Origin of the sequence: Amycolatopsis sp. EV170708-02-1 (genome assembly GCF_022479115.1) — a bacterium.
In the GTDB taxonomy this organism is placed as follows: domain Bacteria; phylum Actinomycetota; class Actinomycetes; order Mycobacteriales; family Pseudonocardiaceae; genus Amycolatopsis.
Map to the genome: position 1 here is coordinate 9225557 of NZ_CP092497.1, position 111385 is coordinate 9336941.

The following is a 111385-nucleotide window of genomic DNA, read 5'->3' on the forward strand; positions in this document are numbered from 1 at the left end:
CGAACTGCAGATGCGAGGTCCGCGTGAAATTCCTTCCGTTGCTGGCCGGCCACTCACCAAGCCGGGCGTCAGTGACCTGTACCTACCGCTGTGGCGACGCGTGCTTCCACGACGCGCCGAACACCTCGGACAACCCCACCTTCGCCGACGTGCTCGGCGCGGTGAGCCGCCGTGGCGCGTTGAAGGCGACCGCCGTCGTCGCGCTGGCCGCAGGCACCCCGCTCGCGCTCGCCGCGCCCGCGTCCGCCGCGCCCGAGGGACGGCCGAAACCGCCACCCGGCACGGACTACGAGCGGGTTCAGCCGAACACGCTCGACGCCGTCGTGGTGCCCGAGGGCTACGAGCAGGGCATCGTCATCCGCTGGGGTGACGCGGTGCTGCCCGGCGCGCCGGAATTCGACTTCGACCACCAGACCGCCGAGGCGCAGGCGAAGCAGTTCGGCTACAACTGCGACTTCGCCGCGCTGTTGCCGCTCGACCACTGGGGACTCTCTTCGCTCCTGGTCACCAACCACGAGTACACCTCGGAAGAGTTCATGTTCCGCGGTTACGACAAGGACAACCCGACCGAGGAACAGGTCAAGATCGCGTGGGCGGCCCACGGGCTGACCGTCGTCCAGGTGTCGCGCGGACGCGACACCGGGCACCTGCGGCCGAAGATGTCCCGCTACAACCGGCGGATCACGCTGCACACGCCGTTCAAGGTGACGGGTCCGGCGGCGGGCAGCGACCTGCTCAAGACCGCCGCCGACCCGACCGGCACGGTGGTGCTGGGCACGATGAACAACTGCGCGGGCGGCGTCACGCCGTGGGGCACGATCCTGTCCGGCGAGGAGAACATCAACCAGTACTTCGGGAACGCCGAAACGGTGGCCGACCCCGTGAAGCGCAAGCGCTACGCGCGCTACGGCATCAAGGGCACCGCGACCACCCGTAAGTGGGAGAGGTTCGACGCGCGCTGGGACATCGCCAGGGAACCGAACGAGGCCCACCGCTTCGGCTGGGTGATCGAGCTGGACCCGCACGATCCCGACAGCACCCCGGTCAAGCACACGCATCTGGGCCGGTTCAAGCACGAGACGGCGAACATCCGCGTCGCCAAGGACGGCCGCGTGGTCGCCTACTCCGGCGACGACGAGCGTTTCGAGTACATCTACAAGTTCATCTCGAAGGGCCGGATGAAACCGGGGAACAGCACGCACGCCCGGCGGCACAACATGACCCTGCTCGACGACGGCACGCTCTACGTCGGCCGGTTCACCGGCGACAGCCCGCCCGCGGAGATCGACGGCACTGGGAAACTGCCCAGCGACGGCGAATTCGACGGCGGCGGCGAATGGATCCCGCTGGCGTCCGGGAACAAGTCCTTTGTGGACGGAATGACCGCCGAAGAGGTCTACGTCTTCACCCGCGAGGCGGCCGATCGGGTGGGCGCCACCAAGATGGACCGTCCCGAGGACATCCAGGCCCATCCGTACACCGGCCGGATCTACTGCGCGCTGAGCAACAACGTCGAGCGCGGAAACCCCGGCAAGGAAGGCGCCACCGAGCCCAACCCGCGGCTGAACAACAAGCACGGCCAGGTCCTGGAGCTCGAAGAACGGCGCGGGGACGCGCTCGCGCTGACGTTCAGCTGGCGGCTCTTCCTGGTGTGCGGCGATCCGGCCTCGCCGGACACCTATTTCGCCGGTTTCCCCAAGGACCAGGTCTCGCCGATCTCCAGCCCGGACAACGTGGCCTTCGACCGGCACGGCAACCTCTGGATCTCCACCGACTCGGCGGGTGCCCTCGGCATCAACGACGGCCTCTACTCGGTGCCGCTGGAGGGTCGCAACCGCGGCGAGCTGAAGCTGTTCCTCACCGTGCCCCGCGGCGCGGAGACCTGCGGGCCGATCGTCGAGCGGAAGATCGTCACGGTCTGTGTCCAGCATCCGGGTGAAGTGGACGGCGCGAACGCCGACAAACCGGCCTCCCATTGGCCGGACGGCGGGGAAACCCAGCCCCGTCCCTCGGTGGTGGCGGTGTGGAAACCCGGCAGGCATGGCCTGGCGGATATCGGTTCCTAGTCGAAAAGCAACGATCTAGCAGTACTTTTGGTCGATGGCGCGCTGCCTGGCTCGGCAGCGCGCCATCGCTCGTTCGCGCGCTGTTCATCTTCTGGCCAGAGCTGGATCGTTTTGGTCGCTTACCGTCACGACGTTCCCCCGACTGGACTACGTGTACCCACCGCGACCATGGAGGCCCTGTGTCCTTCGAGCCTCAGCGGCTCCTGCCGTTGATCACCTCCCACCCCGGTGGCCGCTCCGCGGTCACCTGCGAGTACCGCTGCGGCAACGCGTGCGCCCACCCCGAGCCGAACACGTCGGACAACGAGTACTTCGGCGACGTCGTCAAGAACATGCTGTCCCGCCGTGGCGCGCTGAAGGCCGGCGCCGTGATGGCCGCCGCCGCGGGCGGTTTCGCCGCGCTGTCCGGCACGGCCGCCGCCGAAACCCCGGCTGACGTCTCCGCCGCGGGCCACGGCAAGCCGGGCCGCCCCGGGCGTCCGGTGCCCGGCACCGACTTCGAAGCGGTGCCGCCGAACACCCTCGACGCGATCACCATCCCCGAGGGTTACGAGCAGCGCGTCGTCATCCGCTGGGGCGACGCCGTCGAGTGGGGCGCGCCGAAGTTCGACTTCCACAAGCAGACCGCGGCCGCGCAGGCGAAGCAGTTCGGCTACAACTGCGACTTCGTCGGCCTGATCCCGCAGGATCCGCTGGGCATCCGCAACCTGCTGGTGGTGAACCACGAGTACACCACCGAGGTCCACATGTTCCCGGCCGACCAGTACGACCCGAAGAACCCGACCGAGGAGCAGGTCAAGATCGCGTGGGCGGCGCACGGCCTTTCGGTCGTCCAGGCCTTCCGCGACCCGATCGGCGGTGCCCTGCGTGTGACGCCGAGCCCGTTCAACCGCCGCATCACGCTGAACACCGCCTTCGAGGTGCGTGGCCCGGCCGCCGGTTCGAAGTACCTCCAGACCTCCGCGGACCCGACCGGCCGCAAGGTCTTCGGCACGCAGAACAACTGCGCCGGCGGCGTGACCCCTTGGGGCACCGTGCTTTCCGGCGAGGAGAACGTCAACCAGTACTTCGCCAACGCGGCCAAGGTCACCGACCCCGTCGCGGCGGCACGCCTGAAGCGGTACGGCTTCTCCGGCACCGAAAGCACCCGTAAGTGGGAGCGGTTCGACAAGCGCTGGGACCTCGCGCAGGAGCCCAACGAGGCCAACCGGTTCGGCTGGGTCGTCGAAATCGACCCGAACGACCCGAACTCGACGCCGATCAAGCACACCGCGCTCGGCCGGTTCAAGCACGAGGCCGCGAACATCAAGATCACCAAGGACGGCCGCGTCGCCGTCTACTCCGGTGACGACGAGCGCTTCGAATACATCTACAAGTTCGTCTCCAAGGGCAAGTACAAGCCGGGCAAGAGCGCGCACGCGCGCCGCCACAACTCGGCGCTGCTCGACGACGGCACCCTGTACGTCGCCCGGTTCACCGGCGACAGCCCGGCTTCCGAGATCGACGGCACCGGGAAGCTCCCGGCGGACGGCGAATTCGACGGCGTCGGCGAGTGGATCCCGCTGGCCGCCGGCAACAAGTCCTTTGTGGACGGTTTCACCGCCGAAGAGGTCTACGTCTTCACCCGCGAGGCGGCCGACAAGGTCCAGCCGACCAAGATGGACCGGCCCGAGGACATCGAGCCGAACCCGGTCAACGGCCGGATCTACGCCGCGCTGACCAACAACAGCCAGCGTGGCCCCGCCGGCAAGGCGAACGTCGACGAGGCGAACCCGCGGCCGAACAACCGCAACGGTCACGTCCTCGAATGGGAAGAGGACCGAGGCGACGCCGCGTCGACGAAGTTCTCGTGGCGGCTCCTGCTGGTCTGTGGTGACCCGAAGACGGCGGACACCTACTTCGGCGGTTTCCCGAAGGAGCAGGTCAGCCCGATCTCCTGCCCGGACAACGTCGCGTTCGACCGGCACGGCAACCTGTGGATCTCCACCGACGGCAACGCGCTGGGCGCGCACGACGGCCTGTTCTCGGTGCCGGTCGACGGTCCGGAACGCGGGCACGTCAAGCAGTTCCTGTCGGTCCCGGTCGGCGCGGAATGCTGTGGCCCGGTGGTGACCGATCACCTGGTGCTCGTCGCCGTGCAGCACCCGGGTGAGGACGCGGACAGCTCCGCGAACCCGACGTCGCACTGGCCGGACGGCGGCACTTCGCAGCCGCGGCCGTCGATCGTTTCGGTGTGGAAGAAGGGCCGCTGGGGCCAGGTCGGCCGCATCGGCGTCAAGTAGTGGCCTCCGGCGCCCCGATCACTCTCGGCGAGACTTGTTCCGCCTGATCGGGGCGCCGGACGACACCGTTCGGTGATGACGGAAGCCGGTCGCGCTCATTAGCTTCAGCCCTGTGAAAAGGGCACTGGTGTTCATGACGGCAGGCGCGCTCGTCTTCGGCTTCGTCCCTTCCTACGCGCAGGCGACGACGGTCCCGTCCGGCTGCGCCGGCGGCGCCGCGCCGAATCCGAGCGTCGAGCAGGGCAGCCCGCCCGCCGGGTACACGTTCAGCCCGGCCGCCCCGGTGCCGCCCGGCACGCCGAGGAGTAAACAGCCCCGGCTGTCGACGGCGAGTGGCTACCAGCCCGACGGCGGCCGGTACGCCCTCATCGCGACCCCGGACAAGATGGTCAGCACCGCCTACGCGGCACTGAAGTTCGTGCCCGGTGCCGTCTACACCCTGACCGACTGGACCGGCACGAACCTCCAGCGCACGGACGCCGTCCAGGAGACTGGGCTCCGGTTCTACGACGGGTCCGGCAAGGTCGTCCTGGAGAACAAGCTCAAGGTCACGCACGCCGTCGAAAGCGACGGCGCGCTGGCGCGGCAGGACTTCCCGCCGTCCATCGCGCCGCCGTCGGCGGGCTCCGTGAAGTTCTTCGCCGCCACCGACCGCAACTGGGTCATGTGGGACTGCGTCCACCTGCAGGTCGCCTCGTTCTCGGCCAAGGCCGAGGTGCGGGATCCGGCGAGCGGCGCCTGGGGCGCCACGGCCACCCTCGAGGCGGGCACCACCGCGAACTACCGGTTCACCGTCACCAACGACGGCACCACGACGCTGACCGACATCAAGGTCGAAGACCCGTATTGCGACGGGAAACCAGCGCCGATCGCGACCCTCGACAGCGGCAAGTCCGCGACCGTCACCTGTGACCACAAGAACGTCACCGAAGCCGACAACGGCCACGTCAGCACCGTGACCGTCTCCAGCGGCACCCTGCCGAAGAAGACCGCGACGACGACCATCAAGGTCACCCCGCCGCCCGCGATCGACGAGATCGGCGAGCTCGTCTGGGACGACGTCGACCGGAACGGCCTCCAGGACGCCGGGGAGCCGGGCGTTCAGGGCGTGAAGGTGACATTGAAGGACGCCTCGGGCAAGGCGCTCGGGACGATCACCACGGACGCCGGTGGGAAGTATCGCTTCACCAAGCTGAAGGACGGCATCTACCAGGTCTGCTTCGACATCGCCGGGCTTCCGTACACCTACACGGCGAAGGACGCGGGCGACGACGCGAAGGATTCGGACGCCGACCCGGCGACCGGCTGCACCGCGACCACCACCGTCGGCCCTCGCAAACGCGTGGACCTGACGCTCGCGGCAGGGCTGAACGCGCCGACGAGCAGGCTGGGCGACTTCGTGTGGCTGGACAAGGACAAGGACGGTCTCCAAAGCCGCGACGAGCTCGGCGTCCCGGACGTGAAAGTGACCTTGAAGGACGCTTCCGGCAAAGAGGTCGGCTCCACCGTGACCGCCCCAGACGGGCGCTACGCCTTCGAGCGCCTGGCCCCGGGCTCGTACCAGGTGTGCTTCGACGTCGGCTCGCGCCGGCTGACCCGCTCCGGCGCCGCGTCCCACAACGGCACCGACTCCGCGGCGGACCCCGCGACCGGCTGCACCCCGGTCGCCTCCCCTGGCTCCCCGGAAGACCTGACCAGGGACGCCGGCCTGCTCGACCCGTGATCGCCGAGTTACGCCTTCAAGCACGCGAGTTACGCCTCCAATCACGCGAGTCGCGTCTTGCCCGCGAACTGTCGGTGGGTGCCGCTAACGTCGCCGACCGTGACCTCACATCTCGACGCCACCCGCGAGTCCTACGACACCGTCGCCGAGGACTACGCGACCCGTGTCGGACGGCTCTTCGACCAGGAGCCGATCAGCCGCGCGATGCTGGCCGCCTTCGCCGAACAGGTGCGCGGCCCGGTCGCCGATGTCGGCTGCGGTCCCGGCCACGTCACCGCCCACCTGGCGTCGCTCGGCCTCGACGTCACGGGTGTCGACTTGTCGCCGAAAATGATCGAGGTGGCCCGTCGCCGGTATCCTGACCAGCGGTTTTCCGTCGGTTCGATGACCGCCCTCGACCTCCCGGACGGCGAGCTGGGCGGCCTCGTCGCCTGGTGGTCGATCTTCCACCTGCCACCGGACGTGCTCCCCGAGGTGTTCGCGGAGTTCCGCCGCACGCTCGCGCCCGGCGGGCGTCTGCTCGTCGGATTCCACGTCGGTGACGAGCGCCTGAGCCCGGAAACGGCGTACGGCCACCCGGTCAGCTACGACGCCTACCTGCTGGATCCCGGCGTGGTCGCCGTCCTGCTGGGCGACGCCGGCTTCGAGGTGACCGCGCGGCTGACCATGGAAGGGAGGAAATGGCCACAGGCCTGTCTGTCCGCCCGCGCGGTTTGACGCGCGGGCCGCGGACCTGATCTCCTGCGCACGCAACCGAGCCGGGCGGGGTCATGACGCAGACGAACACGACCACGGGTGAGAACACGCCCGACTGGCCTTCGCGTACCTGGTTCCGCCGGCCGTCGACCTGGACGTGGTTCGGGTTCGGCCTGGTGCTGATGGTCTACGCCGACCTGGCGTGGCGGCGTCGTTGGATGAGCGACGACGGGTTGATCGTGCTTCGGACGGTCCGTCAGATCCTCGCCGGCAACGGGCCGGTGTTCAACATCGGCGAACGCGTCGAGACGAACACGAGTCCTTTGTGGACGGCGGCGCTGACCGTGCTCGGGCTGCTCCCCGGAGTGCCGCTGGAGTGGATCTCCGTGGTCACCGGGCTGGTCTTCTCGGTCGCCGGGCTGTTCTTCGGCCTGGACGGTGCCCGGCGGCTCTATCAGCCGCTCGCGTTCCACGGGCTCGCGCCAGCCGGGGCACTGGTGGTCTGCGCGCTGCCGCCGTTCCGCGACTTCGCGACGTCCGGGCTGGAGACCGGCCTGATCACGCTGTGGCTGGGCGGCACCTGGTGGCTGCTCGTCCGCCGGGCGTCCACAATGGACGATCTGCGCACCTGGCCGGTCGCCGTGGTCGCCGGGCTCGGGCCGTTGGTGCGGCCAGACCTCGCGCTGTTCAGCGCGGTCGCACTGGTGGCACTGCTCGTGCTGGTGCGGCCGGGAGGTCGTCGTGGGCTGGGCCTGCTGGCCGTGGCGGGCGCGCTCCCGTTGGCGTATCAGGTCTTCCGCATGGGCTACTACGGTCTGCTCACGCCGAACACCGCCCTGGTCAAGGAAGCGTCGGAGGCGAACTGGGCCCGCGGCTGGGCCTATCTGACCGACCTCGTCCAGCCGTACTGGCTGTGGCTCCCGCTGCTGGTGCTCGCCGTCGCGGCCGTCACGGTTTCGTCCACTGTGGACAAGACGTTCGTGGTGCTCACCGCGGTCCCGCTCGCCGGGGCGGTGCTGCTCGCGGGGTACGTGATCCGCGTCGGCGGGGATTTCATGCACGGCCGCATGCTGCTCCCGGCGCTGTTCTGCCTGCTGTTGCCCGTGCTGGCGCTGCCGGTGACGAGGCTGACCGTGGCGTTCCTGGTCGTCGTCGGGATCTGGGCGTTCGTGGCCGCCGCATCGCTTCGTCCGGCGTCGTCGGCTTCTCCGCGCGCGGTCGGCGTCACGGACGAGCGGTCGTTCTGGTCGCGGTCGACCGGGCACGAACACCCGGTCCTGGCCGACGACTACGCCGACCATCCGTTGATGCCGTCGGCGCTGGACGCCGTCCACGGCGTGGCCGGCCCGGCGGTGCTGGTCCAGGACTACGCGACCAGACGCTGGTACGCGTACCCGACGGACCGGCCGTACGTGACCGTCGCGGCGGACAGCATGGGCGCACTCGGCCTGCTGATCCCGCTCGACATGCGGCTGCGCGACGGTTACGGCCTCGCGAACCCGTTCGCCGCGCATTCGGCGTCGCTCCCCAACGGCCGTCCCGGGCACCAGAAATGGCTGCCGCCGGTGTGGGAGCTGGCGAATTCGGCGCGGCTCCCGATCGCCGAGGGCGGCCCGGCCCGCGCCGAGGACGTCGCCGCCGCCCGAGCCGCGCTCGACTGCCCGGACCTCGTGGCGATCGACGCTTCGGTGCGAGACCCGCTGACCGCCGGCCGCTTCGCGGAGAACTTCGCCGGGTCGTTCACGCGCGGCTCCGTGCGGTTCCCGCGGGTGGCGACCCCTCCCGTCGTGTGCGCCCCCTGATCACGCGTGTGCGCCCTCCAATCACGCGAGTTACGCCTTCAAGCACGCGAGATCGCCTTCCAAGCACGCGAGACACGCTTTCGATCACGCGAGACCGCCGTACTAGCGTGGCGGGCATGGCTGATCTCCCCCAGGCTCTCGTCACCGGCGCCACCCGCGGCATCGGTGCCGCGGTCGCCCGCGCGCTCGCTCCGACCCACCGGCTGCTGCTCGGCGGTCGCGACGCCGACGCGCTCGGCGAACTGGCGGGCACGCTGCCCGACGCGCGGCCGTGGCCGATCGACCTGACCGACGACGAGGCACTGGAAACGGCGACGGCCGAATTCGGCGAACTGGACGTGCTGGTGCACTCGGCGGGCGTGGCGCGGCTCGGCACGGTCGAGACCGCGACCGACGCCGACTGGCGGGCAAACTTCGAGGTCAACGTGCTCGCGGTCGTCACGCTGACCCGGCGGCTCCTGCCCGCGCTGCGTGTTTCGAAGGGGCACGTCGTCGTGATCAACTCGGGTGCCGGGCAGAACGCCCGCCCGGGCTGGGGCCCGTACGCCGCGAGCAAATTCGCCGTCCGCGCCTTCGCCGACTCCCTGCGGGAGGAGGAGTCCGCGCTTCGGGTGACGTCGATCTACCCCGGCCGCACGGACACCGAAATGCAGCAGGCGATCGTCGCCGACGAGGGCCGCGCGTACGAGCCGGAACGCTTCCTGCGCCCCGAATCCGTCGCGGCCGCCGTCCTCTCCGCAGTTTCGGCGACCGGTGACGCGCACCCGACCGAGGTGATCCTGAGGCCGCGAGGGCTGGTCTGACGCGTTTCGCGCCAGGGCAGGCGAGTCAAGCGCGAAGGCGTGCCGAGGTGTCGGCGACTTCGGCCTGCACCTGGGCGCGGTCCACCCGCAGGGATTCGCCGTCGCCGACGACCTGCTCGCCCGCCACCCACACGTCGCGTACGCGGCGTGAGCCCGCGGCCCACACCAGGTTCGAGAGCAGCTGCACGTCCGGCACGTCGAGGCCGGCCGCGAAGGCCGGGTCGTCGAGGTCGACGTGCACCATGTCCGCCCACCGGCCGGTTTCCAGCGCGCCGATGTCGGTCCGGCCCAGCGCGTCCGCGCCGCCGCGGGTGCCGAGCAGGAACGCGTCGGCCGCGGTCAGCACGGTCGAGTCGCCGGTCGCGAGCCGCGCGAACATCGCCGAGAGCTGCAGTTCCTCCCACAGGTCGATGTCGTCGTTCGACGCCGGACCGTCCGTGCCGAGCCCGATGGCGACGCCCGCCTTGCGAAGTTCCGTCACGCGCGCGATGCCCGAAGCGAGCTTCGCGTTCGAGCCCGGGCAGTGCGCCATCCCGACCCCGCGCGCGGCGAACAGCGCGATGTCCTCGTCGGACAGGTGGATGGCGTGCGCGGCCAGCGTCCGGCCCCGCAGCATCCCGACCTTCTCCAGCAGCGTGGGCACCGAGCCGTGCGCTTCACGCTGCTTGACGTCTTCGAGCGCCGCCTCGGCCACGTGGATCTGCACCAGCGCGCCCCGCTCGGCCGCGGATTCCGCGGTCGCCCGCAGCGCCTCCTCGTTCAGCATGTACGCCGAGTGCGGCCCGTAGCCGACCTCGATCCGCTCGCCCGGCCCGAACCGGAGGCCGTCCGTGTCGATCCAGCGTTCGATGCTCTTCAGCATCGCGCGCCAATCCATCCCGGGCAGTTCCATGATCGGCGGGCCCAGCACCACGCGGCCACCGGTGGTGAGCACCGCGTCTGCGAGCTGCTCGCCTTCGAAGTACATCTCCGCGCTGGTCGTGACACCGTGCCGCAGCATCTCGACCGAGCCCAGCAGCATGCCGGTGCGGATGTCGGCGGGCTTCAGCTTCGCTTCGGTGGGCCAGATGATCTCGGTCAGCCACGGCAGCAGCGGCAGGTCGCCGCCCATCCCGCGCAGCAGCGTCATCGGGCTGTGCGCGTGCGCGTTGACCAGACCGGGCAGGAGGATGCCGCTCAACCGGGTGACGGGAGCGGACGTTTCGGGTGCCTCGGACGCAGGACCGACATGGGTGATCCGCCCCGCCTCGTCCACGTCGACCACGGCGTCACGCAGCAACGAGCAGGCGGGGTCGGCGGGGAGAACGACGGGAGCGTGGAAACGGCGTTGCATGAACCGAGCTTACGGTTAGTCCACCACTCCGCTCCGCCACGCCCACGCCGCGATCTCCACCCGGTTCCGCGCGCCGACCTTTCCCTGCACCGACGCCAGATGCGTCTTCACCGTCGACAGCGACAGGAACAGCTCGGCCCCGATCTCCGTGTTCGTCAGCCCCTTCGCGGCCGCCTTCACGACGTCCAGCTCCCGCGCGGTCAACGGCTCCGAAGGCGGGCTGACGTCGCGTTTCACCGCGCCGCCGTCGAAATGCTTCAGCAGCCGGACGGTGATCTGCGGCGAGACCAGCGCGTCCCCGCGCGCGGCCGCGCGTACGGCTTCGATCAGCAGCGCGGGCCCGGCGTCCTTCAGCAGGAACCCGCTCGCGCCGTTCCGCAGCGCGGTGTGCACGTACTCGTCGAGGTCGAACGTCGTGACCACCACCACCTTCAGCGGATCGGTGACGTCCGGGCCCGCCAGCTGCTTGGTGACTTCGAGCCCGTCGATCCCGGGCATGCGGATGTCCAGCAGGCAGACGTCCGGCCGCAGTTCGCGCGCCTTCGCGACCGCCGAGACCCCGTCCGCCACGTCGGCGACCACCTCGATGTCGTCCTGCGCGTCCAGGATCATCCGGAAGCCGATCCGCACCATGTCCTGGTCGTCGGCGATCAATACCCGGATCACTCTTCTCCTTCAAGTGGTAGCCACGCTTCGACGCGCCATCCGCCGCCCGGCGCCCGCCCGGCGGAAAGCCGGCCGTGCAGCAGGGCGACCCGTTCGCGCATGCCGATCAGACCGTAGCCGCCCGACCCACCGGCCGGACGCCGCTGGGGCTCGCGTCCGTCATCGGTCACCTGGAGGTGCAGTTCGTTCCCGGTCACCTCGGCGATGACCAGCGCCTCCTTCGCGCCCGACGCGTGCTTGCCGACGTTCGTCAACGACTCCTGCACCAGCCGCAACGCCGACCGCCCGACCTCGTGCGGCACGTTCGACGGCAGTTCGAGCTTCATCGACGTCTTCACGCCGTGGTTCGACCGTTCGATCAGCGTGCGCAGGTCGGCGGCGAGATCGGTGGTGGCCTGTTCGCTGAACTCGCTGCTCCCGGCCGGTGCGTCGCCGCGCATGCTCCGCACGAGCCGCCGCATCGCCGCCAGCGCCTCCACCCCGGCGTCCTCGATCCGGCCCATCGCCTCGACCGCGACCTGCGGGTTCTTCTCGCCCATCATCTTCGCCGCCTGCGCCTGCACGACGATCCCGGTGACGTGGTGGGCGACGACGTCGTGCAGCTCCCGCGCCAGCGCCATCCGCTCCGACGTCTGGGCGTCACTGATCGCCGACTGGATGACCTGCGTGCGTTCCGAATCCCGCGAACGCAACGCCAGGCCGACCGCCACCGAGATGCCGAGCAGCAGCACCGCGGCCACGGCGAGGCCCGCGATGTCGTCCGGGTCGGTCATCAGCGTGGGTGTCGGCCGTTTGGTGTTGAGGACGCAGGCCACGGCGACCACCGTGGACAGCCCGGCGATCCGGGGCAGGGCCTTGCTCAGCCCGACCGCCCGGACCAGGGTGACGACCAGCCCCATCCCCGCGACGATCTGCGTCCCCGGCACCCCGCCGGGCGTCGGGTAGTCGTAGCGAAGCCGGAGGAACGGCGTCACCAGCGCTGAAAGCAGCATGACCGCGGTGAGCGCGACCATCGCGTCGGCAGGCCGTCGCGGCGCGGCGACCGCGATGATCGCCGCGACGATCGAGCAGACCAGGATCGGGAAGCCGTGTGCCCCGCTGGAGTAGGTGAAACCGAATTCCAGGATCAGCGCGATGCCCAGCATGCCGATGAGCGGCCATTGGCCCATCACCAGCTTGTTGAGCTTCTGCAGCTGCTGAAGCTTCTTGTCGCGTTTCGGATCCGGCGTGCGGTCGCGCCCGGGGATCGCGAAGACCAGCGTGCCGCCCAGCAGGATGCCGCCGAACAGCATCGCCTGCGCCATGGTGCCGTTCGACTCGCTGCCGGAGTAGTACCGGCCGGACACCGCGGTCAAGGTGGCCAGCACCAGACCGGAGATCACGGCGAAGGCGACCCCCGGCCGCGCCCGGCGCGCGGCGTAGAACAGGACCTCGACCCCCGCCACCACCTCGGTGATGGACAGATGCGCGAGCACGCTCGAGTAGGTCGGGATGTCGAAGTACCGGACGACCAGCGTGTACGCCACCAGCACGACCGAGGCCGCGACGGCGGCGACGGCGGCCCGCTTCCGCGCCCAGAGCGCGCAGAACACCATCGCGAAGATGCCGGGGAACAGCAGGAGATCGATGCCGCGCGGGCCCGTGTCGTCGAAAGCCGCGTCGGTCACGAAGACCAGGTCGAACGCGAGCGCGGCCAGCAGGACGACGGCGGGCATGCCGATACGTCGCGCGAGCGCACTCACCCGCGCGGTGAACTTGTTCTGGGCCGGACCTGCTGTCACACCGTGACGGTAGAGGATCGGCCGCCGTCCGCACCTTGGCCGACCGGCCCGAGCCGGGTCGGCCGATCGGCCGATGCGCGGGTGATCAGCACTGGCCGTCTGCCCGAAGTGGACACAGGTGGTTCACCGCGAAGCTCTTCCCCGAAGCGGAACACAAGTGACTGACTAGGGAGAATCACGGTGGTAGATCCACAGTGGACAGGGCAGCCGGTGCTTTCGGGCCGCGGGCTGGTGAAGCGGTACGGCACACAGCACGCGCTGGCCGGGATCGACATCGACATCCAGGCGGGTGACGCGGTCGCCATCGTCGGGCCCTCCGGCTCGGGCAAGACCTCCCTGCTGCACGTGCTCGCCGGGATCCTCCGCGCCGACTCCGGGCAGATCTTCCTGGCGGGCCAGCGCGTCGACCAGCTCAACGAGCGCAAGCGCAGCGAACTGCGGCGCACCGAGTTCGGTTTCGTGTTCCAGTCCGGGATGCTCGTCGCCGAACTGAGCGCCGAGGAGAACGTCGCGCTGCCGTCGCTGCTGGGTGGCAAGGGCCGCAAGGAATCCATCGAAGCCGGCCGCGAATGGCTGGCGAAGCTCGGCCTCGCGGGCAAGGAGAAGCGCCGCCCCGGCGAGCTGTCCGGCGGTGAGGCGCAACGCGTCGCGATCGCCCGCGCGCTGACGCACCGGCCGAAGGTGATCTTCGCCGACGAGCCGACCGGCGCGCTCGACACCCGCACCGGCCGCGCCACCATGGACGCGCTGCTCGCCGCGGCCGCCGACAGCGGTGCCGCGGTGATCGTGGTGACCCACGACCGCGAGCTCGCCGAAGCCATGCCGCGCACCGTCTCCATCCGGGACGGCCTGATCGCGACGAGGCTGGCCGCCTGATGAACAGCTTCCAGCTGGCCATGCGGGTGCTCCGGGTCGACCGCCGGACCCGCACTTCGGCCATCCTCACCGCGGTCGGGGTCGCCGTCGCGACCAGTCTGGTGCTCCTGCTCGCCTCACTTCCCGGTGCCACGCAGGCCCGTTCGCAACGGGCGATCTGGCAGGACATCGGCAGCTACTACTCCCAATCCGGGGAGAGCCAGCGTCCGGCGCCGCTGCTGATGGCGGCGAACAAGGACTTCTCGGGCGACCGCGAGATCATCCGCGTCGACATCGCCCTGACCGGCACCTCACCGATGCTCAGCCTTCCGCCCGGCATCCCGAGGTTGCCCGGCCCGGGCGAGTCGATCGTCTCCCCCGAACTCGGGAAACTGATCCAGTCCGCGCCGCAGGCACAGCTCGGTGACCGGTTCGGCAAACTCGTCGACGCGCTCGGCCCCGAATCCCTGATGTACCCGGAGCAGCTGGTCGCCGTCGTCGGCCACACCCCGGAGTCGATGCCGCAGACGGCGCTCGCTGCGGACGGCTTCCCCAACAAGCAGGCGAAGCCCGACCCGCTGCTCGAACTGCTCGCCTGGGTCGGCGTGATCGTCCTGCTCGTGCCGAGCCTCGTGCTCGTCGCGTCTTCGGCCAGGCTCACCGCTGCCCGGCGTGAGCTGCGGATGGCCGCGCTCCGGCTGGCCGGGGCCACTCCGGGCCAGGTGACGAAGATCGTCGCCGCCGAGACGGCCTTGTCCGCCACCGTCGGCGCGCTGCTCGGCATCCTCGTGGCGCCCGCGCTGCAAGGGCTCTCGACGTTCGTCCCGTGGGGCGGCGGAACCTGGCTCGCGTCGGACTTCAGCCTGTCGATCGGCTCGACCATCGCGGTCGCCGTGGCGATCCCGCTGCTGGTCGTCCTCGCCGGGGTCCTCGGCATCCGCCGCGTGCTGAAGACGCCGCTGTTCGCGGCCTCGGCACACGCTCGCAAACCGCTGCACTGGTGGCGGCTTCTCGCGGTCCCCGTGGCCGGTGCCTTCTTCCTCTTCGCGGTCACCCAGGACAACGCCAGCCTGCCGATGGTGATGCTCGGCCTGTTCCTGCTGGTCGGCTCGGCCGCGATCGTCGGACCGTGGGTCACCTCGGCGGTCGGCGGCACGTTCGTCCGGATCTGGCGCAAACCGGCGTCGCTGCTGGCCGGACGCAGGCTCCGCGACGACCCGAAGAGCGCCTACCGCGCCACCGCGGGTGTCGTGCTCGCCGTCTTCACCGGCTCGATGGCGCTCACCCTGCTGCCCTCGTTCGAGTCGATGGCGGGCGGGGGCCGGACCTTCAAGGACAACGTCCTCTACGCCCAGGCCGACGCGAGCCAGGCGAAGCAGGTCGCCGACCAGACCAACGCGTCCCTGGCCCGCTACGGCGTCACCGAGAAGGCCGTCTCGGTCGGGCAGGTCTACCTGTCCACCGGCGAACCGGGCACCCGCTCGCAGAATTTGAACCGGGCCTTCGTGATGACCTGCGAGGACGCCTCGAAACTCCTGCGGGTGAACCTCGGCGGCTCCTGCCAGCCTGGGCCCGCGATCTACAGCAGGTACGCCATCAACCCGGCGGAGTACCGCGTGCTGGCGGAGTACGACAAGGCCGGTCCGCAGCTGGATCCGAAGGCTCCGGTGCACCTCTTCCCGCAGGGTGACGAGGACACGTCCAGCACGATCGTCATCGACCCGGCACTGGTGCCCGCGGGTGTCACGCCGGAGCGCTTCGACGTGATCGTGCCGACGACCCCGGAGAACGCCGAGGTCGTGCGGACCGCGCTGGTCGGCGCGGCCCCCGGCCAGGAGGTCGGCAGCCGCGGCCTGCACCTGATCGGCCAGCAGCAGGAGCTCGGCGACCTGCGCCGGGTCACCGTGATCGGCCTGATCGCCGCCGGCGTGCTCGCCGGCTGCAGCGCGGCCGTGGCGACCGCGGGTTCGGTGATGGACCGCCGCCGCACCTTCGGGGCGCTCATCGCGGCCGGGACACCGGTCCGGGTGCTGGCGAGGGCGCTGCGGATGGAAGCGGCCCTGCCCGCGATGGTGGCCACCATCGGCGCGGGGGTGGTCGGGATCGGGGTCGGCATGGGGCTCTACAGCCTGGTCGAGAAGGAAGGTGTCGTGCTGAGCCCCTGGCTGCTGGCGCCCGTGGTGCTGGGAATCGGGGTGGCGTTGCTCGGGGCGTCGGTCTCGACCCCGGCGCTCAAGCGGGTGCAGTCGGAGCCCCTGGCCGACGAGTAGGAAAAAGATTCGCCCGAATGGCGTCATGGCGCCTGGGCGGGCAGGTCTCGTGGGTGGAGTCGGTGGTGATCCACCCACGGGCCGGGTGCCCGGTCGTCTCTCTGTCGGGGGAGGGACGAACGGGCACCGGGGACGCGCAGGGGGCGTTCCAAGGCGCGGGGGTGTGAAGAAAGGGCCGGTCAGGGACGTGGGGACGTCCTGACCGGCCCTTTCCGTGCGCGCTAGACCCGCTCGAAGATCAGGTCGTGCGAGATCCGGCCCTCGACGTCGGCGCGGTTCTCGAATTTCGTGATCGGCCGCCACTCCGGACGCGGCGCCCAGCCGCCGGGCTCGTCCGCGTGACGGTTGCGCAGGAGCGGCTCGGCCGAGCAGACCTCCATCATCTGCTCGGCGTAGTTCTCCCAGTCGGTCGCCATGTGGAAGGTCCCGCCCGGCGCGAGCCGCGAAGCGACCAGAGCGACGAACTCGGGCTGCACGATCCGCCGCTTGTGGTGCCGCTTCTTCGGCCACGGGTCCGGGAAGAACAGCCGGACGCCGGACAGCGAGCCCGGCTCCACGTGCGAGGTCAGCAGCACGACGGCGTCACCGTGCATCAGCCGCAGGTTCTTCACCCCGAGCTTCTCGGCGCGCAGCATCAGCTGGCCGAGCCCCGGGTCGTACACCTCGACCGCGACATAGTTGAGTTCCGGCGCGGCGGCGGCGAGCTGGGACGTGGTCTCGCCCATACCCGAACCGATCTCCACCATCACCGGCGCCCGCCTGCCGAACCAGTCGTCGAAGTCCACCGGTCCTTCGGGCAGTTCGCCGACGGTGCGGCCGAGCGACGGCCAGAGTTCGGTCCAGGCTCGCTGCTGCCCGACGGTCATCCGGCCGCCGCGTTTGACATAGCTGACCACGCTGCGCATCCGTGGCTGGTCCTCGTTTTCCACCAGCCCATTAAACGCGGCGGTTACCGGACGGCTTCGAACTCCCCCAGCCGCGAGCGCAGCCCCGCGAATCCGCCGACCGCGATCGGCGACGGTGTCGTACCGGAATGCGCGGGCAGGACGTCGATCCAGCCGTCGTGGCGGCTGGTGTTCAGCACCGTGGTCGGGATCGAATGCCCGGACGCGCCGCGTTCGGAAGGCATGAACTCCCAGTAACCGGATTCTCCGTCCGCGGCCCACGGAACGAATTCCCAGCCGGGTCGCCTGCCGAGCAGGCCGGCGATGCGATCTTCGATGCGGAAACCGAGCTCCCGCGATTCGAGCCGTCCTTCCACGATGGCGCGAAGCCACCAAGGCGCGGGAATTTCGCCGTGCATTCCGCTCGACGCGCGGTACAACGCGACGACGAGATCTTCGGGGGCGCGATGCACCCAGGCGCGGCGGATATCCGACGGCCGGGTCGCGGACGCCACCGTGCGGGGCAGTTCGATCGCCTGTGACCATTCGAGGTCGAGCATGGGCTCGAGGCGGGGCTGCATACTTTCCGTGCGGGCTTGCGGGATCATGCGTTCTACTCCCTGACCGGAATCCACCGTCAAGGATCACCTCCGGGGCCGAGAGCCGAAAAATAGGCTCATCCCGAGCATCGCCCGGTCAGGAACAGTATGTCCGCTCCCTGTGAGAGAAGCCACAGGCTCTTAACGTGGACTTAACTCCTTTGGCCGCGGTAAAAGCTCACGCATCCCTTCGATGGGTGATCATCAGCCCGGCCGCATAAACAATCACGCAGATGCCGCCGAAATAAGCCAAATAGCCCCACGGTCCCAACGGTGGTTCGAGTTTCAGCATCGAAACCGTCAGATCCGGTCCCGAAAACTGATTCGCCGCGAAGAACGGCATCCACTGGTAGATGTCGTCGCCGACTTTCGGGATCAGCACGACGAGTCCCTCGAGCACCTGCGTCCAGGCCAGCGCGAACCCGAGCGCGAACGCGGGGCTGCGGAACAGCAGCCCGAGGCCCACCCCGAGCAGACCGGTCAGGAAGAAGGTCAGGCCCTGGCCCGCCACCGCGCGCCAGTCGGCGCCCGAAGCCAGGCCCAGGTCGGCGGCCGGTTTGATCAGATACGCGACGGCCCACGAGCCGAAACCCACCAGCAGCCCGATCAGCCCCGAGAACACCCCGACGACGGCGCCCTTCGCCAGCAAGGCGGGCACGCGCGAGGGCACCGCCTGGAAGGTGAGCTTCATCGTGCCCCAGTTGAACTCCGTCGCCGCCGCGAGGATCGCGAGCACCAGCACCACGGTGCGGCCGAGTGCGCTGGCGACCTGTGTCGAGTTCACGCCTGTCTGGCCCTCCAGCGGCACGAAGCCGAAGAAGAGCGCGGTGTAGGCGAGCGCGACCACGACCGCGATGGCCGCGCACCACCAGGGTGCGCGGGTGCTCAGCAGTTTGATCCGCTCCGCGCGGAGCATGTTCGCCGCGGTCATCCGACGACCTCCGGTACCTGGCCGGCGCCGTACTCGACGGCTTCGGCGGTGAGTTGCATGTATGCCTGTTCGAGCGAGCCGGCGAGCGGCTTCAGCTCGTGGAGGGTCGCCCCCGCGGCGAACGCGAGCTCGCCGATGGTGTCGCTGTCCATTTCGGACACGACGAGCGCGCCGTCCTCCTCGCGGAATTCGGCGCCCTTCTCGGTCAGTGCCGTCCGCAGCTCGGGCAGATGCGGGCTGCGGACCCGCACGCCGAGGCCCTTCGCGCGGCCGACGAAGTCTTCCATCGTGCCCTGGTAGATCAGCTTCCCCCGCCCGATCACGACGAGGTCCTGCGCGGTCTGCGCCATCTCCGGCAGCAGGTGGCTGGACACGAACACGGTGCGCCCCTCGGCGGCGAGCGCGTGCATCAGCTTCCTGATCCAGACGATGCCCTCGGGGTCGAGCCCGTTCACCGGCTCGTCGAACAGCAGCACCCGGGGGTCGCCCAGCAGCGCGGTGGCGATCCCGAGCCGCTGCGACATCCCGAGCGAGAACTGCCCGGCCCGTTTGCGGGCGACCGGCTCCAGCCCGACGAGCCGGAGCACCTCGTCGACGCGCTTGTCCGGGAGGCCGTTGGTCGCGGCGACCCACCGGAGGTGTTCGCGCGCGGTGCGGCCGGGATGCCGCCAGGTGGCGTCGATCATGCCGCCGACCGTCCGAAGTGGATCATGCAGCTCGCGATAGGCGTGGCCGTCGATCGTCACCGTGCCAGACGTCGGGTTGTCGAGCCCGAGCATCATCCGCATGGTGGTGGATTTCCCCGCCCCGTTGGGGCCGAGGAAGCCGGTCACCCGGCCCGCTTCGGCGGTGAAGGAAAGATCGTCGACGGCGAGCTTGTCGCCGTAGCGTTTCGTGAGTCCGGTGGCTTCGATCATCAGCCCTCCCTCCAGGTGGATTCCGACATTACGCGGGAAAGGACCGGGCTGCCCCCCGATAAGGCGGCCCGGTCCTTGTTCCCCTTTTTCTCCCCGGCCGGACGTCTCGCTCCCCCGAGTGAGGCGTCCGGCTTTCTCCCCTGTGGAAGTTCCTTACGCGTCGCGCTTGTCCGCGACGACCAGCGAGATGACCAGCAGCACCAGCGCGAAACCGGCGAAGTAGGCCAGCGAGCCGGCTTGGCTCAGCGGCGCGTTCGCCGCGGCGGGACCCGAACCGGTGAGGAACCGGTCGGCGACGTGGAACGGCATCCAGTCGTAGATGTCCTTGCCGATCTTCGGGATGAGCTGGATCAGGTTCTCGACCGCGAGGGTGTAGATCAGCAGCAGCGAGATGGCGCCGGCGCTCTGCCGGATCAGGATGCCGACGGCGACCGCGATCACCGAGGCGAGGGCGAACACGAGGCCGACCCCGGCGACGCTGATCCACTCCGCGGTGGTGTTCAGCGTGAGGTCCTCCGGCCGCATGATCGTGGCGAGGGCCCAGGCACCGAACGCGGCGATCTCGCCGATCACGAGCGAGAGCGTCGCGACGACGCCGGTCTTCGCGAGCAGCGCGGCGCGGCGGTTCGGCACGGCCTGGAAGGTGGTGCGGATGGTGCCGAAGCGGTATTCGGTGGTCACCGAAAGCGCGGCGAGCACCATGACCACGGTCATCCCGAAGACGTAGCCGAACTGGGACATGCCGACGTCGGTGAACTCACCCGACGGCGCGGCCCCGGCGAAGATGGCGGCGAAGCCGATCACGACCGCGAGGGTGATCAGCGCGCACCACCAGGGTGAGCGGGTGGTGAACAGCTTGATGCGTTCCACGGCGAGCAGAGTCATGGCTTTTCTTTCCTCGAAGAAGAGTGGCGGCTACTGGGCGGCGGAGACCACTTCGGCGGCTTCTGCTTCGAGACCCGTGTGGTACTCGACCGAATCGCCGGTGATCTGCATGAAGGCCTGCTCCAGGGAGCCGGTCTGCGGGCTGAGCTCGTGCAACACGATCTGGTTGGCCGCGGCGATCTCGCCGATCTTTTCACTGTCCAAACCGGACACCACGAGCGCTCGGTCGGCGTCGGTGACCTGAGCGCTCGCCTGCGTCAGCGCGGCGCGCAGCGCGGGCAGCTGCGGCGACCGGACCTTGACCGTGTTCTCGGCGGCCCGCGCCACGAAGTCCTCTGTGGAGGACTGGGAGATCAGCTTCCCCTTGCCGATCACGACCAGGTGGCTCGCGGTCAGCGCCATCTCCGAAAGCAGGTGCGAGGAAACGAATACCGTGCGGCCTTCGTCGGCCAGCCGGTGCATGAACTTCCGGATCCAGAGGATGCCTTCGGGGTCGAGGCCGTTGACGGGCTCGTCGAAGAGCAGGACCTCCGGGTCGCCCAGCAGGGCCGCCGCGATCCCCAGCCGCTGCGACATACCGAGGGAGAATCCGCCGGCGCGCTTCCCGGCGACGCTGGTGAGCCCGACGATCTCGAGCACCTCGTCGACCCGGCTCTCCGCGATCTTGTTGGACTTCGCCATCCACCGCAGATGCGCCCGCGCCGACCGGTTGGGGTGCACCCACTTGGCGTCCAGCAGCGCGCCGACGGTCCGCAGCGGGTCCTTCAGCTCGCGGTAGAGCTTGCCGCCGATGCGCACCTGGCCCGAGGTCGGGTTGTCCAGGCCGAGGATCATCCGCATGGTCGTCGACTTGCCCGCCCCGTTGGGGCCGAGGAACCCGGTGACCTCACCCGCCGCGACGGAGAAGGACAGGTCGTTCACCGCCAGTGTCTTGCCGTACCGCTTGGTGAGGCCCGCTGCCTCGATCATGTCTGCTCCCCTCGGCGACTGCGAGAACAATCGTCGTCCATGTGGGTGGCCGAGCGCGTCATCCTGAGGTGCCAACCTGATACCCGACCTGAGACGTAGCTTGCCGTCTTCCGGCGGCGTACGCGATCGGTGATACCCCTGAGAGTGACCCTGATTCGCCAGGGTTAATGAACCGTGGTTCAATAATGACATGGCGAGGCCCCGAAGCATCACCGACGAACGGCTGCTGGCCGCGGCGGGAACCGTGATCGGCATGGTCGGCCCGGGTTTCACGCTGGCCCAGGTGGCGGCCGAGGCGGGTGTCGCGGTCGGCACCGTGGCCCAGCGGTTCGGCTCGAAGAACGGTCTCCTGCTGGCGGTGAGCCGGTCGAACACGCGGTCCGTCGTGGGACGGATGCGGGAATGCGGCGAGCTGGCCGATCCGGTGGAAGCGCTGCGGGCGGCGGTCGTCGTGGTCTACGAGGGCCTCGGCGACGCGGAGACCGCGGCGAACCATCTCGGGCAGCTGGGGGTGGACATCGGCGATCCGGAGCTGCGCGCCCTGCTCGGCGAGCATTTCACCGCCGTGGAAGCGGAACTGCGAAGGCTGATGCGCGTCGCGACGCGTGACCTGCCGGGCGCGCCGGGTGTCGTCCGCGCCGCGCGAGTGTTGCTGGGGGTGGCGAACGGGGCCGCGCTGGACTGGTCGATCCGGCCGAAGGGCCGGATCACCGAACGGATGGGGCAAGACGTGGACGCGGTGCTCACCGCGTGGAAGGGAGTGTCCTGAATGGATCGGAAAGTGGCCGTGGTCGCGGGGGCGACGCGAGGATGTGGCCGGGCGATCGCGGTGGAACTGGGCAGGCTCGGCTGGACGGTGTTCGTCACCGGCCGTACGACCCGGGACCACCAGTCGCCGATGAAGCGGTCGGAGACGATCGAAGACACCGCGGAACTCGTCGACGCGGCGGGCGGCTGGGGGATCCCGGTCCGGACCGATTTCACCAAGGTGTCCGATGTGGACGCCCTGCGGGCGCGGATCGAGTCCGAAGTGGACGGACGGCTCGACCTGCTGGTCGACGACGTCTGGGGCGGCGACCAGTACGCGGACTTCGAGGGGGCGTACTGGAACTCCAGCCTCGACGACGCGCTCACGCTGGTGCACAACGCGATCGACACGCATCTGATCGCGCTGCACCGTCTGCTCCCGCTCGTCGTGCGGCAGGAAGGCGGCCTCGTTCTCGAGGTCACCGACGGCGACCACGACGAATACGTCGGCGCGGGGATCCCGTACTTCCTCGCGAAATGCGGGATCCGCGCGATCGGCCGGGCGCTCGGCGCCGAACTGAAGAAGTACGGCTGCGTCGGCATGACCGTCACGCCGGGCTTCTTGCGCTCGGAAGCGATGCTCGACCACTTCGGGGTCACCGAAGAGACGTGGCGGGACGCGGTCGGCAAGTCCGCGCCGGTCGATTTCGCCATCTCGGAGACCCCGTCGCTGCTCGGGCGTGGTGTCGCGAAGCTGGCGACCGACCCGGAGGTCTCGCGGTTCGCGGGCAAGACGCTCGCGTCGTGGACGCTCATGAACGAATACGGCCTGACCGACGTCGACGGCTCACGTCCCGACTTCGGCAAGTGGATGGCCGAAGTCCGGGACGCGGGCAAGGACGCGGAGACGGCGGATCACTCGCTGTACCGCTGAGACACCGGCCCAGAGCCTCGTGAGTGGCGAGGACGGTTAGAACCGTCCTCGCCACTCACGAGGCGTGCTGCGACCTCCGCCGGCCGGGGAGCTACTTCTTCCCGGCCAGCACGTCCAGGTAGTGCTGGTTGAACATGACGCCGAGGACGTTGCCGAACGGGTCGACGACGGCCGCGGTCACGAAACCCGGCCCGCGTTCGATGATCGGCTCGTACTCCTTCGCGCCCTTCTCCAGCAGCTGCGCGAAGGCGTCCTCGACGTTGTCGACGGCCCAGTTCGCGATGGCCCCGCCGGGTCCGGGCTGGGCCAGCGGCGGCCGGAAATCCCGCGGACCAGGCCGAACTCGTGCTGGTAGTCGCCGATCCGGAACTCGGCGTACGCCGGCGTCCCGTCGGGACCGTTGCGGACGAAGTACGGCTCGATCCCGAAGAGGCCGGAGTACCACTCGATCGCGGCGGCCATGTCGTCGGCGTAGAACGTGGTGGTGGTGAGACCTCGCAGCATTTCCTTCTCCTCAGGTAGTGGCTCTGAAGACAAGGATCCGCCGCAAAGTGCTCACCGAATGACCACTTTTCCGAAGAGGGTCTCGTGAGTGGCAAAGACGGTTAGAACCGTCCTTGCCACTCACGAGGCTCAGGTGACCCCGGGACGCGCCAGCCCGGTCTCGTAGGCGAGCACCACGGCCTGCACCCGGTCACGCAGATCCAGCTTCGACAGGATCCGCCCGACGTGCGTCTTCACCGTCGCCTCGGACAGGAACAGCGTCTCGGCGATCTCCAGGTTCGAGAGGCCCTTCGCGATCAGCACGAGCACCTCCCGCTCCCGTTCGGTGAGCACGTCCAGCTCGGCCGCGTCGCGCATCGGCTTCCCGCCGCCGCCGACGAACCGGTCGAGCAGCCGCCGGGTCACCGACGGCGAGACCACGGCGTCGCCCGAAGCGACCGCCCGCAGCGCCGAGACCAGGTGATCCGGCTGCGTGTCCTTCAGCAGGAAGCCGCTGGCCCCGCCCTGCAACGCCGAGTAGACGTACTCGTCCAGGTCGAACGTCGTCATCACGAGCACCCGGGCGGTCCCGGCCTCGACGATCCGCTTCGTCGCCTCGACACCGTCCAGCACCGGCATCCGGACGTCCATCAGCACGACGTCCGGCCGCAGTTCCTCCGCGAGGCGGATGGCCTGCGCGCCGTCGCCGGCCTCGCCGACGACATCGATGTCGGCCTGCGCGCCCAGGACCATCCGGAACCCGACGCGCATCAATTCCTGGTCGTCGACGACCACCACCCGTATCACGTCGCCAACCTAACCGGGAGCCTCGCGTGCACCTGCCACCCTCCACCGGGAGCGGGGCCGACCTCCAGCGTGCCGCCGAAGACGTTCGCCCGTTCCCTCATTCCGATCAATCCGTTCCCACCGGGGACGGTGAGCTTGCGGGGCGGCGCGGGGTGCGCCGCCGTCTTCGCCGCCGCGGGCACCAGCTGTTTCGCACGGCCGGCGCCGTCGTCGGTGACCTTGACGTCGATCACGTCGGCCTCGCGGCGCACCACCACCTCGGCCTGTGCGCCCTGACCGGCGTGTTTCAGCGTGTTCGTGAGCGATTCCTGCACGATCCGGTACACGCCGAGGGAGACACCGGCGGGCAGCCCGGCCAGCGCGTCCGGCCCGATCGCCAGCGTCACCGGCACTCCCGCCTGGCGGATCCGGTCCGCGAGGTCGGTCAGCGCGCTGGCGTCCGGCTGCGGCACGCGCGGCTCGTCGTCACCGTCGCTGCGGAGCACGTCCAGCAGTCGCCGCAGCTCGGCGAGCGCGCCGCGGCCGGTCTCCGAAATCGTCTGCAAGGCCCGTTTCGCCATTTCGGGGTTCCCGTCGACCGCGTAGGACGCGCCGTCGGCCTGCACGACCATCACGCTCACCGCGTGCGCGACGACGTCGTGCAGCTCACGCGCGATACGTCCGCGTTCCTCGCCGACGGCGATCCTGGTCGCCTGGTCCCGTTCCGTCTCAAGTAGATGCAACCTGGCTTCCACCTCCTCGTGATAGGCGCGCCTCGCGCCGGCGAACTCGCCGAGCGTCCAGCACAGTGCGCTGGAGAAGACGCCGATGATCGCCAGGACCCACACGTCCTCCGGCGGGTCGGCCCACAGCTGGATCCCCGAAGTGACCAGCGTCGCCACCAGATACAGCAGCCCCTGTTTGCGCCCGACGTAGACCAGCACCGAGTAGATGCTGATCATCACCGCGAACGCGCTGGCGGCGCCCAGCTCCAGCGCGCCGTGCGGGATGCCGATCAGCAGCACCAGATACGCCGACCACAGCGTCGCCTTCCGCCGGAAGACCAGCGGGGCGACCATCGCCATGTCCAGCGGCACCGTCACGTACCAGGGCGGCATCGGGACTTCCGGGGTTTCGGTCGCCGCCACGTAGATCAGCAGGTCGGTCAGCAGCAGGAAGACGGCGATGAGACTGTCCCCCGCCATGGGGTGGGCACGCATCCAGAGGCTCAACCGTCGCACCTGGTAACACTATGTCGGCCGGTGCCGCTCGCGCGTCGGTCGCCGGTACCACCTTCGGTGCGACCCGAGGATGAGCGGCATGGCACGATTCCCCTCGGCGTGCTCGACGAACTGGGAGGGGTGGGCGCCGTGACCTCAGCGACGGAGCAGGGCCGTCTGGCCGGCCCGCTGTCGATGTCGGTGGCGAATCTCTGTCATCGCCTCCAGCCCCAGGTGTCCGCGCGGACCGCGGCGGGTTTCGCCGAAGTGCTGCGCAGGCTGGGCGGACCGCTGCAGGTCGCCGTCGCGGGCCGGATCAAATCGGGGAAGTCCACCCTGGTCAACGCCCTGATCGGCCGCCGGGTCGCGCCGACCGACGTCGGCGAGTGCACCCGGCTGGTCACCCGGTTCCAGTACGGCACGGTCGACCGTGTCGAGATCGTCTTCAACGACGGCCGCAAGCAGGTGCTGCCGTTTTCCGCCGACGGGATGATCCCGGCCGAGCTGGGCATCGACATCGACCAGGTCTCGCATATCGAGGCGTACCTCACCAACGCGGTCCTGCAGGGCATGACCGTCATCGACACCCCGGGCCTCGGCTCGCTCGACGCCGCTTCGGTGTCGCGGACCGAGGAGCTGCTGGGCGCGGCCAAGCACCGCAAGCCCGACGATGACGAAGAGGAGGAAGAAGGCTCCGACGAGCTGGACGACACCTCCCGCAACGCCGTCGCGGGCGCCGAGGCCGTGCTCTACGTGGTCACGCAGGGCGTGCGCGCCGACGATCAGCAGGCGCTCGCCGCGTTCACCGCCGCGACCGCGAGCCGTGAGGCGGGGCCGGTCAACGCGATCGCGGTGCTCAACAAGGCGGACACCATCGCGCCGGAGTCGGTCGAAGGCTCGGGCGGCGACGTGTGGAAGGCCGCGACTCTGCTGTCGGAGAAGCAGGCCGCGACGCTGAAGCCTCGTGTCGCGGACGTGCTGCCGGTGATCGGGCTGATCGCGGAGTCGGCCGAGTCCGGCGGGTTCACCTCCCCCGACGCCGAGGCGCTGCGCCAGCTGGCCGAGATGGACGACGACATCCTCGAGACCATGCTGATCTCGGCGGACATCTTCACCAGCTGGGAATGCGACGTCGCGGCGGGCACCCGGCTGCGGCTGCTGGAGAAACTGGACCTCTTCGGCGTCCGGTACGCCGTCGAGGCGATCCGCAAGGAGCCCGAGATCACCGCGGGCTCGCTGCGGCGGAAGCTGCTCGACGCCTCCGGGCTCGAAGCCGTCCGTCAGCGGCTGAGCATCGTCTTCGCCGCCCGCGCCGACGGCATCAAGGCCGCCGCCGCCCTGGCATCGGTCACCGCGCTGGCCCACGCGTCCGGCGACCCGGCAGAGCGGCAGCGCGTCCACGACGCGATCGAGGTCCTGCTCGCCAAGCCCGAGGCGCATCAGCTGCGGCTGCTCGAAGCGCTCACACTGGTCGCGTCGGGCGCGGTCGACATGCCCGAGGACCTGTCCGAGGAGGTCCTGCGGGTCGGCAGCAATGCCGACATCGGCGCCCAGCTCGGAAAGCCAGGCGCTCCCCGTGCCGATCTCGCCGCCCACGCCCTGGAGCGCGCCGGCTGGTGGCGCTCCTTCGCGTCCTTCGGCGCCACCCCCGCCCAGAGCCGCGTCGCGCACGTCGTGCACCGGGCGTACTTCCTCATCTGGCAGCAGATCCGCGAGTGACCTCCCGCGGGAGCTGAAGGACGCTTTCCCCGCATGCGACGCGGTGAAAGCGTCCTTCGCCGCGTCGCATGCGGTGAAGGGCCCCTTCAGCCCCTCGGATTGATAAACCGAGCGCTCGGTCTAATAATGGGCGCATGGAAACGATCGTCGACGAGCCCCAGTGGCTGCGCACGGCCTCTTGGATCGGCTGCCCGCTGGCGGGCGCCGCGCTCGGCTGGTTCCTCCAGTCGATCTCGGGCTGGGTGGCGTCCCTGAGCTGGGTTCCGTTCAAGGGCCCGTTCCAGCTCGTCTCGGACATCCCCCAGCCGTGGGGCACGGTCGTCGGGATCGGCGTCGGCCTGGTCCTCGGGCTGCTCTTCGCCGCGGTCTGGGCGCACGAGCGGCTGATCGTCAAGGTGACGCCGGCCCGCATCACGCTCACCACCAAGGGCCACAGCCGCGCGTACGAAGCCGAGCTGGAGGCCGTCTTCTTCGACGGCAAGGAGCTCGTCCTGCTCGCCGCCGACGGCCGGGAGCTGGCGCGGCAGAAGGGCGACGTCGACCGCAAGGCCGTCGCCAAGGCCTTCCTCGAGTACGGCTATCCGTGGCAAGACGAGCCGCCGGCGGTGAAATGAGGACGGTCGACCCGGCGAAACACGAGGCCAAACGCCGCGCCATCCTCGACGCCGCCGCCGGTTGCTTCGCGATGAAGGGCTTCGAGAAGACCACGACGGCGGAGATCTGCCGCGCGGCGGGGATCAGCACCGGCAGCCTGTTCCACTACTTCCCGAACAAACGCGCGGTGTTCGTCGGCATCTTCGAGCAGGACGCCGACGAGACCACGGCCCTGCTCGCGGCCGCCGAAGAGATCGAGGATCCGGGGGAAGCGATCCTCCAGGTCGTCACCCACATGTCGGAACAGCTTCTGCACCCTGTCATCGCGAAGCTCGTCCTGGAGGTCGCCGCGCAGTGCTCCCGCGACCCCGATCTGGCCAGGCTCATCCAGGGCAACGACCGCGCGCTGCGCGACGGTCTCGTCGGCCTGGTGACGCGGGCGGTGGACGCGGGCCGGATCGATCCCGGTTTCGAGCCGAAGACGGTGGCCAGCTGGCTCGTCGCGATGGTCGACGCGCCGCTTTCCCGCGTGATTCTGGAGCCGGACCTCGATCCGGCGGCGGAACTCGCGGTGATGAAGGAGCTGATCACCAGATTCCTTCGTCCCGTTCCGGCGATTCCGCCCCCGGCGGCCGGGCGGGTGGCCGACACTGGTGAAATCTCCCCGGGCTGATCGGTAGGCCCGGGACATCAGTTACGGGGGTCGAATCGGTGGGTGCCTGGCTGCGCAAGAAGGCGGTCGACGAGGAAAATCCGGACGATGTGCCGACCGGCCAGATCTCGGCGGCGATCATCGCCGAAGCGGACGGCGAGACTTCGCGATCCGAGGGAACCGCGGAGGTCGAAGCCGCGTCGAAGACCGATGTGGAGTCCACGACCACGGGTCCGGCCGACCTCGAACAGGCTCTCGCCGACAGGCAGGCGCTGATCCAGATGTGCCTGTACGCCCTCGATCGCGCTCGCAGCGGCGGCGTCGTCGAGCGGCTCGAACACGGTCTCGCCGCGATCGGTGTCCGTGCCCTTCGGCCGGACGGCGAGCGGTTCGACCCCGCCGTGCACGAGGCGGGCGGCGCGGTCGCGACCGAGGATCCGGCGCTCGAAGGGCTCGTCGCGGAGACCGAGGTCGTCGGGTTCGCCGATCACGACCGGGTGCTGCGCGCGCCGATCGTCATCGTCTACGCGAAGAAGGCACAGTGACCGCTCCGAGCGCGGCGGCCAATCTGCCCGCGGTCGTGAAGAGCACCCGCGAACAGCTGCTCACGGTCGTCCGCGAAGCCGATCCCCAGGCCGCGAAATGGGTCGAGGACATCCGGAAGGCGCGGCCGAAGAAGCCGTCGGTCGTGGTGGTCGGCGAGACCAACCGCGGCAAGAGCTCGCTGGTGAACGCGCTGCTGTCCATGCCGGGACTGTCCCCTGTGGACGCCGACGTCGCCACGGCGACGTATCTCGTCTTCGAACACGCCGAGCAGTGGTCCGCGCAGGCCTGCTATCCGGGCCAGCTGGCGCCGGTGCCGATCAACCTGAACGAACTGATCCACTGGGTCTCGGCCGCGCACGAACTGCCGGAAGGGCAGATCCCGCCGCGGTACGTCGAGGTCTCCGGCCCGGTCCCGCTCCTCGAACGAGTGTCCATTGTGGATACCCCGGGCGTCGGTGGGCTCGATTCGATGCACGGCGAGCTGGCGAAGGAGGCCGCCGCGGGCGCCACCGCGCTGCTGTTCGTCGTCGACTCCTCCTCGCCGTTCACCGCGCAGGAACTGCAATTCCTGCACGACATGGGCGAACGCGTCGAGACCGTGCTGTTCGCGCTGACCAAGACCGACCAGTTCCGCGGCTGGCGCGAGGTGCTCGAAGCCGACCGGCGGCTGCTCGCCGAGCACGCGCCCCGGTTCGCCGACGCGGTGTTCCACCCGGTGTCCGCGCGGATGTTCGAGACGGCGGCCAAGGCCCCGAACGAGCAGATGGCCATGATGCTGCGCGAGAAGGCGGGTATCGCCGCGCTGCAGGGCGCGTTGCAGGAGATGCTGGTCGGCCGTTCGGCGATGCTGGGCGAGGCCAACACCCTGCGCGCGTTGTCGAGCGCGCTCGGCGAACTCAAGGCGAAGCTGCAGGCGGAAAGCCGCGCGCTGTCCGCCGGTGAGGCCGAGGCCGAGCAGCTGCGCCAGCGCCGCGACGATCTGACCACCGAGCGCCGCTCGTCGACCCGCGGCTGGCAGCTGAAACTGCGCGCGGAGATCCAGCGCACTCGCGTCGAGGTCGGGCACGAGACCAGCAGGCAGATGCGCGACGCGTCGACCCATTTCCGGCAGCGGATCGACGGCGCGAAACGCGACGAGCTCGCCGCGCTGCCCCAGCAGGTCGACATCGCGCTGCAGACCACGTCGCAGCGGATCTCGATGCTGCTCTCGCAGCGGCTCAACCAGGTCACCAACGTCGCGCTCGCGGAGCTGTTCTCGGCCGAAGAGCTCGACATCATCCGCGGCCAGTTCGCCAGGGCGGGCGGCCCGCCGGTCGTGCTGCGCCCGCCGGACAAGAAGCCGCCGACGGCCGAAGACAAACTGCTCATCTTCATGGGCGTTTCCGGTGGGCTCGGCGCGGGGAAGGTCGCCGCGCTGCCGCTGGCGGGCGTCGCGATCCTGAACCCGGTGATCCTGCCGGCCACGATCGTCATCGGGCTCGGTGCCGGCTGGTGGATGGCGCGGACCCGCAAACACGCGTCGGACAAGCAGCATATGAAGCAATGGCTGGTCGAGGCGATCGCCGACGCGCGGTCCACGTTGGACCAGCTCGTCGCGGAGCAGCTGATCGAAGCCGAACAGCAGCTTTCGATGGCGCTCGACGAAGCCCTCGGCCGCCGCATCGACGCGATCGAGGCGGAGCTGAAGGAAGTCGACAAGACGATCAAGATGGGCGCGCAGGAACGGGCGAAGAAGATCTCGGTCGTCGCGAAGCGCCTGAAGGACGTCTCGGACGGGCGTGACCGCGCTGAGGCACTGCTCGGTCGCATTCGGTCACTGCGCGATGCCTGACCAGGTGGTCCTGTTGTGGACCGGAACCGAACCGGCTTACGGTGAGTCTTAAGCTTCGACACACCAGCAGGTCAACGAGGGGGTTATCCCATGTGGGTCGACGAGAGCGGCGGCACGGACACCGAGTCGGGCTCCACCGAAGCGGTCACCGTCCACGTTGACGGCGAGGAGTACCAGGCCGAGCTCAACTACGACCTCGACAAGGACGGCGTGAACGACGCCGCCGTCATCCAGCACGAGGACGGCACCGGCCAGGCGTTCGTCGACAGCGACGGCGACGGCGAAGCCGATCAGTACGCCGTGCTCGACGAGAACGGCAAGGTCGTCCAGGAAGCCGTCTACGACGAGGCGTCCGGTTCCTGGGTCGAAGCGGGTGGCAGCGGCAGCGACGACGGTTCCGACGCGGGCACCAGCGGCACCATGCACGCCGACATGCCCAGCGGCGATGTCGAGGTCGGCCCGCCGACCGTCGACACGAACAACGACGGGACCCCGGACACCGCCATCGTCCACACCGAGGACGGCCGCACGATCGCCTTCACCGACAAGGACGGCGACGGCAGCGCCGACATCGCGGTGGAGACCGACGCCTCCGGCAACTCCAAGACCTACGAGCACACCGGCCCCGGCCAGTGGACCGAGGTCGGCAGCGGCCTGGTCAGCAACGACATCGACTCGGCCTTCACAAGCGCTCCGGCGGCCGACGGCAACACGGCAGCCGACCCGCGGGCGACGCCGCGTGGGGTGGCGAGGGCACCGAAACACTCGAAGGAGTGGCGAAGATCGATTCCGCCACCGGTCAGTGGATCAGCCCGAACTAAACCCTGAAATGGCCTGGACCAATACAAGAATGGTTTAGTCCATTTTATAGGTGATAAATGTAATCCTGGTCACAGAGCGACCCGGCACGAGACCTCGTGCCGGGTTTTCTCATGTCCGATTCGCCCGAGGGCTGTGCCATCGATCACCGGAAGAATTTCTGCGTATGGCCCATTCCGGTGATACTGAATCGATTCCCTTATCGTTCTTGTGAGAGAACCGACAGGTCAGCTCTCGGTTACCTGCCGGTCATCCGGCTACTCTCGGGGAATCCCAAAACCTGCACGCCGGTCTTCCCGCCGGTGTGCGAAGCCATTCGGTCGCCGGCATCGAAGCCCGCATCGGAACAGCGTCGTTCCCGGTGTGGGCTTCTGCCGTCGGAAGTCAGGAGTAGAGATGACCGCAGTCGCCATCCCCGGACTGGAAAATGCGCCGACGACGCACAGTGGCGTGCTGTCCTGGGTCCGAGAGGTCGCCGAACTGACCACTCCGGACCGCGTGGTGTGGGTCGACGGGTCCGACGAAGAGGCCGCCCGGATCAACGCCGAACTGGTCTCCGCCGGCACGTTCGTGCAGCTCGACGCGAAGCCCAACTCGTTCTGGGCGGCTTCCGACCCGAATGACGTCGCCCGCGTCGAAGAGCGCACCTTCATCTGTTCGGAGAACGAAGAGGACGCCGGTCCCACCAACAACTGGATGGACCCGGCCGAGATGAAGGCCACGATGACCGAGCTGTACCGCGGGTGCATGCGCGGTCGCACGATGTACGTCATCCCCTTCTGCATGGGCCCCCTCGGCGCCGAAGACCCCAAGCTCGGCATCGAGATCACCGACTTCGCCTACGTCGTCGCCTCCATGCGCGTGATGACCCGCGCCGGCAAGGCCGCGCTGGACAAGTTCGTCACCGAGGACGGCACCGAGCGCGAGTTCGTCCCGGCCCTGCACTCCGTCGGCGCGCCGCTGGAGCCGGGCCAGGAGGACGTCTCCTGGCCGTGCAACACCACCAAGTACATCTCGCACTTCCCCGAGTCCCGCGAGATCTGGAGCTACGGCTCCGGCTACGGCGGCAATTCGCTGCTGGGCAAGAAGTGCTACTCGCTGCGCATCGGCTCGGTCATCGCCCGCGACGAGGGCTGGCTGGCCGAGCACATGCTGATCCTCAAGCTGATCTCGCCCGAGGACAAGGTCCACTACGTCGCGGCGGCGTTCCCGAGCGCCTGCGGCAAGACCAACCTCGCCATGCTGCAGCCGACCATCCCCGGCTGGCGCGCCGAGACCCTCGGTGACGACATCGCGTGGATGCGGTTCGGCGAGGACGGCCGCCTGTACGCGGTGAACCCCGAGTTCGGCTTCTTCGGCGTCGCGCCGGGCACCGACTGGCACACCAACCCCAACGCGATGCGCACCATCGAAAAGGGCAACACGGTCTACACGAACGTCGCGCTCACCGACGACGGCGACGTCTGGTGGGAGGGCATGGGCGAAAAGCCCGAGCACGCCACCTCCTGGAAGAAGCAGGACTGGACGCCGGAGTCGGAAGAGAAGGCCGCGCACCCGAACTCGCGCTACTGCACCCCGATGTCGCAGTGCCCGATCCTCGCGCCGGAGTGGGACGACCCGCAGGGCGTGCCGATCTCGGCGATCCTGTTCGGCGGCCGCCGCAAGACCACGGTCCCGCTGGTGAACGAGGCCCGCGACTGGCAGCACGGCGTGTTCATGGGCGCCACCATGTCGTCGGAGACCACCGCGGCCGCCGCCGGCGCGGTCGGCAACGTGCGCCGCGACCCGATGGCCATGCTGCCGTTCCTCGGCTACCACGCCGGTGACTACTTCAAGCACTGGCTGGACCTCGGCAAGAACGCCGACGCGAACAAGCTGCCGAAGATCTTCTACGTCAACTGGTTCCGCCGTGGCGACGACGGCCGTTTCCTGTGGCCGGGCTTCGGCGAGAACTCGCGCATCCTGAAGTGGGTCATCGACCGCGTCGAGGGCAAGGGCAACGCGAACGAGACCCCGGTCGGCTTCGTGCCGAACGCCGAGGACCTCGACACCGAGGGCCTCAAGGAGCCGCTGGCCGACATCCAGGCCGCGCTGGACGTCTCCGCCGAAGAGTGGCGCCAGGAACTGCCGCTCATCGAGGAGTGGTTCGAGAAGATCGGCGACAAGGTCCCGTCGTCGCTGCGTGACGAGCTGGACGCGCTGAAGCAGCGCCTCGGCTGATCGCCCGAACGCCGGAGAAGGCCTCATCCTCGGAGTCATTCCCGAGGATGAGGCCTTCTTCTTTCCCGCTCGGTACCGTGGCCGCATGGTCAAATTCGGCGTCAACATGGTCGTCCCGGCGAGCCGTGCCGCGTGGGTCGAAAAGTGCCGCAAGGCCGAGGACCTCGGCTTCGACGTGATCGGCGCGGCCGACCATCTCGGCATGGCACCGCCGTTCCCGGCCCTCGTGCTCGCCGCCGAGGTGACGAACCGCCCGCGGCTCAACACTTTCGTCATCAACACCGCCTTCTACAACCCGGTGCTGCTGGCCCGCGACGTCACCGGCACGGACCAGTTCACCGAAGGCAGGCTGGAGCTCGGTCTGGGGGCCGGTTACGTGAAGGCCGAATTCGAAGCGGCGGGAATGGAGTTCCCGCGTGCGGGCAAACGCGTGGACCATCTCGAAAACACCATCAAAGTGCTGAAAAGGCTCTATTCCGACGAAGACCACAAACCGCCGACGGTGCAGAAACCGGGCCCGCCGTTGATGATCGCCGGCCGTGGCGACAGGCTCCTCAGCCTCGCCGCCGAACACGCCGACATCATCGGCTTCACCGGCACGGCGGCCGTTCCCGACGGGGGCGCGCTCGCCGTCGACGACGCGGCCGGAATCGAAGAGCGGGTGGACTTCGTCCGCGGGAAACTGAACGGCCGCACCGTCGAATTCAATATCCTCTCGCATTTCGTCGCCGTGGTCGAAGACCGGCGAGAAGGGTTGGAGAGCCTGCGGGAACTGCTCGACGGCAAGCTCACCGTCGAACAGCTCGCCGAATTGCCGACGGCTCTCGTCGGCACCCACGAGGAGATCGCCGAGCAGATCCTGGCGCATCGCGAGCGTTTCGGGTTCAGCTATTTCACCGTGCTGGAGCACAACATGGACGCGCTCGCGCCGGTGATCGAATCCTTGCGCGGCCGATGATCGACGTACGCGGGCTCGGCGTCCAGGCCGGGGAGCACTGGTTGTTCGACGGCCTCGATTTCGAGGTGGAGGCGGGCGAATGCGCGGTCATCGTCGGCCCCAACGGAGTCGGGAAATCGACCCTGTTGCGGTGCCTGTACGGCACGCAGGCCCCGCAGCGCGGCCGCGTCGTCGTCGCGGGCGGGAAACCCGACGAACGCGATGTTTCCTTCCGCCGCAAGGTTTCTGTCCTGTTCGACGACTCCGATTTCTTCGCCGAGCTGACCCCGCTCCAGCATCTCGAACTGCTGGAGGGCTCGTTCGGTGCCGAACTCGGCGATTTCGACGCGCTCCTCGCGGACGCGGGGCTCGCCGAGCGGGCGAAGGTCACCGCGGGCAAGTTCTCGGCCGGGCAACGCCGCAGGCTGTTGCTCCTCGGCGCGACGGCGCGGCCGCACGACGTCCTGCTGCTCGACGAGCCGGAGCGGGCGCTCGACGTCGCGGGGAAGGAATGGCTGACGTCGTTGATCAAGCGTTCGACCGATGCCGGGGCGGCCGTCGTCGTGGCCACGCACCATCCCCCGCTGCTCGAAGCGGCCGATTCCACGCTCGAGTTGTGGTGACGACGAAGGCGCCCACGCACGTCCCGGGACGTCAGCGATTCGGCGGACTGCTCAACGGCGACTACCAGACCTTCTTGGCCCTGTTCGGTTTCGGTGCGTTGTTCACCGCGTTCCAGAACCTGCCGAAGCTCCGCGATTTCCTTTTCGGACAGTCCGTTGTGGACTTTCCGGGGGTCTTCGGGCTGCTGGTCGTGCTGTGCGCGATGTTCTGGCGCGGCCTGCTGCGCCGCGGCTTCGTCTGGGCCGAACCGGCGGCGCTGACGTGGATGGACTTCGCCCGCGTCGACAGGCGCCGTGTCGTGGTCAAGCGGATGTGGACGCTCTGGGCGGGGCTCGTCCTGGTGGTCGGCTACACCGGAGCGCTGGTCACCGCGATCGGCGGCGGCTCGGGGGACGTGTGGATCGCGGTGTCGGCGCTGACCGCCTCCGGTGCGATCCTGGCCGCCGTCACCGCGCGGCGGACGGCGATCCGCGGGGAAACGCTCGCGCCGGTCTTGCTCGCGCTCGCCGGGCTGGCGTTCGCGGCCGCCGGCCTTGGCCCGGTCGCGGTCGAGGTGCTGGCCGTCGCGCTGTTCGTGGTGGCGGTCGCGGTGGCTTTCGGTGGCGAACCGATGTCCGGGGCCGGCCGCCAGGAACTCGTCGACGGCTGGAACGCGCGGCTGCTGCGGGCGATGGCCGCGGTCTTCATGGATCCCATGCTGCTGATCCCGGAGTCGAAGCCGGTGCCGTGGCTGTCGCTGCGGCGTCCGACGACGCCGCGGCTCGCGTGGGCCGGGGTGCTCGGCCGGGCACGCTACGCGGCGGCGAGTGTGGTGATCGCGTGCCTGGTCGGCGTCGCGCATCTGGCCTTCCCGGCGCTCCCCGCGGCGGCGCTGTTCGCGCTCGGCGCGTACGCGGCGCTCGTGCCGTTCGTCGGCGGGCTCGGCGAGCTGTGGCGCAACCCCGGCCGCAGGCGGTGGCTCGGCGCGTCCGACTGGGAATTGCGGCTGGTCAACGGCCTGGTGATCGCTCTGCTCGGTCTCGTTTGGGGGATCCTGCTCGGCCTGGTGACGCTGCTCCTCGGGGTGGTCCCGGCCTGGCCGGTGTGGCTCGCGATCCCGCTCGCGGTCTTCGCGGCGATGCGGACGGCGACCCGGCCGCCGATGAACTACGACGTCAGTGGCGGCGCGGCCGGGCTGCAGGCCTTGCGCGGCGTCGACGTGCTCGTCGCCGGAGCCGTCTTGCTCAGCGTGATCGCCTGAGGTCACCCGTTCCCGCGTTCGGATCATTCGGATACTCCGAACGCGGGTTACCCTCGATGCGACGAAAGGAGCACGAGTGGGCGGCGGGCACGCACCGGGAAAGGGACGGCGGGCGACCAGCGAGTTCCCCGCGGGCTGGACCGACGAGCAGATCATCGCGGTGATCAAGGACGTCGCGAACGATCCGAGCGAACCCCGCCTCAGACTGCACAACGGCCGCTGGCGCTGCGCGGGCGAACGGTACGGCGTGCACCTGATCGTGCTGGTCGAGGACAACGGCCACGTCAAGACGGGCTATCCGGTGGCGGGCCCCGGCGTGGTCCGCAATCCCGACACCGCCGCCGACCCGGCGAACCCGACGGTCGCCGACCTCGCCGCCGGACGGATCAGCTTCTTCGGCGACAGCCTGCTCGACCAGATCGGCGACCGGATCGCGCCGGACGTCCTGGCCTTCTACCGCACCTTGCACTGGTCGGGTGAGTGGGAAGAGCTGGCGGACGTCCTCGTCGCGCACGCGCTGAACGAGAACCTGCGCCTCGGGGTGGACGAGTACGCCACCCTGGAAAGCCTGCTGAACAGCTTCGACCTGCCGATCGACGGCTTCCTCTACCTGAACGACCGGGCGCACGCCCTGGCCGCTCTGCGCCCTTAACTCGCTTCCGCGACCTCTTCGGCGCCGCACTCGGCGGCCGAACGCAGCGCGTCCAGCGGCAGCGCGACGGCGTCCGCGATCGCCATCACCGTGAAGAAGGCGGGCGTCGGGATCCGCCCGGTCTCGATCTTCCGGAGCGTCTCCACCGAGATCCCGGCCTCCGCCGCGACCTCGACCATGCTCCGCGACGACGCCGCGCGCGCGTCCCGGAGCGCCAGCCCCAGCCGCTCGCCGCGTTCGCGTTCTTCGTCCGTCAACGGCACTCGCACCATGGGCCCAATACTAATACCGGTCCGGCCGCGGTCGAAGCCCGGAGCGCCACCTGGAACCCCAGCGGCACCGCCAGTCACAGCTTCGCGACGAGATGGCGTGGCTGTCGGCCTGACCCTCACGTGTCCGGTTCTCGCTGGGGTCGTGAGCGGTAAAGAGCGTTAGAACGACCATTCCCACTCACGACGGCCACGCGAAGTCCTCAATTGGGCATTAGCCCTGGTGACTCTTGTGGACGATTCCGCGTGACCCGATGGACGACGCGCGTACCGGTCCGCCCGCGAGCGCGTGTCGTCCCTCCAGTCACGTGTGTCGTCCGTCCGATCACCCGTGCCGTCCACCCAGTCACGCGAGTTCCGCCTCCAATCACGCGAGTCGCGGCCCCAAGCACGTGAGTTACGGCCTCACGCACGCGACTTCCGTGCCGGCGACAGAGTCGTCCCCACCGAGTTACCCCCAGCCTGTGGACAACTCTGTGCACAGGTCCGTGGACAACCCAAAGAAAGGGCCCCGCCGAGCCGAAACTCGACGGGGCCACAATCCCTAGTGGCTTCAGGCGCCCGCGGGCACCGGAAGTGGGAGTCCGGGGAGGCTCTGGTCGTTCGGCACCTTGCCGTCGACGAGGAAGTCCTCCACGACCTTGTCCACACCCGCGTTGCCGCCGGCGTAGATACCGTGGTCGCCTTCACCGGTCACCGTGATCATCCGCGAACCGGCGAACGCGCGGTGCGCACGGGTCGCGCCCTCGATCGGGGTCGCCGGGTCGTTCACCGACTGGACGATCAGCACCGGCGGGACGCCGCGGCCGTCGAGCTTCGGCAGGTCGACCGGCTTGTTCTTCCAGAAGATGCACGGCTGGATCAGCCAGCCCGCGCCGAGCAGCGGCAGATCGCGGTCGATCAGCTTCTGCGACTGCCGGATCACGCTGTTCCGGTTGCCGTACCACGGGCCCTCGTTGCAGGGGATGGTCCAGAAGCTGGCGTTGTAGGAGTCGCCGTCGGTCGGGACGAACAGCGGCTGCGGGCCGATGACGCCGTCACCGTCGACGGTCTCGGCCTTGACCTTCTTCGCGGCCGAGGTCTTCTGCTGCTGCGTCGAGGTGCCCTCGGTCAGCGTCTTCAGGTTGACCAGGTAGTCGGCCAGCGCCGGGAAGTTGCGCTTCGAGTAGAGGTACCCCGCGATGGTCGAGTCGAGGGCGTTGGCCGAAACCGGGACGCCGTCCACCTCGACCGGGTTCTGCGTCAGCGCGAAGCGGACCTTCTCGTACGTCTGGCGCGCGGCTTCACCGGTCTTGCCGAAGCCGTAGACCTTGTCGTACTTGCCCATCCACGGCAGGAAGTCCTGACGCCAGCGGCGCTCGAAGCCGAGCGGCTGCCCGTCGAACGAGTTCTGCCAGGTGGTGGTGAACTCGGTCGAGGAGTCGAGCAGGAAGCGGCCGGTCCGGGTGGGGAACTGCTGCGCGTAGTGCGCCCCCATCCAGGTGCCCGCCGAGTAACCGACCCAGTTGATCTTGTCGCGGCCCAGGAGGACGCGCAGCAGGTCGATGTCGCGGATGGTCTGTGCGGTGTTGATGAGCGGGCCCAGCTCGCCGGACTTCACCTGGCAGGAGTCCGCCGCGTACTTGGTGGCGTCCAGGATCAGGTTGAGGTTCGCCCGGCTGCGGTCGCGCGGGTCCAGGTCGGAGCCGGTGCCGATCGCGTTGCCGCAGGTGATGTTGGTGCTCTTGCCGGTGCCGCGCGGGTCGAGACCGATGATCTCCTGATTCGCGCGGAGCTTCGTCTGGTTACGCAGGCGGGCCGGGAAGTTACGGCCCGGAGCGCCGGGGCCGCCCGGGTTCGTGATGACGCTGGCCGTCGCTTTGCCGCTGGTGGCGGCGAGGCGGCTGACGGCGATCGTCAGGTCGATGGCCTCGTTCGTCTTGTACCAGTTACGCGGCGCGCGGTAGGTCGCACACTCGATGTTCTCGGCCCCCGGAGGCGGCGCGGACGGCAGCTCACTGGCGGTGCACTTGTGCCAGTCCAGCTTCTGGTCCGCGTACTTCGCCGGAATGTTGGTGGAGTTCAGCGGCTGCTGCCCGGCAGCCTCCGGCCCTGCGAACGCAGGCGTGAACCCGGCCAGCATGGTGCCGGCGACAGCCGGGATCACCACCGCATAGCGGAGTTTCTTCATCCGATGCCCCTTTGGTCTTGCGTGCGAAGTTCCTGTTCGCGACTGCGGGCTATTGATATCCGGCGGGGACTCCGACGGCAACCGCCCTTCGTCGTATGGGGCGTCGCTGATCAAATCGATATCGGGCACGCGTGACCCGGGTGGGTGAGAGGTTCTAGGGTCATCGGGACCATCCGGGGGTACGGGAATGTTAGGTGAGGTCCGATGGCGTCAGGTAAGGCAGACGGGAAGGTGAGGGGCTTTCAGTTCAGCCCCTGGAACCTCCTGTTGATCATCCCGTTGCTGGTGCTGATCACGTCTTTGTTCAATTCTGACGGTCCCCGGCTGTTCGGGATGCCGTTCTTCTACTGGTTCCAGTTCGTGTTCGTGGTGGTCGGTGTCCTGTGCACCTGGATCGTCTACGTGATGACCAAGGACAAGCCGACCAGTGACCGTCCCGACCGGCTGTCCGTGGACGAGCTCGACGAGGGGGACGTCAAGTGACCAACATCCAATGGCCCGAGCTGATCATCTTCACGATCCTCTTCGCGGTGGTCACCGTGCTCGGCTTCGTCGCGTCGCGCTGGAAGGCCGGTAACACCCTCGACCACCTGGACGAATGGGGTCTCGGCGGCCGCAAGTTCGGCTCGTGGATCACCTGGTTCCTGCTCGGCGGTGACCTCTACACGGCTTACACGTTCGTGGCCGTCCCCGCGCTGATGTTCAGTGCCGGCGCGATGGGCCTGTTCGCGCTGCCGTACACGATCATCGTCTACCCGATCGTGTTGATGCCGGCGCTGCGCATGTGGTCGGTCTCGCGCGTTCGCGGCTACGTCACGCCCGCCGACTTCGTCCGCGGCCGGTTCGGTTCGCCGACGCTGGCGCTGCTGATCGCGATCACCGGCATCGTCGCGACGATGCCGTACATCGCGCTGCAGCTCGTCGGCCTCGAAGCGGTGCTGCGGACCATGGGCATCAACGGCTCCGGCATCGTCGGGCACCTGCCGCTGCTGGTCGCCTTCATCATCCTGGCGGTCTACACCTACCAGTCAGGTCTCCGCGCGCCCGCGCTGATCGCGTTCGTCAAGGACATCCTGATCTACCTCGTGATCATCGTCGCGATCATCTACCTGCCCTCGAAGCTCGGCGGCTGGTCGGAGATCTTCGACGCGGCCGACGCGAAGTTCGACAAGACGCAGTCTCCGGCGGACGGCATCCTGCTCAACGCGAACAACCAGTTGCAGTACGCCACGCTGGCGCTCGGTTCGGCGCTCGCGCTGTTCCTGTACCCGCACTCGCTCACCAGCGTGCTCGCCTCGCGCGGCCGCAGCGTGATCAAGCGGAACATGGTCGCGCTCCCGGCGTACTCGCTGGTGCTGGGTCTGCTGGCCCTGCTCGGCTACGTCGCGATCAGCGCGTCGGTCTCCCCGATCACCAACAACGCGACCGGCAAGCCCGACACGAACACCGTCGTCCCGGTGCTGTTCGACACGCAGTTCTCGTCGTGGTTCGCCGGGATCGCGTTCGCCGCGATCGGGATCGGCGCGCTGGTGCCCGCGGCGATCATGTCGATCGCGGCGGCCAACCTGTGGACCCGCAACATCTACAAGGAGTACATCAAGAAGAACGCGACGCCGGGCGAGGAAGCGAAGCAGGCCAAGCTCGCTTCGCTGATCGTGAAGTTCGGCGCGGTGGCGTTCATCCTGTTCATCGACCCGCAGTTCTCGATCGACCTGCAGCTCATCGGCGGTGTGCTGATCCTGCAGACGCTGCCGGCGGTGGCGATCTCGCTCTACACGCGGTGGTTCCACCGCTGGGGCCTGATCGCCGGCTGGGTGGTCGGTATCGGGTGGGGCCTGATCATGCTCTACAACATCCCGAACCCGGCGACCGGAAAGGCGCACTTCGGTGGCTCGGCGCTGAAGCTCGGGGACCTGTCGATCTTCGGCTGGCACCCGCTCAGCGGCTCGCAGCTGCAGATCTACGTCGGGTTCGTGGCGCTGATCGCGAACCTGCTGGTGGCCGTGATCTTCACGGTGATCGCGCGGCAGCTGAAGGTCTTCAACGGCACGGACGACACCGAGGCCGAGGACTACCACGCCGACGAGCACGACAAGGATCTCCGGGAAATCGGCGTCCACTGAGTCAGCTGTGAGAAGGGGCCGCGTCCTGCCGGGACGCGGCCCTTTTCGTCGCGGCGTTCGCGGCGAGATAGAGCACGAGCCCGTTCAGCAGGTGCCAGAGGAAATGCGTCCCGGCGGGGAAGCTCCCGCAGACCGTGTGGTCGGCCGTGCGGAACGAAAGGGACACCCCGAAAACGCCCGCGGTGAGCGCGAACCTGCGGCGGTCTTCACCCTTGAGAATGACCGCGAAGATCACGAGCCCGATCAGCGTCGAGAGGTACAGCCCGCCGCCCAATGACGCGACGACGGCGGTGAAGGCGAGGAACACGGGGATGCCGAGCCAGGACAGCCCGCGGCGGACGCCGAAGAAGAGATGCGGGAACACGGCGGCGTAGTACAGGACGAACACCAGGATGAAGCCGGTGTCGGCGGCCGCGGACCAGCGCGTGGCGAGCAGGTGGAAGGCCGTGCTGCCGAGGAAGACCAGTCCGATGAGGACGGCGAAGACGCGGCCCTTCGGCTGCCGCCAGACGGCGATCGCCGCGATCAGGAACGCGAGATTGCTGAGACTGTTGAGCGGCTCGCCCCAGAGACCGGGAGCGAGGCGTTCGCAGTAGCCGTCGACGTACGCCGTCCAGTTCATTCCCCCAGCCAACCGTGCCCGCGTGAACTGGGGGTGTCTTCGCTCGCGCTTTCGCAGCACGCCGCGCGCCCACTCGCCGTATCTCCGAGTCCTGAAGGGGCCCTTTGAGACGCTCGATGTCCCGAAGGCCCCCTTTGAGACATCCACCCGAGTTGTCCACACCCACCCGCCGTTGTGGACAACTCGGCCCCCGTCACCGCCGGAACCCACCCCGCGTCACCCCCTCCCGATACGCTGGTGCGGGGCGCGCCCCCCTGGGAGCGGTGGGGGGTGGGGTACGCGCGGCGAGGCGAAAAAGCGCTGCTCAAGGGGGCGTGGAGCAGGACGCCAGGCGTCGGCTGAGGAAGCGGCGTTGCGGCTCCGAGCAGGGCAGCGCGAGCGCTCGCCGGTAGTGGTCCGCGGCTCGCCCGGCGTCGCCGGCCCGCAGCCACAGCGCACCGAGGACGGCGGGCAGCAGGGTGTAATCCGGCAGGTCGGCCTCGACGGCTTCGAGTTCGGCGATCCCGGCCGCCGCGCCGTCCACCATCGAAAGCGCGATCGCGCGATTCAGCCGCGCCACCGGCGAAGGCCGCAGCGCCAGCAGGTCGTCGTACAGGCCGACGATCCGGCGCCAGTCCGGCGGCGAGGCCGTGCTGTGGCACAGCGCGATCGCCGCTTCGACGTGATACGCCGACATCTCCGGCCCGGTGCACGCCCGCTCGAACAGCCGTGTCCCTTCGGCGATCATCGCGTGATCCCAGCGGCCGCGGTCCTGCTCGTCGAGCAGCAGCAGATCACCGTCCCGGTCGACCCGCGCGGGCAGCCTGCTCGCCTGCAACAGCATCAGCGCGACCAGCGCCCGCACCCTCGGCAAATCCGTCTTCGGCTCGGCCAGCAGCAGCCGCCCCAGCCGGATCGCCTCGCCGCACAGCTCGCCGCGCACCGCGACCTCGCCGGTCGTCGCGTCGTAGCCCTCGTTGAACAGCAGATAGAGCACGGCCAGCACACTGTCCACCCGGGACTCCAGCGCGTCCGGCCCCGGCAGGGTGAGCGGTTTCCCCGATTCCCGCAGCCATTTCTTGGCCCGCACGAGCCGCTGCGCCACCGTCGGCGGTTTCGTCAGCAGGGCCGCCGCGATCTCGTTCACCCCGAGCCCGCCGACGGTCTTCAGCGTCAGCGCCACCTGCGAGACCTTCGGCAGCGCGGGATGACAGCACAGCAGCATCAACACGAGTTCGTCGTCCGTGCGCCGGTCGGTTTCGTGGCCGTTCAGCTCCACGAGCCGCGGCAGCAGCGCGCGCAACGTCTGTTCGCGCCGGACGACGTCCATCGCCCGGTTCCGCGCGGCCCGGAACAGCCAGCCGCGCGGATTGTCCGGCACCCCGCTCTGCGGCCAGGTGCGCAGCGCCTGTTCCAGCGCGTCGGCGACGGCCTCCTCGGCCAGGTCCAGGCGTTCGGGGCCGAGCGCCCTGGCCAGCGTGGCGACGATCCGCCCGGCACTGTGCCGGAACAGGTGCTCCACCACGCCGGCCGGGCGGCTCATGACGGCGTCACTCCTCGCAGCCGCGTTCGCCGACCTTGCGCACCTCGATCGGCCCGAACTTCAGATGCGGATGCGTCGCGAAGATCTTCTCCGCCTGGTCGAGGTCCACGGCCTCGATCACCTGGTAGCCGCCGACGATCTCGGTGGCCTCGGTGTGCGGCCCGTCGGTCGCGCCGACCTCGCCGCCGGTGCCGCGCAGCACCCGGCCGCCACGCGACAACCCGCCGCCGCCGACGAACCGGTCTTCCTTCGTGCGTTCGTCCGCCCAGGCGATGTAGCTCTCGAGCACGCGTTGTGCTTCGTCGGGGCCGAGGTGGTCATGCGAGTCCGACTGGGACCGCAGGAAACCGACGTAGTTGGGCATGGTGTCCTCCTTGGGAATCGACGGCTCCTAGACGAACGAGCCCTCGGCGAATCGACACCGCGCGTCAATATCGGAAGAGGCGGTCGTGCAGTTCACGCTGCCGCGCGAACCAGGCACCCAGCCTGGTCCGGCGCCGCCGGCGTTTCAACACCTGCCGCACTTCGCGCACACAGGGCTCGTCGGGCGCGAAGGACTTCCCGGTCAGGAGGACGGCGTAGTGGCCGTCCGGGCAGCGACCGGAAACGGAGATCATGCCCGGCGTCAGGTCGTCGACGAACTCGATCGAGCCGACCCCGACCACGGAGCGCCGATCGCAGACGGGGCAGTAGACGACGAACACGTCACAGCTCCAGCCGCCAGGTCTGCCCGGTCAGCTCGTAACCGAAGCCCGTGATCGTCTCTTCGCTCACCAGCTGGAAACCGGCCTTCTGATAGATCGCCCGCGCCGCCTCCAGCAGGGAGACCGTCCAGAGCTCCATCGCCGGGTAACCGGACGCCCTCGCGAACTCGACGCATTCGCTGACCAGGCGTTTCCCGACACCCCGTCCTCGTGCGGCCGGTTCGAGGAGCAACATCCGCAACTTCGCGTTGACGCCGTCCTCGGCGGGCATGCAGAAGATGCTGCCGACGCGCTCCCCGTCGAGTTCGGCGATCCAGCCCGCTTGACGCGGGTCGCCGCGCCTGTCGACGTACTCCGCGACGACACGGGCGACGAGTGCTTCGAAGCGTTCGTCCCAGCCGTACTCGCGGGAGTAGAGGGCGCCGTGACGGTGGACCACCCAGCCGAAGTCACCCGGCCGGGGCGGGCGCAGGACCAGCGTGGGATCCGCGGCGCGTTCGCCGACCAGCGAGGTGATCGTGTCCATGGCACCGAGCAGCCGTCGCTGCTCGTCGTCACCGAACCGGCCGAGCAGCGAGCCGATCCGGCCCACCGACCGTTCGTCGAGCACGGCGAAGGCCTTGCGGCCGTTCTCGGTCAGGCGCACGATCTGACGGCGGGCGTCCTCGTCGCTGCGTTCGCGGATGAGCAGGCCGCGCCCCTCGAGCCTCGCGAGCAGCCTGCTGGCGTAACCGGCGTCGAGGTCGAGACGTTTGCGCAGGTCGGTGACCTGGGTCTGCTCCTGCTGCGCGAGTTCGAAGATGACCCTGGCTTCGCTCAGGGAGTATTCGGCGTCGGCCGGTCCTTCGTCGAGGACGCCGATCACGCCGGTGTACAGGCGGTTGAAGGCCCGGACGGTCGCCACCCGGTCTGCGGATCGATTCATTTGACCACCTCAACAAATTCATTGACGAGGTCAAGTGTTACTCCGCGAAGCGGTGAAGGCAAGAAATCTTTCGGAGCCGGACATATGGAAACCCCGTGATGCTGCCAGGTCGGGGGTCCGCCAGCATCACGGGGTCGTAGTGGGTATCGACGCCGCGTTCCGCGGCGTTACACCTCACGCACTATGTGTCGTAGGTCACTCGAACGGGCGACACCTACAACGGTTGTTGTCGGGTCAGCGCATGTGCGTGTGACGCGCCTGGGAGATAGCGATGAGCTCCTGACGAACGGTCGCGGTGGCCGCGGTGTCGATCGCCCGGTTCAGCGCCCGGCGAGTGCGAGCCTCGGCGCGACGGGCACGGAGCTTGGCGGCGATGTTGTTCATCGGTTTTTGTCATCCCCTTGGGAGTAGGTCTTGCGTCTTCGTGGCTGTGCTCCTAGTATGCACCCTTTTTCACAAGGATGCCAACGATTATCCGGTGACTTGGCACACCTGCCGATGAATCATCGGCAACATGGGCGCAAAACCGGAGAGATTTGGTGGCGCCGGTCACTTCTTGGTAACGCTGAAGGCGCGACGAAGCGGCGGTAGGGTTCTCTACCACTTTCTAGGATCTACGCGATAAAGCCTGAGAGAGGCTTAGTCCCGGCCGAGCAGGTAGTGGCCGAAGTGCGGGACGGTGAAGGCGATGTGCCCGCGCTCGGCGGAGTACACCAGGCCCTTCTTCATCAGGCTGTCCCGCGCCGGTGACAACGACGAAGGCTTCCGCCCCAGGTAGACGGCCACATCGGCGGTCCCGGCGGACTCGTCCCGGCCCTGTGTCAGCTCCGCCATCGCGAGCAGGTACTCGCGTTCCGCGGGCGTCGCGCGTTCGTAGCGGGAGCCGAAGAAGCCGACCGCGAGTTCCGATTCGGCCTCCGGGGCCGCGACCTGGACGTCCTTCACGGTGATGGGGTCCGCCGGCGCGGCGTCCCAGGCGGCCTTGCCGTAGGCCTGGATGAAGTACGGATAGCCGCCGGACGCGTCGAACAGGGCGTCCAGCGCCTCCGGCTCGATGCCCGCGTCTTCGCGCTCGATCGGCGCCATCACCGCGAGGTCGGCGTCTTCGCGCTCCAGCCTGTCGATGCGTGCGTAGCGGAAGAGGCGTTCCGAGTACGACTTCGACGCCGAAAGGACGGCGGGCACGTGCGGCAGTCCCGCGCCGACCACGACCAGCGGCGCCCCGGATTGCGAGAGCTCGTGGCAGGCGGCGCAAAGCGCGGAAACGTCCTCCGGCAGCAGATCCTGGATCTCGTCGATCAGCAGCGCGACCCCGGTGCCGACGTCGGCCGCCAGCTCCGCGACCTCGGTGAACAGTTCGACCAGGTCGATCTCGATGTCGCCGGAATCGGCGCGGCCCTGCGCGGCGGGTACGTCGATGCCGGGCTGCCAGCGGTCACGAAGCTTCGCGTCCGGTTTGTTGGCGCGCAGCGCGAACGCCTTGAGCACGGCGAGTACCTGCTCGACCCGGTCCGGCGCGCGGTGGCGCACGGCGAGATCGCGGATCGCACGGTGCAACGCGGCCGAGAGCGGCCGCCTCAGTTCGGTGTCCGGGCGGGCCTCGATCTTGCCCGCGCCCCAGCCGTGCTTGATGGCCCTCGAGCGCAGCTCGCCCAGCAACACGGTCTTCCCCACGCCACGCAGGCCGGTCAGCATCAGGCTGCGTTCGGGTCTCCCCCGCGCGACCCGTTCGAGCACGACCTCGAAGGCCTGGAGCTCGCGGACGCGACCTGCCAGCTCGGGTGGCCGTTGACCGGCACCCGGCGCGAAGGGGTTGCGGATGGGATCCACTCTCACACGCTATCGGCGTTTCTAGCGTGGACCCGATATTCCGCCATAGAGGGATAGGCGTGTCGCGGCGGGTTACTCCGAGTGGACGGGTCTGCAGCCCCGTCCCTCGTTCTTACTCGCTCAGGTTGCGTTCCGCGTAGATCTTCATCGCGTCACGGATGTATTCCGCGGTGCCCGGGCCGTACTTCTCGTCGTACTGCCCGTAGCGCGGGTCGTCGACGTACAGCTGCCCGAGACCGGCGAAGTAGCCCTTCGAGACGGCTCGTACCGCCGGCCGGAGCCATTCGTGCAGCCGATGCGTGATCGCCTGGGCCTCGTCACCGTCGGCGGGAAGGCCCTGCGCGCGGGCCTCGCCGAACGCGGCCGCGATGTCCTTCTGTTCCTGCTGGTGCGCCTTCTTGTCTTCGGCGCTCAGCGACTTCCACCACCGGTCACCCTGCTTGTAGGCGTCGGCGCCCCAGCGTTCGGTGACCTCCTTCTCGTACTTCGTGTGGTCGAAGCCGTCGAACACTTCCGTTGCCATCAGTTGTTCACCTCTTTCCGTCTTCTTCAAGGTCGTTTTGACCGATTCGATCTGCCGTCCGAGCCGCTGTCGCTCCTGCTCCAGCCACTTCAGGTGGGTGCGTAGCGCCGCTGTCGTGTCCTGCTCCCCTTCGAGGACTTCGCCGATCGCGGGCAGGCTCAGCCCGAGTTCGCGAAGCAGCAGGATCCGTTGCAGCCGCACCAGCGCGTCCTGGTCGTAGTAGCGGTATCCGTTGCTCCCCACCCGGCTCGGTTCGAGCAGCCCGATGTCGCCGTAGTGGCGCAGCGTGCGGCTCGTGGTCCCGGCCGAGCGGGCGATGTCCTGGATCGACCACTCCGTCTCGTTCGGCATGTCCACGAAGGTAGAGGTTGACGTTGCGTCAAAGTCAATCGAAGTTCACCCGACCGTGGCATGGTTCACGAATGAAGACATTCGCGCTGGTCATGGCCGCTGCGCTGACCTTGACGACGGCCGGGGTCGCCGACGCGCAGCCGCGTCGCGCCTTCGACATCCAGGCTCACCGCGGCGGGCTGGGCCTCACGGTCGAGAGCACGCTCGCGTCCTTCGGCAAGGCGATGGAGCTGGGGGTGACCACGCTCGAACTCGACATCCAGATCACCAAGGACGGCCGCGAGGTGATCACCCACGACCGCAAGACGACACCCGCGAAGTGTCGTGACACCGCGCCCGCGACGCCCGGCGACCCGGCGTACCCGTACGTCGGCAAGTACGTGAAGGACCTGACGTTCGCGCAGGTCCGCACGCTCGACTGCGGCTCGATCCGACAGCCCGCCCACCCCGGCCAGACGCTCTCCCCTGGCGCCAAGATGCCGACGCTCGCCGAGCTCTTCCAGCTCGCCAGGGACCACCGCGCCTGGGGCCTCAAGTTCAACATCGAGACCAAGGTCGAGGCCGCCGCGCCGCACGAGACGGCGCCGCGTGAGCAGTTCGTCCAGCGGGCGGTGCGCGAAATCGTGCGCGGCGGGTTCGCGCGCAACGTCACGATCCAGAGCTTCGACTGGGGCGCCCTGATGCGGTTCCGCGAGGTCGCCCCGTGGCTCCCGACGGTCGCGCTGACCCAGCCCGAGTTCCTGCAGGTGGGGCAGCCGGGCAAGTCGCCGTGGCTCGGCGGGCTCGACATCGACGACTTCGGCGGCAGCCCCGTCCGCGCGGTGAAGTCCTTCGGCGCCGTCGCGCTCTCGCCGGTGCACGGCAACCCGCAGGGCGGCAAGGTCGGCGACCCCGACTATCGGCCGTTCACCACGAAGGCGCTGGTCACCGAGGCGCACCGGGCGGGCCTCAAGGTCGTGCCGTGGACGATCGACGACCCGGCGACCATGCACAAGCTCATCGACGACGGCGTCGACGGCATCATCACCGACTACCCGGACCGGCTGCGGCAGGTCGCGGCCGAGCGCGGCTTCAAGCTGCCGAAGGCGTATCGGGCGCGCTAGCGAAATCTAGTTCTATCTAGTGTCAGAGAAATATTCCGGGATACACCGTTAGCGCGGTTCGGCGCGGTGGCGGGCGGGAAGACTGGGGATAGGTTTGTTTCCCGGGTCCGGATCCAGAAAGGTTTACGACCGTGATTCTCCGTCGCGTCGCACGTCCGCTCCTCGCCGCGATCTTCATCTCCGGCGGGATCGGCGCGCTGAGGGACACCCAGGGGCACGCCAAAGCCGTGGAGCCGTTCCTCACCGAGTCCTTCGACAAGCTGGAGGGCGTGGTGCCGGAATCGGTGCCGCGCGACCCCGCCACCCTCGTCCGGATCGACGCCGCGGTGAAGGTCGGCGCCGGGGTCGCGCTCGCCGCGGGCAAGGCGCCGCGCCTGGCCTCGCTGCTGCTGCTCGGCAGCCTGGTCCCGACGACGCTGGCCGCGCACCGGTTCTGGGAGATCAAGGAACCGGCCGAGCGTCAGCAGCAGCAGATCCAGTTCATCAAGAACGCCGGCCTCGCCGGTGGCCTGCTGCTGGCCGCCGCCGACACCGCGGGCAAGCCGTCGCTCGGTTGGCGCGCCAAGCGAGCCGCCTCCAAGACGGAGAAGCGCGCCGAGAAGCTGGCGAAGAAGGCCGAGAAGGCCATCACGAAGTAAACGCCCGCGTTTAGTCCTCTGGATGCGAGACGCATCCAGAGGACTAAACGCGTGGGGTCATGAGGTGAAGGCCTCGATGTCCTCCGCCTCGACGACGGTGCGCACCTCGACCTCGATCTCCTCGAACAGCGCCGCGTAGGTCTCCGCGAACGCGACAGCCTCGGCCAGATCCTTGGCGTTGATCAGCGCGAACCCGCCGATGACCTCCTTGGCCTCGGTGAACGGGCCGTCGGTCGCGGTGATCTTGCCGCCGCGGCCTTTGCGGACCTTCGCGCCGCGCTCGGAGGGGTGCACGCCCTCCGCCGTGATGAGGATGCCCTTCTCGAACGAGTCCTCGATGAAGGCGCCCATCTTCTCGATGAATTCCTTGCTGGGGTTCCAGGCCTCCGGGGCGCTCTCGTCCAGCCGGTGCATCATCAGAAACCGCATCGCTGCTCCTCAGTGTCTTGGCGGGGCTGTTTCTACCCCGCCTTCACCGACGCGTCGAGCGGCTCGACGGCGGTTCGACATTTCGACACGAAAGTTTTCCGGTGCCCTGTGCTTGGCGGGGCGGCACGCGTGATCCGACGGACGACACGCAGCGGTATCACGCATGAGACGAGCGAGAAGCACGCGACGTCAGCGGCTCGCGACCTTCTTGTACTGGGCCGTCGCCAGCGGGGCGAAGATCGCGATGATGGCGATGCAGCACAGGATCGCGTACAGCGACGCGTGCTCGGCCGGCCAGCCCGTCGGGGGCGCGCCGAAGCGGTTCCCGAAGAGGTCACGGGCCGAGTTGATCACCGCGGTGAACGGGTTCCAGTCGGCGATGGCCTTCAGCACGCCCGGCAGCTTGTCCGCCGGGACGAACGCCGTCGAGATGAAGCTCAACGGGAACATCCACATCAGCCCGGCGCTCTGCGCCACCTCGACGCTGCGCGCGACGAGCCCGATCCACGCGCCGACCCAGGACAGCGCCCAGGCGAACATCAGCATCACCAGATAGCCGAGTACGGCGTCGAGGAAGCTGCCGCGGATCCGCCAGCCGACCAGCAGCCCGCACAGCGACATGACGACCAGCGCGACCACGCTGATCACCAGGTCGGACGTCGTGCGGCCGAAGATCACCGCGAGCCGCGAGATCGGCAGCGAACGGAACCTGTCGATGATGCCCTTCTGCAGGTCGTTCGCGAAGCCGATCACGGTGAACGCCGAGTTGAACGCGACCGTCTGCGCGAAGATGCCGGCGATCAGGAACTCGCGGTACGCGAGCCCGCCCGCCTCGCCACCGATCGCGTCTCCGAAGACATACGCGAAGAGCAGCACGAACATGATCGGTTGCAGCGTCGCCGCCATCAGCCAGTCCGGGTTGCGCTGGACGTTCTTCAGGTTCCGCCAGGTGATCACGCCACCGTCGGAAAAGGCCTTCGCGACCGCGCTCACTTTTTCTCCCCCTCGTCCGTGGCGTGCCCTGTCAGCGAAAGGAAGACGTCGTCGAGCGTCGGCCGGTGCAGCGCGACGTCCTGGACGGCGACGCCGTGGCCGTCCAGCCGCCGCAGTGCCTCGATCAGCGCCTTCGGCCCGCCCTCGACCAGGACGTCGACCTTGCGGGTGTGCTCGTCGACCGACGGGGTGCCCGAGCCGACCTCGGTCAGCACCTGGGTGGTCATGGCGAGATCGCTCGCGTTCGCCACGACGAGCTCCAGCCGCTCGCCGCCGATCTCCTGCTTGAGCTCGTCGGCGGTGCCGCGCGCGATGACCTTCCCCTTGTCGATCACGACGATCGAGTCGGCGAGCTGATCGGCCTCCTCCAGGTACTGCGTGGTCAGCAGCACGGTGGTGCCGTCGGCGACGAGTTCCTTGATGACCTCCCAGGTGTCGATCCGGCCGCGCGGGTCGAGCCCGGTGGTCGGTTCGTCGAGGATCACCACGGTCGGCTCGGCGACCAGCGCGCCCGCGAGGTCGAGCCGCCGCCGCATACCGCCGGAGTACGTCTTGGCGGGGCGATCCGCCGCGTCCTCCAGCCGGAACCGGGCGAGCAGCTCACGCGCCCGCGATTTCGCCGCGGCCTTCTTGCTCCCGTACAGCCTGCCGACCATGTACAGGTTCTCGAAGCCGGTGAGGTTCTCGTCCACGGCGGCGTACTGGCCGGACAACCCGATCGCCCGCCGGACGGCGTCGGGGTGGGCCAGCACGTCGTGCCCGGCCACCTCCGCCTCGCCCGAATCGGGGCGGAGCAGCGTGGTCAGGATGCGGACCGTCGTCGTCTTCCCGGCACCGTTCGGCCCCAGGAGGCCCAGCACCTTGCCCGTCGGGATCGACAGGTCGACCCCGTCGAGCGCCCGGGTGGACCCGTAGGTTTTGACCAGCGCTTTCGCCTGAACTGCGAACATGCGCACACGCTAGACCCGGGCACCGACAAAGACACCCGGGTTTTTCCCCGATCCGCTGCGGGCGAACGCTACTTTTCGAGAATCGCGGTGACGCCCTGGCCGCCCGCGGCGCAGATCGAGATGAGTCCGCGGCCGGATCCCTTCTCGTTCAACAGTTTCGCGAGGGTGGCGACGATACGGCCGCCGGTCGCGGCGAACGGGTGCCCGGCCGCCAGCGACGAGCCGTTGACGTTCAGCTTCGCCCGATCGATGGAACCGAGCGGTTCGTCGAGACCCAGCTTCGACTTCGCGAACTGCGGGTCCTCCCACGCCTTGAGGGTGGCGAGCACCTGCGACGCGAAGGCCTCGTGGATCTCGTAGAAGTCGAAGTCCTGCAGGGTGAGCCCGGCGCGCGTGAGCATCTGCGGGACGGCGTACGCGGGCGCCATCAGGAGGCCTTCGTCGCCGTGGACGTAATCGACGGCCGCGGTCTGCGAGAACGTGAGGTACGCCAGCACCGGCAGCTTGCGTGCCTTCGCCCACTGCTCGGTCGCGAGCAGGACCGTCGACGCGCCGTCGGACAGCGGCGTCGAGTTGCCCGCGGTCATCGTGCCGTCAGGGCCACCGAAGGCGGGCTTCAGCTTCGCGAGCTTCTCGACGCTTGAATCCGGCCGCAGGTTCTGGTCGCGCGCCAGCTTCAGGTATGGCGTGACCAGGTCGTCGAAGAAGCCCTTGTCGTACGCGGCGCCGAGCCGCTGGTGGCTGGTGGCGGCGAGCTCGTCCTGCGCCTCGCGCGTGATCTCCCAGACCTTCGCGGTCAGCGCGGCGTGCTCGCCCATGGACAGGCCGGTGCGCGGCTCGGAGTTGCGCGGGATCTCGGGGACGATGTGCCCGGGGCGCAGCTTCGCGGCGAGCTTCAGCCGCTCCGGCAGCGTCTTCGCGGCGTTGAGCTGCACGAGGATCTGGCGCAGGTCGTCGTTGACCGCCAGCGGCGCGTCGGACGTGGTGTCGACGCCGCCCGCGATGGCCGAGTCGATCTGGCCGAGGGCGATCTTGTTGGCGACGTTGATGATCGCCTGGAGGCCGGTGCCGCAGGCCATCTGCACGTCGGAGGCCGGGGTGGCGGGGTTCAGCCTGCTGCCGAGGACGCTTTCGCGGGCGAGGTTGAAGTCGCGGGCGTGCTTGAGCACCGCACCGGCGGCGACCTCGCCGATCACCTCGTCCTGCAGGGAGAAGCGGCTGACCAGGCCGTCGAGGGCGGCCGTGAACATGTCCTGGTTCGACGCTTTCGCGTACGGGCCGTTCGAGCGGGCGAAGGGGATCCGGTTGCCGCCGATGATCGCGACCTTGCGCACGGGTGCCGTCCTTTTCGTGGCCATTTTTTCCACTCCTCCGTAGGCTCTCTCACACTGTAACCTACTAGCGAGTAGGTTAGAATGCGACGTGACGCAAACTGCACGGGAGGCACGTAATGGCTGACAGGTACCAGCAGTTCACGAAGAGCCCGGTGGGGAAATTCGTGGTGCCGAAGCTCGGCCTGCCGAACCCCGCGACGCTCCGCCGGTACAAGCCCGGCCAGCCCGCTCTCGAGGGTCCCGCACTTCTGGGTGCCGCGCCGGGCGGTCGCCTCGAAAAGGTGATCGAGGCGCAGCTGCACCGCGCGGGGATCGAGGTCATCTCGACCGCGACGGACAGGCACGCCGCGCTCGTCTTCGACGCGACAGGCGTGAAGGACCCGAAGCAGCTTCGCGAGGTCTACAACTTCTTCCACCCGGTGATCCGGAGCGTCGGGCCGTCGGGCCGCGTCGTCGTCCTCGGGACGCCGCCGGAGCTGGCCGAAGGCAACGAGCGGATCGCTCAGCGCGCGCTCGAAGGCTTCGTCCGTTCCGTCGGTAAGGAACTGAAGCGCGGCGCGACCGCTCAGCTCGTGTACGTGGCCGAAGGCGCCGAAGAGGCCACTGAGTCCACGCTCCGATTCCTGCTGTCGTCGAAGTCCGCCTTCGTCGACGCCCAGGTCATCCGCGTCGGCACCGAGACCAAGACCGCCTCCGCGCCGTCCGACTGGACGAAGCCGCTGGACGGCAAGGTCGCCCTGGTCACCGGCGCTTCCCGCGGGATCGGCGCCGCCATCGCCGAGGTGCTGGGCCGCGACGGCGCCCACGTCGTCGCGCTCGACATCCCCGCACAGGGCGCGGACCTGTCGAAGGTGGCCAACAAGGTCGGCGGCTCGGCGCTGCAGCTGGACATCACCGCCGCCGACGCGCCCGAGAAGCTCGCCGAGTACCTCGTCACCCGCCACGGCGGCGTCGACATCGTCGTGCACAACGCGGGCATCACCCGCGACAAGACGCTCGGCAACATGACCGAAGGCGGCTGGGACTCGGTCATCGCGGTCAACCTCGCCTCGCAGCTCGCGGTGAACGAGAAACTGCTGTCCGACAAGGTGCTGCGCGAGAACGGCCGCATCATCGGCGTCTCCTCCATCGCCGGCATCGCGGGCAACGTCGGCCAGACCAACTACGCCACCAGCAAGGCGGGCGTCATCGGCATGGTGAACGTCGGCGCGCCGAAGCTCGCCGAGTACGGGGGCACGATCAACGCCGTCGCGCCCGGCTTCATCGAGACCAAGATGACCGCCGCCGTGCCGCTGTTCATCCGCGAGGCCGGGCGGCGGCTGTCCAGCCTCGGCCAGGGCGGGCTGCCGGTCGACGTCGCCGAGACGATCGCCTGGTACGCAAACCCGGCTTCGGCTGCGGTCAACGGCAACGTGGTCCGCGTCTGCGGCCAGGCACTGCTGGGGGCGTGAACATGGCGGTCAAGGAACTTCACGAGTCGCCGAGCCTGTCTTCGTTGTACCCCAAGGCGTTGCTCGGCTCGCTGCGCAAGAGCGGCGGGAACACGCTGCCGTCGACCGAGTTCGTCCGCGAGGGCGTCGTCGTCGACCCGGCGCACCTCGCCGCGTACAACCAGGTGTGCGGATTCCGGCTGGACGACGTGCTCCCGGCGACGTATCCGCATATCCTCGCCTTCCCGCTGCAGATGGCGTTGATGACCGAGGACGACTTCCCGTTCCCGTTGCTGGGCATGGTGCACGTCGCCAACCGGATCACCCAGCACCGGCAGCTGCGGCTCGACGAGTCGTTCACCCTGCGCGTGCGCGCCGAGGACCTGCGCCCGCACGACAAGGGCAGGCAGTTCGACGTGATCAGCGAACTGCTCGTGAACGACAGTCCTGTGTGGACGGACGTCAGCACGTACCTGCGCCGCGGCGGCGGCAGCGGCGAAAAGACCTCACGCGGTCAGCTCTCGCAGCCTTCGCCCACCGCGATCTGGCACGTGCCCGGCGACATCGGCCGCCGCTACGCCGAGGTCTCCGGCGACCGCAACCCCATTCACCTGCACCCGATCACCGCGAAGGCGTTCGGGTTCCCGTCCGCGATCGCGCACGGCATGTGGACGAAGGCGCACGCGCTCGCGGCGTTCGAAGGCAGGCTTCCGGAGGCGTTCACCGTCGACGTCAAGTTCAAGCAGCCGGTCCTGCTGCCCGCCAAGGCCGCTTTCACCACCTGGAGTGAAGGCGACGGCTGGGCGTTCGAGCTGTGGAACGCGCGCAAGCCGAAGCCGCACCTGGAGGGCTCAGTCGTCGCTCTCTGACGGCTTCCAGATCTCGCCCTCGACCAGGTCGTTGAACCCGAGCCAGACCAGGTTCATCAGCCACGAGGCGAGTACGCCGTCGGAGACGTCGGGGTGGTCGAGCGCCCAGTCGGCCAGCGACTCGGCCGCCCCGACCAGCGCGGCGGACAGCCCGGCGCCGGAGAACTCGGCCTGCTCGCCGAGGCCCTTGCGGGTGCCGGCGGAGACGACCAGCGCGGCGACCAGTTCGATCGCGCGGGTGCGCATGTCGGTGATCTCCGCGGCGAAGGCGCCGCCGACGGTCATGGCCTGGCGGTGCAGCACCGTCCAGGACTCGCGATAGTCGGCGACGAAGCGGTAGAACGCGCGCAAGCCGTGCCAAAGCTGCATGTCGGGCGGCAGATCGGGTTTGATCCCGTCCTGCACCGCCTCCAGCAGGCGAGTGGCTTCGCGGCGGATGCACGCGCCGAAGAGATCTTCCTTGGACCCGAGGTAGGTGTAGATCATCGGCTTGGACACGCCGGCGACCTCGGAGATCTCGTCCATCGACGCGGAGTGATAGCCGTAGCGCGAGAACACCGAGACCGCCGCGTCCAGGATCTGGCGTTCCCGCACCGCTCTCGGCAGCCGTTTGGCGCGTTCGGCGGGACGCGGCACTTCCTCGGACACTCAGGACCTCCCATTAGTTCGCGTAAGACGCTACCGGGCTACCACCGGCAAGGGTGATTTCGGCACGCTTGCCCGCTTACCTACTGGCGGGTAGCCTTACGCTTGGGTAGGCGGACTGGAGGGAAGATGACCGAGATCGTGGGGCTGACCGGCCGCGCGCTGGTCGACGCGCTGGAACGGATCGAGCCCGATTCGGCCGAAGCGCACTCTCTCGACGTCAACGAGGTCGCGGGCGCCATCGACCCGAAGGACCTCGGCAAGGACGACGTTCGGCGGCTGCTCACCGCGCTGGGACGGCTCGCCGAGTCCGCGCCCGCGTTCGACCTTCGCAAGGTCGATCCGGTCCGGTTCGCGAACCTCGTCGCCCGCGCCTCCCGCGCGCAACTCGAGAGCGTCGTCGCCGAACGGTCGCTCCGCGAGCGGGTGCTGCGCGAGATCTTCGACCGCATGGGCGCCCACATCCGGCAGGACCGCGCGAAGTCTCTGCACGCCGTCGTGCACTGGCGGCTCTCCGGCGGCACCGGCGACGGCGGATACGACCGCTACGAGACGGTGATCTCGCACGGCGAGTGCACGGTCGACCGGGACATGAGGGAGAAGCCGAGGGTGACGATCACGATCGCGCCCGTCGATTTCTTCCGGCTCATCACCCATCAGGCGACGCCGGCTGTGCTATTCGTCACCGGAAAGATCAAAGTAAAAGGTGACCTGGCGTTCGCGGCCGGTCTCATCGGTTTCTTCGACCTTCCGAAACCGTCCTGAACCCGGCCGAGCAGATACACTTCCGTGCCGTGCCCCGAAATTCCCCGAACCGGCGCTGGCGGGACAAGGTACGCCTTTCCCGTCCGTTGAGGCTGCACAAGACGCGCACCGGTGGCGAGCACGTCGTCAACGCGTTCGCGGAGAAGCTCGAACTCGCCAAACTGAGCCCCGAGCAGTTCACGCAGGTGCTGGAAACCCTGCACATGCTGGGCGAAACCGGCGCGGGTATCGAGCTGAGCTCACTGGAGACCGAGGTGCTCGTCGACGTCGTTCAACGGGCGTCACGCGAGCAGCTCAAGGCGATCGCCGATCACCCGGAACTGCGTTCGGCGTTCCTCGACGAGATTTTCCGCAGAATGTCGGATCATTTCGTTCCCGAACGCGCACGGCATGTGGACTTCGTCGTCGCGTGGCGTTTCACCGATGGTGACGGAGAAGACGGTTTCGATCGTTTTCAAACGGTCATCGAAGACGGCGTCTGCGTTTCGAGCACGGATCTCGCGCGTACTCCCGACACCACCATCACCCTTTCCGTCGACGACTTCATCCGGATGGCGACCGGCAACGCGGCGGTGGCGGCGATGTTCGTGACGGGCAAGGTGAAGGTGAAGGGCGAGTACGCGCCGGCCGTGCGGTTCAGCGGGTACTTCGACATCCCGAAGCCGAGCGTGGGCTGAAAGCGTCCTTCACCGCATGCGACGCGGCGAAGGACGCTTTCGCCGCGTCGCATGCGGTGAAGGACGCTTTCAGCCCTCGACGATGCGGCCCTCGATCACCGGCGGCTGCTTCTTGGCGGCCTCGGCGGGCGGCGTGTCCACGACGACCTCGCTGTCCACCACCATCACCGGCCCGCGGGCCCGGTTCGCGAACTTGACCGCCCGGCGCGCCATCCGCTTCTGCCACACCTTGCGCGCGACGCTCCGCGTCGGCGGCAGGATGAACAGCAGGCCGATGACGTCGCTGACGAAACCGGGCAGCAGGATCAGCAGGCCGCCGAGCCCGATCAGCATCCCGTCGGTGAGTTCCTTCTCCGCGTCGGCGGGGCGGCCGAGCCGCGCGGACTCGGCGAACGCCCGGAAGGCGCGGCCGCCTTCACGGCGCGCGAGCCAGGAACCGACGAACGCGCCGGCGAAGAGCAGCGCGATCGTGCCGAGCACGCCAACGGCCGAGCCCACCGCCCACACGGCGGCGATCTCGGCGACGACATAGAGCAGGAACGCGACAGCCATACCTGGACAACGTACGGCTTGCCCGTTTTGCTCCCAACCCCGGTCAGCCGATCCGGCGAAGGAACTCCTCCGCCTCGCGTGGCCCGGTCAGCACGATCCGCCGCGCGTGCGCCCCCTGCTCCGCCAGCCGCCGCACCGTCCGCTCCCGGTGGTGCTTCGGCCAGCGCCAGACGTAGGAGTAGAACTCCAGATCCAGCCTTTCGGGGCAGCCGGGCGCCTGGTTGTCCCGACCGTATTCGCGCAGGCAGCGCGTCAGCACCCGCCGGAGGCAGACGCGGCGCGGGTAGTCGAGGAAGACGATCGTGTCCGCTCTCGGGAGGCGAAGATGCATCGACGCCCCGTAGTTCCCGTCGATCACCCAGGCGTCGGACGCGATGACCTCCTGTTGCGCGGCGTGGAACTCGGCGTCCGGCGCCGGTGTCCAGCCCGGCCGCCAATAGAGTCGGTCGAGATGGGTGACGGGCAGGCCGAGCGCGGCGCCGAGCCGTCGCGAGAACGTCGACTTCCCGGCGCCGCTGCAGCCGACGACCATGACGCGCCGCATGGTCAGGCCTCGTCGAGGTACGCGGCAGCCTGCAGAGTGAACAGCTCGGCGTAGCCCGCCTCTGCCGCCATCAGCTCGTCGTGTGTCCCGTATTCGGCGACCTTTCCGTGTTCCAGCAACAAGATCCGCTCCGCCTGCCGCACGGTGGAGAACCGGTGCGAGATGTACAGCGTCGTGCGCCCCTCCGAAAGCTCCCGCAGCCGGGAGAAGAGGTCGTGTTCGGCCTGGGCGTCCAGCGCGGAGGTCGGTTCGTCGAGGATCAGGATCGGCGCTTCCCGCAGGAACGCCCTGGCCAGCGCGATCTTCTGCCATTCGCCGCCGGACAGGCTGACACCCTGGTCGAACCAGCGCCCGAGCGGGCTGTCGTACCCGTTCGGCAGCCGCTCGATCCGCTCGTCGGCACCGGCGCGTTTCGCGGACGACTCGATCCGTTCGCGGTCGACGAGGTGCGTCAGGTCGCCGAGCCCGATGTTCTCGGCGGCGGTGCCCTGGTAGGTCACGTAGTCCTGGAACATCGCGCTGATCCGCCGCCGCAGTTCCACCGGGTCGTATTCGCGGATGTCGACGCCGTCGAGCAGGATCCGTCCGCCCGTCGGGTCGTACAGCCGGCACAGCAGTTTGAACAGCGTCGACTTCCCGGCTCCGTTACGGCCGACGACGGCGACCGTCTCACCCGGCCGGATCTCGAAGCTCACGCCGTCGAGGGCGGGGTCGGCCGCTCCTGGATAGGTGAAGGACACTTCTTCGAACCGGATGTGTCCCTCCACAGTGGACGGAAGCGGCCGCGGCTCCGCCGGCGCGACGATCTCCGGTTTCGTCCCGAGGAAGCGATACAGCGTGTCGAGGTAGAGATTGTTCTCGTACATCCCGGAAAACGCGGTGAACAGGCCCTGGACGGACGTCTGCACCGACGCCGCGGCCGCCGTGTACAGCGCGAGGTCGCCGAGGGTGAGCCTGCCGCCGACGGCCTCCAGCGCGATGTACAACGCGATCGCGGAACCGGCGGCCGTGCTGAGCAGGCCCCAGGATGTCGAACTGACACTGCGCTTGCGGGTCAGTGTCCGCTGACGGTCGTAGAAGACCTGGCCGAGCCGCTGGAACCGGTCGACGAAGTACGGGCCGAGCCCGAAGAGCTTGGTCTCCTTGGCGTAGGTGTCCGTGGTGACCAAGGAGTTCAGGTAGTCCATCCGCCGTTTCAGCGGCGACATCATCACCGTCAGCCAGAACGCGCGGGCGCCGTACTTCGACTGCGAGATGAACGCGGGGATCGGCGCCACGAGAGCGACGAGCGCGAGCAGCGGGCTGATCGAGACCAGCAGCGCGATCATGCTGCCGAACGTGATCACCGTCCGGATCAGGCCCAACGCCGAGTTCATCATCGACAGCGGCCGGGTCGGCGCCTCCTGTGAGGCCTGGCGCAACATGTCGTAGGACGCGGAACCCTCGAAGTACGAGAGATGAAGCGCGCTCGCGTGGTCCATCACCTGGTGGCGGATGGTCAGCGTCATCCGTTCCTGCAGCAGGGACTGGCCGTAGGTGGTCAGCGCCTGCGAAACCGCGGTGAGCACGAGGATGCCGAACTGGAAGAGGGCGACACCGACGATCGCGCTCTTCGTCCCGTGCCCCTGGATCGCCGCGACGACCGAGTCGATCAGCAGCTTCGCGATGTACGCGGTCGCCGTTGGGAGGAGGCCGGAAAGCAGCGTCACCAGGGTGATCACGATGGTCAGGACCGGGCTTGCCTGCCAGGTCAGCTTCGCGACCTTCGGCAGGCCGCGGACCGTGCCCGCGACGTTGACCCACATTCGGTTGAGCCGGGACTTCAGGTCTTTCGGGACGGCTTCGGGTTCGGGCTCCGGGATGTCGACCGGGCCGGTCAGCCCGCTGTCGGGCACCGTCGACGGCGGGCGACGGCGCCTGCCGCCGCGCGCCATGAACAGCTCGATGCCGCCTCCCCCACCGGGCGGGCCGATCACGCGGCCGCCAAGGCGCCGTTGAGGAACACGTCGACGAGCTCCATCGTGGTGGGTTCGTCACCGGTCTCGCTGAACCGGATCCGGCCGCTGAACAGCAGCGACAGGAAGAGCGCCGCGGACTGCGACGGCGGCAGGCGGAGCCGGTCCTTCTCCGGTTCGAACAGCTCGGCCATGGCGTCGCGCATCGCGCTCATCGACTCCTTGCGCCGGTCTCGGCGGTCGCTGTGATCACCGTGGCGATGCTCCGGCCGCCTGCCGGAGCCGTGCATGACCGCCATGAGCGCGCCCATGCGCTGGAGGTGCGCGCTGAGCGCGTCGGCCGCCTCGATGAGCCTGTCGTCGAGGGGCTGGTCGAGGTCGATGACCGCGATCGCGTCCAACACCTGATCGGGCTTCAGCGCTTCGGCGAAGCAGGTGGCGAACAGTTCGTCCTTGTCCTTGAACACGCGGAAGACCGTGCCCTCGCCGATACCCGCGGCGCGCGCGATCTGGCTCGACGTGACTCCGGCACCGTGCTCCACCAGCAAGGGCAGCACGGACTGGACGATCATCCGGCGCCGCTCGTCGGCACTCATCCCCGGCGCTCTCCGCCGGGCGGTGGTCTCTGTCATGCCACCAGTGTGCGGAGTGAGCGCTCACTCCGTCAACCGAATATGGCTGAAGTCCGTGAGGGCCTCCTTCCCTACCTTGAGAGTAGGGAAGGAGGCCCTCACGGACTTTGGCTCAGTAGGTGATCGCGACCGCGGGGTCGGCCAGCAAGGCGCCGACGTCGGCCAGGAACTCCGAGCCCTGCTGCCCGTCGACCACACGGTGGTCGAAGCTCAGCGAAAGCTGGAGCACCTTGCGCACCTTGATCTCGCCGTCGACCACCCACGGAGTGTCCTTGATCGCGCCGAGGCACAGGATCGCGGACTCGCCGGGGTTGATGATCGGCGTACCGGTGTCGACGCCGAAGACGCCCACGTTGGTGATGGTGATCGTGCCGCCGAGCATGGCCGCCGGGGTGGTCTTGCCCTCGCGGGCGACGTCGGTCAGCTCGGTGAGCGCGATCGCGAGTTCCTTGAGGGACATCGAATCCGCGTCGCGGACCTTGGGCACGACGAGCCCGCGCGGGGTGGCCGCGGCGATCCCGAGGTGCACGTAGTCCTTGTAGACGATCTCCTGTGCCGCCTCGTCCCACACCGCGTTGACGTCCGGAGTGCGCTTGGCCGCCAGGCAGACGGCCTTCGCCGCGAAGGTCAGCGGGGTGACCTTGACCCCGGCGAACTCGCGCGACTTCTTCAGCTTCTCCCGGAATTCCATCATCGGCGTGACGTCGATGGTCAGGAACTCGGTGACATGCGGGGCGGTGTAGGCGCTCTGCACCATCGCGGCGGCGGTGGCCTTGCGGACGCCCTTGATCGGGACCCGGCGTTCCCGCGTCGCGGGGTCGTAGCCACTGTCCACAGTGGACGCGGCGGGGGCCGATCCGTTGGCGGCCGCCTGCACGTCGTCACGGGTGATGACGCCGCCCTCGGCGGTGCCGGTGAGCGCGTGCAGGTCGACGCCGAGGTCCTTGGCGAGCTTGCGCACCGGCGGCTTCGCCAGCGGCACGTACCCACCCTTCGGCTTTGAAGGCACAGCAGCCACAGCAGGCTCGGGCGCCACAGCCACCGGCGCCGCGGCGGGAGCGGCCGGAGCCGCGCCCTTGCGCGCCCGCCGCTGCGTGACGACGGCCTTGGAGCCGTAGCCGACCAGCGGCTTCATCTCCTCTTCCGCCGGCTCCTCCGCCGCGGGCGCGGTGGTGGGGGCCGGGGCCGCCTTGCCGCCGGGATCGACGTCGATGGTGAGGATCGGCGCGCCGACCTCCACCGTCTGGCCCGGCTCGACGAGCAGTTCGGTGATCACGCCCGCCCACGGGATGGGCAGTTCGACGGCGGCCTTCGCGGTCTCGACCTCGACGACGATCTGATTCACCGTCACGGTGTCACCCGGCTTGACCTGCCAGGCGATGATGTCGGCCTCGGTCAGCCCCTCCGCCGTGTCGGCCAGGGGGAATTGTTTGTACTCGGGCATTTCAGCGATTTCCCCCTTACCAGGCGAGCGAACGGTCGACGGTGTGCAGCACGCGGTCCAGGTCGGGGAGGTAGTGCTCCTCGAGCTTGGCCGGCGGGTACGGCGTGTCGAATCCGGTCACCCGCAGCACGGGGGCTTCCAGCGAGTAGAAGCATTCCTGCTGCACGCGCGCGGCGATCTCCGAGGTCAGCGACGATTCCGACGGCGCCTCGCTCAGCGCGATGAGCCGTCCGGTCTTGCGCACCGACTCGAACACCGGCTCCAGGTCGAGCGGGGACAGCGTCCGCAGGTCGATGACCTCCAGGGACTTGCCCTCGTCCTCGGCGGCGGCCGCCGCGTCGAGCGCGACCTTCACCGACGGGCCGTACGCGACGACCGTGGCCGTCGTGCCTTCGCGGACGACGCGGGACTTGAACAGCTCGTCCGGCGTGGCCTCGGTGTCGACCTCGGACTTCATCGCGCCCGAGTGGTACAGCTTCTTCGGCTCGAAGAACAGGATCGGGTCGTCGGATTTGATCGCCTGCTGGATACCCCAGTAGGCGTCGACGGCGTTCGAAACCGAAACGACCTTGAGGCCGGGGATGTGCGCGAACAGCGACTCCGGCGACTCCGAGTGGTGCTCGACCGCGCCGATGCCGCCACCGAACGGCACCCGGATCACGATGGGCATCTTGATCTTGCCCTGCGTCCGGTAGTGCAGCTTGGCGACCTGGCTGGAGATCTGGTCGAAGCCGGGGAAGATGAAGCCTTCGAACTGGATTTCGCACACCGGGCGGAAACCGCGGACGGCGAGGCCGACCGCGGTGCCGATAATGCCCGACTCCGCGAGCGGCGTGTCCAGCACGCGCTGCTCGCCGAAGTCCTTCTGCAGGCCGTCGGTGATGCGGAAGACGCCGCCGAGCTTGCCGACGTCCTCACCCATGATCAGGACCTTCGGGTCCTCTTCCATGGCGCGACGGAGCCCGAGGTTGAGGGCCTTGCCGATGGTGAGTTTCTGGAGATCGGTCATTTCAGTGCTCACCCGCCCCGACGAAACCGTCCAAGTAGGACAGGAACTCTTCACGCTGCGCGTCCAGCAGCGGCGTGGACTCCGCGTACACGTTGGAGAAGATCCGGTCCGGTGGCGGTTCGGGCATGTTGAAGCAGTAGTCGCGCAGCTCGGCCGCGAACGCGTCCGAATCGGCCTGCACCTGGTCGAAGAACGCCTGGTCGGCGCCGCCACCGCGGGCGAGGTACGCCCGGACGCGCTCGATCGGGTCCTTCAGCTTCCACTCCTCCAGCTCGTCGGAGAGCCGGTAGCGGGTGGGGTCGTCGGTGGTGGTGTGCGCGTCCATCCGGTAGGTGAACGCCTCGATCAGCACCGGGCCGTTGCCATGGCGGCACTCCTCCAGCGCCCAGCGGGAGACCGCGAGGCAGGCGAGGACGTCGTTGCCGTCCACGCGGATGCCGGGGAAGCCGTAGCCGCGGGCGCGCTGGTACAGCGGCAGGCGCGACTGGCGTTCGGTGGGCTCCGAGATCGCCCACTGGTTGTTCTGGCAGAAGAACACGAGCGGCGCGTCGTAGACGGCGGCCCAGACGAAGCCTTCGTGCACGTCGCCCTGCGAAGTTGCTCCGTCACCGAAGTAGCAGATGGTCGCTTCGCTGTCGTCGTCGCCGACCTTGCCTTCGAACTTCTGGCCCATCGCGTAACCGGCGGCGTTGAGCACCTGGTTGCCGATCACGATGGTGTACGGGTGGAAGCCGTGGGCCTTGTAGTCCCAACCGCTGTGGTCGGTGCAGCGGAAGATGCCGAGCACCTCTTTGAGGTCGACGCCGCGGGTGTACGCGACACCGTGCTCGCGGTAGCTGGGGAACGCCATGTCCCCCTTCCGCAGCGCGCGGCCGGAGCCGATCTGCGCGGCCTCCTGCCCGAGCAGCGGCACCCAGATGCCGAGCTGGCCCTGGCGCTGCATCGCGTTGGCCTCGCGGTCCGCGCGGCGGACCAGGACCATGTCGCGGTACAGGCCCTTGAGGGCCTCGGCGTCGATGTCGTCGACGTAGCGGTCGAATTGCGGCGAGGCGACTCGTTCGCCTTCGGGGGTGAGCAGCTGAGTCAGCTCAGCGCCACCTTCGCTCGTTGCTCGCAAACCGGCGATCACCTGTTCGGGGGAAGGCTGCGCCGCTACGGCGGCCGGGCCATCTCCAGGTTCCGGGTGCGTCCAGTGTTCGGACGGCATGCGCTGCTCTCCTTGATGTCGGCGCCTCTGGCGGCCACTTGTGGCGGCCACAGTGACTGCGCCGGCGGGGACCAGCGCGTCGGATCTGAAGCGCTGGGTCACCGTCGGCGTTGACGGTTCGTGCGCACATCCTGGCATGCCGGACGCCGTTTTGGTCAGTGGCGGATGCTGATTTGTTGCTGAGAAAGGGTGTCTGATCAGGGAAAATGCTAGGAAGCCCGAGTGTGGGGCCGCCGAAAGTAGGGAATTCACCCGCGGGCCGACCAGCGGACGACTCGTCCGGACGGGTGTCCTGCCCGGCTTGATCGATGACGATCCGTGCCCGCCGCTGTGATCCGTCCCACTCCCCGGCACCCGTGGCAGGATGGCGGACGTGGAGCAGAAATCCGTACGCGAAACCGTGGTTTCGAACTGGACGAACGACGTCCTTCCCAGCCTGTCCGGCCTGGTGGCGATCCCCGCCTTGTCGCCGGCGTTCGACCCCGAGTGGGCGAAGACCGGCCATCTCGCCGCCGCCGTCGAGCACGTCCGCTCCTGGATCGCCGCACGGGAGATCCCCGGCGCGACGCTCGAGGTCGTGGAGCTCGAAGGCCGCAGCCCGCTGCTGGTCGTCGACATCCCGGCGACGTCCGAAGCCGCCGAAAAGGGCACCGTGCTGATGTACGGGCACCTCGACAAGCAGCCCCCGGTCGGTGGCTGGTCCGAGGGGCTCGACCCGTGGACGCCGGTGATCCGCGACGGTCGGCTGTACGGCCGCGGCGCGGTCGACGACGGCTACTCCGGCTACGCGGCGACGACGGCGATCGAGGCCGTGCGCGCCGCCGGTGGCGAGCACTCGCGCGCGGTCGTGCTGCTGGAGACCGGTGAGGAATCCGGCAGTCCGGATCTGCCCGCCTACGTCGAGCACCTGAAGGAGAAGCTCGGCACGGTCTCCCTGGTCGTCTGCCTCGATGCGGGCGGCACCGACTACAAGCGGCTGTGGCTGACCACCAGCCTGCGCGGAATGCTGCACGTCAACGTCACCGTGAAGGTGCTCGAGTCCGCGCAGCACTCCGGCATGGCCAGCGGCATCGTGGCGAGTTCGTTCCGTGTCCTGCGTGCCCTGATCGACCGGATCGAGAACGCCGAGACCGGCGAGATCAAGCTCGCCGAGCTGAGCGTCGACATCCCGGAGAACCGCGTCGAGGACGCCCGCGGCGTCGTCGAGATCGCGCCCGGCGCGGCGAAGACGCTCTTCCCGGTGGTCGGCCGGACGGTCTCCGACGACGATCTGGAGCTGCTGCTCAACAACTCGTGGCGGCCGACGCTGTCGGTGATCGGCGCGGAGGGCTTCCCGCTCCCGGCCGACGCGGGCAACGTGCTGCGCTCCAGCACCACGCTCACCCTGAGCTTCCGCCTCCCGCCGACCGCCGACGCGAAGGCCGCGATGGAGGCGGTCCGCCGTGTCCTCACCACCGACGTGCCGTACGACGCTTCGGTCGAACTCGGCGACTTCCAGGCCGAAAACGGCTGGAACGCGCCGGACACCGCGCCGTGGCTCGACGACGCCCTGCACCACGTGAGCGGCGAGGTCTTCGGCGCGCCGCACAAGAGCTTCGGCATGGGCGGATCGATCCCGTTCATGGGGCTGCTCGGCGAGAAGTACCCGGAGGCGCAGTTCGTGGTCACCGGCGCCTGCGGGCCGGACTCGAACATCCACGTGCCGGACGAGTGGCTGAACATCGACTTCGCGCAGCGGGTCACCGAAGCGGTCGCGCACATCCTGGACGCGCACGCCCGGAGCTGACGGAGAGCATCGGGTCTCGTGAGTGGTAAGGACGGTTCTAACCGTCCTTACCACTCACGAGAACTTGTTCAGCGCCGCGGCGAGTTCCGTCAGCTGCGGCGTGAAGCGCTGGTACGAGAACGGCGTCTCGTTGTTCCACGGGATCAGCTTCCCGGCCTTCACCGCGGGCAGCTGGGTCCAGGTCGGCACGCCGCCGAGCCCGTCCGGGCCGAGCGAGAGCGAACCGCCGCGGCTGTCGTACATGATCACGTCCGCCGGGTACTTGCCGATGTTCTCCCAGCTGATCTGCTGGTAGTAACCGCCCTGGCTCTCGTCCGGCGCCTCCGGCGTGACGAAGTCCAGCCCCTTGCTCTGGTAGTGCTTCGAGGTCGCGAACTTCGGCGCGTTCGAGACGTACACGGCGTCCTTCTGCGCGGACACCAGCAGGATCTTCAGCCCGGCGGCCTTCTTCGCCGCTTCGGCGAGGGCGGCGTCGGCCTTCTCGTACTCCTCCTTCGCAGCACGGATCGCCGGAGTCTCGGTGTCGGCGCCGAGCGCCTTCGCGAGCGCGATGAACTTCGCGATCCCCTCGGGCATCGCGAGCCCCTGCAGCCGGACCCCGACACTCGGCGCGGCCTTGTCGATCTTCTCCGTCTGCGTGTCCGGGATGTACCACATCTGGTCCTTCAGGTACATCACGCTGACCAGCAGCTGCGGGTTCAGCGAGACGAACTTGTCGAAGTTGAACTCGTTGTAGACGTTCCCGAGCGAGGTCACCGCGTTCAGGTCGACGCCGCCCGCTTGCGGGTCCGGCTTGCCGTCGGCGAACTTCGACGGGCCGAAGATCCCGATCGATTTCACGCCGAGGTCCCACAGCGCCGCCGCCGCGGTCACCTGCGCGACGATCCGCGTCGGCCGTTCGCCTTCGAGCTTGCGGCCGCGGTCGTCGGTGAACGACCAGGTCGCGCCCGCTCCCTGCGTGGGCGTCTCGTCCTGGTAGCCACAGGCGGTCAGGAGGCCGGTGGCGCCGAGCGCCGCGGAGCCGGCGAGAAAGCCGCGTCGGGAGAGGTGCATGGAGATCTTCTTTCGCCGTCGAACCGGATTTCGTGGTTAGGCTAGCCTTCGCTTACTCTGAAGGCCATGGTCCAGGTCACGGAGCGCGTCAGATCACCCCGGACCAGCGTTTCCGTGAGAACGCTGGTCCTCGTGGGGTCTTTGACAGCGCTCGTCGCGGTCATCCTGCTGTCGATCGGCTTCGGCTCGAACCGCCTCTCGCTCGGCGAAGTGCTGCATGCCCTCTTCGCCTACGACGGCGGCTACAACGACGTCGTCGTCCGCGACGATCGCCTGCCCCGCACGGTCCTCGGCGTCCTGGTCGGGATGGCGCTCGCGCTGGCGGGCTCGCTCATGCAGGCGATCACCCGCAACCCGGTCGCGGAGCCCGGCCTGCTCGGCATCAACCACGGCGCCGCGGTCGCGATCGTGCTCGGCTCGACACTGTTTTCGGTGACTTCGCCCGGCGAGTACGTCTGGTTCGCCTTCGCCGGGGCGCTCGCGGGAACCGCGCTGGTCTCGGTGATCGGCGGGACCCGCGGCGCGACGAGCCCGCTGCGGCTGGTGCTGGCCGGCGTCGCGATCCAGGCGGTGTTCGTCGGGATCAACCAGGGCATGCAGATGGTCAACACGCACAACCTGCAGGCCATGCGGTTCTGGCTGGTCGGCTCGCTGGTCAACCGGAACGCCGACCAGCTGTCCGTGCTGCTGCCGTTCTTCGCCGCGGGCGTGGTGATCGCGATCGTGCTGGCCCGCGCGCTGAACGCGCTGGCGCTGGGCGAGGACACGGCCCGCGGTCTCGGCGCGAATCCGGCGCTCGTCCGCGTCGCCGGGATGGTCGCCGTCGGCCTGCTGTCGGCGTCGGCGACCGCGGCCTGCGGGCCGATCGCCTTCGTCGGCCTGATGATCCCGCACGTCGTCCGGACGCTGATCGGCCAGGACGAGCGCTGGGTGATGCTGATTTCGGCGCTGCTCGGGCCGGTTCTGCTGCTCGGCTGCGACGTCCTCGGCCGCCTGCTCGGCTCGCCCGGGGAGATCCAGGTCGGCGTGATGACCGACGTCGTCGGCGGGATCGCGTTCGTCATCGTGGCCCGCAGGCTGAAGGCGGTGCGCCGATGACCGCCCTCGTCCGTCGTGAGTCCGTTTTGGACAGACGATCACTGGTCGTCGTCGCCGCGCTGGCCCTGGTGGTCCTTGCGCTCGTCGTGCTCTCGGTCGGCACGGGCGACTACGAGATGAGCCCCGGCGAAGTGCTCGCGACCCTGGCGGGCCAAGGGACGAAGGCGCAGTACCTGGTGGTGATGGGGCGGCTTCCGCGGGCGCTGGTCGCGATCCTCGTCGGTACCGCGCTGGCGCTGGCGGGGGCGGTGTTCCAGACGATCACCCGCAATCCGCTCGGCAGCCCGGACGTCATCGGCTTCACCACCGGTTCGGCGACCGGCGGCATCGTGGGCCTGTTGCTCATCGGTTCCGGCCCTGGCGTCGTCTCGCTCGGCGCGCTGGCCGGTGGGCTGCTGACCGCGCTGGTCGTGATGGCGCTGTGCGCGCCGCACGGACTGCTGAGTTCGCGGCTGGTGCTGCTCGGGATCGCGGTCAGCGCGGTGCTGGTCGGCGTGAACTCGTATCTGCTGGTGAAGGCGAACCTCGAAGCCGCCTCGCAGGCCGTCGGCTGGCTGGTCGGCGACCTCGCCGGGCGCGACTGGAGCTACTTCGTTCCGCTGGCGGTCGCGGTGGCGGTGTTCGCCCCGATCGTGTTCGTGAACGGCCGTGCGCTGCGCATGCTGGAGATGGGCGACGACACCGCCACCGGCATCGGCGTCGACGTCCGCCGCGTGCGGCTGACCCTGGTGCTGGTCGCGGTCGCGCTGGTCGCCGCGGCCACCGCCGCGACCGGGCCGCTGCCGTTCATCGCCCTCGCCGCGCCCCAGCTCGCGCGCCGGATGACGCGTCTGCCGGGGCCCAACCTGGCGGCTTCGGCCTTCGTCGGCGCGGCGCTGGTGGTCGCGGCGGACTACCTCGGCCAGCGGCTGCTGGAGTCCTCGCTGCTGCCAGCGGGTGTCGTGGCGGCGGCCCTCGGCGGCGCGTACCTGCTCTGGCTGTTGCTCCGGCGCAGGGCCTAGGTCAGCCGGGTCAGCTGCACCGAGACGTCCAAAGTGGACTGACCACCGCCGGTGAAGATGCCCTTGAGCGGCGGCACGTCGGCGTAGTCGCGGCCGTACGCGACCCAGACGTGCCGCGGCCCGACCGGGATCGCGTTCGTCGGGTCGTAGGCCCACCAGCCGCCGGTCCAGACGTCGACCCAGGCATGGCTTTCGCCTTCGACCGTCTCGCCGAGCTTCGCCTCCGGTTTCGTGTGCAGATACCCGGAGACGTAGCGCGCCGGGACGCCGATCGCGCGCAGCATCACCAGCGTCACATGCGCGAAGTCCTGGCAGACCCCTTCGCGCGCACGCCACGCGTCGGTCGCCGTGCTGTGCACGCCGGTCGTCCCCGGCTGGTACTTCAGCTGCTGGTTGACCCATTCGCAGACCGCGAGCACGGCCTCCGCCGGTTCGAGCCCCTTCCGCAGTTCGCGCGCGACCTTCGAGAGCTCCGGATCGCGGGGCGTGTACGGCGTCGGCGTCAGGTACTCGGTGCGGTGGTCGACGACGGTGTCGCCGCGCAGGTCCTTCCAAGTCGCCGAGCGGACGGGTTCGCCTTCGTCGGCCGTCTCGACCACCGACGTCGCGAGCACGGTGAACTCCGTGTGCGGCGCGTGAAGGTCGAACGAGGTCACGACGGTGCCCCAGTAATCCGTGTACCGGTACGCACGGGTCGCCGGCGTCGTCTCGACCCGGTTCACGACCGTGGTCTGCCGCCGGTCGGAGCGCGGGGTCAGGCGCGCCTCGTTGTACGACTGCGTGGCCGGGGTCGCGTACCGGTAACCGGTCCGGTGGGCCACCCGAAGCTGCCAGGTCACAGCGAAACCTCCGCACCGCTCCAGGCCACCCAAGGTGACGAATGGAAGTACTGCACCGAAACCGCGTCGCCGATGTCCTTGATCGAGGTCTGCAGGGCGCCGAGCCGCTTCGGCAGGTCCTCCAGCAGATCCGACGGCCGCAGGAACTCCAGCTCGCTGCGCGCTCGGCCGAGCTGCCGCAGCGCCTCGGACTTCTCGTTGGCACGCGAGTTGACACCGGGGTCGAGCCGCTCCAGGCATTCCTCGGCCTGCCGCAGCGCGTGGAACACCGAACGCGGGAAGAGCGTGTCGCGCAACAGGAACTGCACGACCCGGCCGGCGTCGAGCGCGCCGCGATAGGTCCGCAGGTACGTGTCCTGCGCGCCCGCCGAACGGAGCACGGTGATCCAGCCGGGTGACGACGCGCTGTCCTGGACCCGCGAGAGCAGCAGCCGCACCACCATGTCCGCGCGTTCGACCGAGCGGCCGAGCACCATGAACAGCCAGCCGTCGTCGCGGCTCATGGTCGAATCGGCGAGCCCGGCGAACATCGCCGCGCGTTCCTCCACGAACGAGAGGAACGCGTGCGGCCCGGCGCGACGCGCGTACCGCTGCCTGTCGGGCACCGCGTTCCACGTCGCGTTCAGGCATTCCCACAGCTCGGTCGAGACGACCTCGCGCGCGCCGCGCGTGTTCTCGCGGGCGGAGTTGATCGAACCGACGATCGACGCCGGATTGTCCTTGGCGTAGGCGACCAGTTCGGTCAGCTTCCACACGTCGAGGGTGTCCATGCCCTCGGGGTGATGCCGAGGACGGCGAGCAGCTGGCGGCTCGCGTGGTCCGGGTCGACGCTCGCGTCTTCGAGCAGCTGATGCACGGAGACGTTGAGGATCCGGGAGGTGTCATCGGCGCGTTCGACGTACCGGCCGATCCAGTACAGCGATTCCGCGTTGCGGGCGAGCACATCAACCTCCCTTATGCCTGTTGCTGCTGTTGTTGCTGGGTCGTGGTCAGCTCGGGTCCCTGTTCGGCGACCAGACCGTCCACTTGGGACAGTGCGCCCAGCGCGGGCCGCTCCAGCTCCCGTTCCGCCGTCGAGGATCGCGGCGCCAGCACCCAGGTGTCCTTGGAGCCGCCGCCCTGCGACGAGTTGACGACCAGGCTGCCCTCCGGGAGCGCGACCCGGGTCAGCCCGCCCGGCAGGACGAAGATCTCCTTGCCGTCGTTGACCGCGAACGGCCGGAGGTCGACGTGCCGCGGCGCCAGCCTGTCGTCCACTTTGGACGGAACGGTGGACAGCTGGACCACCGGCTGCGCGATCCAGCCGCGTTTGTTCGCCCGGACCTTCCGTTTCAAAGCGGCCAGCTCCGCCTGCGTCGCCTCCGGGCCGAACACGATGCCGTACCCGCCCGAACCTTCGACCGGTTTGACCACCAGCTCGTCCATATGCCGCATGACGTGGTCGAACTCGTCCGGCAGCCAGCACCGGAAGGTGTCCACGTTGGGCAGCAGCGGCTTCTCGTTGAGGTAGTACTTCACCATCTCGGGCACGTAGGTGTACACGAGCTTGTCGTCACCGACGCCGTTGCCGACCGCGTTCGCGATCACCACGTTGCCCGCGCGCGCCGCGTTCAGGATCCCGGCCACGCCGAGCACGGAATCCGGCCGGTAGTGCACCGGATCGAGGAATTCGTCGTCGATCCGCCGGTAGATGACGTCGACCTGCCGCTCACCCTCGGTGGTGCGCAGGTAGACGACGTTGTCCCGGCAGAACATGTCGCGACCCTCGACCAGCTCGACCCCCATCAGCCGGGCCAGCAGCGAATGCTCGAAGTACGCGGAGTTGTGCACGCCGGGCGTGAGCACGACGACCATCGGGTCGGCGACGTTCGCCGCGGCCGCCGCCCGCAGCGCGCGCAGCAGATGCGAGGCGTAATCGCCGACCGGGCGCACCCGGTGCTGGGCGAACAGATCCGGGAACACGCGCGCCATCGTGCGGCGGTTCTCCATCACGTACGACACGCCGGACGGGTTGCGGAGGTTGTCCTCCAGCACCCGGAAGGTGCCCTCCTCGTCGCGCACCAGGTCCACACCGGACACATGGATGCGGACGCCGTTGGGCGGGTTGATCCCGAACGCCTCGCGCTGGAAGTGCTCGCACGAGGTGATCAGCCGTCGCGGGAGGACGCCGTCACGCAGGATCTGCCGATCGCCGTACACGTCGGCGAGGAAGGCTTCGAGCGCACGGACCCGTTGCGCCACACCACGTTCGAGTTTGCCCCATTCGGCGGTGGTGATCACGCGCGGCACCAGGTCCAGCGGGAACGGGCGTTCCTGGCCGGACAGCGAGAACGTGATGCCCTGGTCCACCATGGCCCGGTCGATCGCCGCCGACCGGGACGAGAGGTCTCCCGACGTCAGCGCGGAGATCGATTCGTACAGTGCCCGGTACGGCTGCCGGACCGTGCCGTCGGCGGTGAACATCTCGTCGTACGCGCCCGCGTGCGGCCGGGACGGCGAGAGATACCCGTCGAACTGCGCCCCGGGTTTCGCCGCGCGCCTCGCCGACGTCGTCGTCCGCGGGCGGCGACCCGCAGGTGGGAGCCGGGGCGCCGAGTTGTTGTTCATGGTCGCCATACTCGCTCACCCTGCCATGCCGGCGCGATACGCGATTCGGAGGCTTGTTGAGTTGATCAGGACGATGCTAGTGTCGTTAATTATTTTCGCCGACCTCGGGGAGGGGGTTGGTTCTATTCGACATGTCGTCGGTGGTCAGTGAATCAACGATCGGATGGTTCTCTCCGATCGGTTGTCGAACCTGTCATACCTGTCGATTCGGAGGGGATGTTGAAGAATTTTCTCAAGGCGTTCGTCGTGGCTGGAGCCGCCGCGGCGACCATTGTCTTTCCGAGCGTCGCGGTCGCCCAATCATCGGGTGACGACGTGGCGGTAATGGATGGCTCACGCGGTTGTGACTACGACCGACCGGCCTGTGTGACTCTGCGAAATGACTTTGTCCGCCACGGCTACAAGGTCTCCGACATCTTCTATACGCCCCCGGATGCCACCTGTCCGGGAGGCTGCAATTACTACGGCTACTGGTTCAGGTTCTGGCGGTAGTCGTGTCGAGGGCGTGGCCGCCCGACCGGGCGGCCACGCCCTTTGCCGTGATCGGGGACACACGCGGGTTGTGACAGAACGGTGCTTCGTTACTCGGCCGATCAGTGGCAGGATGCGAAAACTCGATTGGTAACCGTTACTAGGAGTGACACCGTGGCGCGTCGAACCATACGCAGAGCGCTCGCCGTGCTTCCCGTCCTGGCTTTGGCCGTGACCACGGCAGGCTGTGCGGAGAAGGTCAACACCGGATCGAACACCGAGGCCGGAGGGCAGATCACGCTGGTGGAAGCCGGCAAGTTGACCACTTGCACGCACCTCCCATACGCGCCGTTCCAGTTCACGCAAGGGGACAAGACCGTCGGCTTCGACGTCGAGCTCGTCGATCTGATCCTTCCGCTGGTAGGCGCCTCGGAGCAGAAGATCTTCGACACGCCGTTCGAAGGCATCAAGTCCGGTGAGTCACTGAACATCGGTAAGTGCGACGTGGCGGCGGCCGCGATGTCGATCACTCCTGAACGCCAGGCCGTGATGGACTTCTCCGCGCCGTACTTCAACGCCAAGCAAGCCCTCCTGGTGAAGAAGGGTTCCGGGCTGGACAGCCTGGAGAAGCTGCGTGGCAAGAAGCTGGGTGTCCAGCAGGGCACGACGGGCGAAACGTACGCCAATGAGAACAAGGCGAAGTTCGGCTACGAGGTCGTGCAGTTCGAGGACCTCGCGCTGGAGCAGACGGCCGTGAAGACCGGGCAGGTCGAAGCCGGCATCAACGACGACGTCGTGCTGCTGGACTTCCTCAAGGCCAACCCGGACGTGGAGGTCACCGCGACCTTCGACACGGGCGACAACTACGGCATCGCCGTCAAGAAGGGCAACGGCGCGCTGCTGGCCAAGGTGAACGAGGCGCTCACGAAGGCCAAGGCCGACGGCACGTATGAGCGCATCTACGAGAAGTGGTTCGGCAAGAAACCGACTTCCTGATCAGTCGCTTGAGGGGCGGCCACCGACGGTGGCCGCCCCTTACCGCATGTCAGCCACTCGACTGGAGAAACCCGCATCATGGCTATTTCCAAGCGCAAACGGCGTCAGCGCATCCAGCTGGCCCAGTATGCGCTACTGGTGATCGTCGTCACCGTGCTCGCCCTGGTGGCGGACTGGTCCACCATCAATCGCGCGTTCCTGAATGTGGACGCGGCGTCGGCGCAGTTCCCCGGCATCATCACCACTTCGCTGAAGAACACCATCATCTACACGGCGCTCGGCTTCGCCGTCGGCCTGGGGCTGGGCCTCGTGCTGGCCTTGATGAAGCTGTCTTCGGTGCCGCCCTATCGGTGGATCGCGACGATCTACATCGAATTCTTCCGCGGAATTCCCGCGCTGCTCGTCTTCATCGCCCTTGGATTCGGTGTACCGCTGGCCTTCGGGCTGGTTTTCGACATCTACTCGACCGCGGCGCTGGCACTGGGCTCGGTCGGTGCGGCCTACATGGCCGAAACGATCAGGGCGGGTATCCAGGCGGTGCCGCCCGGCCAGGTCGAGGCCGCGCGTTCGCTGGGTATGAGTGAGGGCCGGGCGATGATCACCATCGTCATTCCGCAGGCGTTCCGAATCATCCTCCCGCCGCTGACGAACGAGCTGATCCTCCTCACCAAGGATTCGTCGCTGATCTATCTGCTCGGCGTGGCCCGGGACGAATACGAGCTGACCAAATGGGGTCGTGAAGGACTCAACGCCACCGGGTCCATGACGCCGATCCTGCTGGCAGGCTTGTGCTACTTGATCATCACCCTCCCGCTGGGCTATCTCTCCAGGTACCTGGAGCGTCGTGCCGGCAGGAAGTCCGACCGCGGCCTGGAGGTCGAAGCGTGAGCCCCGTAGTCGAGCTGTCAGGCTTGCACAAGGCATTCGGGAACCTCGAAGTGCTCAAGGGCATCGACCTGGAGGTCCAGCGCGGCCAGGTCGTGTGCATCATCGGCCCGTCGGGTTCCGGCAAGTCGACGTTGCTGCGCTGCGTCAACCTCCTCGAGGAACCGCAGCAGGGCAAGATCGTGGTCAACGGCAGCGAGATCACCGATCCGGACGTCGACATCGACGGCGCCCGCACGAAGATCGGCATGGTCTTCCAGTCGTTCAACCTCTTCTCGCACCTGAGCGTGCTGGAAAACCTCACCGTCGCCCAGCGCAAGGTGCTGAAGCGAGGCAAGGAAGAGTCGGAGCGCGTCGCGCGGGAGAACCTCGCGAAGGTCGGGCTGGCGGAGAAGGAGTCTTCGCTGCCGACTCAGCTTTCCGGCGGGCAGCAGCAGCGCGTCGCGATCGCGAGGGCGCTTTCGATGGATCCCGACGTCATGCTGTTCGACGAACCGACGTCGGCGCTGGACCCGGAACTGGTCGGCGACGTCCTCGCGGTCATGCGGCAACTCGCGCAGGAGGGCATGACGATGCTCGTCGTCACGCACGAGATGCAGTTCGCCCGCGAGGTGGCCGACATCGTGCTGTTCATGGACGGCGGCGTGGTCGTCGAGCAGGGCTCGCCCGACCAGGTGATCGGGGACCCGCAGGAGGAGCGCACGAAGACGTTCCTCTCGCGGGTCCTGAACCCGAACCACCAGGGCTAACGTCCTCGTAGCTGCGACTCCAGCTGGACGACCTTCGCGACGATTTCGTGCGGCCCGGCGCCCATGAGGCTCACCCAGCCCTTGGCGTCCGGGCCGAACACGACACGGCCGTGTTCGGTGTCCATCCAGCCCGGCGGCCTTTCGACGCGTTTCCGGTTGCCGCCACCGTCACGGATGGCGACGTAAAGCCGCCCGAAGAAGGTGTGCGGCGACCGGATCCACTGGAGGATCTTCTTCGCGTCGCGGATGCTCGGGCCGCTGCCGGTGAGCATTTCGCCCTTCATCAGGACTTGAAGGTCGGCTTCCGAACAGTTCAAGGACGGCGTGCGCGCGGCGGGAGCCTCGGGGAGCAGGCCGGTGAATTCCTGCGCCAGCGTGTCCGGCCGCGTCGGCGTCAGATAGACAACCTTGTCGACCAGGACGACGTTGACTGCTTCCCGGCCACTACCCGCGGCGCGAACGGTCCGTTCACGCCCCTCGGACTTCACCCACGAGTAGTACTCCACCGCCGGCCGTTGCAGGAACCGCAGTGTGTCGAGGAATTCGTCGTCGATCCGGCCGCGCCTGAGCAGCCCTTGTCTGTCCAATTCGGACTGCGCGGTGGCGGCGAGCTCGCGACGCTCCTCGGGCAGGTACCACTGCGCGCCGCGGACGAGCGTCGGATGGATGTCACCGAGATTGTGTTGGTCCAGCAGGGTTTCGTAGGTCTGGAGCGTCAGTTCGACGGGTTTCTGCAGCACGGTTACGCGCCGATCACCGGCGGAACCGGCTTGTTTCCGTCGTAGCCGCCGAAGAGGGAATCGCCGTCCTCTTCCTGCAGCGTGATCTTGCGCTGGTGCTCCTCGTCCTCGCCACCCTTGCCTTTGCCCGCGCCGGCGCCCATTCCGCCGCCGCCCATGCCCGGCGCGCCGGGACGTCCCGCCGCCGCGGGGCCGCCCGCCGGTGTGCCGCGCATCGCGCCTTCACCGGGCATGGCGGCGCCGACGCCGCGACCGGGCCCCATGCTCCCCGGTCCACCCGTCGACCCACCTGGCCCGAAACCGCCGCCGGGCCCGAAACCGCCGCTGAATCCACCCGACCCCGGGCCGAATCCGCTGCCGCCACCGGGTCCACCGGTGCCCGGTCCTCCCGGCCCGAAGTTGGGCGGCGGGAAGTTGCCCGGGCGCCCCTGCACCTTGTCGTCCGTCCTGGACAGGTCGGTCTGGTCGTTCGGCCGCGGAGACGGCAGCGGCCGTGGCATCTGCGGCACCCTCGGCGGCTGCGGAACCTGCGGTGGCCGCGGCGCCTGATACCCCTCGGCCCCCGGAGGCGCGCTGTACGAACTCGGCCCGCCGGTGTACCCACCGGGACCACTGTGCCGCCCGGAATCGCCGGGCCCGCCGCTGAACCCGCTGACCTTGGTCTGACCGGGATCGATCGGATCCGGCGTGATCGGCGCGGCCGAAACGTTCGGATCGTGCGCGGCCGGATAGGCCGGCGCGAGCGACTGCTGCCGCGGCTGAGTGCTCTGGTAGTACGGCTCGTAGATCTCGACGTTGTGCTTGGTGTCCGCGTCGAACTTCGCCGCCGCGATCTCGTCGTCACTCGCGCCGATGGACAAGACGTCTTCGGGCCCGCTGTCCCCCGCACGCTCCTGCTCGACCGGGCGGACATTGCCGCGCGTGTAATGGAAAGAAGCGTTCTGGTCGAACATCGACTGGCGGGCGCGGTCCATGTTCTCGCCCGCGAGCTTGGAAGTCGCGATGAGCGGGGCCAGGCCGGCTGTTCCGCTGTCGGCGGCCTTGCCCTTCCAGAACGTGCTGAGCGCGGTCTGGCTGTTCTCCATCGCCTTGCTGAAGTTTTCGTGGAACACCATCAACTTGTGCGAGGCAACCTGCGCCTTGTCGAGAGTTTCCGTCGTGGAGGGATTGGCGTTGAGCTTGGTGAAGATCTCCCAACCGCTATAAGTCATGGCCTAAGCTCCCTTGAGCTTCTTGATCGCCGCGGCAGCGACCTTGGTGGCCAAACCACAGGGATCTGACAACATGGGGTTTCCAGTGGCCAGGAGCGGTGTGACCGTATAGGTAAGGTCGTCACGCACACCTACTGCAAGTACACACCGCCCCTTCCCCTCTCCGCCGTTGTCGTAAATGACGCCCGGATACCCCTCGATCGAGTCGATCGGCTTGAAAGTGGAGAGTCCGCCCTGTGCGTGTTTTGCGTAGAGGCTGCTCAGCCCATCCTTGTTGCCAGGCAGAAGGCCCGCGGTCACGCTGCTTGGTCCTGCTTCGAAGATCCAGCCACAGCTCTTCCCGAAAGTCCCGTCGTCGACCTCTGTCTTCTCGACCTTTCCGCCGAGTTCCTCGATCTGAGCGGTGGCTACCGTGCTACACGGGTCCGATTCGGCTTGAGCGGTATTCAGGATCGGGTTAGTCACGGCAGGAGCGCCGTTCGACGGCAGTCGAGCAGAGGTAGGTGCAGTCGGGGCGGCCGAGGTTGCGTTGCCCGTCTTGGGGTCGCTGCATCCGCCTACCAGCAGCAAGCCGCTCACTGCGGCTACGGACACGAACTTCCTGGTGTGAAGCATCAGTCGGCCTTCCCGATCTGGCGGAGCGCGTCTATGGCTGCTTGATCCTGGTTCTGATAAGCAGTCCGGATTTGCCTCAAAGTGTCCAGGTACGAGTTCGTGTAGTCCCACGCCCCCTGCATGAATGCCTGGTAGGAACTTCCCGAGTTGTTCGCAGCGACCGTGTATCCCTCGCTGCCGACTTCATGGCCCGGTGGCTGGATTTGATTCAGTACGTCGGCCTCTCGACGCGCCTTGCGGAAGTCGCTCTCGAGACAGTCTTCAAGAGACTTGATCACGGCGTCCATAGCGGCAGGGTCGAACTCCCAGCCGCCGTTCGCCGAGGCGGCCGCGAAGTCGGCCTTCGCTTGCCCGCTGCCCAGTTCGCTGTAGTTCGGTGGCGGTGGCGGCGCTGCAGCGGCACCCTGGATCAACCCGGAGCCTTGTGGTGGCGCCTGCGGCCCCGGCCCGTTTATCTGGTCGTAGACCCCCTGAGGGCCGCGTCCCGGTCCAGTCATCGACGTGCCTCCCCGCACGGGCCGCGATGGGGCGCGACCTACCCGTAGTTCCCTACTGACTCCAACCGGTGACGATAGCAGCAGGTAAACCGTTGATCAGCCACTTCGAGGAAGATCACCATCGAAAGGTGGGCGGCCTGGTGTGGTTTGTCCTGATCGACGGTTTCGCATGGTCAGGACTTATTGAGGTGTGAGGTCGTCCCGAGTGTCGGCCGCGCGCGGGCAACGACCCTTCCTTCGCCATCGTTGTCGTAGATGACGCCGGGTGGCCTTCGATCGAGTCGGTCGGCCTGAAGACTGCTCAAGCCACCTTTGTTGCCGCGTAGGAGACCGGCGGTCAGCACTGAAGCCGCCGCGACAACGAGCAAATGCCCTTGTTTATGTCGTGCCTCCCCGCACGGGCCGCGAAGGCCGCGACCTACCCGTTGTCCACCACTGACTCCGGTGAGTGACCGTAGCAGCGAACCCGGAAACCGGCGGCGAATCCGGTCAAGATCACCAAGGCGAACCCGAACGGCCTGGTCCGGAAGCCGAGGCGGCCGTTCTGCCGTCGCGATCCCGTGGCAGGTTGCGGTCTACTTTCCCGGGCCACTTGCGAATCCCGTGCGTGATCGGCTTCGCTGGGGGCCGGGAAACGACGGGGGAGGGAAGCGAAACGATGCCGGGTTTTCGGCGCAACAACGGGCCGCGCGATCCGGGGGAAGGTGACCAGAACGGCGACACGTCCCTGCCGCCGCTCGACCCGTTCGACCCGAACCCCGACAAGCGGTACGAGGTGCCGGCGTCCGAGCTGATGAAACCGGGGACGACGGGGTTGCTCCGGTGGCGTCGTCAGGCGACCAACGCGCCGATCGTGCAGGTCGAGGACGCGTACATCACCGGGACGCTCGATCTGCGCGCCGCCGACATCAAGTATCTGTTCCGCTTCGAGCGGTGCCGGTTCGAGCATCCGCCGGACGTCCGCGAGGCGCATCTGCTCGGGCTCGTGTTCCGCAAATGCTGGCTGCCCGGGCTCAAGGCGCGCAATCTCCGCACCCGCAACGACGTCCGCCTCATCCGCAGTGTCGTGCACGTCGACGCCGAGCACGAGATCGAGGAGACCACGGTCCAGCGCGGCGACGATCGCGAGCGCGGGATGCCGAACGCGGCGGTCAACCTCACCGACGCGGTCATCGAGGGTTCGGTCGTGCTGACCCGCACGGTGATCACTCATCCTCGCGGCAAGGCGATCCAGGCCGACCGGGTCAACATCGTCGGCGCGCTGCTGGCGTATCGGTTGGTGGCCAACGGAGAAGTCCGCATCCCGGGTATGCGCGCCGGCGGTAACGTCAACTTCTCCGGCGCGACGCTGAACAACCGGGACGGCTTCGCGCTCAACGGGAACGGGATCCACATCGGCGGCAGCCTGTTGTGCGAGGTGGACAACTATGGGCCCGCCGCGCAGCGGAAACGCTTCTCCGCCAGTGGGATCATGTACCTGCCGAGCGCCACTGTGGACAGTGACATCATCTTCCGCGAGGCCAAGCTCTCGGTGAACCAGTCCGGGCCGATCGTCGTCGACGCGTGGAAGTCGAACGATCCGTACATCGATCCGCGGCCGGCGTTGGTCGCGGATCGTTCGACGGTCAACGGAAACCTCGAGCTGAGCGACGGCATGCAGGCCACCGGGACGCTGCGGATGGTCAACGCCCGCATCGGCGGTTCATTGCGGCTGGCGGGCGCCGAGGTCCAGGTCGTCCGCGGGCAGAGTATTCCCTACTACGACCGCGCGATCCATCTCGACGGGACCACCATCGGCGGCGATCTCGAGGCGACGAGCCTGCGGGTGCCGTCCGGGCAGCTGCGCATGGCCGACATCACCGTCGGCGGCAACGTGCTGGCGTGGAACTCGATGTTCCTGCACCCGCGCCGCGACGTCTTTTCCGCGCGGCGCGCGAAGGTCGCGGGCAACTTCCAGCTCACGGACGCGACCGTCCAGGGCACTTTGCGGTTGCAGGGCGCCGAGATCGGCGGAAGCGTCAACCTCTTCGGCACGAGCCTGACCGAGCCCGGCGCGCGCACGCGGACCAGCTACTCGCTGGACGTCCGCACCGCGCGGATCGGCCGGGATCTGATCCTGACGGAGAACAAGGAACGTCCGTTCGTCGCGCAGGGCGGGGTCAACCTCGACGGCGCGCAGGTCGCGCGACGCGTCGACTTCCGCGGTGCGCGGCTCGGTTCCCTGCCACAGCACGGGATCGCGCTCGACGGCAGTGACGTGTCGGCCGACGAATTCCTGCTCACGCCCGCGGTTCCACCGGACGGCCGGATCGTGCTGCGCCGGGCGCATTGCGGGACGCTGGGTGACAACGAGGCGTTCTGGGCGTCGGCGACGGGGATCGAGCTGGAGGATTTCCGGTACGACGCGCTGCAGGAGGACATCGCGCTCGACGACGACCGCGCGATCGACCATCGCATCGTGTTGCTGCGCAAGGCGATGGACGGTTACCGGCCCGGCCCCTACGACCAGCTGGCGGCGACGCTGCGCGCGTCCGGTAATGAAGAGCACGCCTCCACGGTGCTGCTGAAGAAGCAGCAATTCCGGTACGAGGCGCTTGCGAAGGGCTTCAAGTTCTTCGGGCCCGGCGTGCACGTGTGGAGCTGGCTGCAGCGGTCGATGGTCGGCTACGGCTTCCGTCCGGTGCGGGCGCTCGGCTGGCTGTTGACGCTGCTCGTGCTGGGGAGCCTGTGGTTCGGGTTCGGGGTCGACGATTGCGTCACCAAGCCCAATCTCACGGTGAGCGGGCCGCGCTGCCTGGTCAACCAGGACGACACCGGGCTGCAGTGGAACCCCGTGCTGTACACGATCGACCTGCTGGTCCCGATCGTCGACTTCGGCAACAAGTCGCGCTGGTACATGCACGGCATGGACAACTGGGTCGCGGCCGGGTTCACCGCGTCGGGCTGGGTGCTGGCGACGACGGTCGCGGCCGGGATCAGCCGTATGCTCCGCCGCGACAACTGAGGGTATTTCACATACCCTCAGTACGGAGGTATGTCATGACGGAGCCAAGCGCCACCGGCAAGATCGCGATCGCCGCCCCGCCCGAGAAGGTGTATGCCCTGGTCAGCGACCCGGGAGCACTCGCGGACATGGCCGAGGAATACGAGGGACACCGCTGGGTCGGTGCCGCGGGGGCCGCCGTCGGCGCCAAGTTCCGTGGCCGGAACCGTCACGGGATCCGTCGCTGGAGCACGCTCTCGACGATCACGGACGCCGACGAGGGCAAGCGGTTCGCGTTCGAGGTGACCACCTTCGCCGGCCTTCCCGTCGCGCGCTGGCAATACGACATCGAGGCCTCGGGCGACGGCTGTGTGGCGATCGAGAGCACGTGGGACCGGCGTCCGGGCTGGCTGCGAGGGCCGACGTCGCTGTTCACCGGGGTCTGGAAACGGGACGATGCCAACCGGGCGAACATCGCCGCGACGCTGGCCCGGCTGAAGGCCGCCGCCGAAACCCGCGTTTAGTCCTCTGAACGCGCGGGCGAGGCCGGGTCATTCCACGAACCGCGACCAGAACTCGACGTGCCGCGGCCCGCCCTCCGGCGGCGGCCCCAGTGGCTGGCCGCAGAAGTCGTGTTGCAGGTATCCCCGCAGGTCGTAGCCGTAATAGACGATGTCGGTCTGATACACCGACAGCACCGGATATCCCGTGCTCCCGGCGATCCCGGGCAGATATCGGTGCCCGCAGACGGGCACCAGCTGCGGGGCGTGCGCCAGATGCGATCGGGCCCGCGAAAGCGCGTCGGCGAGGTCGATCGGGCGCAGGCCCCAGTCCGGCAGCCAGAAGCCGTTGTGTTCGACGTCGTAAAGCACCCCGTCGACCGGCCAGTCCAGGCGTTTTCGCAGCTGGCCGGGGTTGCCGCAGCGCCAGTCCGGCCAGCGGTCGCCGATCGGCACCCCGGCGGACAGGAATGTCCGGTGGTCGGCGGCGAACCGGAAGCCGAAGCGGGCTTCGACGTCGTCGAGCTCGGCCTCGCTCAACCCGGGACGCACGGGTTCGGCCAAGCTCGCCTGGAGGTCGTGTGCCTCCTCGATGGTGAAGGCGTGCTCAACAGTGGACATGTGTTCGAGCCTAAATTGCGCAACGCGAAGGCGCCTTCCCTTTTAACACCACTCCCTCATCACCCACATGAGGCTCCTCCCCTGGGGTGAGCTCGCCCTCTCAACGCCTGGACCTCGGAACAGCACGGCCGAGCGTGTAGTTCACTCATGTCGTGACTTCCCCACGAACGCAGTCCCGCGTACGGGCACCCGAGCTCGACGGCGACGTGTGGCTCAACACCGGCGGCGAGCGGATCACGCTCGCCGGGCTGCGCGGCCGCGTCGTCCTGCTGGACTTCTGGACCAGCGGCTGCATCAACTGCCTGCACGTGCTGGACGAGCTGCGCCCGCTGGAGGCCGAGTTCGCCGACGTCCTGGTGACCATCGGCGTGCATTCGCCGAAGTTCCTGCACGAGGGCGAGGCGGCCGCGATCGAGGCCGCCGTGCGGCGTTACGAGGTGCACCACCCGGTCCTCAACGACCCGAAGATGGCCACCTGGTCGCAGTACGCGGTCAAGGCGTGGCCGACGCTGGTCGTCGTCGACCCCGAGGGTTACGTCGTGCACGTCGCCGCCGGTGAGGGGCACGCCGAGGCGCTGCGCCGGGTGATCGCCGATCTCGTCGCGACCCACGAGGCCAAGGGCACGCTGCGCCGCGGCGGCAGCCCGTATGTGCCGGCGGAAGAGCAGCGCACCGAGCTGCGGTTCCCGAGCAAGGCCGTCACCACCGCCGAAGGCCGCATCCTGGTCGCCGACACCGGCAACCACTCCATCGTCGAGTTCGCGTCCGACGGCGAGACGATCATCCGCCGGTTCGGCAGCGGCGAACGCGGCGCGCAGGACGGGCCTTTCGACCTGGCGAGCTTCACCGAGCCGTCCGGAATCACCCTGTTGCCGTACGAGGTCGCCGAGCGCGCGGGCTATCACGCCGTCGTCGCCGACACGGCCGGGCACCGGCTGCGCGGGATCGACCTGATCACCGGCGAGGTCTCCACGGTCGCCGGTACCGGCCGCCAGTGGCGCGACGGCGTCGACACCGGCAAGGCGCTCGACATCGACCTCACCAGCCCCTGGGACGTTGCCTGGTGGGGCCCCGCGGGCGGCGTCGTGGTCGCCATGGCGGGCAACCACACGCTGAGCGTGTTCGAGCCGGTCTCGGGCACCATCCGCCGCTTCGCGGGCACAACCGTCGAGGGCCTGCGTGACGGCGACGTCCACGAAGCGTTCTTCGCGCAGACGTCCGGTCTGACGCCCCACGGGCAGAAGCTGTGGCTGGCGGACGCGGAGACGTCGGCGCTGCGCTGGATCGAGCCCGAGGGCGAGACGTTCACCGTGCACACCGCGGTCGGCGTCGACCTGTTCTCTTTCGGCCACGTCGACGGACCCGCCGACAAGGCGCTCCTGCAGCACCCGCTCGGCCTCGCCGTGCTTCCCGGCGACACCATCGCGATCGCCGACACCTACAACGGCGCCATCCGCCGCTACGATCCGCTCACTCGCCAGGTGACCACGCTCGCGACCGGGCTCGCGGAGCCGTCCGGTCTGCTGGTGCACGACGGCGAACTGCTGGCCGTCGAGTCGGCGGGCGGCCGGATCGGGCCGGTGCCGCTCGGGGAGCAGGCCGTGGCAGGCGACGCGCACGCGGTCCGCCGTCCGCCGACCGTGCTGGCGCCGGGTGAGCTGGAGTTCTCCGTCGTCTTCACCCCGCCGCCCGGGGAGAAGCTCGACGACCGGTTCGGCCCGTCGACGCGGCTGGAGATCAGCGCGTCGCCGCCGGAACTGCTCGCCGACGGCGCCGGGGTGGGCACGGACCTGTTCCGCAAGCTCCGCTTCGCCGAGGGCGTCACCGGAGGGGTGCTGCAGGTCGTCGCGCAGGCCGCGAGCTGTGACGACGGTGGCGAGCATCCCGCTTGCCGCATCACCCGGCAGGACTGGGGTGTGCCGGTGCGGTTCGAAAACGGCGGAGAAAGCGTGCTGAGCCTGGTCATGGCGGGCGACCCGGGTAAGTAGAGTCGTACTCGTGTCAGATCGGCCGAAACTCGAGATTCAGATGCTGCAGGACAGGGTGCTCGTGAAGCTGTCCCCCGAGGACGGCGAGCGCCGAAGTTCCGGCGGCATCGTCATCCCCGCCACCGCGCAAGTGGCGCGGCGGCTCGCGTGGGGTGATGTACTGGGCGTGGGCAACAGTGTGCGGAACGTCAAGACCGGTGACCGCGTGCTGTTCAACCCGGACGACCAGCACGAGGTCGAGATCCAGGGCGAGGGGCACCTGGTGATGCGGGAACGCGACATCCACGCCGTGGCGACCGAACGGACCGAACACGGCACGGGGTTGTACCTGTAACTCGAGCCACGGGAGGGGCGGTGAGGGGCGGTGCGCGAAGACCATGACGAACCGGGCGCCGACCTGTTCACCGAAGACCTCCTCTCGGCACCCGAAACCGACGAGGGCCTGGTAGACGAGCTCTTCGAGGGCGACAGGGTGGTGCATCCACCGCCGACGCCCGCATCGAAGTTCCGCAAGGGGCTCGGCAAGGTCCTCATGGCCACCGGTGTGCTCATGGGCCTGTTCGTGCTCCTGTACGCGGTCGATCTGATCGTCAGCGCCGGGGACGTCCCGCGCGGCGTCACGGTCGTGGGGATCGACGTCGGCGGTCTCACGCACAAGGAGGCCGAATCGAAGCTTCGCCGTGAGCTGGAGCCGCGGCTGATCGAACCGGTCCGGGTACGGGCGGGAGACGTCCGCACGGTGCTGTACCCGACGTCGTCCGGTCTCGGCCTGGACTGGCCACAGACGCTGGGCCGCGCCGGGCATCAGCCACTGAGCCCGTACACGCGGCTGATGTCGTTCTTCACCAGCCGCGAGGTCGGCGTCGTCACCTGGACCGACGCGCCGAAGCTCGAAAAGGCCGTCTCGGACCTCGCCGCCACGAAGCTGAACCGCCCGCCGGTCGAAGGGAACATCACCTTCCAGCCGGTCGCGGGCACCGACGGCGGTGTCGTCCCGGCCGCGGTCGAGCCACGGAACGGGCAGACCCTCGCCGACGTCAAGGAGGCGGTCACCGCGGTCACCGACGGCTGGCTGAGCGACGACGGTGTCGAGCTGAAGGTGAACGTCTCGCCGGTGAAGGCGACTTCGCCCGGTGTGCACGCGGCGCTCGTCAAGATCGTCGTCCCCGCCGTCGCGAAGCCGCTGATCATCCGCGGCGAAGGCAAGGACGCGACGCTGAAACCGGACGCGATCGCGGGTTCCTTCCAGTTCGCCGCGCGCGACGACGGCAACCTCGAAGTGCGTATCGACCAGGGCAAACTGCGGGCGGTGGCGCAGCCGCAGCTCAAGGAGACCGAGACCGACGGGGCGGACGCGCAGATCGTCTTCGTCGGCGACCGGCCGGCGGTCCAGCCGTCGAAGGACGCGCGGAAGGTCAACTGGGATCTCACGTTCTCCTCGCTGACCACGACGCTCGCCAAGAGCGAAGAGCGTGAGCTGAAAGCGGTTTACGACGCCAGCAGCCCGGCCGTCAGCACCGAGGCGGCGAACGTCCTCGGCATCAACGAGGTCATCGGCGAGTTCACCACGTCGGGGTTGAGCGGGCCGGCGATGACGAACGTGCAGGCGCTGGCCGCCAGGGTCTCCGGTGCCATCGTGAAGCCGAACGAGCGATTCAGCCTCGGCGCGCGGTCCGGGCCGAGGACGGCGGAGGCGGGCTACGTGCCCGCCCCGGTGAACGAGGACGGCACCGGGCCGGTCGTGGTCGGCGGCGGTGTCTCGCAGCTCGCGACGACGCTCTACAACGCCGCGTACCTGGCGGGCCTCGCCGACGGCGGTCATCTCGAACACGACAACTACCTGGACCGGTATCCGGTCGCCCGTGACGCCAAGGCGATCAACACCGACGGATCGCCGGTCGATCTGCAGATCGTCAACGACGCCCCGACCGGGATCGCGATCCAGGTGATCCCCGCCAACGGCTCGGTGACGGTGCGGATCTGGGGGACCAAACGGTTTTCGGTGCAGAGCGTCGGCGGTGAGCGGCACTCCTACGTCCCCCAGCCGGTGCAGATGGGCTCGGGCCCAGGCTGCGTGCCGGATCCCGGCGCCGCCGGGTTCAGCACCTCGGACACCCGCGTGCTCGTCGACGTCGTCACCGGTACGGAGGTCCGCCGGGAGACCCGCAACGCCACCTACTCGCCGAGGACGGCGATCATCTGCGCCTGAGCTTCACCGCAGCACCATGCAGCCCCGCGCTTCGAAGTCCGCGAGCCACGAAGGCTCGCGCAATTCCTTGTTCCACCGCAGATCCAGCTTGTCCAATTTGGACAGCCGGGTGATGGACTCCGGTAGCGAGGTGAGCCGGTTCTCCCGCAGGTCGAGCTGACGCAGCTCGCTCAGGTCCCCGATGGAGGACGGCAAGGAAGTCAGCAGATTCTTCCGCAGATGCAGTTCGCGTAACGCGGAAAGCGTCCCCATCGATTCCGGAATCCCGGTCAACCCGTTGCCGTACAAGCGGAATTCGCGCAGCGAGGTCAGCCCGGAGAGATCGTCCGGAAGAGTGGAGATGCGATTGTCCGTGCACCCCAGGTACTTCAGCCGTCCGAGCGAACACAGCGCGGCGGGGAACTCGGTCAACCGGTTGTCGCTCACGTAGAGGTACTCCGTCAGCCCGGAAAGCTCGCCGAGTTCGTCCGGCAGGACGGAAAGTTCGTTGTGCCCCAGATCCAGCGTATGCAGATTCCGCAACGCGCCGATCGAGGGCGAGACGGCGGTCAGCCGGTTGGTGGCGAGATTCAGCACGCGGAGCCCGGAAAGCGACCACAGCTCGTCGGGGACGGACGTCAGCCGGTTGTCGTAAAGATCCAGGTACTCCAGCGTCGGCGGGAGGGAGATGCCGGACAGGGAGGTCAGCCCCTGGCCACCGAGTTCGAGTCGAGTGGTCACAGGGGCCGACCTTAGTGGTCACCATCGGAAGTCCTCCGGGGGTCTCGACGGCCCAGCTTCCCGCTGGACGCACGGCCGCGAGGCCCGAGTACAACCCGGTACGAGGACCTCACGGCCGCACGCCCGGCGGAAACCTGGATCCGCCGAATACCCCCGAAAGACTTCCGATGGCAACCACTTAGTCCTCGGTCAGGTCGCGGCGCGATGCCCGCCCTTGACCTTGGCGTAGATCGCGGCCGCGGCGATGACGCCGACGATGGCCGCGCCGACCTGGAAGGCGTGCCGGATCCAGTCGATGCCCGCGGTGTCACGGACGCCGAACACGCCGGCCAGCCAGTTGCCGATGAACGCGGCGATGATGCCGACGACGATCGTCAGCCACATCGGGATCTTCTGATCGCCGGGCGCGATCATCCGGCCGATGACGCCGAGGATCAGCCCGACCACGATCGTGGTGATGATGCCCCAAAGGCCACCCAACATGGTTCCTCCTTCGCTGGAGAATCGAGTGAACCCACGGTGACACCGAAACCGGCTCGTCGCGCCTCAAGACCCCTTACCGGGTGACACCTCGGCGTCCGTAGAGGTTCGCGGCCAGCGTGACCCCGATACCGGCGATGACGATCTGGGTGATGAGTTCGAGCCAGTCGAAACCCTTCGTGTCCGCGTAACCGAGCCCGCGGGCGATCGCGGTGCCGATGAAGGCGGCGACGATACCGACGACGATGGTCAGCCAGATCGGGATGGACTGCTTGCCGGGGGCGAAGAACCTGCCGAGCACCCCGAGGACCAAACCGACCACGATCGCCGTGATGATGCCGGTGACTGCCATTGAGACTCCTTTGCCGAGCTCTCCGCCGACGGGCGGACTCAGCACGGAAATTCCCCCGGCAATCCCCTCGAAACCACGAAGAGCCCCCTCCGGGCCGGAGAGGGCTCTTCGTCACGAAACCGTTTAGAACGCGGCTTCGGGGATCTCCATGAGGCTGTTGTCCGCGGCCTCGACGATCGCGCGGCGCGACGTCAGCTCCGGCAGCACGCTCTTCGCGAAGAACGACGCCACGGCGAGCTTGCCCTCGTAGAACGGGACGTCCTTCGCCGACGCGCCCGCGTCGAGCTTGCCGATGGCGACCTCGGCGTGCTTGATGAGCTGCCAGCCGATGAGCAGGTCGCCGACCGACATCAGCAGGCGGACCGTGTGCTGGCCGACCTTGTTGATGTTCTGCGGGTCTTCCTGCGACGAGGTCAGGTAGCCGATCAGCGAGCCGAGCATGCCCTGGGTGTCCTCGAGCGCCTGCTTGAGCAGCCCGCGCTCGTTCTTGAGCCGCCCGTTGCCGATCTCCGACTCGATGGTCTTCGTGATCTCGCCGGCGACGTAGGCCAGCGAAGCGCCCTTGTCGCGGACGATCTTGCGGAAGAAGAAGTCCAGCGACTGGATGGCCGTGGTGCCTTCGTACAGCGAGTCGATCTTCGCGTCACGGATGTACTGCTCGATCGGGTAGTCCTGCAGGAAGCCGGACCCGCCGAGGGTCTGCAGCGACTGCACGAGCTGCTCGGTCGCGCGCTCGGAGCCGACGCCCTTGACGATCGGCAGCAGCAGGTCGTTGACGCCGTGCGCGATCTTCTGCGAAGCCTCGTCGCCCTCGCCGGTCCACACCTGGTCCTGGAAGGTCGCGGTGTAGAGGTACACCGCGCGCAGGCCCTCGGCGTACGCCTTCTGCAGCATCAGCGAGCGGCGGACGTCCGGGTGGTGGGTGATGGTGACGCGCGGCGCCGCCTTGTTCAGCATGTTCGGCAGGTCGGCGCCCTGGACGCGCTCCTTGGCGTACTCGAGCGCGTTGAGGTAGCCGGTCGACAGCGTCGCGATGGCCTTCGTGCCGACCATCATGCGGGCGTACTCGATGACCTGGAACATCTGCGCGATGCCGTCGTGCACCTCGCCGAGCAGCCAGCCCTTGGCGGGGGTGCCGTGCTGGCCGAAGGTCAGCTCGCAGGTGGTGGAGGCCTTGATGCCCATCTTGTGCTCGACGTTGGTGACGAAGGCGCCGTTGCGCTCGCCCAGCTCACCGGTCTCGCCGTCGAAGTGGAACTTCGGCACGAGGAAGAGCGAAAGGCCCTTGGTGCCGGGCTTGGTCTCGATCCCGGGGCCCTCGGGGCGGGCCAGCACCAGGTGCATGATGTTCTCGACCATGTCGTTCTCGGCCGAGGTGATGAACCGCTTCACGCCGTCGATGTGCCAGGAGCCGTCCTCCTGCTTGACGGCCTTGGCGCGGCCGGCGCCGACGTCGGAACCGGCGTCGGGCTCGGTGAGCACCATGGTGGCGCCCCAGCCGCGGTCGATCATGATCTGCGCCCAGCGCTTCTGCTCGTCGGTGCCGTTCTTGTCGACGATGCCGGCGAAGTTCGGGCCCGCCATGTACATGAACAGCGGCGCGTTGGCACCGAGGATCAGCTCGGCCGCGGCCCACTGCACGGTCGGGGGCAGGCCGAAGCCGCCCAGCTCGTTCGGCAGGCCCAGCCGCCACCATTCGCCGTCCATCAGCGCTTGGTAGCTCTTCTTGAACGACTCGGGGATCTTCACCGAGAAGGTCTTCGGGTCGTACACCGGCGGGTTGCGGTCCGCGTCGGCGTACGAGTCGGCGAGGGGACCGGAAGCGAGCTTGTTGAGCTCGGTCAGCACGCCGCGGGCGGTCTCCTCGTCGGATTCCGCGAGGACGCCCTTGCCGAGGCGGTCCTGCACGCCGAGGACCTCGAAGAGGTTGAACTCCAGGTCTCGGACGTTGCTCTTGTAGTGGCCCATTTCGTCACTCCAATGTGTTCGGCTCCCCGGCCGGGCACACGTCCCTACTCGCCGGTAACATCAGGATATTACCTGTGGGTAACCGGCGGCAAGTGAATGGCCACTGTTGTGATGTGTAAATCAGCAATCCGGGGGGTCTCAGCGGGGTGACGGGGCGACAGAAGTGGCCGCCTGCGGCTCGGCGGGGGTGTGCGCGTCGTCGGGATTCGCGACCAGGATGCCGGAGCGGAACGCGATCGTCACCGCGTGTGTGCGGTCGCGTGCCGAAAGCTTGCGCAGGATGCTCTTGACGTGCGTCCGCACGGTTTCCACGGACAGGAACAGGATCTTCGCGATCCCGGAGTTCTCCAGCCCCTCGGCCACCAGTTGCAGGACCTGGTACTCGCGGCGCGACAGCGGCATCAGGCCGCGCGCGGTCGCCGGCTTGGGGGCGTCGCCCGGCTTCGGGAGCACGGGCTGGCGCTTCGGCCGCGCCGTCAGCGCCGCCAGCGTCGGGTCGATGTAGCGGCGGTCGCTGTGCGCGCGCCGGATCGCCTCGGCCAGGTGCCGCCCGTCGGTCGCCCGCGGCACGATCGCGTGCACGCCGGCGGCGATCGCCGCGGCGAGGTACTGCTGGGTGCGATTCGTGTCTCTGATCATCGTGATGATGACCAGCGCCGGGTCGCCGCCGCTGAGCAGCCGGGACAGGTGGCAGTTCGGGTCGAGCGCCGAATCCAGCACGATGACGTCCGGTTTGAGCTGTTCGCACAGCTGCAGCGCGGCATGATGGCTCGCCGCGTGGCCGAGCCACTGCAGCCCCGGCGTGCGGTGGACCAGCGAGCTCAATCCCTCGCAGAAGATCGGGATCGGATCGACGGCGGCCACGCCGAGTCCGCGGCCGCCTGGCGACAGTCCGCCAGGCCTGCCGGCCTGCGTTCGGTTCGGCTCGATGCTTCGCATCACGGACCCCTCCGTTTTCGTGCCCGCCATCTCCGAACGAGAGGACTCGGAAGTCCATTCGGTGACCACTGCCCCCCGGCGTGGTCACCCTCGTCAACCGGTCCCCCCTGCGGGACCGGACAGAGATGACACCTCGTAACTATTACGAGTCGGCAGACCGGGGCACGTGACGCGATATCCCCCTCATAGATGTATCGCCTCGTCGCAGCAAACTCTGCGTATCAGCTGGTTGTGGAACTCTTGCTCGAATGAGCGCGACGGCGGGAGATCCTGACCCGTTCGCTACTCAGAGTGGACTTCGGCACGAAGACGCCCGAACTCGTCCCCGAGCGCCGCGGGCGTCCAATGCGCGTTCAGCCCGCTCGGATTCGGCAGCACCCAGACCCGCGCTCCGCCGATCTCGGTGTCTTGCGGGCCGATCTTCGCCTTCGGCAGGCCGAACGCCGTCCGATAGGCCGTGATCCCGACCACCGCGAGCCAGCGTGGCCGGAATTCGGCGACCCTCGCCGTCAGCAGACGGCCGCCTTCCCGGAATTCGTCCGGTGTCAGCTCGTCGGCCCGCGCCGTCGTCCGCGCGACGACGTTCGTGATGCCCAGGCCGAGGCCGAGCAGTTCGTCCTGTTCGCCGGGGTCGAGCAGGCGCGGCGTGAAGCCGCCGCGGTACAGCGCCGGCCAGAACCGGTTCCCCGGCCGGGCGAAGTGCAGGCCGAGGGCGCCCGAGTAGAGGCCGGGGTTGATCCCGCAGAACAGCACGTCCAGATCGGGCGCGATGACGTCGTCGATGGTCTTGCCGTAGGCGGCGGCCAGCTCGTCCTTGGTCGGTTTCGTCCTCACCGGGCCAGTTTCCGGCACGCTGGCGGGTATGGATCAGGGGGCGTTCACGGCGGACGGCTGTTCGGTGGAGGTGTACCGGCTGCTGCCGCCTGGCGACGAGCCGGAGATCGTGCACGCGGCGGTCCCGGCGGGCGCCTCGATCCTGGAGCTCGGCTGCGGCGCCGGGCGGATCACGCACGCGTTGCTGGAGCTCGGGCATCCGGTGGTCGCGGTGGACGATTCGCCGGAGATGCTCGCCCACGTCCGCGCCGAGACGGTGTGCTCGAAGATCGAGCGGTTGCGGCTCGGCCGGGTCTTCGACGTGGTGCTGCTCGGCAGCCACCTGATCAACACCGCCGCCGCGGCCGATCGGGCGGCCTTCCTGGCCACCGCCCGCGCGCATGTCGCGCCCGGCGGGCGAGTGCTCGTCGAATGGCATCCGCCCGAGTGGTTCGCCTCGGTCCGGAACGGCCAAGGCGGCGAACTCGGCGAGGTCGACGTCCGGCTCGGCCAGGTCGTCCGTGACGGTGACCTGCTGTCGGCCGTCGTGCGGTACTCGGCGGGCGTCCGGTGGTGGAGCCAGGCGTTCACCTGCCGCCGACTCGACTCGAAGGCCCTCGACGCCGCCCTGACCAGCGCGGGCCTGGTCTTCGACCGCTGGTGCACCGAGGACCGGACGTGGTTCTCGGCGCACCCCGAGTGACCTGCGACACCCACTTTCGTCTCAAGGGGTGGTCAACTCAGCACGATATGCGTACTGTTTGTGATCTCGCCCACAAGGTCGTCTTCGAGGAGGCGTTTTGCAGCTCTCGCTCATCCTCGGCCTGGTCGCGCTGATCTTCGTGGTGGCCACCGTGCTGGTGATCGCGGAAGACCGGCGGGCCGCGCGGCGCGCGGCCCAGCGGCGGCAGGCGAGGCTAGCGGATCTGGGCGAGGTCGACCCGCTCGCGGCGCGGAAGCTGAAGCTCGACCGTTGAGGGAACGGGCTTCCGCACGAGGCTGAGCAGCAGGGCCCCGGCGATCCAGCCGAGCATCGCGCCGCCGGTGTTGTTGAGCAGGTCGTCGACGTCGAAGATCCGGTAGACGTAGGGCGCGGTGCCGAAGTTCGCGGTCAGCTGCGTGATCTCGATCAGCAGCGAAGCGGCGAGGCCGATCAGCGTCGTGCCGGCGAGGCCGCGCTTCCAGAGCGTCCTGGCGAAGAAACCGAGCGGGACGAACAGCAGCACGTTCATGGTGGCCTGCTGGAAGGTCTGGGTGGTGAACCAGTCCGCCATCGGCAGCCCGTGCTTGAGCAGTTCGGTGTGGATGTCGGCGACCCACTGGAACGGGTGCAGCTGCACGGTCTGGCTCAGCCGTTTGACGCCGGGGCCGGGCAACGGCAGGAAGGTCACCGCCAGCGTCATGGTCGCGTAGAGCAGCACGGCGGCCATGGTCAGGACGGGACGAAGCCGCACTCGGCCGTGCCGCGCGTGCAGCACGATCAGCTGCGGGATCAGCACCGTCGCCCAGAGCGCGAAGAAGCCGATCAAGCCGTACTGCAGGGCGGTGACCTGTGCGTTCGTCATGACCACGACGTTATGGATCACCAGGGGGCCGCCACTTCGGTCGAAGGGCCGCGGTGGCCGGGGCCGGATCGGCCGAGTGGCCGACCCCGATCTTGGCCGATCGGCGATATTCGTTCCGCGATCCACCGGCCGACGTGGGATTCTGCCTGGATGCTGATCGTTCGACGGCTCGTCCCCGCGGACCTCGACGTCTTCCGTGAAGTCCGCCTCCGTGCCCTGACGGACACCCCCGAGAACTACGGCTCGATCGCCGCGGCGGAAAGCGCGCAATCCGACGAGGAGTGGCTCGCGAAGCTGGCCGGGGACGTCTGGTTCGCCGCCTTCGACGACGGACGTCCGGTGGGTCTCGTCGCCGGGCGGGCTCGGGACGACGGCTGGATCCTCTACTCGATGTGGGTCGCGCCCGAAGCCCGGGGCCGGGGGCTGGGCACCAGGCTGATGGGCGAGGTGCGGTCGGCCGCCGAGGACGACGGCGCGCGCGAGGTGTGGCTGCACGTCGCGGAGGACAACGACCGGGCGCGGCGGCTGTACCTGAAGCTCGGGTTCATCGCGACGGGTGAACTGGAGCCGATGCCGAACGACGTCACCCGGCGGCGTGAACGGCTTTACTTACCTGTTACCGCCGGTAGCAGTAAATAGCCTAACCTCGCGGGATGGACAACGTCGTCTTCGACCGCGCGGGCAAAGGCGAGCCCTTGGTGCTGATCCACGGGGTCGGTCATCGCCGTCAGGCCTGGTCGCCCGTGCTCGGCCTGCTCACCCCGCACCGGGACGTCATCGCCGTCGACCTGCCCGGATTCGGCGAATCGGCGCCGCACTCCGGCGGTTACGGCGTCGAAGCCGCCGTCGAGATGTTCAGGAAGCTCTTCGACGACCTCGGCCTCGGCAAACCGCATGTCGCGGGCAACTCGCTCGGCGGGCTGCTCTCGCTCGCGCTCGGGGAAGCCGGTCTCGTCCGCAGCGTGACGGCGTTGTCCCCGGCCGGACTGTGGACGCCGCGGCAGCAGCGATACGCGCTGAGCATGTTGCGCACCCATCGCCTGCTCGCCGAGCGGATCCCCGAACGCACCGCGCGGCGGCTCGCCGCGACCCCGGCGGGCCGGTCGGTGCTCACCGGGATGATCGTCGGCCGCCCGGACCGGCTCACCACGCAGGTCGTCATGGAGGACATCCGCGCGCTCGCCGGCTGCCCCGGCTTCCGGCCGACGCTGGAGCAGGCCCGCGGCGGTTTCCGGTTCGACGGTGTCGTCCGTGACGTGCCGGTGACCATCGCGTGGGCGGAACGCGACCGCATCCTCGCCCGCCCGAAGGCCGCCGAGCTGCGCCGGATCGCGCCGGAGGCCGAGCTGCTGGTGCTGCGCGGATGCGGGCATGTGCCGATGAACGACGAGCCCGAACTGGTCGCCCGGGTGCTGCTCGACGGCAGCTCACGCGCCATGTGACGGTTGCCTATCGTCCTCCTTTTTCCTCTGGTGAAGGTCAAACCCGCAAGGCAGACTGCTCCGCCGTGCGCCCAACAACGAAGCTCTCCACCCGGATGGCCGTCGTCGCCGCGACCGCGCTGACCGCGTTGGCCGTCGTCGCCGCGCCCGCGTCCGCCGCGCCGTCGACCACCGACGTCCGGCTGATCACGTTCAACGACCTGCACGGAAACCTCGAACCGCCGTCCGGTTCGAGCGGCCGTGTCACGCTGCCCGACGGCAAGACCGTCAACGCGGGCGGCGCCGCTTATCTCGCGACGCACCTGAAGAAGCTTCGCGGCGAAGCGCGTAACTCGGTCGTCCTATCGGCCGGTGACAGCATCGGCGCGTCGCCGGTGATCTCGGCTCTGTTCCACGACGAGCCGACGGTCGAGCTGCTGAACCAGCTCGATGTCGAAGCCTCCGTGGTGGGCAACCACGAATTCGACGAGGGCCTCAAGGAACTCCGCCGGATGCAGCATGGCGGCTGCCACCCCACCGACGGCTGCCAGTTCCGCGAGTCCTTCAAGGGCGCGAACTTCCCCTTCCTCGGGTCCAATGTGTACTACGAGAACGGTGTCCCGGCGTTGCTGCCGTTCAGCATCGAGGTCTCCGGTGGCGTCCCGATCGGCGTCATCGGCGCGACACTGAAGGATCTGCCGCAGGTCGTCACCCCGGAGGCGATCAAGGGCCTCAAGTTCGGCGACGAGGTCGAGGCCATCGACCGCACGGCCAAGCTGCTCGACATGTTCGGCGTCAAGGCGCAGGTCGTGCTGCTGCACCAAGGCGACAACTCCGAGACCGCCGGCCCGGACGAGTGCAAGGTCAAACCGGGCGCCGCGACCGCGATCGCGCGGCAGGTGACGTCCAAAGTGGACGCCATCTTCACCGGGCACAGCCACCAGCAGTACAACTGCGTGATCGACGATCCCGCGGGCGCGCCGCGTCCGGTGATCCAAGGCGCGTCGTTCGGCCGTCTGCTTTCGGTCGTCGACCTGAAGATCGACCGCCGGACCCGCGACGTCGTCCGCGGCGAGACCAAGGCGCACAACCAGATCGTCACCCGCGACGTCGCGCCGGACGCCGACGTGGTGAAGCTGATCGAGGAGGCCAAGACCAAGGCCGCGCCGATCGCGAACAAGGCCGTCGGCACCATCACCGCGGACCTGGTCGCCAAGGGCGCGGCCTCCGGCGAGTCCCCGCTGGGCGACGTCATCGCCGACGCCCAGCTCGAAGCGACGAAGTCGAACGGCGCGCAGATCGCGATGACGAACCCGGGCGGGATCCGCACGGACTTCACCTTCCTGTCCTCGCCCGCCGGCGAGGGCGACGGCGTCGTGACCTACGGCGAGGCGTTCGCCGTGCAGCCGTTCGCGAACATCATGCAGACGATCACGCTCACCGGGGCGGACCTGAAGAACGTGCTCGAACAGCAATGGCAGGCCAACGGGGTCGTGCGGATCCTGCAGATCTCGAAGTCGCTGAAGTACTCCTATTCGGCGTCGGCGGCCCAGGGTTCGCGCGTCTCGAACCTGACGCTCGACGGGGCGCCGATCGACCCGGCGGCGTCGTACCGCGTTTCGGTGAACAACTTCCTCGCCGCCGGCGGGGACGGCTTCACCGAGTTCACGAAGGGGACCAACCTGTCGGGTGGTCCGGTGGACCTGGACGCGCTGATCGCGTACTTCGGCGCGCACCCGGGCATCGCACCGCCGCCCGCGGACCGGATCACCGCCCTGCCGTAACCCCTCAAGCGCGTGCCATGAAAGGTCCGTTCCTCGCAAAATTTGCGAGGAACGGACCTTTCCTCGCGTTCGCGGGGTGGTTTTGTCAGTGACCCAGGGCACAATGTCGGCCATGACGACCTGGGAAGAAGTCGTGGCTCTGGCGGGCAGGTTGCCGGAGGTCGAGGAGTCCACGTCGTACCGCACGCCGTCGCTCAAGGTCGCGGGCAAGAGCTTCGCCCGGCTGCGCACCGAGGCCGAGGGCGGGTTGATGCTGCTGTGCGAGCACGCGGAGAAGGAGGCCCTGCTGGCCTCCGGAGACCCCGCGTACTTCACCACGCCGCATTACGACGGCTACGGCGCGATCCTCGTCGACCTCGAGAAGGTGGAGAAGGCGCAGTTGAGCGAGCTCATCGAGGACGCCTGGCGGATGAAGGCGCCCGCCAGACTCACGAAAGGACTGAGCGACTAGCGGAGTTCCCCTTCGAGCAGGCTCATCAGGTATTCGTCGTGCCACTGGCCGTTCTGGCCGCGGAACGACTGCCGATGCCTGCCGTCCACCTGGAACCCGAGCTTCTTGTAGACGTGGATCGCGGCCTCGTTCTCGACCACGACCCACAGCGCGATCATGTGCAGCCGCATCATGTCGAAGCCGTAGCGGCAGAGCGTGCGCATGGCGTCGGTGCCGTAGCCGCCGCCCCAGTGGTCCTTCTCGCCGAGGTAGATGTCGAGTTCCGCGCGGCCCTGCTCCGGGGTGGCGTCGCGCAGCGTGCAAGTGCCGATCAAGGTGCCGACGGCGAGACTCTCGATCGCGAAGTTCACCTGGCTGAAGCTGTTGGGCTTCCGCCGGGTGAAGCGTTCGCGGATCTGGGCGAGGGATTCCGGGTGGTCCGCGGGCATCCAGCGCGTGACCTCCGGGTCGTTGTGCCAGCGCCACAGCGTGTCCGCGTCCTCGGGTTCCAGCGGGCGCAAGCGGATCAGTTCACCGGTCAGCATCGTCCATCCCAGGATCGGTATCGGACTTTCCAGACTATTGGGCGACACCCGCGAGCAGCCACCGCTTAACGGGGACTTCCAGCAGCACCCTGGCGCCGAACGGGGCGATCTCCTCACCGGCCGCCCAGCCGTCGTACTTCGCCGCCAGCGCCGCGAGAACGTCTTCGCGCAGGGTTCCTCGATGGACGCGAGCCACGCCTTCGGCGACAGCGGGAGCGTCGCCGTCCTCGAGCGCGAGGCTGACACGCGGATCGTTGCCGACGTTGCGCACCTTGACGTTCCGCTCGCCGCTGCCGATCCAGAAGACGTCGTCGAGATACACGAACCACACCGGCGTGACGTGCGGCGAACCGTCCGCGCGGAGCGTGCAGAACCAGGCGTTGCGCTCCCGCGCGAGACGTTCGATAAGCGATTGATCACGTTTCACCTGGTCAGCCTGCCCGAAAGCTAGGGTCCCGGGCGTATGAAGGTCCACCAGTACTGCTACTTCGCCTTGAAGAGCGAAACCGTGTCCGCCGGGGAGATCACCGCGCGGCTCGGCATGGAGCCCGACGAGGTCCTGGTACTGGGTTCGCGGTCCGCCGAGAACCGGTTGCCGCGGATGCACGCCTGGAAGGTGACGCATCGCGGCTCGGAACCGGTCGACGACCAGATCGAGAGCGTGATCGGCAGGCTCGCCCCGGTCCGCCCGGAAATCCGGCGGCTGGTGGACGAAGGCGCGAGCGCGGTGCTGCAGGTGGTGCGCTACTTCCATCACCGTGACGGCGGCGAGGAATTCGGCTGGCACCTCTCGCCCGCCGTGATCGCGTTCCTCACCGAAGCGGCCGCCGCGCTCGACGTCGACGAGTACGACCTCAGCGAATGACCTTCCGCCGGTCCGGTGCGCGACGGGAACGCCGGAGATGGTGGGATGGTGCCCCACAGCCGGACAACCCCGTTGGGAGCCCAGCATGTCGAGCGAGAACTGGCCGCTGAGTCAGGATCCCGAGTCGCCGGTGATCATCTCCCGGTCGCTGGTGGAGGACCCGTCGAACCTCGCGTTCGTCGTACTGGACGACGACGGCGACTGGTTCATCAGCGACGGCAACGAGTTCTCCGAGAACATGGAGGAGAACAAGGACGCGTTCGGCGCGCTGCCCCTGCGGGAGGCGGTGGAGCTCATCCCGGAGATCGCCGCGCTGGCCGGCCTCCCCACCGGCATGGCCGCCGACTGGGATCCGGAACGGCGCACCTGGCTGCTGAGCTCGGTCGCCGACTCGGACGACGACGAGGAAGACCTCCTGGTCCGCGCCGCCCGCCTCGCCGCGTGGACGCATCCCGGCTCGCCGCTGGAAGAAGTCCAGGTGAGCACCGAACTCGCCGAGATCTCGACCGACCCCGCCGCCCCGGCGCGCGCCGTCCGCCAGGTCGTCCGCGAGGCCGACGGAAGCTGGCTGCTCGTCGGCTTCCAGGTCCCGGAGAGCGAGGACTTCGAGGTCGAAGCCCTCGAGATGGAACACGCCGTCACGCTGTACCCGGACGTCGCGCTGGTGCTGAGCGCCGCGCCCGGCCAGGTGTACGACCGGCCGAGCGCCGACGCCCCTTGGGAACTCGTCGAAGGCTGACGCTCAGCCGCGGCCGAAGTCGCAGTACATGACGTGCAACCCGATGCGCCCCAGTGCCGGGTGCTCGAACGCGCCGGGCACCGTTCCGACGATCTCGAACCCGAGCCGCTCGTAGATCCTGATCCCGGCCGCGTTCGACTCGGCGACCGCGTTGAACTGCATACCGGCGAAACCCTGCGCCCTGGCCCAATCCAGGGCATCCGCGCACAGCGCACCACCGATGCCCTTGCCGCGAACGTCGTTGTCCACCATGAAGCTGGCCGTCGCCACATGGGATCCGGGCCCGCCCCGGTTCGGGCCCATCTTGGCCGTGCCCAGCACCCGGCCGCTCTCGACCGCGACCACCGTCCGGCCCGGCGGCGCCTCGACCCAGGTGCCGTGGGCGTCGTCCTCGGTAAGGTTCGGGTCGTAGGTGTACGTGTCCGCCGCCCGCACGACTTCGCGCACGATGGGCCAGACCTGCGCCCAGTCGGCTTCGGTGAACTCCCGGATTTCCATACCTGGCACGGTAAATCAAAACCCTGCCCGGTGGTTCCGGCGCCACCGCCAGGCGAAGCCGGAAAGCAGGAGCAGGCCGGCGCCGGTCAGCGTCGCGCCGATCCAGAGCCGTGTCGAGCCGGATTCCCGCTCGACACGGATCCCCGGCGGCAATCCGGCCGCGATCCCGTCGACCTTGGCCTGGACCGAACGATGGTCGAAGACGCTCAGCTCACCGTCTTCCGCCAACGTGGCCAGCCAGCGGCGAACCTCGTCGTTCTGCTCGCGGGAGAAACCGGGGAATTCGAGCGAGGCGTCCCGCAGCACGCCCGGCCCCATGCACCTCAGCGGTTCCCCTGTGGACGAGTCGAGATACTGGCCTGTCGCCCCGCATTCGTCACCCGCCTTGGCGAAAACCACGGTGTACGGCCCCGGGGTGCCACCCGTGTTCAAGCCCACGATGAGGAAGATCCCGCCGACCAGGAGAAGCGGAAGGATCAGCGATCCGGCCAGCACGGTCAGCAAGGCCGCGGCCGTACTGTCGCTCGACATTCTCCGCACGGTGCAGAAGGTAACCGCTGGGCCGGGGACGAGTCCCCGGCCAGGTCGTGTTCACTGGAGGCGTGCATGGCGCTAAGGCGACCGGCGGAAGCCCGGACCCGGTTACAGCTCGCGTGTGCGCTGTGCCGACACCGCCTCGGCAATTGGCCCAAGCGCGGCCGGCCGCTGAGCCGTCGCGCCGTCGCTTTCGCATGGCAGGTGTGTTCGACGGCGAGCATGATCTCGGCCGGCGTTCCAGGGAATTGGCCCGCCATGAACTCGGCGGCGGATCGAGTTGAACCGCTTGCCGACAGAGGTCGTCGAGCAGAGAGGAACCGTATGGACACGGCGGAAGCCTGTCGGCTCGCGCGACGGTCGAGGTGTGATTGCACGACCTGCTTCTACTGTGATCGTCAGATCGACGGACGGCATGAGCATGATCACTTCCCCGTCCCAAGGTCGCACGCGGAACCGACGTGGTGACTGCTTGTCTTGACTGCCATGACCTCAAGGACCGATATACCCTCGAACGAGGTTGGCCACCAGACGGCTATGTTTTCGCCCTCAAAGGACTCCTGCAGGAGCTGTTCAGTTCTCTCGAAGAAGGGTCTTCGGGGCCTAGCCTCGCCGAACGGCTTCTGGACCACCCGTCCTTGAGCGACGAGGCCGTACTCGCGCGATGGAGCGAAATGCCGCCGTTGAGTCGCGTCCTTTACGGGAAAATGCGCAGTGCGCATGAAGAGGGCCTGTTCCGGCAGCGCTGTAATGGCGAGGAAGTCTTAGGCCTATCCGCCTTGGCCGCTGCAGTGAAACTTGGCTGGCGCGATCGATCTGTCACACAAGACGCTCTCTGAAGCCAGCCTGGACCAAGCGGTCGTAAGCCTCCGCCACTCCGCTCGGAATGTCCTGCCGGACAGCGAAACCACGCTCGGCGTAGACGGCGATCCGTTGCGTATCACCGACAAGCATGTTGATCACCCGATCCACATCGCCGATGCTCTCGACGTAGTCGTCCAGCGGCAACGGCCGGGAAGCGCACACGACGTCCACCTCGGGCCATAGCTTCTTGCAGGTCGCATGAGCACGCCGCTGTTGATACGGCCGGGAGATGAGAACGACCGACCCGACCTCGAGGCCGCGAGACTCCAGCAGCTTCCGGGTGAGCGTGATGTTGTCCCCGGTGTTCCGAGCCTCGGGCTCGACCAAGATCGCGTCATCCGGCACGCCCAACGCAAGCGCGTGTTCGCGGTAGTGCACCGCCTCGCCGCGCGGGAAGCGTCCGACGGTGGTCGGCGCGTTGGCGCCGGTGAAGACGACGAGCGGGACCATCCCGGTGTGGAACAGTTCCGCGGCACAGGTGGCGACGCCGAGGTCGTGGCTGCCGAGTCCGATCCCGACGTCGGCGGGCCGGAGTTCGTGCCGCATGTCGTGGTAGTCCCAGAGCGTCTGGACGTCGTGGCGGAGGTCATCCGGCAAGGTCATAGGACTCCAAAGCGAAAGCCCCAGGTCCACAGTGGACATCCACTGACCTGGGGCTTTCGCATGAGAGCGGATGACGGGAATCGAACCCGCGTATTCAGCTTGGGAAGCTGATGTTCTACCATTGAACTACATCCGCAGTGCTCGGCCAGCATACATGGTCCGGATCTCCCCTTGCCAAGACCCCGCCCCAAGACCGGGCCGACCTTGACGCCGCAGCCGAAAGTGACAACACTTGTTGTCTACCTCGGAGGTGATCCGGATGGGCGAGCGGCTGCCTGACCCCGAACTGTTCCGTCAAGGCGGGTTCCGGGTCGCGTCGAGGCTGTTCATCGACGGCGACATCAGGGGTGACGAGCGCCAGGTGGCCCGGCTGCGGCAGTTCGCGCAGCGCGAGGATCCGGCGGCCGACGTGTTGGTGCCGTTGCTGCGCACGAGCCGGCCCGAGTTCGAACAGGCGCTGCGGCAAGGCATCGACAGCGTCGAGAGCCCGCCGGAAGAGCTCGAAGCCTTCTTCCGCAACGTGGAGGCGACGCCGTACTGGGTCGACCCGGACCGCCTTGACAGCGGCGCGCGGGCGATCACGCGTGCCGGGTTGCTCGGCCTGTTCCCGCTCGGCGACGTCTCGTTGATGGGCGGCTATCTCGCTTCGCGCGCCACGAAGTCGCTCGTCGGCACCGGCGAGATCGAGTACAAGGCCGCACGACGCCTCGTCGAGACGGCGACGTGGTGGATCCACGTGACGACGCCGGGCGCGCTGGTGCCCGGCGGTCGCGGGTACGAGTCCGCGTTGCGCGTGCGGATCGTGCACGCCCACGTCCGCGCGGCCATGAACCGCCGCAAGGACTGGGATTACGCCGCTTGGGACAGGCCGGTCAACCAGGTCCAGACCGCGGGCACGCTCCTGCTCTTCTCCCTCGTCTACGTCTTCGGCACCCAGCTGCTCGGGCTCCGCTACAGCGCCCGCGAACGCGCCGACATCCTGCACCTTTGGCGATATGTCGGCTGGCTCATGGGCGTCGACGAGGAGCTCCTGCCCGCCGGCGAGGACGACGCCTGGCGTCTGCTGTGGCTGCTCGCGACCACCGAGTTCATTCCCGACGACGATTCCAAGCGGCTCGCCGCGGCGCTCATGAAGGCCCACGCCGGGGTCGGCGACGGCCGCGGCGCGCTCGGCAAGGTGCTCGCGCACGTGTCGGTCGCGGGGCACGGGGCGATCAGCAGGCTCCTGCTCGGCAAGACCAACGCCGACTTCCTCGAACTGCCCGACGATCCGATCGCCCAGGCGGCCGTGGTCGCGGCGGCCGGGGTCAACTTCGCCGCCGAGACGGTCCGGCGGGTGGTGCCCGGCGCGACGGCGCTCCAGGAGCTGATCGGGGCGGCCGGCCGCCGCCACTATCTCCGGCAGGTCACCAAGGTGTTCGGGCTCGACCCGACCTACGGCAGGCACATGAAGGCCGCTTGACTACGCTGATCGCGTGCTCCTCAGCGACCGTGACCTCCGTAAAGAGCTCGACGCCGGCCGTCTCGGCGTCGACCCGTTCGACCCGACGATGGTCCAGCCGTCGAGCATCGACGTGCGACTCGACCGCTTCTTCCGCGTGTTCGACAACAGCAAGTACACGCATATCGACCCGCAGCTGCAGCAGGACGAGCTGACGTCGCTGGTCGAGAAGGAGGGCGAAGACCCCTTCGTCCTCCACCCCGGCGAGTTCGTCCTCGGCTCCACGTTCGAGACCGTCACGCTCGCCGACGACCTCGCCGGCCGCCTGGAGGGCAAGTCCTCCCTCGGCCGCCTCGGCCTGCTGACGCACTCCACCGCGGGCTTCATCGACCCCGGCTTCTCGGGCCACATCACCCTCGAGCTGTCGAACGTGGCGAACCTGCCGATCACGCTCTGGCCGGGGATGAAGATCGGCCAGCTCTGCATCTTCCGCCTGTCCAGCGCGGCGGAGTTCCCGTACGGCTCGAACGAGGCCGGTTCGCGTTACCAGGGGCAGCGGGGGCCGACCCCGAGCCGCGCGTACAAGAACTTCCACCGCGTCGACACCTGGCGCTAAGAAGCCACTGGCGCTTCCCAGTCGATCCGGTGCCGCCACATGAAGGCGTTCGGATCCTCGTCCGGCGGGTTCTTGAACGCCCGCGTGAGGAAGAAGTCCCGGATCACCCGCCCGACGGGTCCGGCCGCCTTGTCGTCGCCGTTGCGCTTGCCGCGTTCGACGACGGCCTCGACGCGCTCGCGCCGCAGTCCTTCGTAGACGGCGAGCGCCTTCGGGATCGAGGGCACGTCGCGCAGGCATCGCGCCAGCGTGACGGCGTCCTCGATGGCCATCGCGGCGCCTTGCCCGGCCGCCGGTGAGGTCGCGTGCGCGGCGTCGCCGATGATGACCATCCGGTCCGTCCGCCACGTCGGCACGCTCGGGAAGTCGTACGTCGCCCACGGCCGGTAGATCTCCCGCGTCGCGCGCACGATCTCGACGGCCGGGGTGCGGTCCACCGCCAGCTGCCGGATCAGGTCCTCTCGCCAGGTGGCCGTCACGGCGGGGTCGGCCGGAGACGGCTCACGCTTCCGGGGGACGTTCGCGAACCACCAGACGCCACCGTCCGGGTGGACGATGTGAGCGAAGAACAGCCGCTTGCCGAACGTCATGTGCATGACGCCGGGTTCGTCGTCCAGGCGCAGGCCTTCGGCCAGCCCGCCCGTGTTCAGCAGCGGCACGTAGCGCGGTGATGGCGCCCGCGGATCGATGATCGTCCGCACCCGCGAGCGGAGCCCGTCCGCGCCGATCAGCAGGTCGCCCTCGGCCGACGAGCCGTCCTCGAAGGTCGCGAGGACGCCGTCGCCGGTCTCGCGCGCGTCGGCCAAACGTTTGCCGTAGCGGATCTCGATGCCGCGTCTGACGGCTTCGTCGCGTAGGGCGATGTACAGATCGGAGCGGAGCACGGTCTGGCTCACGGTGCCGTCCTCCAGCTCCCCGCCGAGCGCGAGATCCGCCAGCTCGCGCCCGTTCCCCAGGTGCATCTTGATCCGCGGGGTGTCGAAGCCCAAGCCCTTGACCAGGCCTTTCAGTCCCAACGGCCCCAACGCGTCGAGGCCGTTCACCGCGAGGGTCAGGAACGCGCCGACCCCTTCCGCGGTCCGGTCGTACGCCTCGTGGATCACCGGCTCGTGGCCCGTTTCGTGCAGTGCGATCGCCGTGATCGTGCCCGCGATACCCCCGCCGGCGATCAGTGCCTTCGCCATGTCGTTCACCCCATCGAATCTCTTAGAAACTAATTCGTTCTATCGAACTAAAGACTCCGCTAAGCTGGCCGCTGTGTCAAGCGAGCGAGCGGAACTGGTCGAGCGGGTCCTCAGCGGGTCGCGTGCGCTGTCGACGGAGACGGTCATGTTCCACACGGCCATCGCCGAGCTGAGCGGCCTTTCGGCCGTCGAAAGCAAGGTGACCGACTACCTCGCCCGCTTCGGGCCGCAGACGCCGAAGGCCCTTTCGCAGCTCTCGGGGCTCGCGCCGGCATCGATCACGGCGCTCATCGACAGGCTCGAAGGCAAGGGGATCGTCGCCCGGAAGCCGCATCCCGAAGACCGGCGGAAGGTCCTCATCGAGATCGACGCGGCGAGGATGGCCTCCGCCGCGCCGTTGTGGGACCACCTGGTGAAGTCGGTCCGCGAGACCTGCGAGAACTACACGGACGGCGAGCTGGAGACCGTGATCCGGTTCCTCGCCGACGCGACGGCGATCACGCACGACTCCACGGGCCGCCTCAGCCGCTGACCGGTATTACTACTTTCGGGGGTATTGCCGTAACCAGTTCGTGATAGTTTTCGGCCCCGTGTCCCCCAATAGAACGCGAAGCCGGTTACTGCTTGTCACGCTCAGTGTCCTGCTGGGCGGGGTGATCGCCAGCGCGAGCTACCTGATGGTGACCGATCGGTTCCAGGGCACCGCGCTGAGCAATCTCTCACTCAGCGTCCCCGACACCAAGGGCAGACCCGGCGACGCCCTCGCGAAACCGCCCGCCTACTTCGGCCAGACGTCTTCCCCGGCGCCGGAGGGCTCCGCACCCGGTTCGGCCGCTCCGACGTCGTCTTCGGCGGCTCCCACGTCGTCCTCCGCTCCGCCCAGCTCGTCCTCCGCCCCGGCCGAGCCGCCCGCTCAGCCTTCCGAGGCCCCCAAGCCCACTCCGAGCAAGGCCCCGGAACCGCCCCGCTCGCAGGACAGCTCGCTCGCCGGGCAGGTCATCGACCTCGTCAACGCCGAGCGCGCCGACGCGGGCTGCTCGCCGGTGAGCAACGAGTCGCATCTCGCCGCTGCCGCGCAGGGCCACAGCGACGACATGTCCGCGCGGAACTACTTCTCGCACACCACGCCGGAAGGCGTCACGTTCGACCAGCGCATCCGCGCCGCCGGCTACGACAAGCCCGGCGCCGAGAACATCGCCAAGGGGCAGTCGAGCGCCGCCAAGGTGATGGACGCCTGGATGAACTCCGAGGGCCACCGCGCGAACATCCTCAACTGCAAGCTGAAGAAGATCGGCGTCGGCGTCAACATCAAGGGCATGTACTGGACGCAGAACTTCGGCTACTGATCCTTGGCCCAGCGTTCGGCGATGTCGCCGTAGCGGGCCAGCACGGCCGCGCGCAGTTCGGCGTCCGTGCGCGGGACCGGTTCGATGAACACCTCGGTGACGTCGCCGAACGTCCGGGTCAGCTCGGTCGCCATCCGCACGCAGGCGCGTTCGACCTCCGCGGCGCCGAGTGAATCGTCGAAGTCGACGCGGGCACAGACGAGCACCTGATCGGTGCCCATCAACATGGTCTGGAGGTCGACGACGGCCTCGATCTCCGGCGCGTTCCGCAGGTGGTCCCGCACCCCGCGCACCAGCTTGGGGTCCGCCTGCCTGCCGATCAGCAGGCCGCGGTTGGTCCGGCCGAGCATGTAGGCGACCAGCGCCAGCAGGACACCGATCGCGATCGACGCCGCGCCGTCCCAGATATGCGATCCGGTGAGCTGGTGCAGCCCGATCCCGGCGAACGCGAGCAGCAGGCCGATCAGCGCGGCCGAGTCTTCGAACAGGACGGTCTTCGGCGCCGGGTCGTCGATCATCCGCAGATACACCGAGACCTTCTGGCCCGAGTCGGCGGCGTCGCGGCGCACCTGCCGGACGGCCTGGAACCAGGAGACGGATTCGAGGGCGAACGCGATCGCGAGGACGACGTAGCCGACGATCGGATCGGTCTGTTCGGTCTCCTCGCCGAAGACCGTCGAAAAGCCTTCGTAGAGCGCGAACATCGCGCCGGAGGCGAAGATCGACACCGCCGCGAGCAGCGACCAGAAGTACCGCTCCTTGCCGTAGCCGAAGGGATGGACGCGGTCGGCGGGCCGGTCCGAACGTTTCAGCGCGGTCAGCAGGAGGACCTCGGTGATCGTGTCGGCCACCGAGTGCGCGGCTTCCGACAGCATCGCGCCGGAGCCGGTGATGAGCCCGGCGATCAGTTTCAGCACGGCGATGGCGAGGTTGACCCCACCCGCCAGCACCACGGTCAGGGTGCTTTCGTCACCGGATTCTTCACTCACCTCGCGTAGCGTAGTGCGGGTGCGCCGATCTCACAGGCGACGCAATCCCTGCAGGACGCGTTCCATCAAGGCGAGTGCCGGATGACCGTCGAATTCAGCCTGCGTTTCATGAACGGTGACCAAACCGAGTTCGGCCATATCACCCAAAAGGACCTTTGCAACGCCGAGTGGAACGCATAAGGACGCGGCTACTTCGGCGACGGAAGTGGGACGACGGCACAGCGATCTCACGGAATGGAATTCGACGCTGAATCCCGGCGCCGTCCACGGTGCGTCGTGCCGGACGGAAATCATCGCTTCGATCGCGAAGTTCCGCTTGGACTGGGTGCGTCCGCCCGTGCGGACGTACGGGCGGACGCGCGTGCGTTTCCGTTCCTGGCGCGGCGGTCGCCGGGCGGCCGGGATGCTGGGGATGGTCGCTTCCTGTGCCATCCTGGCGAAGGCCGCGGACGAGGGGACCCTGGCGGGCGGGCGAACGGTCGGCGATCCCGGTGTGGCGAGCCGGTGCTCTCTTGCCGAGCGGAGTTCGTGACGGTTGCCCATTGATTCCTCGCCCCTTTTTTCCGGATCCGCTGCAGCCTATCGCCACGGTGTACCGCCGAACGGGTAATGGAACGAAATGGCCCGCGCCTGGATAAAACAAGAGGGGACATTCTCTCGCATTATGTGCGAGAGAATGTCCCCTCCGGATGTGACGTTCTACTTGTCTTCCTCGGGCAGCGGGGTTCCGGTGGCCGTTTCGTCGGTCGGCACGTCGGCCTTTCCGTCGAGTTCGGCGTCCGAGACGGCGTCCAAAGAGGGCGCTCCCGCCGGGACCAGCTGCGGCTCCGGCTTCCGCTTGACCGCGGTCAGCAGTAGCTGGGCGACGTCGACGATCTCGACCTTCTCGCTCGCCTGGCCGTCGCTCTGACGCGCGGTGAGGCCGTCGTTGAGCATCACCTTGCAGAACGGGCAGCCGGTCGCGATCTTCGACGGCGCGGTGCCGAGCGCCTCGTCCACCCGCTCGACGTTGATCCGCTTGCCGATCTTCTCTTCCATCCACATCCGCGCGCCGCCCGCGCCGCAGCACATCGAGCGGTCGCCGTGCCGCGGCATCTCGCGCAGTGTCGCGCCGGTGGCCCCGACGAGCTCACGGGGAGCGTCGTAGACCTTGTTGTGGCGGCCCAGGTAGCACGGGTCGTGGTAGGTGACGTCCTCGGCGACCGGGGCCACCGGGGTCAGGTGCTTCTCCCGCACCAGGCGGTTGAGCAGCTGCGTGTGGTGCACGACGTCGAACTGGCCGCCCAGCTCCGGGTACTCGTTCGCGAGGGTGTTGAAACAGTGGGCACAGGTGACGACCACCTTGCGCGCCTTGCGTTCACGGCCCTCGAACACCGAGTTCAGGATCTCGACGTTCTGCTGCGCCAGCATCTGGAACAGGAACTCGTTGCCCGCACGGCGGGCCGGGTCACCGGTGCAGGACTCCTCCGAGCCGAGCACGGTGTACTTGACGCCCGCGATGTGCAGCAGCTCCGCGACGGCGCGCGTGGTCTTCTTCGCGCGGTCCTCGAACGCGCCGGCACAGCCGACCCAGAAGAGGTACTCGGTGTCGCCGAGGTCGCCGTCGAACACCGGCACCTCGAAGTCCAGGTCCTCGGTCCAGGCGAGCCGGTCCTTGGCGTTCTGGCCCCACGGGTTGCCCTTGTTCTCCAGGTTCTTGAACATCCCGTTGAGCTCGCTGGGGAACGCGGATTCGATCATCACCTGGTAGCGGCGCATGTCGACGATGTGGTCGACGTGCTCGATGTCCACCGGGCACTGCTCGACGCACGCGCCGCAGGAGGTGCAGGACCACAGCACCTCGGGGTCGATGACGCCACCATCGTCACCGACGAGCGCCTTCTGCGACTCCGCGATCGCGAGGACGTCGATACCCGCGTACATGTTGTCGCCGGACAGACCGACCTCATCGCCGGCCATGTCACGCTTGCCGCCCGCGAGCAGGTACGGCGCCTTCGCGTAGGCGTGGTCGCGAAGCTGCGTGATGACGAGCTTCGGCGAAAGCGGCTTGCCGGTGTTCCACGCGGGGCACTGCGACTGGCAGCGGCCGCATTCGGTGCAGGTGGAGAAGTCCAGCCAGCCCTTCCAGCTGAAGTCCTCGATCTTGCCGACGCCGAAGG

General features: G+C 68.5%; 109 protein-coding genes, 1 tRNA gene and 3 pseudogenes (1 of these 113 only partly in view). 53 read left to right on the plus strand and 60 right to left on the minus strand.

All coding sequences use genetic code 11. The annotated features are described in order from the left end of the window. Positions 1 to 23: 23 nt before the first annotated feature. From MJQ72_RS42370 to MJQ72_RS42395, 6 genes are all read left to right on the plus strand, one after another. Positions 24 to 2066 (plus strand): PhoX family phosphatase, encoded by a 2043-nt coding sequence (locus MJQ72_RS42370; RefSeq protein ID WP_240596450.1) that lies wholly within the window; start codon positions 24 to 26, stop codon positions 2064 to 2066. A gap of 179 nt (positions 2067 to 2245) precedes the next feature. Beyond that, on the plus strand, positions 2246 to 4348 hold the full coding sequence (locus MJQ72_RS42375) for a PhoX family phosphatase (RefSeq protein ID WP_240596451.1): 2103 nt from the start codon (positions 2246 to 2248) through the stop codon (positions 4346 to 4348). A gap of 127 nt (positions 4349 to 4475) precedes the next feature. Next, positions 4476 to 6071: an SdrD B-like domain-containing protein gene (locus MJQ72_RS42380; protein WP_396427031.1), complete on the plus strand. Its 1596-nt coding sequence runs from the start codon at positions 4476 to 4478 to the stop codon at positions 6069 to 6071. 99 nt (positions 6072 to 6170) lie between these two features. Continuing rightward, complete coding sequence (locus MJQ72_RS42385) at positions 6171 to 6788, plus strand: class I SAM-dependent methyltransferase (protein WP_240596453.1); 618 nt, start codon at positions 6171 to 6173, stop codon at positions 6786 to 6788. A gap of 53 nt (positions 6789 to 6841) precedes the next feature. Next, positions 6842 to 8569 (plus strand): hypothetical protein, encoded by a 1728-nt coding sequence (locus MJQ72_RS42390; protein WP_240596454.1) that lies wholly within the window; start codon positions 6842 to 6844, stop codon positions 8567 to 8569. Between the two features lie 116 nt (positions 8570 to 8685). After that, the gene (locus tag MJQ72_RS42395) at positions 8686 to 9372 is read left to right on the plus strand and encodes an SDR family oxidoreductase (RefSeq protein ID WP_240596455.1); all 687 of its coding nucleotides are present in this window, start codon (positions 8686 to 8688) and stop codon (positions 9370 to 9372) included. A gap of 25 nt (positions 9373 to 9397) precedes the next feature. Here the strand turns inward: MJQ72_RS42395 and MJQ72_RS42400 are convergent, their stop codons facing one another. The 3 genes from MJQ72_RS42400 to MJQ72_RS42410 are packed head-to-tail and all read right to left on the minus strand — an operon-like array spanning position 9398 to position 13152. Beyond that, positions 9398 to 10705: an amidohydrolase family protein gene (locus tag MJQ72_RS42400; protein ID WP_240596457.1), complete on the minus strand. Its 1308-nt coding sequence runs from the start codon at positions 10703 to 10705 to the stop codon at positions 9398 to 9400. Between the two features lie 15 nt (positions 10706 to 10720). After that, positions 10721 to 11371: a response regulator transcription factor gene (locus tag MJQ72_RS42405; protein ID WP_007032342.1), complete on the minus strand. Its 651-nt coding sequence runs from the start codon at positions 11369 to 11371 to the stop codon at positions 10721 to 10723. Further along, complete coding sequence (locus MJQ72_RS42410) at positions 11368 to 13152, minus strand: sensor histidine kinase (RefSeq protein ID WP_396426915.1); 1785 nt, start codon at positions 13150 to 13152, stop codon at positions 11368 to 11370. Before MJQ72_RS42410 ends, MJQ72_RS42405 begins: the two co-directional genes overlap by 4 nt. A gap of 180 nt (positions 13153 to 13332) precedes the next feature. Between MJQ72_RS42410 and MJQ72_RS42415 the strand changes: the two genes are divergently transcribed. Together MJQ72_RS42415 and MJQ72_RS42420 are read left to right on the plus strand one after the other, a co-directional pair. After that, positions 13333 to 14028: an ABC transporter ATP-binding protein gene (locus MJQ72_RS42415; RefSeq protein WP_016338261.1), complete on the plus strand. Its 696-nt coding sequence runs from the start codon at positions 13333 to 13335 to the stop codon at positions 14026 to 14028. After that, a complete protein-coding gene (locus MJQ72_RS42420) occupies positions 14028 to 16277 on the plus strand; it encodes an FtsX-like permease family protein (RefSeq protein WP_240596458.1) in 2250 nt (749 codons plus the stop codon). Before MJQ72_RS42415 ends, MJQ72_RS42420 begins: the two co-directional genes overlap by 1 nt. Positions 16278 to 16498: 221 nt before the next feature. Here the strand turns inward: MJQ72_RS42420 and trmB are convergent, their stop codons facing one another. The 6 genes from trmB to MJQ72_RS42450 all read right to left on the minus strand — a co-directional run bounded on the left by trmB (position 16499) and on the right by MJQ72_RS42450 (position 21462). Further along, complete coding sequence (gene trmB / locus MJQ72_RS42425) at positions 16499 to 17182, minus strand: tRNA (guanosine(46)-N7)-methyltransferase TrmB (protein WP_240601565.1); 684 nt, start codon at positions 17180 to 17182, stop codon at positions 16499 to 16501. A gap of 44 nt (positions 17183 to 17226) precedes the next feature. After that, entirely contained in the window at positions 17227 to 17769 is a 543-nt protein-coding gene (locus MJQ72_RS42430; RefSeq protein WP_240596459.1) for a hypothetical protein, read from the minus strand. 169 nt (positions 17770 to 17938) lie between these two features. Further along, positions 17939 to 18691 (minus strand): ABC transporter permease, encoded by a 753-nt coding sequence (locus MJQ72_RS42435; RefSeq protein WP_063274092.1) that lies wholly within the window; start codon positions 18689 to 18691, stop codon positions 17939 to 17941. Then, positions 18688 to 19608, minus strand: a complete 921-nt coding sequence (locus tag MJQ72_RS42440) for an ABC transporter ATP-binding protein (RefSeq protein WP_240596460.1) — start codon at positions 19606 to 19608, stop codon at positions 18688 to 18690. Before MJQ72_RS42440 ends, MJQ72_RS42435 begins: the two co-directional genes overlap by 4 nt. A gap of 153 nt (positions 19609 to 19761) precedes the next feature. Continuing rightward, positions 19762 to 20493 carry an ABC transporter permease gene (locus tag MJQ72_RS42445; RefSeq protein WP_240596462.1) on the minus strand — a complete coding sequence of 244 codons (732 nt, stop codon included), beginning with the start codon at positions 20491 to 20493 and terminating at the stop codon, positions 19762 to 19764. A gap of 30 nt (positions 20494 to 20523) precedes the next feature. Continuing rightward, positions 20524 to 21462: an ABC transporter ATP-binding protein gene (locus MJQ72_RS42450; RefSeq protein ID WP_240596463.1), complete on the minus strand. Its 939-nt coding sequence runs from the start codon at positions 21460 to 21462 to the stop codon at positions 20524 to 20526. 190 nt (positions 21463 to 21652) lie between these two features. Here MJQ72_RS42450 and MJQ72_RS42455 point away from each other — a divergent pair, with 190 nt between their 5' ends. Together MJQ72_RS42455 and MJQ72_RS42460 are read left to right on the plus strand one after the other, a co-directional pair. Further along, positions 21653 to 22231 (plus strand): TetR/AcrR family transcriptional regulator, encoded by a 579-nt coding sequence (locus MJQ72_RS42455; protein ID WP_240596464.1) that lies wholly within the window; start codon positions 21653 to 21655, stop codon positions 22229 to 22231. Continuing rightward, the gene (locus MJQ72_RS42460; protein WP_240596465.1) at positions 22232 to 23143 is read left to right on the plus strand and encodes an SDR family NAD(P)-dependent oxidoreductase; all 912 of its coding nucleotides are present in this window, start codon (positions 22232 to 22234) and stop codon (positions 23141 to 23143) included. It abuts the gene before it with no gap. Positions 23144 to 23234: 91 nt separating this feature from the next. Here the strand turns inward: MJQ72_RS42460 and MJQ72_RS42465 are convergent. From MJQ72_RS42465 to MJQ72_RS42475, 3 genes and pseudogenes are all read right to left on the minus strand, one after another. Further along, positions 23235 to 23647, minus strand: a pseudogene (locus tag MJQ72_RS42465) (VOC family protein). Between the two features lie 129 nt (positions 23648 to 23776). After that, positions 23777 to 24433, minus strand: a complete 657-nt coding sequence (locus MJQ72_RS42470) for a response regulator transcription factor (protein ID WP_005167029.1) — start codon at positions 24431 to 24433, stop codon at positions 23777 to 23779. Then, a complete protein-coding gene (locus MJQ72_RS42475) occupies positions 24430 to 25617 on the minus strand; it encodes a sensor histidine kinase (protein ID WP_240601567.1) in 1188 nt (395 codons plus the stop codon). The genes MJQ72_RS42470 and MJQ72_RS42475 overlap by 4 nt, the downstream gene beginning before the upstream one ends. Before the next feature lie 210 nt (positions 25618 to 25827). Between MJQ72_RS42475 and MJQ72_RS42480 the strand changes: the two genes are divergently transcribed. The 11 genes and pseudogenes from MJQ72_RS42480 to MJQ72_RS42530 all read left to right on the plus strand — a co-directional run bounded on the left by MJQ72_RS42480 (position 25828) and on the right by MJQ72_RS42530 (position 37466). Further along, positions 25828 to 27351: a dynamin family protein gene (locus tag MJQ72_RS42480; RefSeq protein WP_240601568.1), complete on the plus strand. Its 1524-nt coding sequence runs from the start codon at positions 25828 to 25830 to the stop codon at positions 27349 to 27351. Positions 27352 to 27485: 134 nt separating this feature from the next. Next, complete coding sequence (locus MJQ72_RS42485; RefSeq protein ID WP_240596466.1) at positions 27486 to 27965, plus strand: hypothetical protein; 480 nt, start codon at positions 27486 to 27488, stop codon at positions 27963 to 27965. Continuing rightward, positions 27962 to 28618, plus strand: coding sequence for a TetR/AcrR family transcriptional regulator (locus MJQ72_RS42490; RefSeq protein WP_240596467.1), 657 nt, complete (start codon positions 27962 to 27964; stop codon positions 28616 to 28618). The genes MJQ72_RS42485 and MJQ72_RS42490 overlap by 4 nt, the downstream gene beginning before the upstream one ends. A 38-nt stretch (positions 28619 to 28656) precedes the next feature. Continuing rightward, positions 28657 to 29142 carry a nucleotide exchange factor GrpE gene (gene grpE, locus MJQ72_RS42495; RefSeq protein WP_240596469.1) on the plus strand — a complete coding sequence of 162 codons (486 nt, stop codon included), beginning with the start codon at positions 28657 to 28659 and terminating at the stop codon, positions 29140 to 29142. After that, positions 29139 to 30974, plus strand: a complete 1836-nt coding sequence (locus MJQ72_RS42500; RefSeq protein ID WP_240596470.1) for a dynamin family protein — start codon at positions 29139 to 29141, stop codon at positions 30972 to 30974. Before grpE ends, MJQ72_RS42500 begins: the two co-directional genes overlap by 4 nt. Positions 30975 to 31064: 90 nt before the next feature. After that, positions 31065 to 31795 (plus strand): annotated as a pseudogene (locus MJQ72_RS42505) (hypothetical protein). A 394-nt stretch (positions 31796 to 32189) separates the two neighbouring features. Continuing rightward, positions 32190 to 34013: a phosphoenolpyruvate carboxykinase (GTP) gene (locus tag MJQ72_RS42510; protein WP_240596471.1), complete on the plus strand. Its 1824-nt coding sequence runs from the start codon at positions 32190 to 32192 to the stop codon at positions 34011 to 34013. 85 nt (positions 34014 to 34098) lie between these two features. Next, positions 34099 to 34971 carry an LLM class F420-dependent oxidoreductase gene (locus MJQ72_RS42515; RefSeq protein ID WP_240596472.1) on the plus strand — a complete coding sequence of 291 codons (873 nt, stop codon included), beginning with the start codon at positions 34099 to 34101 and terminating at the stop codon, positions 34969 to 34971. Then, entirely contained in the window at positions 34968 to 35573 is a 606-nt protein-coding gene (locus MJQ72_RS42520) for an ABC transporter ATP-binding protein (RefSeq protein WP_240596473.1), read from the plus strand. Before MJQ72_RS42515 ends, MJQ72_RS42520 begins: the two co-directional genes overlap by 4 nt. After that, on the plus strand, positions 35567 to 36814 hold the full coding sequence (locus MJQ72_RS42525) for a DUF6297 family protein (RefSeq protein WP_240596474.1): 1248 nt from the start codon (positions 35567 to 35569) through the stop codon (positions 36812 to 36814). Before MJQ72_RS42520 ends, MJQ72_RS42525 begins: the two co-directional genes overlap by 7 nt. A 76-nt stretch (positions 36815 to 36890) precedes the next feature. Next, a complete protein-coding gene (locus MJQ72_RS42530; protein WP_240596475.1) occupies positions 36891 to 37466 on the plus strand; it encodes an EndoU domain-containing protein in 576 nt (191 codons plus the stop codon). Here the strand turns inward: MJQ72_RS42530 and MJQ72_RS42535 are convergent. Both MJQ72_RS42535 and MJQ72_RS42540 read right to left on the minus strand, forming a co-directional pair. Next, complete coding sequence (locus MJQ72_RS42535; protein WP_240596476.1) at positions 37463 to 37738, minus strand: helix-turn-helix domain-containing protein; 276 nt, start codon at positions 37736 to 37738, stop codon at positions 37463 to 37465. The two genes, MJQ72_RS42530 and MJQ72_RS42535, sit on opposite strands and share 4 nt — an antisense overlap. Positions 37739 to 38288: 550 nt before the next feature. After that, on the minus strand, positions 38289 to 39905 hold the full coding sequence (locus MJQ72_RS42540; RefSeq protein WP_240596477.1) for an alpha/beta hydrolase: 1617 nt from the start codon (positions 39903 to 39905) through the stop codon (positions 38289 to 38291). A gap of 204 nt (positions 39906 to 40109) precedes the next feature. Between MJQ72_RS42540 and MJQ72_RS42545 the strand changes: the two genes are divergently transcribed. Further along, positions 40110 to 40388, plus strand: coding sequence for a DUF3311 domain-containing protein (locus MJQ72_RS42545; RefSeq protein WP_240596478.1), 279 nt, complete (start codon positions 40110 to 40112; stop codon positions 40386 to 40388). Continuing rightward, on the plus strand, positions 40385 to 42028 hold the full coding sequence (mctP, locus tag MJQ72_RS42550; RefSeq protein WP_240596479.1) for a monocarboxylate uptake permease MctP: 1644 nt from the start codon (positions 40385 to 40387) through the stop codon (positions 42026 to 42028). The genes MJQ72_RS42545 and mctP overlap by 4 nt, the downstream gene beginning before the upstream one ends. A gap of 1 nt (position 42029) precedes the next feature. On the opposite strand, the gene MJQ72_RS42555 is transcribed toward mctP, so the two are convergent. The 8 genes from MJQ72_RS42555 to MJQ72_RS42590 form a co-directional block, all read right to left on the minus strand. Then, on the minus strand, positions 42030 to 42650 hold the full coding sequence (locus MJQ72_RS42555) for a hypothetical protein (RefSeq protein ID WP_240596480.1): 621 nt from the start codon (positions 42648 to 42650) through the stop codon (positions 42030 to 42032). Between the two features lie 304 nt (positions 42651 to 42954). After that, on the minus strand, positions 42955 to 44172 hold the full coding sequence (locus MJQ72_RS42560; RefSeq protein WP_240596481.1) for an RNA polymerase sigma factor: 1218 nt from the start codon (positions 44170 to 44172) through the stop codon (positions 42955 to 42957). Between the two features lie 7 nt (positions 44173 to 44179). Then, the gene (locus MJQ72_RS42565; RefSeq protein ID WP_240596482.1) at positions 44180 to 44536 is read right to left on the minus strand and encodes a YciI family protein; all 357 of its coding nucleotides are present in this window, start codon (positions 44534 to 44536) and stop codon (positions 44180 to 44182) included. Positions 44537 to 44600: 64 nt separating this feature from the next. Continuing rightward, the gene (locus MJQ72_RS42570; protein ID WP_240596483.1) at positions 44601 to 44876 is read right to left on the minus strand and encodes a hypothetical protein; all 276 of its coding nucleotides are present in this window, start codon (positions 44874 to 44876) and stop codon (positions 44601 to 44603) included. Position 44877: 1 nt separating this feature from the next. Continuing rightward, positions 44878 to 45801, minus strand: coding sequence for a helix-turn-helix domain-containing GNAT family N-acetyltransferase (locus tag MJQ72_RS42575; RefSeq protein ID WP_240596484.1), 924 nt, complete (start codon positions 45799 to 45801; stop codon positions 44878 to 44880). Between the two features lie 234 nt (positions 45802 to 46035). After that, positions 46036 to 46185 (minus strand): hypothetical protein, encoded by a 150-nt coding sequence (locus tag MJQ72_RS42580; RefSeq protein WP_007032374.1) that lies wholly within the window; start codon positions 46183 to 46185, stop codon positions 46036 to 46038. A 255-nt stretch (positions 46186 to 46440) separates the two neighbouring features. After that, positions 46441 to 47631 carry an ATP-binding protein gene (locus MJQ72_RS42585; RefSeq protein ID WP_240596485.1) on the minus strand — a complete coding sequence of 397 codons (1191 nt, stop codon included), beginning with the start codon at positions 47629 to 47631 and terminating at the stop codon, positions 46441 to 46443. A 112-nt stretch (positions 47632 to 47743) separates the two neighbouring features. After that, positions 47744 to 48505 (minus strand): MerR family transcriptional regulator, encoded by a 762-nt coding sequence (locus MJQ72_RS42590; protein ID WP_240596486.1) that lies wholly within the window; start codon positions 48503 to 48505, stop codon positions 47744 to 47746. A gap of 71 nt (positions 48506 to 48576) precedes the next feature. Between MJQ72_RS42590 and MJQ72_RS42595 the strand changes: the two genes are divergently transcribed. Both MJQ72_RS42595 and MJQ72_RS42600 read left to right on the plus strand, forming a co-directional pair. Then, the gene (locus tag MJQ72_RS42595; RefSeq protein ID WP_240596487.1) at positions 48577 to 49608 is read left to right on the plus strand and encodes a glycerophosphodiester phosphodiesterase family protein; all 1032 of its coding nucleotides are present in this window, start codon (positions 48577 to 48579) and stop codon (positions 49606 to 49608) included. 131 nt (positions 49609 to 49739) lie between these two features. Then, positions 49740 to 50246: a DoxX family membrane protein gene (locus tag MJQ72_RS42600; protein ID WP_240596488.1), complete on the plus strand. Its 507-nt coding sequence runs from the start codon at positions 49740 to 49742 to the stop codon at positions 50244 to 50246. Between the two features lie 57 nt (positions 50247 to 50303). On the opposite strand, the gene MJQ72_RS42605 is transcribed toward MJQ72_RS42600, so the two are convergent. From MJQ72_RS42605 to MJQ72_RS42620, 4 genes are all read right to left on the minus strand, one after another. After that, complete coding sequence (locus MJQ72_RS42605) at positions 50304 to 50675, minus strand: YciI family protein (RefSeq protein ID WP_240596489.1); 372 nt, start codon at positions 50673 to 50675, stop codon at positions 50304 to 50306. Positions 50676 to 50864: 189 nt separating this feature from the next. After that, complete coding sequence (locus tag MJQ72_RS42610; protein WP_037334316.1) at positions 50865 to 51668, minus strand: ABC transporter permease; 804 nt, start codon at positions 51666 to 51668, stop codon at positions 50865 to 50867. Next, entirely contained in the window at positions 51665 to 52618 is a 954-nt protein-coding gene (locus tag MJQ72_RS42615; RefSeq protein WP_240596490.1) for an ATP-binding cassette domain-containing protein, read from the minus strand. The genes MJQ72_RS42610 and MJQ72_RS42615 overlap by 4 nt, the downstream gene beginning before the upstream one ends. A gap of 68 nt (positions 52619 to 52686) precedes the next feature. After that, the gene (locus MJQ72_RS42620) at positions 52687 to 53976 is read right to left on the minus strand and encodes an acetyl-CoA C-acetyltransferase (protein ID WP_125679467.1); all 1290 of its coding nucleotides are present in this window, start codon (positions 53974 to 53976) and stop codon (positions 52687 to 52689) included. Between the two features lie 92 nt (positions 53977 to 54068). Between MJQ72_RS42620 and MJQ72_RS42625 the strand changes: the two genes are divergently transcribed. Together MJQ72_RS42625 and MJQ72_RS42630 are read left to right on the plus strand one after the other, a co-directional pair. Beyond that, positions 54069 to 55403, plus strand: a complete 1335-nt coding sequence (locus MJQ72_RS42625) for a 3-oxoacyl-ACP reductase (RefSeq protein WP_240596491.1) — start codon at positions 54069 to 54071, stop codon at positions 55401 to 55403. Positions 55404 to 55405: 2 nt separating this feature from the next. Then, positions 55406 to 56251, plus strand: coding sequence for a MaoC/PaaZ C-terminal domain-containing protein (locus MJQ72_RS42630; protein ID WP_240596492.1), 846 nt, complete (start codon positions 55406 to 55408; stop codon positions 56249 to 56251). On the opposite strand, the gene MJQ72_RS42635 is transcribed toward MJQ72_RS42630, so the two are convergent. Further along, complete coding sequence (locus tag MJQ72_RS42635; RefSeq protein WP_007032385.1) at positions 56234 to 56899, minus strand: TetR/AcrR family transcriptional regulator; 666 nt, start codon at positions 56897 to 56899, stop codon at positions 56234 to 56236. The two genes, MJQ72_RS42630 and MJQ72_RS42635, sit on opposite strands and share 18 nt — an antisense overlap. 126 nt (positions 56900 to 57025) lie before the next feature. Between MJQ72_RS42635 and MJQ72_RS42640 the strand changes: the two genes are divergently transcribed. Both MJQ72_RS42640 and MJQ72_RS42645 read left to right on the plus strand, forming a co-directional pair. Beyond that, entirely contained in the window at positions 57026 to 57661 is a 636-nt protein-coding gene (locus MJQ72_RS42640) for an SCP2 sterol-binding domain-containing protein (protein ID WP_240596493.1), read from the plus strand. A gap of 86 nt (positions 57662 to 57747) precedes the next feature. Then, positions 57748 to 58338 carry an SCP2 sterol-binding domain-containing protein gene (locus MJQ72_RS42645; protein WP_240601570.1) on the plus strand — a complete coding sequence of 197 codons (591 nt, stop codon included), beginning with the start codon at positions 57748 to 57750 and terminating at the stop codon, positions 58336 to 58338. 69 nt (positions 58339 to 58407) lie between these two features. Here the strand turns inward: MJQ72_RS42645 and MJQ72_RS42650 are convergent, their stop codons facing one another. The 7 genes from MJQ72_RS42650 to pdhA all read right to left on the minus strand — a co-directional run bounded on the left by MJQ72_RS42650 (position 58408) and on the right by pdhA (position 65681). Next, positions 58408 to 58890 carry an FxsA family protein gene (locus MJQ72_RS42650; protein WP_240596494.1) on the minus strand — a complete coding sequence of 161 codons (483 nt, stop codon included), beginning with the start codon at positions 58888 to 58890 and terminating at the stop codon, positions 58408 to 58410. 43 nt (positions 58891 to 58933) lie between these two features. Beyond that, on the minus strand, positions 58934 to 59434 hold the full coding sequence (locus MJQ72_RS42655) for a DNA topology modulation protein FlaR (RefSeq protein ID WP_240596495.1): 501 nt from the start codon (positions 59432 to 59434) through the stop codon (positions 58934 to 58936). A gap of 2 nt (positions 59435 to 59436) precedes the next feature. Next, entirely contained in the window at positions 59437 to 61380 is a 1944-nt protein-coding gene (locus tag MJQ72_RS42660; protein WP_315860927.1) for an ABC transporter ATP-binding protein, read from the minus strand. Positions 61381 to 61406: 26 nt separating this feature from the next. Then, positions 61407 to 61985, minus strand: a complete 579-nt coding sequence (locus MJQ72_RS42665; RefSeq protein ID WP_240601572.1) for a TetR/AcrR family transcriptional regulator — start codon at positions 61983 to 61985, stop codon at positions 61407 to 61409. Between the two features lie 148 nt (positions 61986 to 62133). Next, on the minus strand, positions 62134 to 63465 hold the full coding sequence (locus MJQ72_RS42670) for a dihydrolipoamide acetyltransferase family protein (RefSeq protein WP_240596496.1): 1332 nt from the start codon (positions 63463 to 63465) through the stop codon (positions 62134 to 62136). A gap of 16 nt (positions 63466 to 63481) precedes the next feature. Further along, the gene (locus MJQ72_RS42675; RefSeq protein ID WP_240596497.1) at positions 63482 to 64474 is read right to left on the minus strand and encodes an alpha-ketoacid dehydrogenase subunit beta; all 993 of its coding nucleotides are present in this window, start codon (positions 64472 to 64474) and stop codon (positions 63482 to 63484) included. A gap of 1 nt (position 64475) precedes the next feature. Next, positions 64476 to 65681, minus strand: coding sequence for a pyruvate dehydrogenase (acetyl-transferring) E1 component subunit alpha (gene pdhA, locus MJQ72_RS42680; RefSeq protein ID WP_240596498.1), 1206 nt, complete (start codon positions 65679 to 65681; stop codon positions 64476 to 64478). Positions 65682 to 66054: 373 nt separating this feature from the next. Here pdhA and MJQ72_RS42685 point away from each other — a divergent pair, with 373 nt between their 5' ends. After that, on the plus strand, positions 66055 to 67467 hold the full coding sequence (locus tag MJQ72_RS42685; RefSeq protein ID WP_240596499.1) for a M20/M25/M40 family metallo-hydrolase: 1413 nt from the start codon (positions 66055 to 66057) through the stop codon (positions 67465 to 67467). Between the two features lie 54 nt (positions 67468 to 67521). Here the strand turns inward: MJQ72_RS42685 and MJQ72_RS42690 are convergent, their stop codons facing one another. Beyond that, positions 67522 to 68520: an ABC transporter substrate-binding protein gene (locus MJQ72_RS42690; RefSeq protein ID WP_240596500.1), complete on the minus strand. Its 999-nt coding sequence runs from the start codon at positions 68518 to 68520 to the stop codon at positions 67522 to 67524. 132 nt (positions 68521 to 68652) lie between these two features. Between MJQ72_RS42690 and MJQ72_RS42695 the strand changes: the two genes are divergently transcribed. Continuing rightward, a complete protein-coding gene (locus MJQ72_RS42695; RefSeq protein ID WP_240596501.1) occupies positions 68653 to 69618 on the plus strand; it encodes an iron ABC transporter permease in 966 nt (321 codons plus the stop codon). Then, on the plus strand, positions 69615 to 70619 hold the full coding sequence (locus tag MJQ72_RS42700) for an iron chelate uptake ABC transporter family permease subunit (protein ID WP_240596502.1): 1005 nt from the start codon (positions 69615 to 69617) through the stop codon (positions 70617 to 70619). The genes MJQ72_RS42695 and MJQ72_RS42700 overlap by 4 nt, the downstream gene beginning before the upstream one ends. Here the strand turns inward: MJQ72_RS42700 and MJQ72_RS42705 are convergent. The 3 genes and pseudogenes from MJQ72_RS42705 to MJQ72_RS42715 form a co-directional block, all read right to left on the minus strand. Next, positions 70616 to 71458: a transglutaminase family protein gene (locus tag MJQ72_RS42705; protein ID WP_240596503.1), complete on the minus strand. Its 843-nt coding sequence runs from the start codon at positions 71456 to 71458 to the stop codon at positions 70616 to 70618. The two genes, MJQ72_RS42700 and MJQ72_RS42705, sit on opposite strands and share 4 nt — an antisense overlap. Beyond that, positions 71455 to 72401: pseudogene (locus tag MJQ72_RS42710) on the minus strand (alpha-E domain-containing protein). The gene MJQ72_RS42705 and the pseudogene MJQ72_RS42710 overlap by 4 nt, the downstream one beginning before the upstream one ends. Before the next feature lie 11 nt (positions 72402 to 72412). Continuing rightward, positions 72413 to 74074, minus strand: coding sequence for a circularly permuted type 2 ATP-grasp protein (locus MJQ72_RS42715; protein ID WP_240596504.1), 1662 nt, complete (start codon positions 74072 to 74074; stop codon positions 72413 to 72415). A 207-nt stretch (positions 74075 to 74281) separates the two neighbouring features. Here MJQ72_RS42715 and MJQ72_RS42720 point away from each other — a divergent pair, with 207 nt between their 5' ends. The 4 genes from MJQ72_RS42720 to MJQ72_RS42735 all read left to right on the plus strand — a co-directional run bounded on the left by MJQ72_RS42720 (position 74282) and on the right by MJQ72_RS42735 (position 77166). Continuing rightward, positions 74282 to 74557, plus strand: coding sequence for a hypothetical protein (locus MJQ72_RS42720; RefSeq protein WP_240596505.1), 276 nt, complete (start codon positions 74282 to 74284; stop codon positions 74555 to 74557). Positions 74558 to 74710: 153 nt separating this feature from the next. Then, positions 74711 to 75532 carry a transporter substrate-binding domain-containing protein gene (locus MJQ72_RS42725; RefSeq protein ID WP_240601574.1) on the plus strand — a complete coding sequence of 274 codons (822 nt, stop codon included), beginning with the start codon at positions 74711 to 74713 and terminating at the stop codon, positions 75530 to 75532. A gap of 78 nt (positions 75533 to 75610) precedes the next feature. Then, complete coding sequence (locus MJQ72_RS42730; protein WP_240596506.1) at positions 75611 to 76420, plus strand: amino acid ABC transporter permease; 810 nt, start codon at positions 75611 to 75613, stop codon at positions 76418 to 76420. Beyond that, positions 76417 to 77166 (plus strand): amino acid ABC transporter ATP-binding protein, encoded by a 750-nt coding sequence (locus MJQ72_RS42735; protein ID WP_240596507.1) that lies wholly within the window; start codon positions 76417 to 76419, stop codon positions 77164 to 77166. The genes MJQ72_RS42730 and MJQ72_RS42735 overlap by 4 nt, the downstream gene beginning before the upstream one ends. Here MJQ72_RS42735 and MJQ72_RS42740 read toward each other — a convergent pair. The 4 genes from MJQ72_RS42740 to MJQ72_RS42755 are packed head-to-tail and all read right to left on the minus strand — an operon-like array spanning position 77163 to position 80229. After that, positions 77163 to 77906 carry an ESX secretion-associated protein EspG gene (locus tag MJQ72_RS42740; RefSeq protein ID WP_240596508.1) on the minus strand — a complete coding sequence of 248 codons (744 nt, stop codon included), beginning with the start codon at positions 77904 to 77906 and terminating at the stop codon, positions 77163 to 77165. The genes MJQ72_RS42735 and MJQ72_RS42740 overlap by 4 nt on opposite strands. Positions 77907 to 77908: 2 nt before the next feature. Further along, positions 77909 to 79117, minus strand: coding sequence for a hypothetical protein (locus MJQ72_RS42745; protein ID WP_240596509.1), 1209 nt, complete (start codon positions 79115 to 79117; stop codon positions 77909 to 77911). A 3-nt stretch (positions 79118 to 79120) separates the two neighbouring features. Continuing rightward, positions 79121 to 79732: a DUF3558 domain-containing protein gene (locus MJQ72_RS42750; protein WP_240596510.1), complete on the minus strand. Its 612-nt coding sequence runs from the start codon at positions 79730 to 79732 to the stop codon at positions 79121 to 79123. After that, positions 79732 to 80229, minus strand: a complete 498-nt coding sequence (locus MJQ72_RS42755) for a hypothetical protein (protein ID WP_240596511.1) — start codon at positions 80227 to 80229, stop codon at positions 79732 to 79734. Before MJQ72_RS42755 ends, MJQ72_RS42750 begins: the two co-directional genes overlap by 1 nt. Positions 80230 to 80887: 658 nt before the next feature. Here MJQ72_RS42755 and MJQ72_RS42760 point away from each other — a divergent pair. Both MJQ72_RS42760 and MJQ72_RS42765 read left to right on the plus strand, forming a co-directional pair. Then, complete coding sequence (locus MJQ72_RS42760; protein WP_240596512.1) at positions 80888 to 83233, plus strand: oxidoreductase; 2346 nt, start codon at positions 80888 to 80890, stop codon at positions 83231 to 83233. A 35-nt stretch (positions 83234 to 83268) separates the two neighbouring features. After that, positions 83269 to 83736 carry an SRPBCC family protein gene (locus tag MJQ72_RS42765; protein ID WP_240596513.1) on the plus strand — a complete coding sequence of 156 codons (468 nt, stop codon included), beginning with the start codon at positions 83269 to 83271 and terminating at the stop codon, positions 83734 to 83736. Between the two features lie 27 nt (positions 83737 to 83763). Here the strand turns inward: MJQ72_RS42765 and MJQ72_RS42770 are convergent, their stop codons facing one another. Continuing rightward, on the minus strand, positions 83764 to 84333 hold the full coding sequence (locus tag MJQ72_RS42770; RefSeq protein ID WP_240596514.1) for a hypothetical protein: 570 nt from the start codon (positions 84331 to 84333) through the stop codon (positions 83764 to 83766). Positions 84334 to 84485: 152 nt separating this feature from the next. On the opposite strand from MJQ72_RS42770, the gene MJQ72_RS42775 reads away from it, so the two are divergent. The 3 genes from MJQ72_RS42775 to MJQ72_RS42785 are packed head-to-tail and all read left to right on the plus strand — an operon-like array spanning position 84486 to position 88530. Then, positions 84486 to 86321, plus strand: a complete 1836-nt coding sequence (locus MJQ72_RS42775) for an NHL domain-containing thioredoxin family protein (protein ID WP_240596515.1) — start codon at positions 84486 to 84488, stop codon at positions 86319 to 86321. Positions 86322 to 86361: 40 nt separating this feature from the next. Further along, positions 86362 to 86655, plus strand: coding sequence for a co-chaperone GroES (locus tag MJQ72_RS42780; protein WP_007032412.1), 294 nt, complete (start codon positions 86362 to 86364; stop codon positions 86653 to 86655). A gap of 30 nt (positions 86656 to 86685) precedes the next feature. After that, on the plus strand, positions 86686 to 88530 hold the full coding sequence (locus MJQ72_RS42785; RefSeq protein ID WP_240596516.1) for a VanW family protein: 1845 nt from the start codon (positions 86686 to 86688) through the stop codon (positions 88528 to 88530). Positions 88531 to 88533: 3 nt separating this feature from the next. Here the strand turns inward: MJQ72_RS42785 and MJQ72_RS42790 are convergent, their stop codons facing one another. From MJQ72_RS42790 to mug, 6 genes are all read right to left on the minus strand, one after another. Next, a complete protein-coding gene (locus MJQ72_RS42790; RefSeq protein WP_240596517.1) occupies positions 88534 to 89250 on the minus strand; it encodes a leucine-rich repeat domain-containing protein in 717 nt (238 codons plus the stop codon). A gap of 189 nt (positions 89251 to 89439) precedes the next feature. Beyond that, the gene (locus tag MJQ72_RS42795; protein ID WP_240596518.1) at positions 89440 to 89733 is read right to left on the minus strand and encodes a GlsB/YeaQ/YmgE family stress response membrane protein; all 294 of its coding nucleotides are present in this window, start codon (positions 89731 to 89733) and stop codon (positions 89440 to 89442) included. A 73-nt stretch (positions 89734 to 89806) separates the two neighbouring features. Next, on the minus strand, positions 89807 to 90082 hold the full coding sequence (locus tag MJQ72_RS42800; protein ID WP_240596519.1) for a GlsB/YeaQ/YmgE family stress response membrane protein: 276 nt from the start codon (positions 90080 to 90082) through the stop codon (positions 89807 to 89809). 123 nt (positions 90083 to 90205) lie between these two features. Continuing rightward, positions 90206 to 92050 carry an acyl-CoA dehydrogenase gene (locus tag MJQ72_RS42805; RefSeq protein ID WP_240596520.1) on the minus strand — a complete coding sequence of 615 codons (1845 nt, stop codon included), beginning with the start codon at positions 92048 to 92050 and terminating at the stop codon, positions 90206 to 90208. A 138-nt stretch (positions 92051 to 92188) separates the two neighbouring features. Further along, a complete protein-coding gene (locus MJQ72_RS42810) occupies positions 92189 to 92989 on the minus strand; it encodes a response regulator transcription factor (RefSeq protein WP_240596521.1) in 801 nt (266 codons plus the stop codon). A 282-nt stretch (positions 92990 to 93271) separates the two neighbouring features. Further along, positions 93272 to 93823: a G/U mismatch-specific DNA glycosylase gene (gene mug, locus MJQ72_RS42815; protein WP_240596522.1), complete on the minus strand. Its 552-nt coding sequence runs from the start codon at positions 93821 to 93823 to the stop codon at positions 93272 to 93274. A gap of 28 nt (positions 93824 to 93851) precedes the next feature. Here mug and MJQ72_RS42820 point away from each other — a divergent pair, with 28 nt between their 5' ends. Further along, on the plus strand, positions 93852 to 94505 hold the full coding sequence (locus MJQ72_RS42820) for a bifunctional 2-polyprenyl-6-hydroxyphenol methylase/3-demethylubiquinol 3-O-methyltransferase UbiG (RefSeq protein WP_240596523.1): 654 nt from the start codon (positions 93852 to 93854) through the stop codon (positions 94503 to 94505). 97 nt (positions 94506 to 94602) lie between these two features. Then, positions 94603 to 94779, plus strand: coding sequence for a hypothetical protein (locus MJQ72_RS42825; protein ID WP_167551731.1), 177 nt, complete (start codon positions 94603 to 94605; stop codon positions 94777 to 94779). On the opposite strand, the gene MJQ72_RS42830 is transcribed toward MJQ72_RS42825, so the two are convergent. Further along, a complete protein-coding gene (locus tag MJQ72_RS42830) occupies positions 94720 to 95367 on the minus strand; it encodes a VanZ family protein (RefSeq protein ID WP_240596524.1) in 648 nt (215 codons plus the stop codon). The two genes, MJQ72_RS42825 and MJQ72_RS42830, sit on opposite strands and share 60 nt — an antisense overlap. Before the next feature lie 150 nt (positions 95368 to 95517). Between MJQ72_RS42830 and MJQ72_RS42835 the strand changes: the two genes are divergently transcribed. The 4 genes from MJQ72_RS42835 (at position 95518) to MJQ72_RS42850 (ending at position 99023) form a co-directional block, all read left to right on the plus strand. Beyond that, positions 95518 to 96006, plus strand: a complete 489-nt coding sequence (locus MJQ72_RS42835; protein WP_240596525.1) for a GNAT family N-acetyltransferase — start codon at positions 95518 to 95520, stop codon at positions 96004 to 96006. 14 nt (positions 96007 to 96020) lie between these two features. Continuing rightward, complete coding sequence (locus tag MJQ72_RS42840) at positions 96021 to 96809, plus strand: alpha/beta fold hydrolase (RefSeq protein ID WP_240596526.1); 789 nt, start codon at positions 96021 to 96023, stop codon at positions 96807 to 96809. Positions 96810 to 96904: 95 nt separating this feature from the next. Further along, entirely contained in the window at positions 96905 to 98572 is a 1668-nt protein-coding gene (locus tag MJQ72_RS42845; protein ID WP_240601575.1) for a bifunctional UDP-sugar hydrolase/5'-nucleotidase, read from the plus strand. A gap of 112 nt (positions 98573 to 98684) precedes the next feature. Next, positions 98685 to 99023, plus strand: a complete 339-nt coding sequence (locus MJQ72_RS42850; protein WP_240596527.1) for an MmcQ/YjbR family DNA-binding protein — start codon at positions 98685 to 98687, stop codon at positions 99021 to 99023. On the opposite strand, the gene MJQ72_RS42855 is transcribed toward MJQ72_RS42850, so the two are convergent. Both MJQ72_RS42855 and MJQ72_RS42860 read right to left on the minus strand, forming a co-directional pair. Next, a complete protein-coding gene (locus tag MJQ72_RS42855) occupies positions 99020 to 99547 on the minus strand; it encodes a GNAT family N-acetyltransferase (protein WP_240596528.1) in 528 nt (175 codons plus the stop codon). The two genes, MJQ72_RS42850 and MJQ72_RS42855, sit on opposite strands and share 4 nt — an antisense overlap. Positions 99548 to 99581: 34 nt before the next feature. Beyond that, a complete protein-coding gene (locus MJQ72_RS42860; RefSeq protein WP_240596529.1) occupies positions 99582 to 99974 on the minus strand; it encodes a pyridoxamine 5'-phosphate oxidase family protein in 393 nt (130 codons plus the stop codon). Positions 99975 to 100010: 36 nt separating this feature from the next. Here MJQ72_RS42860 and MJQ72_RS42865 point away from each other — a divergent pair, with 36 nt between their 5' ends. Both MJQ72_RS42865 and MJQ72_RS42870 read left to right on the plus strand, forming a co-directional pair. Then, positions 100011 to 100412 (plus strand): DUF4279 domain-containing protein, encoded by a 402-nt coding sequence (locus MJQ72_RS42865; protein WP_240596530.1) that lies wholly within the window; start codon positions 100011 to 100013, stop codon positions 100410 to 100412. Between the two features lie 85 nt (positions 100413 to 100497). Further along, positions 100498 to 101151, plus strand: coding sequence for a hypothetical protein (locus MJQ72_RS42870; protein WP_240596531.1), 654 nt, complete (start codon positions 100498 to 100500; stop codon positions 101149 to 101151). Between the two features lie 3 nt (positions 101152 to 101154). Here the strand turns inward: MJQ72_RS42870 and MJQ72_RS42875 are convergent, their stop codons facing one another. The 4 genes from MJQ72_RS42875 to MJQ72_RS42890 form a co-directional block, all read right to left on the minus strand. Beyond that, positions 101155 to 101649, minus strand: coding sequence for a GNAT family N-acetyltransferase (locus tag MJQ72_RS42875; protein WP_240596532.1), 495 nt, complete (start codon positions 101647 to 101649; stop codon positions 101155 to 101157). Positions 101650 to 101664: 15 nt separating this feature from the next. Beyond that, positions 101665 to 102180: a hypothetical protein gene (locus MJQ72_RS42880; RefSeq protein WP_240596533.1), complete on the minus strand. Its 516-nt coding sequence runs from the start codon at positions 102178 to 102180 to the stop codon at positions 101665 to 101667. 822 nt (positions 102181 to 103002) lie between these two features. Then, positions 103003 to 103650, minus strand: a complete 648-nt coding sequence (locus tag MJQ72_RS42885; RefSeq protein ID WP_240596534.1) for a YdcF family protein — start codon at positions 103648 to 103650, stop codon at positions 103003 to 103005. Positions 103651 to 103715: 65 nt separating this feature from the next. Then, positions 103716 to 103786: transfer RNA gene (locus MJQ72_RS42890), tRNA-Gly, on the minus strand. Between the two features lie 123 nt (positions 103787 to 103909). Here MJQ72_RS42890 and MJQ72_RS42895 point away from each other — a divergent pair. After that, positions 103910 to 105112 (plus strand): oxygenase MpaB family protein, encoded by a 1203-nt coding sequence (locus MJQ72_RS42895; protein WP_240596535.1) that lies wholly within the window; start codon positions 103910 to 103912, stop codon positions 105110 to 105112. Positions 105113 to 105125: 13 nt separating this feature from the next. Further along, positions 105126 to 105707 (plus strand): dCTP deaminase, encoded by a 582-nt coding sequence (dcd, locus tag MJQ72_RS42900; RefSeq protein ID WP_240596536.1) that lies wholly within the window; start codon positions 105126 to 105128, stop codon positions 105705 to 105707. Here the strand turns inward: dcd and MJQ72_RS42905 are convergent. After that, positions 105704 to 106891, minus strand: coding sequence for an NAD(P)/FAD-dependent oxidoreductase (locus MJQ72_RS42905; RefSeq protein WP_240596537.1), 1188 nt, complete (start codon positions 106889 to 106891; stop codon positions 105704 to 105706). The genes dcd and MJQ72_RS42905 overlap by 4 nt on opposite strands. A 73-nt stretch (positions 106892 to 106964) precedes the next feature. Here MJQ72_RS42905 and MJQ72_RS42910 point away from each other — a divergent pair, with 73 nt between their 5' ends. Both MJQ72_RS42910 and MJQ72_RS42915 read left to right on the plus strand, forming a co-directional pair. After that, on the plus strand, positions 106965 to 107423 hold the full coding sequence (locus MJQ72_RS42910; RefSeq protein ID WP_240596538.1) for a MarR family winged helix-turn-helix transcriptional regulator: 459 nt from the start codon (positions 106965 to 106967) through the stop codon (positions 107421 to 107423). Between the two features lie 121 nt (positions 107424 to 107544). Beyond that, positions 107545 to 108237: a CAP domain-containing protein gene (locus MJQ72_RS42915; protein WP_240601577.1), complete on the plus strand. Its 693-nt coding sequence runs from the start codon at positions 107545 to 107547 to the stop codon at positions 108235 to 108237. Here the strand turns inward: MJQ72_RS42915 and MJQ72_RS42920 are convergent. The 3 genes from MJQ72_RS42920 to MJQ72_RS42930 all read right to left on the minus strand — a co-directional run. Continuing rightward, a complete protein-coding gene (locus MJQ72_RS42920) occupies positions 108231 to 109226 on the minus strand; it encodes a cation diffusion facilitator family transporter (protein WP_240596539.1) in 996 nt (331 codons plus the stop codon). The two genes, MJQ72_RS42915 and MJQ72_RS42920, sit on opposite strands and share 7 nt — an antisense overlap. A gap of 30 nt (positions 109227 to 109256) precedes the next feature. Next, the gene (locus MJQ72_RS42925) at positions 109257 to 109658 is read right to left on the minus strand and encodes a DUF742 domain-containing protein (RefSeq protein ID WP_240596540.1); all 402 of its coding nucleotides are present in this window, start codon (positions 109656 to 109658) and stop codon (positions 109257 to 109259) included. 267 nt (positions 109659 to 109925) lie between these two features. Then, a protein-coding gene (locus MJQ72_RS42930; RefSeq protein ID WP_240596541.1) for a (Fe-S)-binding protein crosses the window boundary here: on the minus strand, positions 109926 to 111385 show its 3' portion. It continues 835 nt past the right edge of the window; the window shows 1460 of its 2295 coding nt (coding positions 836–2295); its start codon lies off the right edge, out of view; its stop codon occupies positions 109926 to 109928.

What these genes read in the sequence shown, in the direction of transcription:
- MJQ72_RS42895 (WP_240596535.1), top strand. Translation starts at nt 103,910, where the DNA reads ATGGGCGAGCGGCTGCCTGACCCCGAACTGTTCCGTCAAGGCGGGTTC.
- MJQ72_RS42795 (WP_240596518.1), bottom strand. Translation starts at nt 89,733, where the DNA reads ATGTTGGGTGGCCTTTGGGGCATCATCACCACGATCGTGGTCGGGCTG.
- MJQ72_RS42445 (WP_240596462.1), bottom strand. Translation starts at nt 20,493, where the DNA reads ATGACTCTGCTCGCCGTGGAACGCATCAAGCTGTTCACCACCCGCTCA.
- MJQ72_RS42450 (WP_240596463.1), bottom strand. Translation starts at nt 21,462, where the DNA reads ATGATCGAGGCAGCGGGCCTCACCAAGCGGTACGGCAAGACACTGGCG.
- MJQ72_RS42755 (WP_240596511.1), bottom strand. Translation starts at nt 80,229, where the DNA reads ATGACTGGACCGGGACGCGGCCCTCAGGGGGTCTACGACCAGATAAAC.
- MJQ72_RS42855 (WP_240596528.1), bottom strand. Translation starts at nt 99,547, where the DNA reads ATGCTGACCGGTGAACTGATCCGCTTGCGCCCGCTGGAACCCGAGGAC.
- MJQ72_RS42765 (WP_240596513.1), top strand. Translation starts at nt 83,269, where the DNA reads ATGACGGAGCCAAGCGCCACCGGCAAGATCGCGATCGCCGCCCCGCCC.
- MJQ72_RS42870 (WP_240596531.1), top strand. Translation starts at nt 100,498, where the DNA reads ATGTCGAGCGAGAACTGGCCGCTGAGTCAGGATCCCGAGTCGCCGGTG.
- MJQ72_RS42545 (WP_240596478.1), top strand. Translation starts at nt 40,110, where the DNA reads ATGGCGTCAGGTAAGGCAGACGGGAAGGTGAGGGGCTTTCAGTTCAGC.
- pdhA (WP_240596498.1), bottom strand. Translation starts at nt 65,681, where the DNA reads ATGCCGTCCGAACACTGGACGCACCCGGAACCTGGAGATGGCCCGGCC.
- MJQ72_RS42520 (WP_240596473.1), top strand. Translation starts at nt 34,968, where the DNA reads ATGATCGACGTACGCGGGCTCGGCGTCCAGGCCGGGGAGCACTGGTTG.
- MJQ72_RS42880 (WP_240596533.1), bottom strand. Translation starts at nt 102,180, where the DNA reads ATGTCGAGCGACAGTACGGCCGCGGCCTTGCTGACCGTGCTGGCCGGA.
- MJQ72_RS42565 (WP_240596482.1), bottom strand. Translation starts at nt 44,536, where the DNA reads ATGCCCAACTACGTCGGTTTCCTGCGGTCCCAGTCGGACTCGCATGAC.
- MJQ72_RS42750 (WP_240596510.1), bottom strand. Translation starts at nt 79,732, where the DNA reads ATGCTTCACACCAGGAAGTTCGTGTCCGTAGCCGCAGTGAGCGGCTTG.
- MJQ72_RS42580 (WP_007032374.1), bottom strand. Translation starts at nt 46,185, where the DNA reads ATGAACAACATCGCCGCCAAGCTCCGTGCCCGTCGCGCCGAGGCTCGC.
- MJQ72_RS42430 (WP_240596459.1), bottom strand. Translation starts at nt 17,769, where the DNA reads ATGATCCCGCAAGCCCGCACGGAAAGTATGCAGCCCCGCCTCGAGCCC.
- MJQ72_RS42605 (WP_240596489.1), bottom strand. Translation starts at nt 50,675, where the DNA reads ATGCGGTTTCTGATGATGCACCGGCTGGACGAGAGCGCCCCGGAGGCC.
- MJQ72_RS42810 (WP_240596521.1), bottom strand. Translation starts at nt 92,989, where the DNA reads ATGCGAAGCATCGAGCCGAACCGAACGCAGGCCGGCAGGCCTGGCGGA.
- MJQ72_RS42555 (WP_240596480.1), bottom strand. Translation starts at nt 42,650, where the DNA reads ATGAACTGGACGGCGTACGTCGACGGCTACTGCGAACGCCTCGCTCCC.
- MJQ72_RS42805 (WP_240596520.1), bottom strand. Translation starts at nt 92,050, where the DNA reads ATGGGCCACTACAAGAGCAACGTCCGAGACCTGGAGTTCAACCTCTTC.
- trmB (WP_240601565.1), bottom strand. Translation starts at nt 17,182, where the DNA reads ATGCGCAGCGTGGTCAGCTATGTCAAACGCGGCGGCCGGATGACCGTC.
- MJQ72_RS42560 (WP_240596481.1), bottom strand. Translation starts at nt 44,172, where the DNA reads ATGAGCCGCCCGGCCGGCGTGGTGGAGCACCTGTTCCGGCACAGTGCC.
- MJQ72_RS42850 (WP_240596527.1), top strand. Translation starts at nt 98,685, where the DNA reads ATGACGACCTGGGAAGAAGTCGTGGCTCTGGCGGGCAGGTTGCCGGAG.
- MJQ72_RS42625 (WP_240596491.1), top strand. Translation starts at nt 54,069, where the DNA reads ATGGCTGACAGGTACCAGCAGTTCACGAAGAGCCCGGTGGGGAAATTC.
- MJQ72_RS42620 (WP_125679467.1), bottom strand. Translation starts at nt 53,976, where the DNA reads ATGGCCACGAAAAGGACGGCACCCGTGCGCAAGGTCGCGATCATCGGC.
- MJQ72_RS42535 (WP_240596476.1), bottom strand. Translation starts at nt 37,738, where the DNA reads ATGGTGCGAGTGCCGTTGACGGACGAAGAACGCGAACGCGGCGAGCGG.
- MJQ72_RS42615 (WP_240596490.1), bottom strand. Translation starts at nt 52,618, where the DNA reads ATGTTCGCAGTTCAGGCGAAAGCGCTGGTCAAAACCTACGGGTCCACC.
- MJQ72_RS42490 (WP_240596467.1), top strand. Translation starts at nt 27,962, where the DNA reads ATGAGGACGGTCGACCCGGCGAAACACGAGGCCAAACGCCGCGCCATC.
- MJQ72_RS42700 (WP_240596502.1), top strand. Translation starts at nt 69,615, where the DNA reads ATGACCGCCCTCGTCCGTCGTGAGTCCGTTTTGGACAGACGATCACTG.
- MJQ72_RS42665 (WP_240601572.1), bottom strand. Translation starts at nt 61,985, where the DNA reads ATGAGTGCCGACGAGCGGCGCCGGATGATCGTCCAGTCCGTGCTGCCC.
- MJQ72_RS42390 (WP_240596454.1), top strand. Translation starts at nt 6,842, where the DNA reads ATGACGCAGACGAACACGACCACGGGTGAGAACACGCCCGACTGGCCT.
- MJQ72_RS42830 (WP_240596524.1), bottom strand. Translation starts at nt 95,367, where the DNA reads ATGACGAACGCACAGGTCACCGCCCTGCAGTACGGCTTGATCGGCTTC.
- MJQ72_RS42670 (WP_240596496.1), bottom strand. Translation starts at nt 63,465, where the DNA reads ATGCCCGAGTACAAACAATTCCCCCTGGCCGACACGGCGGAGGGGCTG.
- MJQ72_RS42475 (WP_240601567.1), bottom strand. Translation starts at nt 25,617, where the DNA reads ATGGCGGGGGACAGTCTCATCGCCGTCTTCCTGCTGCTGACCGACCTG.
- MJQ72_RS42575 (WP_240596484.1), bottom strand. Translation starts at nt 45,801, where the DNA reads ATGAATCGATCCGCAGACCGGGTGGCGACCGTCCGGGCCTTCAACCGC.
- MJQ72_RS42745 (WP_240596509.1), bottom strand. Translation starts at nt 79,117, where the DNA reads ATGACTTATAGCGGTTGGGAGATCTTCACCAAGCTCAACGCCAATCCC.
- MJQ72_RS42905 (WP_240596537.1), bottom strand. Translation starts at nt 106,891, where the DNA reads ATGGCGAAGGCACTGATCGCCGGCGGGGGTATCGCGGGCACGATCACG.
- MJQ72_RS42875 (WP_240596532.1), bottom strand. Translation starts at nt 101,649, where the DNA reads ATGGAAATCCGGGAGTTCACCGAAGCCGACTGGGCGCAGGTCTGGCCC.
- MJQ72_RS42515 (WP_240596472.1), top strand. Translation starts at nt 34,099, where the DNA reads ATGGTCAAATTCGGCGTCAACATGGTCGTCCCGGCGAGCCGTGCCGCG.
- MJQ72_RS42510 (WP_240596471.1), top strand. Translation starts at nt 32,190, where the DNA reads ATGACCGCAGTCGCCATCCCCGGACTGGAAAATGCGCCGACGACGCAC.
- MJQ72_RS42650 (WP_240596494.1), bottom strand. Translation starts at nt 58,890, where the DNA reads ATGGCTGTCGCGTTCCTGCTCTATGTCGTCGCCGAGATCGCCGCCGTG.
- MJQ72_RS42400 (WP_240596457.1), bottom strand. Translation starts at nt 10,705, where the DNA reads ATGCAACGCCGTTTCCACGCTCCCGTCGTTCTCCCCGCCGACCCCGCC.
- MJQ72_RS42720 (WP_240596505.1), top strand. Translation starts at nt 74,282, where the DNA reads ATGTTGAAGAATTTTCTCAAGGCGTTCGTCGTGGCTGGAGCCGCCGCG.
- MJQ72_RS42540 (WP_240596477.1), bottom strand. Translation starts at nt 39,905, where the DNA reads ATGAAGAAACTCCGCTATGCGGTGGTGATCCCGGCTGTCGCCGGCACC.
- MJQ72_RS42590 (WP_240596486.1), bottom strand. Translation starts at nt 48,505, where the DNA reads ATGCCGAACGAGACGGAGTGGTCGATCCAGGACATCGCCCGCTCGGCC.
- MJQ72_RS42455 (WP_240596464.1), top strand. Translation starts at nt 21,653, where the DNA reads ATGGCGAGGCCCCGAAGCATCACCGACGAACGGCTGCTGGCCGCGGCG.
- MJQ72_RS42820 (WP_240596523.1), top strand. Translation starts at nt 93,852, where the DNA reads ATGGATCAGGGGGCGTTCACGGCGGACGGCTGTTCGGTGGAGGTGTAC.
- MJQ72_RS42440 (WP_240596460.1), bottom strand. Translation starts at nt 19,608, where the DNA reads ATGATCGAAGCCACCGGACTCACGAAACGCTACGGCGACAAGCTCGCC.
- MJQ72_RS42595 (WP_240596487.1), top strand. Translation starts at nt 48,577, where the DNA reads ATGAAGACATTCGCGCTGGTCATGGCCGCTGCGCTGACCTTGACGACG.
- MJQ72_RS42715 (WP_240596504.1), bottom strand. Translation starts at nt 74,074, where the DNA reads ATGGCGACCATGAACAACAACTCGGCGCCCCGGCTCCCACCTGCGGGT.
- MJQ72_RS42730 (WP_240596506.1), top strand. Translation starts at nt 75,611, where the DNA reads ATGGCTATTTCCAAGCGCAAACGGCGTCAGCGCATCCAGCTGGCCCAG.
- MJQ72_RS42460 (WP_240596465.1), top strand. Translation starts at nt 22,232, where the DNA reads ATGGATCGGAAAGTGGCCGTGGTCGCGGGGGCGACGCGAGGATGTGGC.
- MJQ72_RS42480 (WP_240601568.1), top strand. Translation starts at nt 25,828, where the DNA reads ATGTCGGTGGCGAATCTCTGTCATCGCCTCCAGCCCCAGGTGTCCGCG.
- MJQ72_RS42690 (WP_240596500.1), bottom strand. Translation starts at nt 68,520, where the DNA reads ATGCACCTCTCCCGACGCGGCTTTCTCGCCGGCTCCGCGGCGCTCGGC.
- MJQ72_RS42865 (WP_240596530.1), top strand. Translation starts at nt 100,011, where the DNA reads ATGAAGGTCCACCAGTACTGCTACTTCGCCTTGAAGAGCGAAACCGTG.
- MJQ72_RS42485 (WP_240596466.1), top strand. Translation starts at nt 27,486, where the DNA reads ATGGAAACGATCGTCGACGAGCCCCAGTGGCTGCGCACGGCCTCTTGG.
- MJQ72_RS42840 (WP_240596526.1), top strand. Translation starts at nt 96,021, where the DNA reads ATGGACAACGTCGTCTTCGACCGCGCGGGCAAAGGCGAGCCCTTGGTG.
- MJQ72_RS42395 (WP_240596455.1), top strand. Translation starts at nt 8,686, where the DNA reads ATGGCTGATCTCCCCCAGGCTCTCGTCACCGGCGCCACCCGCGGCATC.
- MJQ72_RS42655 (WP_240596495.1), bottom strand. Translation starts at nt 59,434, where the DNA reads ATGCGGCGCGTCATGGTCGTCGGCTGCAGCGGCGCCGGGAAGTCGACG.
- MJQ72_RS42420 (WP_240596458.1), top strand. Translation starts at nt 14,028, where the DNA reads ATGAACAGCTTCCAGCTGGCCATGCGGGTGCTCCGGGTCGACCGCCGG.
- MJQ72_RS42885 (WP_240596534.1), bottom strand. Translation starts at nt 103,650, where the DNA reads ATGACCTTGCCGGATGACCTCCGCCACGACGTCCAGACGCTCTGGGAC.
- MJQ72_RS42845 (WP_240601575.1), top strand. Translation starts at nt 96,905, where the DNA reads ATGGCCGTCGTCGCCGCGACCGCGCTGACCGCGTTGGCCGTCGTCGCC.
- MJQ72_RS42675 (WP_240596497.1), bottom strand. Translation starts at nt 64,474, where the DNA reads ATGACCGATCTCCAGAAACTCACCATCGGCAAGGCCCTCAACCTCGGG.
- MJQ72_RS42835 (WP_240596525.1), top strand. Translation starts at nt 95,518, where the DNA reads ATGCTGATCGTTCGACGGCTCGTCCCCGCGGACCTCGACGTCTTCCGT.
- MJQ72_RS42770 (WP_240596514.1), bottom strand. Translation starts at nt 84,333, where the DNA reads ATGTCCACTGTTGAGCACGCCTTCACCATCGAGGAGGCACACGACCTC.
- MJQ72_RS42640 (WP_240596493.1), top strand. Translation starts at nt 57,026, where the DNA reads ATGACCGAGATCGTGGGGCTGACCGGCCGCGCGCTGGTCGACGCGCTG.
- MJQ72_RS42780 (WP_007032412.1), top strand. Translation starts at nt 86,362, where the DNA reads ATGCTGCAGGACAGGGTGCTCGTGAAGCTGTCCCCCGAGGACGGCGAG.
- MJQ72_RS42630 (WP_240596492.1), top strand. Translation starts at nt 55,406, where the DNA reads ATGGCGGTCAAGGAACTTCACGAGTCGCCGAGCCTGTCTTCGTTGTAC.
- MJQ72_RS42925 (WP_240596540.1), bottom strand. Translation starts at nt 109,658, where the DNA reads ATGGCACAGGAAGCGACCATCCCCAGCATCCCGGCCGCCCGGCGACCG.
- MJQ72_RS42800 (WP_240596519.1), bottom strand. Translation starts at nt 90,082, where the DNA reads ATGGCAGTCACCGGCATCATCACGGCGATCGTGGTCGGTTTGGTCCTC.
- MJQ72_RS42760 (WP_240596512.1), top strand. Translation starts at nt 80,888, where the DNA reads ATGCCGGGTTTTCGGCGCAACAACGGGCCGCGCGATCCGGGGGAAGGT.
- MJQ72_RS42435 (WP_063274092.1), bottom strand. Translation starts at nt 18,691, where the DNA reads ATGACCGCGGCGAACATGCTCCGCGCGGAGCGGATCAAACTGCTGAGC.